Origin of the sequence: Paenibacillus sp., assembly GCF_035645195.1 — a bacterium.
Taxonomy (GTDB): Bacteria; Bacillota; Bacilli; order Paenibacillales; family YIM-B00363; genus Paenibacillus_AE.
Map to the genome: position 1 here is coordinate 1 of NZ_DASQNA010000038.1, position 114,303 is coordinate 114,303.

112 protein-coding genes and 1 other RNA gene (1 of these 113 only partly in view) are annotated in these 114,303 nt (G+C 61.1%); 75 read left to right on the forward strand and 38 right to left on the reverse strand.

Annotated elements, in window-relative coordinates; genetic code table 11:
* Positions 1–7 precede the first annotated feature (7 nt).
* Entirely contained in the window at positions 8–103 is a 96-nt protein-coding gene (locus VE009_RS19830) for an IS3 family transposase (RefSeq protein ID WP_325010872.1), read from the forward strand.
* A gap of 168 nt (positions 104–271) precedes the next feature.
* Here VE009_RS19830 and VE009_RS19835 read toward each other — a convergent pair whose 3' ends face one another.
* Both VE009_RS19835 and namA read right to left on the reverse strand, forming a co-directional pair.
* The gene (locus VE009_RS19835; RefSeq protein ID WP_325010633.1) at positions 272–886 is read right to left on the reverse strand and encodes an alpha/beta hydrolase; all 615 of its coding nucleotides are present in this window, start codon (positions 884–886) and stop codon (positions 272–274) included.
* 2 nt (positions 887–888) lie between these two features.
* A complete protein-coding gene (gene namA / locus VE009_RS19840; protein ID WP_325010635.1) occupies positions 889–1,908 on the reverse strand; it encodes an NADPH dehydrogenase NamA in 1,020 nt (339 codons plus the stop codon).
* 106 nt (positions 1,909–2,014) lie between these two features.
* Here namA and VE009_RS19845 point away from each other — a divergent pair, with 106 nt between their 5' ends.
* Positions 2,015–3,685 carry a diguanylate cyclase gene (locus tag VE009_RS19845; protein WP_325010637.1) on the forward strand — a complete coding sequence of 557 codons (1,671 nt, stop codon included), beginning with the start codon at positions 2,015–2,017 and terminating at the stop codon, positions 3,683–3,685.
* 70 nt (positions 3,686–3,755) lie between these two features.
* Positions 3,756–5,291: an FGGY-family carbohydrate kinase gene (locus VE009_RS19850; protein ID WP_325010638.1), complete on the forward strand. Its 1,536-nt coding sequence runs from the start codon at positions 3,756–3,758 to the stop codon at positions 5,289–5,291.
* A gap of 934 nt (positions 5,292–6,225) precedes the next feature.
* Here VE009_RS19850 and VE009_RS19855 read toward each other — a convergent pair.
* Positions 6,226–6,918, reverse strand: coding sequence for a C40 family peptidase (locus VE009_RS19855; protein ID WP_325010639.1), 693 nt, complete (start codon positions 6,916–6,918; stop codon positions 6,226–6,228).
* Between the two features lie 138 nt (positions 6,919–7,056).
* Positions 7,057–7,641: an RNA 2',3'-cyclic phosphodiesterase gene (thpR, locus tag VE009_RS19860; protein ID WP_325010641.1), complete on the reverse strand. Its 585-nt coding sequence runs from the start codon at positions 7,639–7,641 to the stop codon at positions 7,057–7,059.
* A gap of 210 nt (positions 7,642–7,851) precedes the next feature.
* Between thpR and VE009_RS19865 the strand changes: the two genes are divergently transcribed.
* A complete protein-coding gene (locus VE009_RS19865; protein WP_325010643.1) occupies positions 7,852–8,469 on the forward strand; it encodes an RNA polymerase sigma factor in 618 nt (205 codons plus the stop codon).
* Here VE009_RS19865 and VE009_RS19870 read toward each other — a convergent pair.
* On the reverse strand, positions 8,384–8,773 hold the full coding sequence (locus VE009_RS19870; protein WP_325010644.1) for a helix-turn-helix transcriptional regulator: 390 nt from the start codon (positions 8,771–8,773) through the stop codon (positions 8,384–8,386). The genes VE009_RS19865 and VE009_RS19870 overlap by 86 nt on opposite strands.
* 116 nt (positions 8,774–8,889) lie before the next feature.
* Between VE009_RS19870 and VE009_RS19875 the strand changes: the two genes are divergently transcribed.
* Positions 8,890–9,147, forward strand: coding sequence for a helix-turn-helix transcriptional regulator (locus VE009_RS19875; RefSeq protein WP_325010646.1), 258 nt, complete (start codon positions 8,890–8,892; stop codon positions 9,145–9,147).
* A gap of 121 nt (positions 9,148–9,268) precedes the next feature.
* Here the strand turns inward: VE009_RS19875 and VE009_RS19880 are convergent, their stop codons facing one another.
* Positions 9,269–9,571 (reverse strand): HNH endonuclease, encoded by a 303-nt coding sequence (locus VE009_RS19880; protein ID WP_325010648.1) that lies wholly within the window; start codon positions 9,569–9,571, stop codon positions 9,269–9,271.
* A gap of 203 nt (positions 9,572–9,774) precedes the next feature.
* Between VE009_RS19880 and VE009_RS19885 the strand changes: the two genes are divergently transcribed.
* From VE009_RS19885 to mnmH, 4 genes are all read left to right on the forward strand, one after another.
* Positions 9,775–10,449, forward strand: coding sequence for a tetratricopeptide repeat protein (locus VE009_RS19885; protein WP_325010650.1), 675 nt, complete (start codon positions 9,775–9,777; stop codon positions 10,447–10,449).
* A 175-nt stretch (positions 10,450–10,624) separates the two neighbouring features.
* Positions 10,625–11,059, forward strand: a complete 435-nt coding sequence (locus VE009_RS19890; RefSeq protein WP_325010652.1) for a DUF86 domain-containing protein — start codon at positions 10,625–10,627, stop codon at positions 11,057–11,059.
* 15 nt (positions 11,060–11,074) lie between these two features.
* Complete coding sequence (selD, locus tag VE009_RS19895; RefSeq protein WP_325010654.1) at positions 11,075–12,148, forward strand: selenide, water dikinase SelD; 1,074 nt, start codon at positions 11,075–11,077, stop codon at positions 12,146–12,148.
* 4 nt (positions 12,149–12,152) lie between these two features.
* Entirely contained in the window at positions 12,153–13,196 is a 1,044-nt protein-coding gene (gene mnmH / locus VE009_RS19900; RefSeq protein ID WP_325010656.1) for a tRNA 2-selenouridine(34) synthase MnmH, read from the forward strand.
* A 78-nt stretch (positions 13,197–13,274) separates the two neighbouring features.
* Here mnmH and VE009_RS19905 read toward each other — a convergent pair whose 3' ends face one another.
* The 4 genes from VE009_RS19905 to VE009_RS19920 form a co-directional block, all read right to left on the reverse strand.
* On the reverse strand, positions 13,275–14,171 hold the full coding sequence (locus VE009_RS19905) for an IS3 family transposase (protein ID WP_325010874.1): 897 nt from the start codon (positions 14,169–14,171) through the stop codon (positions 13,275–13,277).
* Positions 14,165–14,848 (reverse strand): transposase, encoded by a 684-nt coding sequence (locus VE009_RS19910; protein ID WP_325010658.1) that lies wholly within the window; start codon positions 14,846–14,848, stop codon positions 14,165–14,167. Before VE009_RS19910 ends, VE009_RS19905 begins: the two co-directional genes overlap by 7 nt.
* Before the next feature lie 104 nt (positions 14,849–14,952).
* Positions 14,953–16,059, reverse strand: coding sequence for a phosphodiester glycosidase family protein (locus VE009_RS19915; protein WP_325010660.1), 1,107 nt, complete (start codon positions 16,057–16,059; stop codon positions 14,953–14,955).
* Positions 16,060–16,249: 190 nt separating this feature from the next.
* Positions 16,250–18,076, reverse strand: a complete 1,827-nt coding sequence (locus VE009_RS19920) for a putative bifunctional diguanylate cyclase/phosphodiesterase (RefSeq protein ID WP_325010662.1) — start codon at positions 18,074–18,076, stop codon at positions 16,250–16,252.
* A gap of 223 nt (positions 18,077–18,299) precedes the next feature.
* On the opposite strand from VE009_RS19920, the gene racE reads away from it, so the two are divergent.
* Genes racE through VE009_RS19940 form a run of 4 tightly spaced genes read left to right on the forward strand, consistent with a single transcriptional unit; the run spans position 18,300 to position 20,661 of the window.
* Positions 18,300–19,115: a glutamate racemase gene (racE, locus tag VE009_RS19925; protein WP_325010664.1), complete on the forward strand. Its 816-nt coding sequence runs from the start codon at positions 18,300–18,302 to the stop codon at positions 19,113–19,115.
* Positions 19,116–19,137: 22 nt separating this feature from the next.
* Positions 19,138–20,061, forward strand: a complete 924-nt coding sequence (locus tag VE009_RS19930; RefSeq protein ID WP_325010666.1) for a M14 family metallocarboxypeptidase — start codon at positions 19,138–19,140, stop codon at positions 20,059–20,061.
* 52 nt (positions 20,062–20,113) lie between these two features.
* Positions 20,114–20,365 (forward strand): hypothetical protein, encoded by a 252-nt coding sequence (locus tag VE009_RS19935; protein WP_325010668.1) that lies wholly within the window; start codon positions 20,114–20,116, stop codon positions 20,363–20,365.
* A complete protein-coding gene (locus VE009_RS19940; protein ID WP_325010670.1) occupies positions 20,362–20,661 on the forward strand; it encodes an iron-sulfur cluster assembly accessory protein in 300 nt (99 codons plus the stop codon). The genes VE009_RS19935 and VE009_RS19940 overlap by 4 nt, the downstream gene beginning before the upstream one ends.
* Here the strand turns inward: VE009_RS19940 and VE009_RS19945 are convergent.
* Positions 20,627–21,697 carry a YheC/YheD family protein gene (locus VE009_RS19945; protein WP_325010672.1) on the reverse strand — a complete coding sequence of 357 codons (1,071 nt, stop codon included), beginning with the start codon at positions 21,695–21,697 and terminating at the stop codon, positions 20,627–20,629. The two genes, VE009_RS19940 and VE009_RS19945, sit on opposite strands and share 35 nt — an antisense overlap.
* Before the next feature lie 113 nt (positions 21,698–21,810).
* Here VE009_RS19945 and VE009_RS19950 point away from each other — a divergent pair, with 113 nt between their 5' ends.
* Positions 21,811–22,446, forward strand: a complete 636-nt coding sequence (locus VE009_RS19950; RefSeq protein WP_325010674.1) for an O-methyltransferase — start codon at positions 21,811–21,813, stop codon at positions 22,444–22,446.
* Here VE009_RS19950 and VE009_RS19955 read toward each other — a convergent pair.
* Complete coding sequence (locus VE009_RS19955) at positions 22,443–23,648, reverse strand: MFS transporter (protein WP_325010676.1); 1,206 nt, start codon at positions 23,646–23,648, stop codon at positions 22,443–22,445. The two genes, VE009_RS19950 and VE009_RS19955, sit on opposite strands and share 4 nt — an antisense overlap.
* A gap of 129 nt (positions 23,649–23,777) precedes the next feature.
* On the opposite strand from VE009_RS19955, the gene VE009_RS19960 reads away from it, so the two are divergent.
* The 4 genes from VE009_RS19960 to VE009_RS19975 all read left to right on the forward strand — a co-directional run bounded on the left by VE009_RS19960 (position 23,778) and on the right by VE009_RS19975 (position 28,585).
* On the forward strand, positions 23,778–24,449 hold the full coding sequence (locus VE009_RS19960; protein ID WP_325010677.1) for a spore coat protein: 672 nt from the start codon (positions 23,778–23,780) through the stop codon (positions 24,447–24,449).
* 92 nt (positions 24,450–24,541) lie between these two features.
* Positions 24,542–25,795 (forward strand): CapA family protein, encoded by a 1,254-nt coding sequence (locus tag VE009_RS19965; RefSeq protein WP_325010679.1) that lies wholly within the window; start codon positions 24,542–24,544, stop codon positions 25,793–25,795.
* A 40-nt stretch (positions 25,796–25,835) separates the two neighbouring features.
* The gene (locus VE009_RS19970) at positions 25,836–27,968 is read left to right on the forward strand and encodes a stalk domain-containing protein (RefSeq protein WP_325010681.1); all 2,133 of its coding nucleotides are present in this window, start codon (positions 25,836–25,838) and stop codon (positions 27,966–27,968) included.
* Entirely contained in the window at positions 27,965–28,585 is a 621-nt protein-coding gene (locus tag VE009_RS19975) for a fumarylacetoacetate hydrolase family protein (RefSeq protein ID WP_325010683.1), read from the forward strand. Before VE009_RS19970 ends, VE009_RS19975 begins: the two co-directional genes overlap by 4 nt.
* Positions 28,586–28,631: 46 nt before the next feature.
* Here VE009_RS19975 and VE009_RS19980 read toward each other — a convergent pair whose 3' ends face one another.
* A complete protein-coding gene (locus VE009_RS19980; protein WP_325010685.1) occupies positions 28,632–29,813 on the reverse strand; it encodes an HD-GYP domain-containing protein in 1,182 nt (393 codons plus the stop codon).
* A gap of 175 nt (positions 29,814–29,988) precedes the next feature.
* On the opposite strand from VE009_RS19980, the gene VE009_RS19985 reads away from it, so the two are divergent.
* From VE009_RS19985 to VE009_RS20060, 16 genes are all read left to right on the forward strand, one after another.
* Positions 29,989–30,573: a guanylate kinase gene (locus VE009_RS19985; protein WP_325010687.1), complete on the forward strand. Its 585-nt coding sequence runs from the start codon at positions 29,989–29,991 to the stop codon at positions 30,571–30,573.
* Between the two features lie 549 nt (positions 30,574–31,122).
* A complete protein-coding gene (locus VE009_RS19990) occupies positions 31,123–31,287 on the forward strand; it encodes a hypothetical protein (RefSeq protein ID WP_325010689.1) in 165 nt (54 codons plus the stop codon).
* Positions 31,288–31,359: 72 nt separating this feature from the next.
* Entirely contained in the window at positions 31,360–31,542 is a 183-nt protein-coding gene (locus tag VE009_RS19995) for a fumarylacetoacetate hydrolase family protein (protein WP_325010690.1), read from the forward strand.
* 325 nt (positions 31,543–31,867) lie between these two features.
* Positions 31,868–33,157, forward strand: a complete 1,290-nt coding sequence (gene urtA / locus VE009_RS20000) for an urea ABC transporter substrate-binding protein (protein ID WP_325010692.1) — start codon at positions 31,868–31,870, stop codon at positions 33,155–33,157.
* A gap of 69 nt (positions 33,158–33,226) precedes the next feature.
* The gene (gene urtB / locus VE009_RS20005) at positions 33,227–34,135 is read left to right on the forward strand and encodes an urea ABC transporter permease subunit UrtB (protein WP_325010694.1); all 909 of its coding nucleotides are present in this window, start codon (positions 33,227–33,229) and stop codon (positions 34,133–34,135) included.
* Between the two features lie 12 nt (positions 34,136–34,147).
* Positions 34,148–35,254, forward strand: a complete 1,107-nt coding sequence (urtC, locus tag VE009_RS20010; protein ID WP_325010696.1) for an urea ABC transporter permease subunit UrtC — start codon at positions 34,148–34,150, stop codon at positions 35,252–35,254.
* Positions 35,202–35,966, forward strand: a complete 765-nt coding sequence (urtD, locus tag VE009_RS20015) for an urea ABC transporter ATP-binding protein UrtD (protein ID WP_325010698.1) — start codon at positions 35,202–35,204, stop codon at positions 35,964–35,966. Before urtC ends, urtD begins: the two co-directional genes overlap by 53 nt.
* Positions 35,967–35,973: 7 nt before the next feature.
* The gene (urtE, locus tag VE009_RS20020; protein WP_325010700.1) at positions 35,974–36,672 is read left to right on the forward strand and encodes an urea ABC transporter ATP-binding subunit UrtE; all 699 of its coding nucleotides are present in this window, start codon (positions 35,974–35,976) and stop codon (positions 36,670–36,672) included.
* A gap of 11 nt (positions 36,673–36,683) precedes the next feature.
* Positions 36,684–36,986, forward strand: coding sequence for an urease subunit gamma (locus VE009_RS20025; protein ID WP_325010702.1), 303 nt, complete (start codon positions 36,684–36,686; stop codon positions 36,984–36,986).
* A 19-nt stretch (positions 36,987–37,005) separates the two neighbouring features.
* A complete protein-coding gene (locus VE009_RS20030) occupies positions 37,006–37,377 on the forward strand; it encodes an urease subunit beta (RefSeq protein WP_325010876.1) in 372 nt (123 codons plus the stop codon).
* A gap of 5 nt (positions 37,378–37,382) precedes the next feature.
* Positions 37,383–39,098 carry an urease subunit alpha gene (ureC, locus tag VE009_RS20035; RefSeq protein WP_414694909.1) on the forward strand — a complete coding sequence of 572 codons (1,716 nt, stop codon included), beginning with the start codon at positions 37,383–37,385 and terminating at the stop codon, positions 39,096–39,098.
* Complete coding sequence (locus VE009_RS20040; RefSeq protein WP_325010706.1) at positions 39,095–39,778, forward strand: urease accessory protein UreF; 684 nt, start codon at positions 39,095–39,097, stop codon at positions 39,776–39,778. Before ureC ends, VE009_RS20040 begins: the two co-directional genes overlap by 4 nt.
* A 76-nt stretch (positions 39,779–39,854) precedes the next feature.
* Entirely contained in the window at positions 39,855–40,526 is a 672-nt protein-coding gene (gene ureG, locus VE009_RS20045; protein WP_325010708.1) for an urease accessory protein UreG, read from the forward strand.
* Positions 40,510–41,382, forward strand: coding sequence for an urease accessory protein UreD (locus tag VE009_RS20050; RefSeq protein ID WP_325010709.1), 873 nt, complete (start codon positions 40,510–40,512; stop codon positions 41,380–41,382). Before ureG ends, VE009_RS20050 begins: the two co-directional genes overlap by 17 nt.
* Positions 41,383–41,493: 111 nt before the next feature.
* Positions 41,494–42,279, forward strand: coding sequence for a lipoyl protein ligase domain-containing protein (locus VE009_RS20055; protein WP_325010711.1), 786 nt, complete (start codon positions 41,494–41,496; stop codon positions 42,277–42,279).
* 76 nt (positions 42,280–42,355) lie between these two features.
* A complete protein-coding gene (locus tag VE009_RS20060) occupies positions 42,356–42,640 on the forward strand; it encodes a type II toxin-antitoxin system prevent-host-death family antitoxin (protein ID WP_325010713.1) in 285 nt (94 codons plus the stop codon).
* Between the two features lie 328 nt (positions 42,641–42,968).
* On the opposite strand, the gene VE009_RS20065 is transcribed toward VE009_RS20060, so the two are convergent.
* Entirely contained in the window at positions 42,969–44,546 is a 1,578-nt protein-coding gene (locus VE009_RS20065) for a response regulator transcription factor (protein WP_325010715.1), read from the reverse strand.
* Complete coding sequence (locus tag VE009_RS20070; RefSeq protein WP_325010717.1) at positions 44,539–46,077, reverse strand: sensor histidine kinase; 1,539 nt, start codon at positions 46,075–46,077, stop codon at positions 44,539–44,541. The genes VE009_RS20065 and VE009_RS20070 overlap by 8 nt, the downstream gene beginning before the upstream one ends.
* Before the next feature lie 194 nt (positions 46,078–46,271).
* Between VE009_RS20070 and VE009_RS20075 the strand changes: the two genes are divergently transcribed.
* From VE009_RS20075 to VE009_RS20125, 11 genes are all read left to right on the forward strand, one after another.
* Positions 46,272–47,276: an ABC transporter permease gene (locus tag VE009_RS20075; protein ID WP_325010718.1), complete on the forward strand. Its 1,005-nt coding sequence runs from the start codon at positions 46,272–46,274 to the stop codon at positions 47,274–47,276.
* 50 nt (positions 47,277–47,326) lie between these two features.
* Positions 47,327–48,397: a sugar ABC transporter substrate-binding protein gene (locus tag VE009_RS20080; protein WP_325010720.1), complete on the forward strand. Its 1,071-nt coding sequence runs from the start codon at positions 47,327–47,329 to the stop codon at positions 48,395–48,397.
* A gap of 30 nt (positions 48,398–48,427) precedes the next feature.
* Complete coding sequence (locus VE009_RS20085; protein WP_325010722.1) at positions 48,428–49,957, forward strand: sugar ABC transporter ATP-binding protein; 1,530 nt, start codon at positions 48,428–48,430, stop codon at positions 49,955–49,957.
* 57 nt (positions 49,958–50,014) lie between these two features.
* Positions 50,015–51,004: an aldose 1-epimerase gene (locus VE009_RS20090; protein ID WP_325010724.1), complete on the forward strand. Its 990-nt coding sequence runs from the start codon at positions 50,015–50,017 to the stop codon at positions 51,002–51,004.
* 75 nt (positions 51,005–51,079) lie between these two features.
* Complete coding sequence (locus VE009_RS20095; RefSeq protein WP_325010726.1) at positions 51,080–52,192, forward strand: Gfo/Idh/MocA family oxidoreductase; 1,113 nt, start codon at positions 51,080–51,082, stop codon at positions 52,190–52,192.
* Positions 52,193–52,225: 33 nt separating this feature from the next.
* Positions 52,226–53,128, forward strand: coding sequence for a sugar phosphate isomerase/epimerase (locus VE009_RS20100; protein ID WP_325010728.1), 903 nt, complete (start codon positions 52,226–52,228; stop codon positions 53,126–53,128).
* A gap of 93 nt (positions 53,129–53,221) precedes the next feature.
* Complete coding sequence (locus VE009_RS20105; RefSeq protein ID WP_325010730.1) at positions 53,222–54,331, forward strand: fatty acid desaturase family protein; 1,110 nt, start codon at positions 53,222–53,224, stop codon at positions 54,329–54,331.
* Positions 54,328–54,639, forward strand: coding sequence for a MocE family 2Fe-2S type ferredoxin (locus VE009_RS20110; RefSeq protein ID WP_325010732.1), 312 nt, complete (start codon positions 54,328–54,330; stop codon positions 54,637–54,639). The genes VE009_RS20105 and VE009_RS20110 overlap by 4 nt, the downstream gene beginning before the upstream one ends.
* 33 nt (positions 54,640–54,672) lie before the next feature.
* Complete coding sequence (locus VE009_RS20115) at positions 54,673–55,926, forward strand: NAD(P)/FAD-dependent oxidoreductase (RefSeq protein WP_325010734.1); 1,254 nt, start codon at positions 54,673–54,675, stop codon at positions 55,924–55,926.
* A 37-nt stretch (positions 55,927–55,963) separates the two neighbouring features.
* A complete protein-coding gene (locus VE009_RS20120; RefSeq protein ID WP_325010736.1) occupies positions 55,964–56,950 on the forward strand; it encodes an aldo/keto reductase in 987 nt (328 codons plus the stop codon).
* Positions 56,928–57,821, forward strand: coding sequence for a creatininase family protein (locus VE009_RS20125; protein WP_325010738.1), 894 nt, complete (start codon positions 56,928–56,930; stop codon positions 57,819–57,821). Before VE009_RS20120 ends, VE009_RS20125 begins: the two co-directional genes overlap by 23 nt.
* A 108-nt stretch (positions 57,822–57,929) precedes the next feature.
* Here VE009_RS20125 and VE009_RS20130 read toward each other — a convergent pair whose 3' ends face one another.
* The 3 genes from VE009_RS20130 to VE009_RS20140 form a co-directional block, all read right to left on the reverse strand.
* Positions 57,930–58,145, reverse strand: coding sequence for a hypothetical protein (locus VE009_RS20130; RefSeq protein WP_325010740.1), 216 nt, complete (start codon positions 58,143–58,145; stop codon positions 57,930–57,932).
* Between the two features lie 9 nt (positions 58,146–58,154).
* The gene (locus tag VE009_RS20135; RefSeq protein WP_325010742.1) at positions 58,155–58,502 is read right to left on the reverse strand and encodes a hypothetical protein; all 348 of its coding nucleotides are present in this window, start codon (positions 58,500–58,502) and stop codon (positions 58,155–58,157) included.
* Positions 58,503–59,094: 592 nt separating this feature from the next.
* Positions 59,095–59,826 carry an alpha/beta hydrolase gene (locus tag VE009_RS20140; protein ID WP_325010744.1) on the reverse strand — a complete coding sequence of 244 codons (732 nt, stop codon included), beginning with the start codon at positions 59,824–59,826 and terminating at the stop codon, positions 59,095–59,097.
* Between the two features lie 153 nt (positions 59,827–59,979).
* Here VE009_RS20140 and pdhA point away from each other — a divergent pair, with 153 nt between their 5' ends.
* From pdhA to VE009_RS20175, 7 genes are all read left to right on the forward strand, one after another.
* Positions 59,980–61,110, forward strand: a complete 1,131-nt coding sequence (gene pdhA, locus VE009_RS20145; protein ID WP_325010746.1) for a pyruvate dehydrogenase (acetyl-transferring) E1 component subunit alpha — start codon at positions 59,980–59,982, stop codon at positions 61,108–61,110.
* A gap of 3 nt (positions 61,111–61,113) precedes the next feature.
* Entirely contained in the window at positions 61,114–62,094 is a 981-nt protein-coding gene (locus VE009_RS20150) for an alpha-ketoacid dehydrogenase subunit beta (RefSeq protein ID WP_325010748.1), read from the forward strand.
* Positions 62,095–62,114: 20 nt separating this feature from the next.
* On the forward strand, positions 62,115–63,467 hold the full coding sequence (locus VE009_RS20155; RefSeq protein ID WP_325010749.1) for a dihydrolipoamide acetyltransferase family protein: 1,353 nt from the start codon (positions 62,115–62,117) through the stop codon (positions 63,465–63,467).
* Between the two features lie 3 nt (positions 63,468–63,470).
* On the forward strand, positions 63,471–64,886 hold the full coding sequence (gene lpdA, locus VE009_RS20160; RefSeq protein WP_325010751.1) for a dihydrolipoyl dehydrogenase: 1,416 nt from the start codon (positions 63,471–63,473) through the stop codon (positions 64,884–64,886).
* 341 nt (positions 64,887–65,227) lie between these two features.
* Complete coding sequence (locus VE009_RS20165) at positions 65,228–66,325, forward strand: ABC transporter substrate-binding protein (protein ID WP_325010753.1); 1,098 nt, start codon at positions 65,228–65,230, stop codon at positions 66,323–66,325.
* A gap of 226 nt (positions 66,326–66,551) precedes the next feature.
* The gene (locus VE009_RS20170) at positions 66,552–68,060 is read left to right on the forward strand and encodes an iron ABC transporter permease (protein WP_325010755.1); all 1,509 of its coding nucleotides are present in this window, start codon (positions 66,552–66,554) and stop codon (positions 68,058–68,060) included.
* On the forward strand, positions 68,057–69,145 hold the full coding sequence (locus VE009_RS20175; protein ID WP_325010757.1) for an ABC transporter ATP-binding protein: 1,089 nt from the start codon (positions 68,057–68,059) through the stop codon (positions 69,143–69,145). Before VE009_RS20170 ends, VE009_RS20175 begins: the two co-directional genes overlap by 4 nt.
* A 17-nt stretch (positions 69,146–69,162) precedes the next feature.
* On the opposite strand, the gene VE009_RS20180 is transcribed toward VE009_RS20175, so the two are convergent.
* The 3 genes from VE009_RS20180 to VE009_RS20190 form a co-directional block, all read right to left on the reverse strand.
* Positions 69,163–70,491, reverse strand: coding sequence for a serpin family protein (locus VE009_RS20180; RefSeq protein ID WP_325010759.1), 1,329 nt, complete (start codon positions 70,489–70,491; stop codon positions 69,163–69,165).
* A gap of 115 nt (positions 70,492–70,606) precedes the next feature.
* Positions 70,607–72,406, reverse strand: coding sequence for an oligoendopeptidase F (gene pepF / locus VE009_RS20185; RefSeq protein ID WP_349256553.1), 1,800 nt, complete (start codon positions 72,404–72,406; stop codon positions 70,607–70,609).
* Positions 72,407–72,587: 181 nt separating this feature from the next.
* Positions 72,588–72,773, reverse strand: coding sequence for a hypothetical protein (locus VE009_RS20190; RefSeq protein ID WP_325010761.1), 186 nt, complete (start codon positions 72,771–72,773; stop codon positions 72,588–72,590).
* 58 nt (positions 72,774–72,831) lie between these two features.
* Between VE009_RS20190 and VE009_RS20195 the strand changes: the two genes are divergently transcribed.
* Positions 72,832–74,541, forward strand: a complete 1,710-nt coding sequence (locus tag VE009_RS20195; RefSeq protein WP_325010762.1) for a thiamine pyrophosphate-binding protein — start codon at positions 72,832–72,834, stop codon at positions 74,539–74,541.
* Between the two features lie 794 nt (positions 74,542–75,335).
* Entirely contained in the window at positions 75,336–77,075 is a 1,740-nt protein-coding gene (locus VE009_RS20200) for a methyl-accepting chemotaxis protein (protein ID WP_325010764.1), read from the forward strand.
* Positions 77,076–77,158: 83 nt separating this feature from the next.
* On the opposite strand, the gene VE009_RS20205 is transcribed toward VE009_RS20200, so the two are convergent.
* On the reverse strand, positions 77,159–77,398 hold the full coding sequence (locus VE009_RS20205) for a hypothetical protein (RefSeq protein WP_325010766.1): 240 nt from the start codon (positions 77,396–77,398) through the stop codon (positions 77,159–77,161).
* 220 nt (positions 77,399–77,618) lie between these two features.
* Between VE009_RS20205 and VE009_RS20210 the strand changes: the two genes are divergently transcribed.
* Positions 77,619–78,440 (forward strand): methyltransferase domain-containing protein, encoded by an 822-nt coding sequence (locus tag VE009_RS20210; RefSeq protein WP_325010768.1) that lies wholly within the window; start codon positions 77,619–77,621, stop codon positions 78,438–78,440.
* A gap of 58 nt (positions 78,441–78,498) precedes the next feature.
* On the opposite strand, the gene VE009_RS20215 is transcribed toward VE009_RS20210, so the two are convergent.
* Positions 78,499–79,146 carry a nitroreductase family protein gene (locus VE009_RS20215; RefSeq protein WP_325010770.1) on the reverse strand — a complete coding sequence of 216 codons (648 nt, stop codon included), beginning with the start codon at positions 79,144–79,146 and terminating at the stop codon, positions 78,499–78,501.
* A 158-nt stretch (positions 79,147–79,304) separates the two neighbouring features.
* On the opposite strand from VE009_RS20215, the gene VE009_RS20220 reads away from it, so the two are divergent.
* The 4 genes from VE009_RS20220 to pfkA are packed head-to-tail and all read left to right on the forward strand — an operon-like array spanning position 79,305 to position 82,306.
* Positions 79,305–79,634, forward strand: a complete 330-nt coding sequence (locus VE009_RS20220) for a hypothetical protein (RefSeq protein ID WP_325010772.1) — start codon at positions 79,305–79,307, stop codon at positions 79,632–79,634.
* Between the two features lie 38 nt (positions 79,635–79,672).
* Positions 79,673–80,209 (forward strand): hypothetical protein, encoded by a 537-nt coding sequence (locus tag VE009_RS20225; RefSeq protein ID WP_325010774.1) that lies wholly within the window; start codon positions 79,673–79,675, stop codon positions 80,207–80,209.
* A 46-nt stretch (positions 80,210–80,255) separates the two neighbouring features.
* Positions 80,256–81,317, forward strand: coding sequence for a tetraprenyl-beta-curcumene synthase family protein (locus tag VE009_RS20230; protein WP_325010880.1), 1,062 nt, complete (start codon positions 80,256–80,258; stop codon positions 81,315–81,317).
* Positions 81,318–81,340: 23 nt separating this feature from the next.
* Complete coding sequence (gene pfkA, locus VE009_RS20235; protein ID WP_325010776.1) at positions 81,341–82,306, forward strand: 6-phosphofructokinase; 966 nt, start codon at positions 81,341–81,343, stop codon at positions 82,304–82,306.
* A gap of 35 nt (positions 82,307–82,341) precedes the next feature.
* On the opposite strand, the gene VE009_RS20240 is transcribed toward pfkA, so the two are convergent.
* From VE009_RS20240 to VE009_RS20255, 4 genes are all read right to left on the reverse strand, one after another.
* Positions 82,342–82,929: a hypothetical protein gene (locus VE009_RS20240; RefSeq protein WP_325010778.1), complete on the reverse strand. Its 588-nt coding sequence runs from the start codon at positions 82,927–82,929 to the stop codon at positions 82,342–82,344.
* A 62-nt stretch (positions 82,930–82,991) separates the two neighbouring features.
* Positions 82,992–83,186 (reverse strand): hypothetical protein, encoded by a 195-nt coding sequence (locus VE009_RS20245; RefSeq protein ID WP_325010780.1) that lies wholly within the window; start codon positions 83,184–83,186, stop codon positions 82,992–82,994.
* A 70-nt stretch (positions 83,187–83,256) separates the two neighbouring features.
* Entirely contained in the window at positions 83,257–84,624 is a 1,368-nt protein-coding gene (locus tag VE009_RS20250) for a multi antimicrobial extrusion protein MatE (protein ID WP_325010782.1), read from the reverse strand.
* Positions 84,625–84,644: 20 nt separating this feature from the next.
* Positions 84,645–85,811 carry a putative glycoside hydrolase gene (locus tag VE009_RS20255; RefSeq protein WP_325010784.1) on the reverse strand — a complete coding sequence of 389 codons (1,167 nt, stop codon included), beginning with the start codon at positions 85,809–85,811 and terminating at the stop codon, positions 84,645–84,647.
* 180 nt (positions 85,812–85,991) lie between these two features.
* On the opposite strand from VE009_RS20255, the gene VE009_RS20260 reads away from it, so the two are divergent.
* The gene (locus tag VE009_RS20260; RefSeq protein WP_325010786.1) at positions 85,992–87,167 is read left to right on the forward strand and encodes an MFS transporter; all 1,176 of its coding nucleotides are present in this window, start codon (positions 85,992–85,994) and stop codon (positions 87,165–87,167) included.
* A gap of 31 nt (positions 87,168–87,198) precedes the next feature.
* Here VE009_RS20260 and VE009_RS20265 read toward each other — a convergent pair whose 3' ends face one another.
* The 6 genes from VE009_RS20265 to VE009_RS20290 all read right to left on the reverse strand — a co-directional run bounded on the left by VE009_RS20265 (position 87,199) and on the right by VE009_RS20290 (position 93,601).
* Positions 87,199–87,546: a DUF2512 family protein gene (locus VE009_RS20265; protein WP_325010788.1), complete on the reverse strand. Its 348-nt coding sequence runs from the start codon at positions 87,544–87,546 to the stop codon at positions 87,199–87,201.
* A gap of 123 nt (positions 87,547–87,669) precedes the next feature.
* A complete protein-coding gene (locus tag VE009_RS20270; RefSeq protein WP_325010790.1) occupies positions 87,670–88,623 on the reverse strand; it encodes an ABC transporter permease in 954 nt (317 codons plus the stop codon).
* Positions 88,620–89,693: an ABC transporter permease gene (locus VE009_RS20275; protein ID WP_325010791.1), complete on the reverse strand. Its 1,074-nt coding sequence runs from the start codon at positions 89,691–89,693 to the stop codon at positions 88,620–88,622. Before VE009_RS20275 ends, VE009_RS20270 begins: the two co-directional genes overlap by 4 nt.
* Complete coding sequence (locus tag VE009_RS20280) at positions 89,690–91,228, reverse strand: ABC transporter ATP-binding protein (RefSeq protein WP_325010793.1); 1,539 nt, start codon at positions 91,226–91,228, stop codon at positions 89,690–89,692. The genes VE009_RS20275 and VE009_RS20280 overlap by 4 nt, the downstream gene beginning before the upstream one ends.
* Positions 91,229–91,353: 125 nt before the next feature.
* Positions 91,354–92,415, reverse strand: coding sequence for a BMP family ABC transporter substrate-binding protein (locus VE009_RS20285; RefSeq protein WP_325010795.1), 1,062 nt, complete (start codon positions 92,413–92,415; stop codon positions 91,354–91,356).
* Positions 92,416–92,770: 355 nt separating this feature from the next.
* On the reverse strand, positions 92,771–93,601 hold the full coding sequence (locus VE009_RS20290; protein WP_325010797.1) for a YitT family protein: 831 nt from the start codon (positions 93,599–93,601) through the stop codon (positions 92,771–92,773).
* Between the two features lie 258 nt (positions 93,602–93,859).
* Between VE009_RS20290 and VE009_RS20295 the strand changes: the two genes are divergently transcribed.
* The 5 genes from VE009_RS20295 to VE009_RS20315 all read left to right on the forward strand — a co-directional run bounded on the left by VE009_RS20295 (position 93,860) and on the right by VE009_RS20315 (position 98,670).
* Positions 93,860–95,464, forward strand: a complete 1,605-nt coding sequence (locus VE009_RS20295; protein WP_325010799.1) for a DEAD/DEAH box helicase — start codon at positions 93,860–93,862, stop codon at positions 95,462–95,464.
* Positions 95,465–96,179: 715 nt separating this feature from the next.
* Positions 96,180–96,959, forward strand: a complete 780-nt coding sequence (locus VE009_RS20300) for a YesL family protein (RefSeq protein ID WP_325010800.1) — start codon at positions 96,180–96,182, stop codon at positions 96,957–96,959.
* 155 nt (positions 96,960–97,114) lie between these two features.
* A non-coding RNA gene (gene ssrS / locus VE009_RS20305) (6S RNA) lies at positions 97,115–97,293 on the forward strand.
* Between the two features lie 82 nt (positions 97,294–97,375).
* Complete coding sequence (sleB, locus tag VE009_RS20310; protein ID WP_325010802.1) at positions 97,376–98,161, forward strand: spore cortex-lytic enzyme; 786 nt, start codon at positions 97,376–97,378, stop codon at positions 98,159–98,161.
* Between the two features lie 119 nt (positions 98,162–98,280).
* Positions 98,281–98,670, forward strand: a complete 390-nt coding sequence (locus VE009_RS20315; protein WP_325010804.1) for a DUF1499 domain-containing protein — start codon at positions 98,281–98,283, stop codon at positions 98,668–98,670.
* 52 nt (positions 98,671–98,722) lie between these two features.
* On the opposite strand, the gene tpx is transcribed toward VE009_RS20315, so the two are convergent.
* Positions 98,723–99,241: a thiol peroxidase gene (gene tpx / locus VE009_RS20320; RefSeq protein ID WP_325010805.1), complete on the reverse strand. Its 519-nt coding sequence runs from the start codon at positions 99,239–99,241 to the stop codon at positions 98,723–98,725.
* A 93-nt stretch (positions 99,242–99,334) separates the two neighbouring features.
* Here tpx and VE009_RS20325 point away from each other — a divergent pair, with 93 nt between their 5' ends.
* Positions 99,335–99,955 (forward strand): rhomboid family intramembrane serine protease, encoded by a 621-nt coding sequence (locus VE009_RS20325; protein WP_325010807.1) that lies wholly within the window; start codon positions 99,335–99,337, stop codon positions 99,953–99,955.
* 1 nt (position 99,956) lies between these two features.
* Positions 99,957–100,859: a LysR family transcriptional regulator gene (locus VE009_RS20330; protein ID WP_325010809.1), complete on the forward strand. Its 903-nt coding sequence runs from the start codon at positions 99,957–99,959 to the stop codon at positions 100,857–100,859.
* A 32-nt stretch (positions 100,860–100,891) separates the two neighbouring features.
* Here VE009_RS20330 and VE009_RS20335 read toward each other — a convergent pair whose 3' ends face one another.
* On the reverse strand, positions 100,892–101,578 hold the full coding sequence (locus tag VE009_RS20335) for a zinc metallopeptidase (RefSeq protein ID WP_325010811.1): 687 nt from the start codon (positions 101,576–101,578) through the stop codon (positions 100,892–100,894).
* Positions 101,579–101,633: 55 nt separating this feature from the next.
* Positions 101,634–102,089, reverse strand: coding sequence for a MerR family transcriptional regulator (locus tag VE009_RS20340; protein WP_325010881.1), 456 nt, complete (start codon positions 102,087–102,089; stop codon positions 101,634–101,636).
* A 304-nt stretch (positions 102,090–102,393) separates the two neighbouring features.
* Here VE009_RS20340 and VE009_RS20345 point away from each other — a divergent pair, with 304 nt between their 5' ends.
* The 3 genes from VE009_RS20345 to VE009_RS20355 are packed head-to-tail and all read left to right on the forward strand — an operon-like array spanning position 102,394 to position 105,578.
* The gene (locus tag VE009_RS20345; RefSeq protein WP_325010813.1) at positions 102,394–103,737 is read left to right on the forward strand and encodes an ammonium transporter; all 1,344 of its coding nucleotides are present in this window, start codon (positions 102,394–102,396) and stop codon (positions 103,735–103,737) included.
* 36 nt (positions 103,738–103,773) lie between these two features.
* Positions 103,774–104,844, forward strand: coding sequence for a DUF294 nucleotidyltransferase-like domain-containing protein (locus VE009_RS20350; protein WP_325010815.1), 1,071 nt, complete (start codon positions 103,774–103,776; stop codon positions 104,842–104,844).
* Entirely contained in the window at positions 104,841–105,578 is a 738-nt protein-coding gene (locus tag VE009_RS20355; protein ID WP_325010817.1) for an exonuclease domain-containing protein, read from the forward strand. The genes VE009_RS20350 and VE009_RS20355 overlap by 4 nt, the downstream gene beginning before the upstream one ends.
* Before the next feature lie 61 nt (positions 105,579–105,639).
* Here the strand turns inward: VE009_RS20355 and VE009_RS20360 are convergent, their stop codons facing one another.
* Positions 105,640–106,977 carry an MFS transporter gene (locus tag VE009_RS20360; RefSeq protein ID WP_325010819.1) on the reverse strand — a complete coding sequence of 446 codons (1,338 nt, stop codon included), beginning with the start codon at positions 106,975–106,977 and terminating at the stop codon, positions 105,640–105,642.
* Between the two features lie 155 nt (positions 106,978–107,132).
* On the opposite strand from VE009_RS20360, the gene VE009_RS20365 reads away from it, so the two are divergent.
* Positions 107,133–107,669, forward strand: coding sequence for a TlpA family protein disulfide reductase (locus VE009_RS20365; RefSeq protein WP_325010821.1), 537 nt, complete (start codon positions 107,133–107,135; stop codon positions 107,667–107,669).
* A 66-nt stretch (positions 107,670–107,735) separates the two neighbouring features.
* On the opposite strand, the gene cimA is transcribed toward VE009_RS20365, so the two are convergent.
* Complete coding sequence (cimA, locus tag VE009_RS20370) at positions 107,736–109,355, reverse strand: citramalate synthase (protein WP_325010823.1); 1,620 nt, start codon at positions 109,353–109,355, stop codon at positions 107,736–107,738.
* 167 nt (positions 109,356–109,522) lie between these two features.
* Between cimA and VE009_RS20375 the strand changes: the two genes are divergently transcribed.
* The 4 genes from VE009_RS20375 to VE009_RS20390 form a co-directional block, all read left to right on the forward strand.
* Positions 109,523–110,803 carry a DNA polymerase IV gene (locus VE009_RS20375; protein WP_325010883.1) on the forward strand — a complete coding sequence of 427 codons (1,281 nt, stop codon included), beginning with the start codon at positions 109,523–109,525 and terminating at the stop codon, positions 110,801–110,803.
* A gap of 211 nt (positions 110,804–111,014) precedes the next feature.
* The gene (locus tag VE009_RS20380) at positions 111,015–111,251 is read left to right on the forward strand and encodes a ferredoxin (protein ID WP_325010825.1); all 237 of its coding nucleotides are present in this window, start codon (positions 111,015–111,017) and stop codon (positions 111,249–111,251) included.
* Between the two features lie 171 nt (positions 111,252–111,422).
* Positions 111,423–113,774, forward strand: a complete 2,352-nt coding sequence (locus VE009_RS20385; RefSeq protein WP_325010885.1) for an Ig-like domain repeat protein — start codon at positions 111,423–111,425, stop codon at positions 113,772–113,774.
* A 28-nt stretch (positions 113,775–113,802) separates the two neighbouring features.
* A protein-coding gene (locus tag VE009_RS20390; protein ID WP_325010827.1) for a stalk domain-containing protein crosses the window boundary here: on the forward strand, positions 113,803–114,303 show its 5' end (the start). 1,062 nt of this gene lie beyond the right edge of the window; the window shows 501 of its 1,563 coding nt (coding positions 1–501); it begins with the start codon at positions 113,803–113,805; the stop codon falls past the right edge of the window.

The window sequence follows — 114,303 nt, forward strand, 5'->3', positions numbered from 1 at the left end:
AAGGCGAATTGAGGAATATATCATTTTTTATAACCAAGGACGACCGCAAAGGAAATTAAACAAGCTGACGCCGGTTGAGTACCGACGTCAGCTTGCAGCCTAGGGCTTATTTCCACTGTCCGCTAAATGGGGCCTTGACCAGGTTCGGGAGGGGCGCTTTGTTTATCGATATAGAATTTATAAGTTTCGTTGACTTCGGAACTATACCAAGAAAAATTTCCGCTTAACCGCGGCAGCTCATCCTTGTAATGTACTTCGGTAGAAGTTTTTCTTACTTCTCGGGGGCCATCGTTCGAGCGTACCAGGCCGCCGCCGCCTCGAGCTCCGGCCGCGTCAGCTGGTGCCCGTACGACTCCCAATGGACCGTCACGTCGGCGCCCGCGCCTTCGAGCAGCGACTGCAGCTCTTCGGTTTCGGCCGTCGGGACGAGCGGGTCGTTCGACCCAGCGCCGATAAAGACCGGCAGGCCGGTCAGCTCCGGCAGCGGCACGCCGCGTCTCGGCACCATCGGATGAAGCAGGATCGCCCCGCGCATCGCTTTCTCGTGGTGGAACAGGAGGCTTGCCGCGATGTTCGCGCCGTTCGAGTAGCCGACGGCGACGAGCCGCTCCCGAGCGAAGCCGTATTGCGACGACGCGTCGTGCACGAAGTTATGGAGCTCCTGCGTGCGGAAGACGAGGTCCTCCTCGTCGAACACGCCTTCGGCGATGCGGCGGAAGAAGCGTGGCATGCCGTTCTCGAGCACGTTGCCGCGAACGCTGAGGACGGACGCTTGCGGATCGAGCAGCCCGGCGAGCGGCAGCAGGCTCTCCTCGTTGCCTCCCGTACCGTGAAGCAGGAGCAGCACGGGCCGTTCTTCGGCGCCTTGGCGAAACAGATGCTTCATGGCTAAGTCCAGCCCCTTTCGTACTGCTTCGGGATCGGCAGCTCGGCCTTCAGCGCCTTCGCGGCGTGCTGCGGCCAGTACGGGTTGCGCAGCAGCTCCCTGCCGAGGAAGACGAGGTCGGCGCGCCCCGCGCGGATAAGATGCTCCGCGAACGCGGGCTCTTCGATCAAGCCGACCGCGCCGACGGCGATGTCGGCTTCTCTGCGGATCGTCTCCGCGTACGGTACCTGATATCCGGGGTACGCTTCGACCCGCGCGGGCACGACGCCGCCGGAGCTGCAGTCGATCAGGTCGGCGCCGAGCGCCTTCGCTTCGCGCGCGAAGTAGACGAAATCTTCCGTCGCGTTCCCGCCCTCCGCGTATTCGTTCAAGCTCAGCCGGACGAAGAGCGGCCCGTCCCACGCGGCGCGGACCGCGAGAATCGTCTCGCCGAGCATCCGGAACCGGTTTTCCCGGGAGCCGCCGTAACCGTCCGTCCGCCGGTTGGCGAGCGGGGACAGAAACTCGTTCAGCAAGTAGCCGTGCGCGGCGTGGATCTCGACGACGTCGAAGCCGGCCGCCTTCGCGCGGACGACGCCGTCCCGGAACGCCGCGACCGCTTCCGCGATATCCCGCTCGGACATCTCCTCCGGCGTCCGGTACGTGCCGTCGAACGGCACGGCCGACGGTCCGACGATGCGTCCGTCCGCCCGGGATTTGCGTCCGGCGTGCGCCAGCTGGATGCCGATGCGGGCGCCCGCCGCCCGGCAGGCGTCGGCGACGTCGCGCAGGCCGCTTATGTGCTCGTCCGACCACACGCCCAAATCTTCGTTCGAAATGCGGCCTTCCGGTACGACCGCGGTCGCTTCAAGCACGATGAGTCCGACGCCCCCGGCCGCCCGGCTCGCATAATGCGTAATATGCCAAGGCGTGACTTTGCCGTCGCGCTTTTCGCAGCTGTACATGCACATCGGGGACATAACGATCCGGTTTCGAAACCGGACGCCGCGGACCTCGTAAGGCGTAAATAACATGGATGACATGGGCTCCCTCCTTTAGAACAATTTTCACATAAAAAAAGGAAATATCCAACCAAACGCGAATATATATTTCTTGGTTAGAAAGACCTATCACCGTAAGGAGCTTCTCATGGATCATACGTTCAACGGAATTGATTTCCTATCGGCTCTTGCGTTGGCTCTTCTTTTCCTATACGTGCTGTTCACGAACGAAATTCGGCAGCTGCATAAAGTATATATCGCCTTTCATCTCGCCATGATGATGTGGCCCTTCGGTATGTTTTCCTTATCCATGACTACCCATCCGGAGTACCAGTGGTATTACGTCAATTTGGCGTTCGTCGGCATATCGTTTCTCGGATACGGTTGGCTCATGTTTTCTCTGATGCTGACCCGAGGGCTGTACCGAATCAAGAGGGCCGGTTATCTGATTCTCGGCATGCCGGCGCTCGTCGCCGCGGTGCTCGTCACGTTGAATCCGCTGCACCACTTATTCGCCACGACCGCGACGAACTGGCTGGAAGACCGTTCGTACGGACCTGTCTTTCTATATTTGCTTGCGATCAGTATTTTGTACTTAGCGCTCGGCGGGAGCGTCATGATCCGCGCGCTGTTTCGGACGAAGGATTTCGCCTTCCGCCGGCAGCTCGTCCTCTTTTTGCTCGGGCAAACGATCATGCTGCTGCTCGCGCTTGCCGATACGGCGCTGACGTCGACCCCTTGGTTTCCGGAATATCAGGATATGGAAGGGCTGACGTCGCTCGGCATCGTGTTCTCGGACATTTGCTTCGTCATCGCGATTCGCAAGAACAACGCTTTCCGGATCATTTCCATCGCGCTGCGGGAAGTCGTGGACAGCATGGACACCGGCATCGTCATCCTCGACGACCGCCATCATGTGCTGGACCGGAACGCGGTGGCGACGCGCTTCCTGCCGATGCAGATCGGGCAGCCCTTCCCGATCGAAATGCTCATGGAAGGGGCGCTCGAGCCCGGCTTCGGACGCAGCTTCTTGAGCTCTTATTTTCACGAGACGGGCAAGTTTCTGCAGACGGAAGTGCTCGTGCGGGAGCCCGGCGGCCCGTCGGCGCACGTATCCGTGCGCATTACGCCGATTTACAGCGATAACGGCGTGTACGTGGGGCGCATCGTGACGATGCAGGACGTGACGGAATGGCGCCGGCTCGTTCTCGAATTGAACGACCGCAACGAGGACTTGATGGCCCGCAACAGCGAGCTTACGATGATGCAGGAGGAGCTGTCGCTCGCCAACCGGAAGCTGGAGCTGCTGGCGACGACCGACCCGCTGACGGGCTGTTACAACCGCCGGTATTTGTTTCAGATGCTCGAATACCAGATCGCGGTCGAACAGCGCTACCACGTGCCGTTCTCGTTGCTGCTGTTCGACGTGGATCATTTCAAGCAAATTAACGATACGTACGGGCATCATATCGGGGACGAGGTGCTCCGGCATACGGCCGCAGTTATTCGCTCGAGGCTGCGCGAGAGCGATATTTTCGCCCGGTACGGCGGGGAAGAGTTTACGATTTATTTGCCGCACACCGAGAAGAAGGATGCGCTCCGTCTGGCGGAGCAGCTGCGGCATATAGTAGAATCGCAGATAGTGGAAACCGATCGGGGTCCCATTCAAATCACGATCAGCATGGGTCTCATCAGCATCGACGGGGACAGCTATGCCGGCGTGAACCCGAAGCAATTCCTCGTGGAAGTGATTCGAAAAGCGGACGCGGCTTTATATTTGGCCAAAGAGCAGGGGCGCAACCGCGTCGTCGTGGCGTAAGGCGGACGGAATCGCCGCCCGCGGCGCGCGTCGGAGCGGCCGTAAGCGCGGCAACGGGAGGACGAAAAGTTTGGTTACAGTTACGGTAGGCATGGATATCGGGACGACAAACAGCAAGGTCGGCGTATTCGCGGAGGACGGGCGGCAGCTCGCGGTCGTCAGCCGGCCGACGGAGACGCTGTTCGACGAGCGGACAGGCATCAACTATTACGATCCGGAACGGATGTGGCGGTCGCTGTACGAGGCGCTGACCGAAGCTTTGGCGGCGGTAGACGGCGCTTCCGTCGCTTCGATCGGCATCGCGTCCATGGCGGAGAGCGGGCTCGTCGTCGAACGATCGACGGGCGTGCCTCGATCTCCGTTCCTGCCTTGGTTCGATACGTGCTCGGAGCCGCAGGCGGCGCTCATCAAGCGGGAGTCCGATCCGTTCGAGCGGTTCCGCCGCTCGGGGCTGCACGGCAGCTTCAAGCTTGGGCTCGCGAAGCTGCTGTGGATCAAGGAGCACGCCCCCGAGGCGTTCGAAGGCGGTGACCCCGCGTGGCTGTCGGCGTCGAGCTGGATCGCCTACCGGCTGAGCGGGCGGATGGCGTTCGACGATTCGCTCGCGGCGCGCACGTACGCGTACCGGATCGATCGGCGCGAGTGGGACGTCGAGTTCGTGCGCCATTTCGGCTTGCCGGGGACGCTGTTCCCCGAGGCGGTCGCGGGCGGGCAGCCGATCGGCGTCGTGCTGCCGGAGCTGCGCGCGAACGGGCTCACCGAGCGGACGCAGGTGGCGATCGCCGGACACGACCACGTCGCGGCGGCTCTTGCGGTCGGCGCGGTGCGGCCGGGAACGGTGTACGATTCGATGGGCACGGCGGAGACGCTCGTCGGTACGCTGGACGAGCGGGAGCTGACGCGCGATGATTTCGAAGCGGGCCTGTCATTCGGCGTGCATATCGCGAAAGGCCGATATTTTTGGATGGGCGGCCAATCGTCGTCGGGCGGCTCGGTCGAATGGCTGCGGTCGCTGCTCGGCGATCCGCAGTTGTCGTATGAGCGCATCTTGGCGCTGTGCGCCGAAGCGCCGGAAGGGCCGACGGGCGCGCTGTACTTCCCGTATTTGGCGGGCAGCGGCGCGCCGAAGCCGGATTCGCGCGCCCGCGCGGCGTTCGTCGGGCTCGCGAAGTCGCACGGCAAGCCGGAGCTGCTGAAGGCGGCGCTCGAAGGCACCGCGTATCAGCTGGAGATGATGAAGCGGAGCGCGGAGCGGCTGACGGGCGATCGGATCGACCGGCTGGTCGTCGTGGGCGGCGGCACGCGCAACCCGCTGTGGCTGTCCGTGAAGGCGGACATCACGGGCTGTTCGCTGTCGCTGCCGGGCATCCCGGAAGCGACGCTGCTCGGCGCGGCGCTTGCGTCCGGCATCGGCGCGGGGCTGTACGGCGGCGCGGAGGAAGCCGTCGACGCCGCCCGCCGCGGCCTCGCCGCGGACGGCGTCGCGGCGCGCGACATCGCGCCGGATCCGGCGCGGGCGGCGCGGTACCGCGCGCTGTACGAGCGCGGCTACGAGCCGCTCCAAGCGCCGCTGCGCGCGTTCTTCGCGGAAGCCGCGCAAATTTGATCTTGAGAGCCGACCCTGCGGGGTCGGCTTTTTTGCTGCGCGCCGCCGGGAAGAGGCGGACGGTCGGCGGACGGGGGAAGATGGGTAGGAGGTAGGCATAATAAGCCACCGGTGTTCCCATAAGAAGGGAACAACTTACCCATAAACGGGGCCGGGGCGTGGCGGTTGGTCGGCGGACGGGCGAAGATGGGTAGGAGGTAGGCATAATAAGCAACCGGTGTTCCCATAAGAAGGGTAGGACCTTCCCATAAGGGGGCCGGGGCGTGGCGGTTAATCGGCGGACGGGCGAAGAAGGGTAGGAGGTAGGCAAAATAAGCCACCGGTGTTCCCATAAGAAGGGTAGAACCTACCCATAAGGGGGCCGGGGCGTGGCGGTTGATCGGCGGACGGGCGAAGATGGGTAGGAGGTAGGCATAATAAGCAACCGGTGTTCCCATAAGAAGGGAACAACCTACCCATAAACGGGGCCGGGGCGTGGCGGTTGGTCGGCGGACGGGCGAAGATGGGTAGGAGGTAGGCGTAATAAGCCACCGGTGTTACCAAAAGAAGGGTAGAACCTACCCATAAGGGGGCCGGGGTGCTGCCGTATCGGAGGCCGGAACGCTGCGGAACGTGGCTGAGTTGGCCGGAGCGCGGGCTGGAGCGTGGGCAAACTGGCCTGGAGGGGATCGGAGCTGGGCTTGGCTGCTGCTGGAACGTGGCCGGAGCGGGGCCGGACGCGGACGGACGGGGGCCGGAGCGCACCTCGGAGCGAGGGCTAGAGCGGGGGCTGGAGCGTGGCCAAACTGGCCTGGAGGGGATCGGAGCTAAGTGCCGGTGCGCTGCAAGAGGCAAACGGCGAAGATAGCGCTAGCCCGGCGGCTGCGGAGAACAGGCGACTGCTCGCCCCAATACCGCGAAAAACCGGCCCCGCAAGGGCCGGCTCCGCGAACGATTACTTCAAAATCGAACCGCCGTACAAGAATCGATACTCCCAGTGCCGTCCCCGGAAGTCGTCGATGCGGACGCCGCCCGACTCCTTCGAGTACGTATGCAGCACTTTGCCGTTGCCGAGATAAATGCCGTCGTGCGTGACCCGCTGTTTCATTTTGTCGATGCCTTTGTAATTCGACGCCTTGGATCCGCGGTAGCTCATGAAGAACATAATGTCCCCGGGCTTAAGATCCTGCCAGCGCCGCACGATGCGGCCGTTGGACTTCGCGTACGCAGCTTGCGAGCGGGAGTCCCCCGGCAGTTTGATCTTCACGCCTTCCAAATACGCCTGCCGAACGAAGTCCGAGCAGTCGAACGTGCGGGTCGACGTACGGCTCGAGCCGAACTCGTACGGCCTGCCCATATACTTCTTGCCCGCGTTGATGACGGCTTCCCGGCGCCCGTCGTTGACCGCGAACAGCGACACGTCGCCGTCCGTCTGCTGCTGAGCCATGCCGCCTCGCTGCGCCTGCGCGCCGCCGCCGTCCACCTGCTGCATGCGCGCGCCGCCGCCTCGATTCGCCTGATCCAGCTGCGCAGTGTTTTGCCCGTCCCGCGCCTGGTTCGCGCCCGTCTGCGGCTGCTGGCCGCACGCGGCCAAAGCGGCGCACAGTATGGCGATCGCGATCGAAAACCGCGCTCTCGCTTTGATCATGGTTCGCCCTCCTCGAAAAATAAGGACCTTCAAGCTTGAAGTCCTGTTGTATTTTTCGCTTGCGGGAGAACGCTTATGTGCGCGTGCGGCGGCAGGGCGGATGGGAAATTGCCCCGGCGCGACGGCAGGGGCGAACCGTTATTCCGCGCCGCCGGAGCCGCCGAGCGGGTACCGCTGCAGCGCCTCGTACGCGGGTTTCTGCCCGAACCGCGTCCGGTACAGGATCAGCTCGTCGGCGCGCCACGGCGAAGGCGCCGGCGCGGCCGCCGCCAGGCGCCCCGCGTGCGCGGCGAAAGCGTCCCCGCGGTAGCGGCGCGCCGCCGTGATATGCGCCCGGAACGGGCGCGTATCCCGCGCCACGCCGCACTGCGCGGCGGCGGCGTCGACACGCGCGTGCAGCGCGCGCAGCGCATCGACGGCGCCGGTCACGCCGCACCAGAGAATGTCGGGCGCGCCGCCGCGCCGCCCGAACGTATCGAAGCCCCCGAGCGCGAGACCGAAGGGGGCGGCGTCCGCGACGGCTTCGCGCACCGGGCCGGCGAGCCGTTCCGCAAGCGACGGATCGACGTCGCCGATGAACTTGACCGTGACGTGGTAATCGGCCGGATGGGTCCACGAAGCGAACGGAACTTCACTCCGAAGGGCGGCGCACGCGTCGGACAGCGCCTCCCGGGCTTCCGCGCCGAGCGAAATCGCGTAAAACAACCGTATGGCAGATGTCATAGAAGACTCTCCTAGTTTTCGTAATTCTATAAAATGTAACACAACCGTAATACTAGATTGACCTGGAGTTAACAATCCGCGGGTATAGTAAGGATGACCCCCTTTTTGAATAGATATGCCTCTTGAAGCCCGCGGCAGAGTGTCGCGGGCATTTTCCTCTTTTAGAAAATTCTTCTAGATTTTCTATGGTTTAGATGGTAAAATTTCCTATTGAACAAGAACGGTGGTCAATACCGGTCGGAAATGGAAGTGAAGGATTTGCCTGTGGCGGAGGCGCGATTCGGTCGCTTGGTGACGATTTACGGGGAGCGCGTATACCGGAAGGCGTACGGCATGGTGAAAGACCCCTACTTGGCGCAGGATGTCATGCAGGAAACGTTCCTGAAGGCGTTCCGTCATCTGGACACGGTGCAGGACGAACGGCGCGCGGGCGCCTGGTTGTCCAAAATCGCGGCGAACGCGGCCATCGATCTTATGCGCAAGCGCAAATGCTGGAACGGCGTTCCGACGGAAGCGAACACGCTCGCATGGTTGTGCGGCGCGGCGTCGGGACGCGTGGAAGAAGAAGTGCTGTGCAAGCTGGGCGCGGAGATGCTTCATGCCCAAATCGAACGCCTGCACCCGGCGTACCGGGACGTCGTTCGGATGAAAGTGACGCACGGTCTCAAGGACGCGGAGATCGCCGAGAAGCTCGGCGTATCCGTCGGCACCGTCAAATCGCGCTTCCACCGCGCGAAGCGGATCATTCGGGGCTGGATCGACGACTCGCCTGCCAAAGCCGGAACATCTCCAGAGCATTACGCAAATGAGCGGCTTCTTCTTCCGTGAGCGGTTCGACCCGCCCGTCCCCGAACGCGGCGTAAGCAGCGACGGACCGTTCCCGAACGGCATCCGGCAGCGGCGAGCGGACGTCCCGGGATTCGCCGCCTTTCGGCGCATTCGTGCGTCCGAGCAAATAATCGACCGAAACGTCGAACAAATCCGCGAAACGCATTAAGGCATCGACGTCGGGGCGACGAATTTCGTTCTCGTACCCGGATATGGTCGATTCCGCCAAGTCGAGCTTTTGCCCCAACTGTTTCATCGTCCATCCGAACCGTTTGCGCTGTTCTCGAATTCTGGCGCCGTACATGCAGATCACCCCGAAACCCATTATACTTTGCACAATGCAAAATGTGAATTTTCCTTGCAAGACTTTGCGAAACGCATTGAAACAGACTGGGATATCGAGTAAAATATGGATAAACAATGCAAAACGCGAAGAAAGGCGGGGCGTCGGTGGAAAGCGTGCTGAAACACACCAGAGAGCGAGCGGGAATGTCGTTAGAGCATGCGGCCAGGAGGCTGCGCATTTCCCCTGGGTACTTGCTGCAAATCGAGAATGGGGCGCGGGGCGTAGGGATTCCAAGAGCCGCGCAAATCGCGGAGTTGTATGCGCTTGATAGGGATGAGTTGTTCGTGCCGATCCGGTTCGCGGCGCGATTTTGCAAAGGAGGGAGAACATGAACGCAACCCCGTTATGGTTTTGGATCCTCGGGGGCATTGTCCTCGCCATTTCCATCGTGCTGGAAGTACAAACCCGCAAACGGATCAAAAAGGAGAGAGAATAACGGAAAGACGTCCCGCGCTACCGACGACGCATCGCGCGGGACTTTTTTATGCGAGGAATCGCCTCCGGAGGCTGTTTCCGAATCCACCGCAGGAACGGAGCGAGCCGCTCGTCGGCCCGGAGCGCCTCGATCGTAGGCAGCCGGGCGGCCAGCTCGGCGTTGGTGAACGTGGCGTGAATCATTTTGTGACACGGAATGCACAGCAGGGCGGTCGGCAGGAACGTCCCGCCTTTTTCTTTGGGCGTCAGATGATGCACGGTCGTCCGCAATCCGGCGCGGCCGCACAGCTCGCAAGCATCGTCGCGCCGTCGTTCGGTCACGCCGCAAGCCCCCTTTCGGTCGGAATTGGTATGAAACGGGACGCCGCATGGAGAAGCTAGGGGAAACGGCGGAAAGGCGGTGTTTCCCGATGCAGGCGATTTGGTACGCGCTGGGCGCGCTGCTGAGCCACGCGGCGCATCTGTGGTTGGCGTAAGCCGAGATATGCTATAATAGCAGCAGAGTCCGAGGAGGTGGATCGCCGATGAAACTAGGACTGTTGTTCGGCCTGCTTTGGGTGCTCCTGGGCAATCCGTTCGTTGCCCTTCTCGTGCTGTTGCTGCTATTATACTTCCTCGACAGGAGTTTCCTAGGATTTTTCCCAAGCGTGACGCATCCGATTCGCCGGCAGCGCCGGCTCTCTCGCGCGCTTCAAGATATCCGCGAACGGCCGTTCGACGTCTCCGCCAAGCAGGAGGCCGCGCGGCTGTACATGGAGAAGAAGCGTTGGGCCGAAGCGCGTCGGTTGTTAGAGGATATTATGCCCGTAATGGAGCATTCGGCCGAGGTCCGCTGCGATCTCGGCATTTGCCGCATCAAGACGGGCGACGCGGAGCAGGGCGAACGGGACTTGCGGGAAGCGCTCCGCATGAACCCCCGCGTACGGTACGGGGAACCGTATTTGCGCCTTGCCGAGGCGATCGCGCCGGTCGATACGGAGCGAGCCGTCGAAGCGTTGAAGCAGTTCGGCGACGCCCATTCGTCGTCGTCCGAGCTATATTACCGTTTGGGTCGGCTGTACGCGTCTTTGGGTCGCAATCGGGAGGCGAAGGAGGCGTATCGAGAAGCCGTAGAGGTGTATCGGGCGCTGCCGAAATACAAAAAGAAGACGGAACGCCGCTGGGCGCTGTTGGCCGCCGTTCGGAGCGCCGTCGGGTAACGTAACGGAGGGTTGGTTGTGGGTCGCGACGTATCGGAAGCCTTTTATATTCTGCTCGTCATCATCCTTACGTTTTTCATCACGGCTGCGGCACTGAAGCGGAAATCGCGCAAAAAGCGGGATTCCTAGCGCGGCGTCGGGACGTCGTCGATCAAAACGGAAGGCGGAGGAACGCATGTATTACGTGAATCAAGAACAAATCGACGCGCGGCTTCGGTTTATGCCGACCGTCGCGGAAGCTTTGCGGCAGCTGGCCGCATGGAACGAAGAGCCGTCGCTGCTCGTCAGCCTCGCGGAGGAGCGCGCGCTGCAGCTTGCGATCGAGGCGGTGACCGACGTCGGCAGCCTGCTGATCGACGGCTTCATGATGCGGGACGCAAGCAGCTATGAGGATATCATCGACGTGCTTCATATCGAAGGCGTGCTGCCCGAAGACGAGGCGGCGGGCCTTCGCGCGTTGATCGCGCTGCGCAGGCCGCTTATGCAAGAATATATGGATTGGAAGCGCGGGGCGCTGCGCGACGATTTGGCGCGGACGGCGGACTTGCTCGACCGGTTTCCGCCGCTCGTCGAATCGTTCATTCGCAAAGAGCTGCAGCCTTTCGCATAAGGGGGAAATTTAAGGATGGCAACGGGTTCGTCCAACGAAATTATAAAATTAACGTCGCTTTCGACCAAAGGGGGCTGCGGCTGCAAAATCGGCCCCGGCGAGCTGTCGGGCATACTCGCGAGCCTGCCGAAGACGGATCGGGACCCGAATCTGCTCGTCGGCACGGAGACGAACGACGACGCCGGCGTGTACAAGCTGTCGGACGAGCTGGCGCTCGTGCAGACGGTCGATTTCTTCACGCCGATCGTCGACGATCCGTACGCCTTCGGCCAAGTAGCGGCAGCGAACGCGCTCAGCGACGTGTACGCGATGGGCGGCAAGCCCGTCACCGTGTTGAACCTCGTCGCGTTCCCGATTGGAAAGCTCGACTCTTCCGTGCTGGCGGACATCCTCCGCGGCGCGGGCGACAAAGTGCGCGAAGCGGGAGCGACGCTCGTCGGCGGCCATTCGATCGACGACAACGAGCCGAAGTTCGGCCTCGCCGTCACCGGTACGATCCATCCGGATCGCGTGCTGACGAACGCGGGAGCGAAGCCCGGCGACCGGCTCATCTTGACGAAGCCGATCGGCGTAGGCATTCTTACGACCGCGATCAAGCGGGACAAGCTGGCGCCCGAGGAGATCGAGCGGGTAACCGCCGTCATGGCGACGCTGAACCGCCGCGCGGCCGAAACGATGGCCGGCTATCCGGTACATGCATGCACCGACGTGACGGGCTTCGGGCTGCTCGGCCATGCGCTCGAGATGGCGAAAGGGAGCGGAACGGGCATCGTCATCGACCAGCGGCAAGTGCCTGTGCTGCCGCGGGCGAAGGAGCTTGCGGCGGACGGGGTCATTCCGGGCGGGACGAAGAACAACTACCGCCATGTGGAGTCGTCGATCGATTTCGCGCCGTCGCTCGACGAGCTCGACCGCTACGTGCTGTGCGACGCGGTCACTTCCGGGGGCTTGCTCATCTCGGTCGACGGCGACAGCGCCGAAGCGCTGCTCGACGCGCTGCGGAACGCGGGCGTGGAGGCGGCGATGATCGGCGCCGTGACGGACGCCCATCCCGGACGCATCGTCGTGCGCCAAGGGGAGGAAGCGTAACGCCTTGGTCGAAGACATCTCGGTAGAACAATTTGTGGAACTGCTTGCCAAAGGCGACATCACCCCGATCGACGTTCGGTCGCCGGGGGAATTCGCCGAAGGCACCGTGCCGGGCAGCGTCAACGTGCCGTTGTTCGACAACGACGAGCGGGCGCAAATCGGCATCATTTATAAGCAGCAGAGCGTGGATGCGGCGAAGGAGCGGGGACTCGAAATCGTCGCCGCCAAGCTGCCTGCGTTCATCCGCGAGCTTCAGCAGGTGCCCGGCCGCAAGGCGTTCTTCTGCTGGCGCGGCGGGATGCGGAGCAAGACGTCCGCGACGCTGCTGTCGATCCTCGCCGGCCGGGTGTACCGCGTGCAGGGCGGCATTCGGGCGTACCGGCGCTGGGTCGTGGAGACGCTCGAACAGTACCGGCTCGAGCAGCCGCTGGTCGTGCTGAACGGGTACACCGGCACGGGCAAAACGAATATCCTGCGTTCCCTCCATCGCAAAGGCTACCCGGTGCTCGACCTCGAGGGGATCGCGGGCCACCGCGGCTCGATTTTCGGCGGGATCGGCCTAGAGCCTCGCAACCAGCGAACGTTCGAGTCGCTGCTCGTGCACGAGCTCATTCGGCTGCGCCATGCGCCCTATCTCCTGATGGAAGCCGAGAGCAAGCGGGTCGGCAAAGCCGTGCTGCCGGACTTCCTCGTCGAGGCGAAGGAGCGGGCGCAGCAGCTGTTTCTCGAGCTGCCGTCGGAGGCGCGCGTCGAGCAAATCGTCGCCGATTACGATCCGGAGCGGCATAAGATGCAATGCGTCGAAGCGTTCGAGCGCATCGAGCGGAAAATCCACACGCCGGCGGCGCGCGACATTCGCGACGCGCTGGAGCGGGACGATTTCCGGACGGCGGTGGCGCTGCTGCTCGAGTATTACTACGATCCGCGGTACGAGCATACGATTTCGGAATACGGCGCGGAGCGCATCGTCATCCGGGCGGCGAACGTGCAGGACGCGGAACGAAAAGTCGAAGCGTATATTAAAAAAGCCTTCCCTCAAGCGAATTGAAGTGCCCCCCGTCAAGTAGACAGTTTAAAAACAAAAACGATCTGGCACCGACCATATACTTATGGTTGGTGCTCTTTTTTACGCTGTTAAACCGTGGAGGTATTTCCTGTATTCCAACGATGTCATACAATTGAGCCTCTTCTGGTAACGGTGATTATTGTAATAATCGATGTATTCGGTAATTGCTCCTTCAAGCTCTTCATACGAATTGAATTTCTTGAGGTGGTACATTTCAGATTTCATCATTCCCCAGAATGATTCCATTGGGCCGTTATCTATGCACCTCGAAACTCTCGACATACTTTGCGTCATTCTTGCGGCGTCCAGTTTTTTCTTGAAGGCTTTGCTCGTATATTGAAAACCCCGGTCACTATGAAAGATGGGGGTAGCATCTGGATAGGTCTGATGTGCAAAATCAAAGGTCTTAAACACGAGGTCGTTGTTGTTGGAATGACCTATTACAAAAGAAACAATGCTCTTATCGGACAAATCAAGGATTGCGCTTATATAAGCTCTGCTTTGCACGGCATACTTCATCTCTGTCACGTCAGTGAGCCATTTGGCGCCGAACTCATTCGATTCAAAATTTCGATTCAAGACATTCTCAGCCGTGATTTCAGGCGTGGAATGGACGTAACTTTTTCGTTTTCTGCGGCATACCGACTTCAACTGTAAGATACCCATGAGCCTATAAATCCGCTTATGATTTACATCCAAATCATGTTCACGGTTTAACTTAATTGTCATCTGGCGATATCCGAGGATCCCATTCTTTTCTTCGTAGGCATCTTTAATCAGGGGAAGCAACGCTTTGTTGAATTTTTCATTACGGCTTTCTTCCCGGATTACCCATTTATAATATGATGAACGCTGGATTCCAGCAAGATCACACAGTTGTTTTACGGGGTATGACTCTGTCTCACGCAGCTCACGTATGGCGAGATACACGGCTTCATTTCGAACTCGGCTTAGGATCGCCTCCTTTGGATCTCGTCGAGCTTTTTTAGCAGGTCAATCTCCATTTGCTTTCTTCGATTCTCGGCTTGGAGCAGCTTATTCTGGGCTCTCAGTTTTTCCACTTCGGACATCTCGTCTTCAGATTTTCTTTTCCCACGTTTATCCTGAAGTGCCTCAACGCCAGACGTAAGGTATTTGTTAGTCCAAGAATAGACTTGTTGATAGGATACTTGGAATTTCTCAGCAGTCTGGGCGTAATTATGCTGATGCTCGATGCAATATCTGACGATTTCGATTCTCTCATCGTAAGTCGTTGTTCGTCCTTTAGTCATGACTGCCGTCCCTCTCGTTCCGGAAGTTTTCAACTTATCATGACCATTATACTTTAGAATCCAGTTGCGTAATTGGCTGGTCGATTTAATGCCGTATCTTTTACAAATCTCCATATGGGACCCGACGCCGGCCAGATAGTCCTTAACAGCGGATATCTTTAAATCAGCAGAATAAGATGTGGTTCTCGATGTATTTAGCAATCCTTTTGGACCGAGTGATTGATACGTTTGCAGCCATTGTTTAACGGATGTATACGACACATGGAGGGTGGCGGCGAGATGATGAAGTGAATCCTCTCCACGAAGATATTTTTCAACCACATCAATTCGCTCGGGCCCTGATACTTTTGATTTATGGGACATTGAAAAAAGCTCCTCCGTGTAGCAAACAGTTTTAGTATTTCAACTGTCTACTACAAGGGGAGCATATCAAATTGAGGCAAGGCTTTTTTCTTCGTTCCGGCGGCTCAATCTCGCGCGGCGGGATCGAACCGCTCCATATCGATGCCTTCCCACACGTTCGCGACGCGCACGCGCTCGGGCTCCGGAAAGACGAGAAACGCGGTCGGCAAGTACCGCTCCCCTTCCGACGTGGCGGGCCGGTTGACGATGTCGAAGCCGTTCCCCGCGTCCCGCTCGACGAGAACCGTCGAGGAGCCGCCGTCCAAATTGGCCGCGACAACGGCACCGCGCTCTAGGAACAGCTGCTGCACATCGTACAGCGTGGCGCCGACGCTGTGCGTCTGCCGGCCGTCGATGACGGCGAACAGGACGGTGCCGTCCTCCAGCTGAGCGACCGCGGTGCGGGGCGCGATCCCCCAGCCGTCCTCGTCGCTTTCGACGAGCCCTCGGCCGTTCACGATGAGGCGCGGGTGGAACGACACCGCTTCCCGGACGCGCAGCTGCGTCAGCTGCCGCTCCGTGTACCGGCCGGCGACGAGCGCGCCGTCCGCGGTAAAGCCGACGACGTCGACGGGCTCCGTCGGCTTCGCGTCCGAATACAGAACGCGGCCGCCGGAGACGACGATGCCCGTCGGCTTGAAGCCGTTGCCGCTCCAATTCGGGTCGACGAAGCCGCCCCCGTTGACGCCGGCGACCGCGCCGAGCCGAAGCATCATCCGGCTCACCTGCTCGCCGCGGCCGGGCTGTTCCGGCACGCCGACGCGAATCGAGCGCGGATTGGGCACGACGAGCAGCTTGCCGCTCCAGCCCGGGCCGGAGATGTTTTCGATCGAGTACAGCGGCGCGTCCGCGCCCGCGCGGTCGCGCCGAAGCTCGTCCGGCGCGAGCGGCGTCATCGGCTCCGACGCCATCGCGGCGAATCGGCGGTCGTATTCCGCGACCCGTTCCCGCAGCGCCGCTTCGCCGATAATATATTTCGCCCATTCCCGGTGCTTCGTCGTAATGACGGTGTCCGCCGCGAGATAACGGAGCTTCTCGCCGGCCGGCGTGCCCCAAAACCAGCAGGCCGCAAGGGAGATGAACAGCGCGAGCAGGGCGGCCGCCTTCGCCGCGAGAGGGAGAAGCCGCCTGAGGGGGAGGGACGCCAATGCGGCGAAAAAGCTGCGCAGCACGCACAAGCACCTGCCGTTCACGTGATTAGTAGATAATGAATCCAAGAATCCAGACGCGCGAAGGCAAAGGAAAGTTGCGCGGCGGAACTGCAGGAGGCTGAACGTCCGCGAGTCAAGGAGCGCCCGCCGTCGCGAATGGGTTTTGGGTCCGTGTCGGCGAAAAAAAACAGCCCGGCGAGGGCTGCTTCGTTCATGAATCGATGGATGATGGCGTCATGGCCGACTTCGAAAGCATCGCTTGGAACAGCTCCGCGGGGAGCGGTTCGCTGTAAATATAACCCTGCACTTCGTTGCAGCCCCGTTCCTTCAAAAACGCTAGCTGCTCCAACGTCTCCACGCCTTCGGCGAGCGAGCGCATTTTCATCTGCTGGCTCATGGCGATCAGCGCGGTCACGATGGCGGCGTTGTCCTCGTCGGTCGTCACGTCGCGGATAAAGCTGCGGTCGATTTTAAGCGTATGGACGCGGAACCGTTTCAGATAGCTGAGCGACGAATACCCGGTGCCGAAATCGTCGATCGAGATGTGCACGCCGATCCGTTTCAGCTCTTCGATCGTCTCCAGCACGAAGTTCACGTTCTTCATGGCGACGCTCTCGGTGATTTCGAGGGCGAGCCATTGCGGCTCGAGTCCCGTCTCGGCTAACGTCTCCTGGATCGTAGCAACGAAGTCGGGGTGTTGAAATTGCTGCATCGAAATGTTCACGGACACGCACAAGTGATGCCCCATCTCGTGCCAGCGCTTGTTTTGAAGGCAAGCGGTCCGAAGCACCCAGGTGCCGATCGGCACGATGACGCCGGTCTCTTCCGCGAGCGGAATAAATTCGCCCGGGGAGACGAGGCCGAGCTCGGGATGCTGCCATCGGACGAGCGCCTCCATGCCGAACACCTTCCCGTCCTCGAGATTGACGAGCGGCTGGTAATAGACGCGAATTTCGTCCCTGCCGAGCGCCCTGCGCAAATGCGTCTCCAGATGGAGCCGCTCGAGGGAGCGGAAGTTCATGTCCGGGTGATAAAACTCGTACGAGTCGCCGCCTTTTTCCTTCGCGCGATACATCGCCGTGTCGGCGTGCTTGATCAACGTTTCGGCGTCGCTGCCGTCTTCGGGGTAAAAGCTGACGCCGATGCTGGCCGTCACGAACAGCTCCTGTCCTTCGTACGTGTACGGCTCGCTGACGACCTCCGCTACTTTGCGCGAGTAGTCGGAGGCTTCGGCGCGATCGTTCAAATGAGGAATAAGCCAGATAAATTCGTCTCCGGAAAAACGGGCGAGCGTCTCGCCGGGCTGAACGATGCTCCGAAGCCGGCGGGCCAGCGTCTTCAGCATGCCGTCGCCGACATGGTGACCGAGCGTATCGTTGATGATTTTGAACCGGTCGAGGTCGAAAAAGAGGATGGCGGGCTTGCGCTGATGCATTTCCGCCTGTTCGAAGCAAGCGGTGAGCCGATCCTGGAACAGCATCCGGTTCGGCAAATCGGTCAACGCGTCGTGGTATGCCAAATGGTTGATTTTTTCTTCCGCCCTCCGCCGCTCCTCCGCCAGCTGCATCGCGGTATACGAGCGGACGAACAGCGGGTTGTCGTTTTCGGACGTAAGCTCCTGAATCAAATCGGACAGCGGTTCCTCGTGTTCGGCGGTACGATCCGCCCGTCTTCGGGCTTCGAGCATTTTCAAGATATTCAGGACGTGCTGCTTATGGATGCGCGCCGCCGTAGCGGTCTTGGCGCCGGCGTTCCGTTCGGATTCGGGATAGCCGAGTACGATTCTGCCGCGATCCGAGTCGTAGGAGGCGATCTGGTTGACGTTAACGATGTTGTGGGTGTCCAGCATGCGGAACCCGTCTTCGTACAGCCACTCTTCGATCGCATCGAACGACAAATTTAAGTAAAATTGGTCGGTCTTCGTATGGACAAGGTAAAGCTTGTCCTTAATCATGTCGATTTTGACGACATCGGAGGAGTCGATCGTAAAGACGTCTCCACGCTTCATGTCGCGGGTCACGGGCAGTTTTTGAACCACGGTATCATCTCCGAGCGGGTAGCAAACCTACGTATCATGAATCCATTGTACCAATTTTCGCGAAGTATGCGTAATAGTAATGTTGTCCTGTTTTCTCCAACATTCGACAAGTTTCCCTTCCAATTTTCGTCTATTTGTCATTTGTGACCGTTCCCACCGTTTATACATATGCTGTTAAGCAACGTAATTTCCGAATATTCAGCAGAGGGAAGCGGGTACGACAGTGACAAATCACCAACCCATCGCGATACTGGATTCCGGGGTCGGGGGGCTGACGGTCGCCAAGGAAGTGATGCGGCAGCTGCCGCAGGAACGAGTGCTGTATTTCGGCGACACGGCGCGAGCGCCGTACGGGCCGCGTTCCAGGCAGGAGGTCGCGCTGTTCACGCGGCAGATCGTCGACTACTTGGTTCTATTCGATCCGAAAATGATCGTCATCGCCTGCAATACGGCGACCGCCGCCGCCATCGAGGACATTCGCGCGAGGGTGGCGGTACCGGTGCTCGGCGTCATTACGCCCGGCGCGCGGGCGGCCATCAAGCGCACGAGAACCGGGCGGATCGGCGTCATCGGCACGGAGGGCACGATTCGCAGCGGCGCCTACGAGCGGGCGCTTCGCCGCATCGCTCCGGACGTGCGCGTCGTCGGTCTCGCCTGCCCCGCGTTCGTACCGCTCGTCGAGAAGGGGCTGTTTCGAACCGAGGAGGCGAGGGAGGCCGTGTGCGAATCGCTCCGCGAGCTGAAGGTCGAGCCGATCGACACGCTCATTCTCGGGTGCACCCATTACCCGTTCCTTGCGGAGCATATTCAGCACTGCATGGGCGAGCATGTCGCGATCATTTCGTCGGCCGATCAGACGGCGCGCGACGTCAGCACGCTGCTGTACCACAGCGGGCAGCTGGCGTCGTCGAACGAGCTACCGGTGCATCGGTTTTTCTGCAGCGGGGATCCCGCCACGTTCCAACGCATCGCGCGGGAGTGGCTGAATAAGCATATTCAAGTGACCCCCGTGATGTGGCAGGTCCCTAAATTTATATAATTTCGGCAAGGAGGTTTTGCGTATGAAGGCGCAACGTCGCGACGTCGTGGAGTTTCACCGGCCGTTCGGTTATTTCGAGCTGCGGAGGGCAGCGGCCAGACTGCGGCGCGCATATCCGAATCTGGCGGTGTTCTCGATCGGCAGCAGCGTGCTGGGGAAGCCGTTGTATGCGTTCCGGCTCGGGACCGGGACGAAGCGGGTGTTCGTGAACGGCGCCTTCCACGCGAACGAATGGATTACGGCGCCGCTCGTCCTGCGCTTCGTGGAAGAGGCCGCGCGGGCGGCGCAGAGGGGCGAGTCGTTCCGCGGACGAGACGCGGCCGAGCTGTTCCGCCGCGTCACGCTGGACGCGGTGCCGATGGTCAACCCCGACGGCGTCGAGCTTGTCGTTCGAGGTCTCGGGGCCGATCATCCGCTGCGGCGCGAGCTGCTCGCTTGGAACGGAGGCTCGGACGATTTCTCAGGGTGGAAGGCGAACGCGCGCGGCGTCGATCTGAACGACCAGTTCCCGGCGCATTGGGACGTCGAGCGCGACCGGCGGGCGGTCGACGGTCCCGGGCCCCGGGATTATACGGGAGAGGCGCCGCTGACGGAGCCCGAGGCGCAGGCGATCGCCCGATTCACCGAAGCGGAGCGGTTCGACCTCGTCGTCGCCATGCATACGCAGGGCAGGGAAATTTACTGGAACTATCGCGACCGCGAGCCGTTGGAGGCGGAGAGAATCGCCCGCGCGCTGGGGCGCGCCAGCGGTTACGCGCCGGTGAAGCTGACCGGCAGCGACGCCGGGTACAAAGATTGGTTCATCGACCGGTTCGGACGGCCCGGATTTACGGTGGAAGCGGGCTTCGGCGCGAATCCGCTGCCGCTCGCGCAGCTGCCCGGAATGTACGAGGAAACGTCCGCTTTGCTCATGGAGGCGCTGTTGGCATCTCTTCGCCGCAACTGATACACTATAAGTATGTTTCGATTCGCGGCAAGCGAAGGAGAAGTGGATCCCAATGAAGAAATGGCTCAAGCTGTCGACATGGGTGAGGCTGGTATCCCGGACGTTCGCTTATCTGGTCGACCCCGGCGTTCCGCTCGGGGAGAAAGCGCTGCTGCTCGTTCCGGCAGCCCTGTATTGGGTGCTGCCGGACGCGATTCCGTACCTTCCGCTGGACGATATCGCGGTGACGCTCTTTCTGTCGAATTGGTTTCTGCATCGAATCGAGAACAAATATCCGCAGGTACGAAGGAGTCGACGGCCTTGAAGTGCAAAATTACGCGTAACGCGGCCAAAGTGCTGCAAAAGGAATTGGAGTCGGAAGAGAACAAAGAATTGAAGCTGCGCGTGTACGTGACGCATGCGCACGGCGACCACGCGCACTACGGGCTCGGATTGGACACGCCCGGCGAGGACGACGTCGTCGTGTCGACGGACAAAGGGATCGACGTCATCCTGAAGGACGGCGAGAAATTCCTCGACGGCGTTATCGTCGACTATCTGTACACGCCGGAAGAAGGCTTCGTCATTACGAACCCTGCGTTCGGCAGCCACGATCACTAAGCAGTTTGGCATAACGAATCGGCAGCAGCAACGCGTCCGCGTATGCTCTCTCCCCGGAGAGCGCGCGGACGATTTTTTTGCCCGGCTTCGCGTTGACCTCGATGATCCGAACGGCGCCGCGCTCGACGGCGAAGTCGACGCCGAGCTCCGCGAAGCGCCGTCCGTACGCCGCCTCCAGCGCCGCCGGCAGAGCGGCCGAGACGGTGCGGCATTCGGCTTCGAGCCGCTCCGCCTCGGCTTCCCCGTATAGGGCGGCTAGGAACGGCCGGACTTCGCGCACCGCGCCGCCGACGGACACGTTCGAGGCGATGCGCCCCGGCTCGCTTTCGCGCACCGCCATGGCGGTCAGCTGCCAGACGCCCCGTTCGTTCCGCTGCAGCAGCGCCCGAATGTCGTAGACGCCGCCGTTCGGGCTCCGAATGTCCATCCATCGCTGCACGATCGAGCGAGCCGGGCGCCAGCGCGCGCCGATCCGCTCGCGCAGCGCCGCCGCAGTCAGCCGCTCGACCGGCCCCCGCGTCTCCTGCCACCGATAGAGCGGTTCGCCGTCTTCCGCCCTCGCGATGCGGACGATGCCCGCTCCCCGGCTGCCGTGCTTCGGCTTGATCACGACGGCGCCATGCTCGCGCAGCAACGCGATCGCCTCGTCGGGCGAGCGCAGCAGCCGCGTCTCCGGCACGAGCGCCGCATACGGCGTCGCGAGCAGCTTGCGGTGCATGAGCCACTTATGGCCGAGCCCGTCGCCGGTGAACGGCAGCGCGGCGCTGCGCCGAACCGCCTTCGCGCGGCGGCTCGCTCCCGCAGCCCGGTAATCCCCGAAGTCGTGCGCGACGTCGGGCAGCGGCCAGCGCCCCTCCCGCCAAACGCCCCGCTCGTACCGGAAGCCGTCGATCCGCCCCGCGGCGAGATCGACGCCGCCCGGCTCGAACAGCACCGCCGCCGCGAAGCCGAGCCGCTCCGCTTCCGCCGCATACGGCGCGAAGCGGCCTAGGCTCCGCAGCTCGCGCTTGTTCGTCATCAATCCTATCGCCGGCATAACGGTCCCTTCCTCGCTTTTTCTTTATCGTATGCGCCCCCGGTCGATTCGGCGGCGGCTTTCGGGTATACTTATGCGCAAACGAACATGAACGAAGGAGCGGTGAAACCATTATGGACGCCGAGCGTTATACGGAAGCGCTGTACGAGGGGAAGGAAGACGCCGCGCTGCGGCGCGTGCTCGATTCGATCAAAGAACGGAATATGCCGGATATTTCGGTCAAGCCGGGGTACGGACGGCTGCTGACGCTGCTCGTCGCGGCTTCGGGGGCGAAGGACGTGCTCGAAATCGGGGCGCTCGCCGGCTACAGCGGCATTTGCCTTGCGCGCGGCCTGCCGCCGGGAGGCTCGCTGGTGTCGCTGGAGCTGAAAGCGGAATACGCGGAACTGGCCCATGCGAATTTGACCGCCGCTGGCTTCGGCGACCGGGTGACGTACCGCGTCGGCGAGGCGCTGCCGCAGCTCGAGGCGCTGGCGGCGGAGGGAAGGGCGTTCGATTTCTTCTTCATCGACGCGGACAAAGGCAACTACCCGAACTATCTCGATTGGGCGCTGCGTCTCGGCCGGCCGGGGGCGATCATTATCGGGGACAATACGCTGATGAAGGGGCGCATCGTCGAGGAAGCGTCGACGTCCCCGTCGGTGCGCGCGATGCGCGCGTTCAACGAACGCATCGCGCACGACCCGCGCCTTACGAGCGTCATGCTGCCGGCGTACGACGGGCTCGCGATCGCGCGCATCGTCGGTTAACCGGACGGCGCGGCCGCCTTCTTGCGCAGCGTGGTGAACGCCCAGACGGCATTCAAGAGCAGCAGCCCGCAGGCGAACACGAATATGCCGCGAATGCCGACGACACCGGCGAGCGCGCCGCCGACGGCCGGGCCGAGCACGTTGCCGAGGCTGAGGAAGCTGCTGTTGAAGCCGAACGCGCGGCTCTCCATCCCGTCGGGCGTATAGTTGCGAAGGAGCGCGTTCACGGACGGCAGCATGCCGCCCATGAACAAGCCGAGGAAAAATCGGCTGATCACGAGCTGCCATACGTTATGCACCAACGCCTGCGGGATGAAGCAAAGCGCCGCCCCGACCAAGCAGACGACGAGCACCTTCTCGTAGCCGATGCGATCGGCGAACCGCCCGAGAATCGGCGAAGCGGTCATGTTGGCGAAGCCGGTGACCGATCCGACGAGCCCGGCGTAGAAGGCGAGCATATGCGTGCCGTGCAGCTCCTGCACGAACAGCGGGATCAGCAGCAGCGAGCTGAGCATCGATACCTGAATGCCGACGGTGACCGCGAACAGCGCGGGAATTTGCGGCTTCTTCACCAGCCTGCGGAAACTTTCGGCGAGCGTCGCGTTCGCCCTTCCGCGGGCTTCTTTGCGTTCGAACGCTTCTTTCACGGTCGCCCACGCGAGCAGACTGGCGGCGAACAGCATGGAGCCGGTCAAATAAAAAATCGGCCGGTAGCCGACCCATTCGGCCAAGATGCCGCCGATGAACGGGCCGAGAATCGTGCCGGCGACGGCGCCGGACTGCAGCGTCCCCATCGCGAAGCCCATGCGCTCCTTAGGGGCGCTCGCCGACATGAGCGCGGTGGCGGCCGGCGCGAAGCCGGAGACGAGACCGTTCAGCATGCGGAGCAGCAGGAGCTGCCACGCGCTGGTCGCAAAGCCCATCAGCAGCATGACGATCGCCATGCCGAAGCCCGAGCGGAGCAGCATGATTTTGCGGCCGAACCGGTCGGCGAGTCCCCCCCACAGCGGCTGAGCGACGAAGGCCGTGACGAAGTTGCCGGCGAATATGGCGTTCGCCCACCACGCGACCGCGCGAGGGTCCGTGACGCCGAGCTCCGTTTGCAGATAAAGAGACAGGAACGGGATGATCATCGTCATGCCGGACATGACGAGGAACTGCCCGAACCAAAGCACGGCCAAATTAATTTTCCATCGTTCCAAGTGTCGTTTCCTCCGATCTTTTTTATTATACACGAAACTTCCGATGCATAAATTTGCCAACCGAAGGGAACGGTAACAGAAGGCGCGCATTTCGCCGCTGTACATATAGAATTAAGGAGCTGACCTGACGTGAAATTCGGTGCGCACGAAGTAATGGAAGTATCGGAACTGCTGACGGAAAAAATGAACTTGATCAATCATTTGGCGATGTACGAGCAGGAAGCGCAGGACGAGCAGCTGCGTTCGACGATTCGCCGTCATCTGGACGCGGCGGTTCAAATGTACGACCTGATGGTCGCGTACACGCACGATTACAGCGCGCGCAACGGCATGCAGCCGCCCTACCCGCAGCCGGACGCCAACCTCGAGAGACTGCGGTACGGGTTGCGCAACCCGCAGCCGATGGCGCCGCAGCGGACGGGCCGATTCAACGATATGATGATCCAAACGGCGCTGCTTACGATGCACAAAGCGTCCGCGATTTCCCATACCCAGCGCGGCTTGGAAATCACGGATCCGAACCTGCGCCAAATGGTGCTGAACGGCGCGATCACCTGCTATAACCAAGCGTACGAAACGTTCCTGCTCATGAATCAGCAAGGCACGTACCAAGTGCCGACGATTCACGATCATACGGCGAAAACGATGCTTCACTCGTACATGCCGATGAACAACCAAGGGCTCATGATGGAGGAGCACATGGGCGCGGCGGGCATGCAGGGGCTGACGCCGCGTACGCAAGGCATGCCGTCGAACATGCCGCAGCAAATGAACATGAACGGTCAGTACATGAACCAATAAAACGGCATCGCAGCATGAGAGCGTCCCCTCCGGACGCTCTTTTTTTGTGCTATAATACGGGGATGGAAAAGCGTGGCGAGGGAGCTAACCGGATGAGATCGAGAACGGAAACGATGCGAAAGCGGCGGACGAGCCGAAGACGCAAGCTGATATTGGCGAACGCGGCGCTGCTGGCGGCGATCGGCGCCGTCGTCGCTTGGAACGTATGGGCGTCCTCGCCGGACGAAGGGCGGAGCGCGGCGCCGGCCGAGGTCGAGCAGCGTCCCGCGGACGCCGCGCCGCCAGCGGATGATTCGCCCGAAGAGGAGCCGGACGCCGGCGCGCCGGACGCTCCCGCGGACACGGAGGAACCGACATCCGAGGAAGCGCCGCTCGAGCCGCCCGCGGACGGGACGGTGAAGCTCGCGTTCGTCGGGGACGTGCTGCTCGGCGAATACGTCGGCGAATTAATGAGGCGCAACGGATTTGATTATCCGTACGTCCATGTCGCCGAGCTGATCCGAAGCGCCGATCTGGCGGCCGCGAATTTGGAAACCGCGGTGACGGACCGCGCGGCCGAGAAGCCCGGCAACAAGACCTACGAGTTCAACAGCGATCCCGACGCGCTGCCGGCGTTCCGCGATGCGGGCTTCGACGCGGTCAATCTCGCGAACAATCATACGATGGATTTCGGGCCGGACGGCCTGCGGGATACGATGCGCCACCTCGACGAGAACGGCATCGCGCATGTCGGGGCGGGCGAGACGGCCGAGGAAGCGTACGCGCCTGAATACATAGAGAAGAACGGACTCCGCATCGCCCTGCTCGGGTTCAGCCGCGTCATTCCGGACGTGTCCTGGAAAGTCGGCGACCGGAAGATCGGGCTCGCGGAAACCTACGATTACACGAAGCCGGTGGCGGCGATCGAGAAGGCGGCGGCGGAAGCGGATCTCGTCGTCGTCATGGCGCACTGGGGAGACGAGCTGCGGGAGGAGCCCCACCCGGAGAAACAGGTCGACCTCGCCCGCCGGTATATCGACGCGGGGGCGGATCTCGTCGTCGGCTCGCATCCGCACGTGCTGCAAGGGTTCGAGCGGTATGGTGGCGGATGGATCGCTTACAGCCTGGGCAATTTCATTTTCACGAAATCGAAGGAACCGCTGACGTACGATTCTGCGGTGCTGCTCGCCGATTGCGGCCGCGGCGGCGATTGCCGGCTGACGGTGGAGCCGTTCCGCGTGGATACGCCGCAGCCGCAGCCGATGGACGCGGATCGCAGAGCGCAGGTGCTCGCGCGTTTATCGTCGTTGTCGATCGGCGTCGAGGTGCGCTCGGACGGAACGGTGGCGGAGAAGCAAGAGGAGTAACGCGGCCGGAGCGCCGAACCAGAGAGGACGATGCGGCATCATGAAGAGACGACAGGCTTGGGTTTCGGCGCTTCTTACTGCGGCGCTTCTCGGCGGGACGACGTCCGCGCCGGAGGCGCTCGCGGAGGATGCGTTCCGCGTATATGTGGATTCGGCGGCGCTGCAGACGGCGGCGCCGTACGTCGCCGGCGGCGAGCTGATGCTGCCGCTGCGGCCGCTGCTTCAGCGGCTCGGCTTAACCGGGACCTGGAACGAAGAGGGGACGCGCTTTACCGTTGACGCGGGCGCGCGAGCGATCGCCTACGCTCCTGGCGAGGCGACGGTCGTCGTGAACAGCGTGCCGCATTGGCGCGGGGCGGCGCCCGAGCTGCGCGGCGGTTCGCTGTACGTGCCTGTCGCGTCGCTGCGGGCGGATGTGGGACTGGCCGTGCGATGGAGCGCGGCGACCGGCGCCGTCGTCGTCGAATCGCCGCTCGATCTGTATCTTGCTTCGCTCGCGGCGGAAGCTGGAACGCTTGCGTACCGCGGCGCTGCGAAGGGCGGCAAGCCCGACGGGACCGGCGTTTGGAAGAAGGATGGCTTCATCGTGTATGAAGGGGAGTTCCGCGGCGGGGCGCCGCACGGCGCCGGGAAGCTGTACCGAGGCGGCGAGCTGCTATACGAAGGCGCGTTCAAGCAAGGGCGTGCGGAGGGCGTCGGCACGATCTATGCGTCGCCGGACCGCTACTATATCGGATCGCTCGTTCGCAGCGTGCCGGAGGGGCAAGGGACGTTGTTCGCGAACGGCCGCCCTCTATACGAAGGCGATTGGAAGGCCGGCTTCATGGACGGCGCCGGCAAGCAGTACGACGCTTCCGGCGCGCTCGTTTACGAAGGGGAGATGCACCAGGGCGCAAGGAACGGCTTCGGCGTCGAGTATGTCGACGGCTTGCCGGCGTATGCCGGCGATTGGGCGTTCGGCGAGAAGACGGGCCGGGGGAAGGCGTTCGCCACCGGCGGAGAAGTCGCGTACTCGGGCGGCTGGAAGGCGGGCGCGCGGCACGGCGACGGCTATCTGTATTCCAGGCGGACGATCACGTGGTACGAAACCGACGGCAGGGCGATCGTCTCCGAAGCGGAGCGGGAATCGACGGTGGCGAGGCCCGTAACCTACGCGGACGGCAAGCTTGTGGCCGAAGCGGCCGCCCTCGTGTACACGAGCTTGGACGGCGAACGGGGCCAGGCGCTGCTGGAAGAAGCGGGATTGAGCGCCGCGGTCGCCTCGTCGGAGGATCATCTGAACGGGCTCGCCGAAATTCGCCGGTCCGCCGGCAACCGGGCGACCGAGACGGGCGTCGTGTTCGCCTCCGAGTTGCTGTACGTCGGCATGGTGCGCGACGGGGCGATGCACGGGTACGGCCGGCTGTACGAAGGCGGAGAGCTTGCGTACGCGGGCGAATTCGAGAACGGCATACGCCATGGACAAGGCCGGGAATATGCCGGCGGCTTGGTCGTATACGACGGCGGATGGGCGGACGGCGCGAAGGAAGGGCGCGGCCGGAGCTACGCATACGAGGAGGCCGCCCAAGGCGCCGACGAGCCGGGGACGGCCGCCATCGAGGCGGGCGTATACCGCGGCGGGAAGCTTGTCTCGGTCGCGGCGGGGTATACGTATTACGGGGAATTCGCGAACGGCGCGATGAACGGGCAAGGCGTGCTGCTGGAGCGGCTTGCCGACGGCAAGCTGGAGAAACGGTACGAAGGCGGTTTCGAAGGCGGATCGTACGAAGGAACGGGCCGGCTTTACGCCGGGAAGAAGCTCGTCTACGAAGGGGAGTTCGAAGACGGCCTGCGCAGCGGGGCGGGGAGGCAGTACGACGCGCTCACCTCCGCGATCGTCTACGAAGGGGAATTCGCGAACGACATGTTCCACGGGACCGGCACGCTGTATTACGGGGTTAACCGCGTCAAATACGAAGGGCAGTTCAAAAACGGGTTCATGCACGGCTCGGGCCGCCTCTACCGGGACGTGACCCATACCGCGAACGCCGGCACCGGCCTGCTGTACGAAGGCACGTTCCGCAGCGGCAAAAAGCACGGGTACGGGAAAGAATATAACGGATACGGTTCTTTGTTGTATGAAGGCGAATTCGTCGACGACAAGCGGAAAACCGAAGGAGCGAATCAAACATGACTCATCGAAACGTTTATTGCATCGGACGTAACTACGCGCTACACGCGAAGGAGCTCGGCAACGAGGTGCCGACGTCGCCGATGGCGTTCTTGAAGCCGACGCACGCGCTCGTGCCGCTCGAAGGGACGATCGCGATGCCCGCCGGCGTCGGCGAAGTGCATCACGAGGCCGAAATCGTGCTCCGCGTCTCCAAAGCGTACACGCCGGGCGCGAGCGTCGACGAGCTCGTCGACGCCTTCACGCTCGGGCTCGACTTCACGCTTCGCGACGTGCAGAGCGAGTTGAAAAAGAAGGGGCATCCGTGGCTCGCGGCCAAAGGATTCCTGAACTCCGGACCGATCTGCGGCTGGATGCCGTTCCCCGGCGCCGAAGCGGCGGCGAACGCGGCGTTCGAGCTGCGGAAGAACGGCGAGACGACGCAGCGGGGCTTCGCCCGCGACATGATTTTCTCGTTCCAGGAGCTGGTCGACTTCCTCGGCGTCCATTACGGTCTCGGGGAAGGCGACGTCATCTTCACGGGCACGCCGGCCGGCGTCTCCGCGGTGGCGGACGGCGACAAGCTGGAGCTGCTGTGGGACGGCCGGACGATCGGCGCATGCGAGATCGCGATGAAATAAAACAAAGGCGAAGCCTCGTGCAAGGGGCTTCGCCTTTGTCGTTTCGTTATGCCGTCGCTTCGGGGATCGCGTCCTGGTACATATCGCGCACCTTCAGAATGTGCGGCAGCTGCTCGAAGAACGCGTCCACGACCGCCGGATCGAAGTGCTGCCCGCGTTCTTCCTTGAACAAGTTCAGGATGCGGTCGAGCTCCCACGCCTTTTTGTACACCCGTTCGCTGCCCAAGGCGTCGAAGACGTCCGCGATCGCGGTAATGCGTCCGTAAATGTGAATCTCCTCGCCCTGCAAGCCGTTCGGGTATCCGCGGCCGTTCCATTTCTCGTGGTGCTGCGAGGCGACGATGGCGGCGATGCGCAGCAGCTCGCGGCGGGAATTCTTCAATAGATTGTATCCGATCGACGTATGCGTCTTCATGATGTCGTACTCTTCGTCCGTCAGCTTGCCGGGCTTCTTCAGCACGGCGTCGGGGATGGCGACCTTGCCGATATCGTGCATCGGCGAAGCCAGCCTCAGCTTCTCGGCTTCCTCCTCCGGCATACCGAGACCGAGCGCCAAAATGTACGAATACTCCGCCACGCGCTTGACGTGATTGCCCGTCTCCTTGGAGCGGCTCTCGCCGATTTCGCCCATCGTGAAAATGATTTCCTTCTGCGTCTCTTCGATCTCCTGCTGGAGCATGACGGATTCGATCGACTTGCCGGAATACGAGGCCGCCAGCTTTAAATACTCCAAGTCTTTCTCGGAGAACACCTGCGCTTCCGTCATTTTGTTGATCGCTTGGTACGCTCCGATGATGCGGCCTTCGTTGTTTTGGAACGGCACGACCATAAGCGCCTTCGTATGATAGCCGGTTCGTTTGTCGACGGCGATCGCGCCGCTTTCGAGCACGTCGCGGTATTTCACGTCGGTGTAGGCGTCGTCGATGAAAATCGCCTCGCCGGACGACACCGACATGCCGACCAGCCCGGACGTGACCGGAATTCGGATTTCCTTGACCCCGTGCGCGACCGTCGTGAACAGCTCGTTCGTCCGCTCGTCGATCAGCCACACCGAGCACCGGTCGGCGACGACCATCTCTCGGCCCATGTTCGCCATCAGAATGAGCACGTTCTCGAGGCTCCGCTCGTTCGCGATTTTGGCCGTGTATTCGAAAATGACGCCGAGCATTTGCTCCGGAGTCAAATCCTTCTTGATCTTCACGACCTCTAATTCAAATTCGTCATGCATCCGCCGGCACCCTCTCCGCATGGTCCTTTAGACCCTTTTTCAGCAACCCCTATTTTAGCAAACGACGGCGGGTTTATCGACGATTATTTCGACGAGGAAAAAATTTTTTGAATATTGCGACGTATCATTATATGATAAAAGCAAGCATAAAGAGTAACCATGGGAGGTGGCGCGGATGGCGAACCATGACGGGAAGTTCATATTCGTGTTTACGGGACCCGACGGGTCCGGTCGCAAGTCCGTGGCGGACGCCGTCGGACTGACCCTTGGCGTCCAGAAGATCATCTCGTACACGACGCGCGGCAAGCGTCCGATCGAAGAAGACGGCCAAGATTATTACTTCGTCGACGAAGCCTCTTTCCGGTCGGCGGCGGCGGCGGGGGAATTCGTCGAACACTTGACCATTCACGGCTACCGGTACGGCATCAAAGAAGCGGACATTACTAGAGGATTCGAAAAAGGAAGCGTTTACGTCATTATGAACCGGCACGGCGCGGATATTTTGAAACAGAAGTACGGCGACCACGTGATCCGCATTTTCTTGTACGCTGACCGCAACACGGTGCGCGAGCGGCAAGTGAGAGACGGATTATCCGAGCCCGAAATCGAACGGCACTTATCCCATTACGACGAAGACATGGCCTACGGGCCTCAATGCGAGCATTCGGTCGAAAATATCAACGATCTCGGGCATACGGTGTATCATGTGACAAATGTGCTGGAGGAATACTTGCAGCGGGATTTGGTGGATAAGGATTAGCGGCGCAGTGGCTTGTGCCGCCGGCGGCAGCGGCGGGAAGCGCGTTATGGGAAGAGAGTATGCAAAAGAAGGGCAGGGTGTTGTCTTCTTATGCATACATGGTTCCCATAACGGGGGCTTGTGCCGCCGGCGGCAGCGGCGAGAGGCGGGTTATGGGAAGGGAGTATGCAAAAGAAGGGCAGGGTGTTGCCTTCTTATGAATACATGGTTCCCATAACGGGGACCGGTGCCGCCGGCTGGAGCGGCGAGAGGCGCGTTATGGGAAGGAAGTATGCAAAAGAAGGGCAGGGTGTTGCCTTCTTATGCATACATGGTTCCCATAACGCGCCGGGGTTGTTTTCGGCATGAATCAAAAATATCTTCAAGCTTGTCTTCAATCTGAGAGGCCCTAGGGCCTCTCTTTTATTGTTTTCTGTATACATTACAAAACGAAGGCCAGGAATTATGTGGATTTTCCAAAATCATGTCCTCCAAATTGACGCGGCTCTCGAACACGAACAGTCCCTGTAGTAGGGGGAATCGAAGCGTTCCGACGACGGGAGGAAACCTATGAAATTCGCGACGTTCAAGATCGACGGCGCCGAGCGGCATTGTTCCGATCGCTGCGATCCGTGCGGCAGAGGGTGTCGACTGGCCGCTCGACATGTCGAGCTGATCGCTTCGGGACGCATGCGGGAAGCCGTCGCATGGTATCGGGACGGGGGAGCCGGCTAGCTGGACGCCATGCGACATGGAAGTAAGCACGGCGCTGAACGGAACGGTTGTGCATAAAACAAATTGCGCCATATGAGATTCCGTCCATGGCAAATCGTCGCGTTCCACTCGCTGGTCATGACGCTGCTGCCCGGCGACGCCATTATGACGGGGACGCCGGGGGCCGTCGTCATCGCCGAGGGCGACGCGGCGGAATGCCGGATCGAAGGGATCGGCGCATTGACGAATCCGGTCGGTCGGCTGCCGCAGCCGTAGGGCGCGGCTGACCTCGGAGCGAAGCCTTCATGCGGAGGGACGCGGCGGCGAAACGAACCAAAGCGGCGCATCATTCGAAAGAGACCCGACAAGGGTCTCTTTTTTGATATTGCACGGACTACATGTGATTAAATATTACAACAAACCAGTAATGTAGTGAAAAAATATCTAAATGTTATATGTGTGTAAGGGTGGAAGCGTTATAATTCATTGAACTGTGTTAATATTATTGACACAACATCTCGATTGAATCTATAATCTCCCTAACGAACGATGACAGAGATACATAACCAAAACGTTCGGAAACTTTAGGGGAGTGGTATGGATGAAGGGTAGGCAGTCCAAGGTGTTGCTGATGATCGTAAGCGCAATGTTGGTGCTCGCCGCGTGCGCTTCGGGGACTTCGACGACGACGGAAGCCCCGGCGGAAACGAGCGGTTCGGGATCGGCGCCGGCGAGCGGAGGGGAAGCGGCCCCGGCGGAAGAAGCCGAAGGCGATACGATTAAAGTAGGCATCCTGCACAGCTTGAGCGGCACGATGGCGATCAGCGAGGTGTCGGTCCACGACGCGGAATTGCTTGCGATCAAGGAAATCAACGAGAACGGCGGCGTGCTCGGCAAGCAAATCGAGCCGATCATCGAGGACGGCGCGTCCGATTGGCCGACGTTCGCCGAGAAGGCGAGGAAGCTGATCTCGAGCGATCAGGTCGCGACGGTGTTCGGCGGATGGACTTCGGCGAGCCGGAAGGCGATGCTGCCGGTGTTCGAGGAATTGAACGGACTGCTGTGGTACCCGGTGCAATACGAGGGGCTGGAGCAGTCGCCGAACATCATGTACACGGGGGCGACGACGAATCAGCAGATCGTGCCGTCCGTGACGTGGCTGCTCGAAAATCGGGGGAAAACGTTCTTCCTGCTCGGTTCCGATTACGTGTTCCCGCGTACGGCGAACAAGATCATCAAGGCGCAGCTTGAAGCCGAAGGCGGTACGGTCGTCGGCGAAGAGTATACGCCGCTCGGGCACACCGACTACAGCACGATCATCAGCAAAATTCAAGCGGCCAACCCGGATATCGTATATAACACGCTGAACGGCGACAGCAACGTCGCGTTCTTCAAGCAGCTGAAGGATGCGGGCATCGGTCCGGACAAGATGACGACGCTGTCCGTATCGGTCGCCGAAGAAGAGGTTCGAGGCATCGGTCCCGACGTGCTCGCGGGGCATCTAACGGCATGGAACTACTACCAAACGACGGAAACAGAGGCGAACAAGAAATTCGTCGAGGCGTATAAGGCGGCTTACGGCGCGGATCGCGTCACCAGCGACCCTGCGGAAGCGGGATACATCGCAGTATACTTATGGGCGGCCGCCGTCGAGAAAGCGGGCACGACCGACGTCGACGCGGTGAAGGCCGCGGCGGCGGGACTGACGCTGGAGGCCCCGGGCGGACTCGTGACGGTGGACGGCGAAACGCAGCACATTCATAAAACGGTTCGCATCGGCGAGGTGCAGGCCGACGGCATGATCAAAGAATTGTACAGCACGCCGGAGCCGGTGAAGCCGGATCCGTACCTCAAGGGCTACGAATGGGCTTCGGGACTTAGCGAGCAGTAAGCTCGGACGATTGGTCAAGGCGGCGGGCTCCCGCCGCCTTTCTTGTCCGGAAGCCAAAGGAGGGAAAGCATGGTCTGGCTGCTTCAATTGTTCAACGGCGTCAGCGTAAGCTCCATCTTGCTGCTGGTCGCGCTCGGCCTCGCCGTCACGTTCGGGCTCATGAACGTCATCAACATGGCGCACGGGGAGCTTATTATGATCGGCGCGTATACCGCCTACGTCGTGCAGAACGCGTTCATCGCCTTTATGCCGAAATCGGGCTTCGACTGGTATTTCGTCGCGGCGCTGCCGCTGTCGTTCGCCTTCGCCGCTTTCGTCGGCTGGTTGATGGAGGTCGGCCTCATCCGCTTTTTGTACGGCAGGCCGCTTGACAGCCTCCTTGCGACGTGGGGCGTCGGCATGATTTTGCAGCAAGCCGCGCGCAGCGTGTTCGGCGCTCCGAACGTGGCGGTGACGAGTCCGTCCTGGCTGAACGGGGGGCTCGACATCGGATCCGGCCTCGTTCTTACGTATAAGCGGCTGTTCATTATCGCGCTGGTCGTCGCGGTGCTCGCGGCGATGTATGTGTACATTTACCGTTCGCGGGCCGGGCGCAATATGCGGGCCGTGATGCAAAACCGCGAGATGGCGGCTTGCCTCGGCGTGTCGACGCGGCGCGTCGACTCCGCCTCGTTCGCCATCGGCGCGGGCATCGCCGGCGTCGCCGGCTGCGCCTTGACGCTCCTCGGCCCGATCGGACCGTCGTTAGGCACGTACTACATCGTGGACGCGTTCATGGTCGTCGTGCTCGGCGGCGTCGGCAAGCTGGTCGGCACGGTCGTCGGCGCGCTCGGGATCGGGGTGACGAGCACGCTGTTCGAATCGTGGACGACGGCGTCGATCGGCAAGGTGCTCGTATTCGCGCTTGTCGTAGCGTTCTTGCAGTGGCGGCCCCGAGGCTTCGCGGCGTTGAAAACGCGGGCGCTCGACGGGCAATAAGGAGGGACAACGATGCTTGGTTTGCAAAGATCGATTCCGAAGCCGTGGCTGCTGGCGGGATACGCCGTCGCCGTCGCGCTGCTGCTGCTCGCCCCGATGTTTTTGTCCGATTTTCGCCTGAATTTGCTTTCCAAATTTTTAGCGTTCGCCATTTTGGCGCTCGGGTTGGATTTGCTTTGGGGATATACCGGCATTCTTAGTTTGGGGCAGGGCGTCTTTTTCGGACTAGGGGCTTACTGCATGGCGATGTATTTGAAGCTGGAGTCGACGGGGGGCAAACTTCCCGATTTTATGAGCTGGAGCGGCTTGGAGCGGCTGCCGCTGTATTGGGTGCCGTTCGGCAGCTTCGGTTTCGCCGTCGCGGCGGCGATCGCGGTGCCGGCGCTGCTGGCGTTCGCGCTCGGCTGGTTTACGTTCCGCAATCGGGTGCGCGGCGTCTATTTTACGATTTTGACCCAAGCGCTCGTCATGATCGTCGTCACGCTGTTCGTCGGCCAGCAGGGGTTCACGGGCGGCACGAACGGAATCACGTCGTTCAAAACGGTGCTCGGGCACTCCTTGGCGGATCCGAATGTGAAGTTGTTCTTGTACTACGTTACGGCTGCGGCGTTGGTCGCCGGGTTCGTCCTGTGCCGTTGGCTCATCTCGACGCGGCTCGGCAGGGTGCTGGAAGCGATTCGCGACGGGGAAAACCGGGTTCGATTCTTCGGATACAACCCGGCCGTGTTCCAATCGTTCGCCTTCGCCCTCTCCGGCGCGTTCGCGGGGCTCGCCGGCATGCTGTTCGTCTTTCACGTCGGCATCATTTCGCCGTCGATGATGGGCATCGTGCCTTCGATCGAAATGGTGCTGTGGGTCGCCGCAGGCGGGCGCGGCACGTTGATCGGCGCCGTCGTAGGGACGCTGGCGCTCAATTGGGCGAAAAGCTTGATCAGCGAGGCGTATCCGGCCGTGTGGCTCATTTTCCTAGGGGCGCTGTTTATCGTCGTCGTGGTCCTGTTGCCGAAAGGGTTGATCGGATTGTTCTCATCGGTCGTCGGCGCCATTCGCGGAAGGAGGAAAACGGATGGAAGAGCAAGCTATCGTGCTGTCCTGCCGGAAGGTAAGCGTCAGCTTTGACGGGTTTTACGCGCTGCGCGAGATGGATTTTACGCTGCGCCGCGGCGAGCTCAGGTTCCTGATCGGGCCGAACGGCGCCGGGAAAACGACGATGCTGGACGCGATCTGCGGGAAGGTCAAGCCGAAGAGCGGCAGCGTGACGTTCTTTCGCGACGGCGCGGCGACGGAGCTGACGAAACTGAAGGAGCACAGCATCGCGGCATGCGGCATCGGGCGCAAGTTTCAGGCGCCTTCGGTGTTTTCCGCGCTGACGGTTCGGGCCAACATGGAGATCGCGCTGAAGCAAAAACGGACCGTGTTCGCGCTCTTGTTCGCCAAGATGGACGAGGGGGCGGAACGGCGCATCCGCGATACGCTGGCAATGGTAGGGCTGCTGGAAAAGGCGGAGTGGAAAGCGGGCGCCCTGTCGCACGGGGAGAAGCAGTGGCTCGAGATCGGCATGATTTTGCTCTCCGAGCCGCAGGTCATGCTGCTCGACGAGCCCGTCGCCGGCATGACCGACGAGGAGACGGAGAAAACCGGGCATCTGCTCCGGCGCATCATCGAAGATCGGAGCGTCGTCGTCGTGGAACACGATATGGACTTCGTGCGGCGCTTCTCCTCCAAGGTGACGGTCATGCACGAGGGCTCTCTCCTGACGGAAGGAACGATGGCCGAGGTGCAAAGCGACGAGAAGGTCGCCGAGGTGTACTTAGGAAAAATCGCGGGGTGATGCAGTCGTGTTGACAATAAGCGGCTTGGAGTCGGGATACGGGGAAAGCATGGTCGTGCGCGACGTCGGCTTCGCGCTTCGCCCGGGGCGCGTGACGTGCTTGATGGGGCGTAACGGCGTCGGCAAGACGACGCTGCTGAAAACGATCATGGGCGTCATTCGGGCGAAACGCGGGTCCATCCGCTTGGAGGACAAAGAGCTGCTCGGCGAGCCGCCGGCGCTTCGGGCCCGCGGCGGCATCGGTTACGTTCCGCAAGGGCGCGAAATTTTCCCGCAATTGACGGTGGAGGAGAACGTGCTGCTCGGATTGGAAGCGAGGCCGAAGCTCGGAAAGAGGGCTGTCGTTCCGAAAGCGATCTACGAACGGTTTCCGGTGCTCTACGACATGCGGGGGCGGCGCGGCGGCGATTTGAGCGGCGGGCAGCAGCAGCAGCTGGCGTTTGCGCGCGCGCTCGTGTCGGAACCGAAGCTGCTGCTGCTCGACGAGCCGACGGAAGGCATTCAGCCGAACATCGTGCAGGAGATCGGCAGGCTGCTCGGGGAACTGCGGTCGGAGGGCATCGGCATGCTGCTCGTCGAGCAAAGCATCGCGTTCGCGCGGGAAACCGCCGACGAGTTCTTGGTGCTCGACAAAGGAGTGATCGTTGCGCAGGGCGGCATCGAAGAGCTGGACGAAAGCATTATTCATCGACATCTGACGGTTTAGGAGTGTTCGGCATGTATTTAACGGAGCGGGAAAAAGAGAAGCTGCTCGTGACGGTGGCAGCGGACGTCGCTCGGCGCAGGCTGCAGCGCGGCGTGAAGCTGAACGTGCCGGAGGCGACGGCGCTCATCACCTCGGAGCTGCTCGAGGGGGCCCGGGACGGTCTCACCGTCGCACAGCTGATGCAGCTCGGCACGAAGGTGCTGACGCGCGAGCAAGTGATGGAGGGCGTGCCGGAAATGGTGCACGAGGTGCAGGTGGAAGCGACGTTCCCGGACGGAACGAAGCTGGTAACGGTGCATGATCCGATCCGATAGCGAAGGGGGCGACCGAATGATGATTCCCGGGGAAATACGGGCCGCGGCGGGGGAAATCGAGCTTAGCGCCGGCAGGCCGACGGCGGACGTGAAGGTCGTGAATACCGGAGACCGGCCGGTGCAGGTCGGCTCGCACGCGCACTTCTTTGAAGTGAACCGCGCGCTGCTGTTCGACCGGCTGCAGGCGTACGGCATGCGGCTGCATATCCCGTCCGGCACGGCCGTTCGGTTCGAGCCGGGCGAGGAGAAGCGGGTGACGCTCGTCGCGCTCGGCGGTGCGAAGCTCGCGTACGGCATGAGCGGCATCGCTTCGGGTTCCGCAATCGCGGGCGAGCCGGTGCCGGAGGATGTCAAGGCAAGGCTGGAAGCGTGGGAGGGGAACGGCAAGTGACGAGAATGAAGCGGTCCGCCTACGCGAACATGTTCGGTCCGACCGTAGGGGATGCCGTCCGTTTGGCGGATACGGAGCTGTGGGCGGTCATCGAGAAGGACTATACCGTATATGGGGATGAAATCAAGTTCGGGGGCGGCAAAACGATCCGCGACGGCATGGGCCAGTCGAGCCGCGCGACGCGCGAGCGCGACGGCGTGCTGGACACGGTCATCACGAATGCGACGATTATCGATCACTGGGGCATCGTGAAGGGCGACATCGGCATTCGCGACGGACTCATCGTCGGCGTCGGAAAAGCCGGCAACCCCGACATTATGGACGGGGTCGATCCGCGGCTGATCGTCGGCGCTTCGACGGAGGTCATCGCCGGCGAAGGCAAAATCGTGACGGCGGGCGGCATCGACAGCCATATTCATTTTATTTGTCCGCAGCAGATCGGCGAGGCGCTCGCGTCGGGCGTCACGACGATGCTCGGCGGCGGCACCGGGCCCGCGACGGGCACGAACGCGACGACGGTAACGCCGGGCGCTTGGCATATGCGCCGGATGCTGGAGGCGGCCGAAGCGTTCCCGATGAACCTCGGCTTCCTCGGGAAGGGCAATGCTTCGTTCGAGGAGCCGCTGCGGGAGCAAATCGAGGCGGGCGCGATCGGGCTGAAGCTGCATGAGGATTGGGGCACGACGCCGGCGGCGATCGATGCATGTCTTAAAGTCGCCGACGCCTACGACGTGCAGGTGGCGATCCATACGGACACGCTGAACGAGTCAGGCTTCGTCGAAGATACGATCGCGGCGATCGCCGGGCGCACGATCCACACCTATCATACAGAAGGCGCCGGCGGCGGCCACGCGCCGGACATTATCAAAATCGCTTCGCTGTCGAACGTGCTGCCGTCGTCGACGAATCCGACGCGGCCGTTCACGATCAATACGATCGAGGAGCATCTCGACATGCTGATGGTATGCCATCACCTCGACGCTTCGATTCCCGAGGACGTGGCGTTCGCGGATTCCCGCATACGCCCGGAGACGATCGCGGCCGAGGATATGCTGCACGACCGCGGCGTGTTCAGCATGATCTCGTCCGATTCGCAGGCGATGGGGCGCGTCGGCGAGGTCATTATCCGCACGTGGCAGACGGCCGACAAGATGAAGAAGCAGTTCGGACCGCTGACGGAACTTGGCGACGCCGAGGGGAACGACAACGGGCGAATTAAGCGATACGTCGCGAAATATACGATCAACCCGGCGATCGCGCACGGCATGTCGCATCTGATCGGCTCGATCGAGCCGGGCAAGTTCGCGGATTTGGTGCTGTGGAGCCCGACGTATTTCGGCGTGAAGCCGGATATGGTGCTGAAGGGCGGCGGCATCGCTTGGGCGCAGATGGGCGATCCGAACGCGTCCATTCCGACGCCGCAGCCGGTGTGGGGGCGTCCGATGTTCGGCGCGTTCGGGAAGATGCGGTACGCGACGAGCATCACGTTCGTGTCGCAGGCGGCGTACGACGCCGGGGTGGATCGCGAGCTCGGGCTGCAAAAGCGCGTCGAGCCGGTGAAGCGGTGCCGCGACGTCACGAAGGCGGACATGATTCATAACGGGGCGACGCCGGTCATCGAGGTGAACCCGGAGACATACGAGGTTCGGGTCGACGGCGAGCATCTGACGTGCGAGCCGGCGGAGACGCTGCCGATGGCGCAGCGGTATTTCTTGTTTTGAGCCGCTGGGCGTTCGCGCAGCTGCTCGATTCGGCGCTGCCGGTCGGCGCCTTCAGCCACTCGTTCGGCCTCGAGACGGCCGTGCAGGAGGGCGTCGTCGGGGCGAAGGCCGACGTCGCGGAGTATATCGCCGCGATGCTGCGGCACGTCTGGGCGCCGATGGACGCGGCCGCGGTGAAGGCCGTCTACCGGTACGGCGCGCGCGACGGCGATTGGGACCGCGTCTGGGCGCTCGACGAGCGGCTGCATGCGTCGCGCCTCGCGGCCGAGTCGCGGGACGGCGTGCTGAAGATGGGGCGGCGGCTGCTGAAGCTCGGCGCGGCGATGCATCCGGCGCTCGATTGGGCGCCGCTGGAGCGGGCGGTGTCTTCCGGCGCGTGCCCGGGGACGCATCCGACGGTGCATGGGTACGCCGCGCATCTGCTCGGCGTGAGCGAGGACGAGGCGGCGGAAGGGTATTTGTACGCCTGCGCGACGCTGGCGGTCAATACGGCGCTGCGGCTCATGCCGATCGGGCAGACGGAGGCGCAGGCGCTGCTCGCGTCGCTGCTGCCGCGGATCGGCGAGGCGTGGGCCGCCGTCGCGCCGATCGAGCCGGAGGCGTTTTATTCGGCGGCGCCGGCGATGGACGGGTACATGATGCGCCACGAGGGGCTGTACAGCCGGTTGTTTATGTCGTGAGGGTTGAGGGAAAGGCTGCGGAAACCCGCGGCGGCGTTTGCGTTTGCGAGGAACCATTTTCAAGGAGGAATTCCCTATGTGTCAAGGAGCGAATCATCACCATCATCCGGAGTGGGCGCCGACGGCGGTCGCGACGGCGCGGCCGCTGCGCATCGGCATCGGCGGACCGGTCGGATCGGGCAAGACGGCGCTCGTCGAGCAGCTCGCTCGTCGGTTGAAAGATAAATACGACCTTGCGGTCATCACGAACGATATTTATACGAAGGAAGACGCGCGCATCTTGGCTAGAACCGAGGTGCTGCCGGAAGAGCGCATCGTCGGCGTGGAGACGGGCGGCTGCCCGCATACGGCGATTCGGGAGGACGCGTCGATGAACTTCGAGGCGATTGTTGAGCTGACGGAGCGGTTTCCGAAGCTCGAGATGATTTTCATCGAAAGCGGCGGAGACAATTTGGCGGCGGCGTTCTCGCCGGAGCTGGTCGATCGGTTCATTTACATCATCGACGTGGCGCAAGGGGAGAAAATTCCGCGCAAAGGCGGGCCGGGCATTATGCGTTCGGACTACCTCGTCATTAACAAAATCGACCTCGCGCCGCACGTGCGCGCCAGCCTGCAGGTGATGGAAGAGGATACGATCCGGATGCGCGGGGATCGGCCGTATACGTTCACGAATATGTTCAGCGGCGAGGGACTCGACCAGCTCGTGCAATGGGTGGAGCGTCAGTACGAGGATGCTGCGCGCGCCTGAGCGGCGCGTGGCGGCGCCGGCGATGTCGTCCGAGCTGCGCGCGGCATTCCGGCTGCGCGGCGGACGGACGGCGCTCGCGGACGCGTATTTCACGTCGCCGCTGAAAGTGAAGCGCACGTTCCCGGTCGGCGAGGGCGGCGCGGCGGTGACGGTCATGGACGTATCGCCGGGGCTCATGGACGGGGACGTCTACGGCTTGGACTGGACCGTCGGCCCCGGGTGCAGCGTGTACGCGACGACCCAAAGCTACGCCAAGGTGCATCCCGGCCCGCGCGCCGGCTCCGTCCAGTCGACGACGATCCGCGTCGAAGCGGGCGCCTCGTTCGTGTATGCGCCGCAGCCGGTCATGCTGTACGCGGGGGCGTCGCTTAAGGCGAGCACCCGCGTGGAGCTGGCGGACGACGCGACGCTGCTGCTGTTCGACGCGATGTGCGCGGGCCGCGTCCATTACGGCGCGGGCGAAGCGTTCCGCTTCCGGCTGTACGAAGCCGAGGTGGAGGTGCTCGCGCAGGGGCGGCTCGCCGCGTACGGGCGGCAGCGATTCGCTCCGGCGGAGCAGACGCTCGGCGCGATCGGCGCGTTCGAGCGCGATACGCATGCCGGGACGCTGTACGCGTTCGGCCCGTCCGCTTCGCGGGACGCGGTCGAGGCGCTGCGACCCGTCGCGGATCGCGCCGCGGGCGTTCGCTGCGGCGTCAGTCTGCTCGCGCGGTATGGTCTCGCCGCGACGGCGGTCGGGCGGAGCGCGTGGGAGGTGCAGGCGGCGCTCGAGTCGATTGGGCGCGCCTTCGCGGCTTATGCGGCGGAGCGTGCGCCCCGCGGGTGCGCGCCGATCGTTTGGCCTGAGGAAGCGTAAGGTTATGGCAGGGGGCAATGGGGCAGGCAAGCGCTGCTCCATTGCCCCCTGCTTTGGCTTTCGGTACAATAGGGGCACCTGCTTGTACGGTCGAAGGGAGAGGTGCCGCCGATGCTCATTGCACATTCGCACTTAACGGACGATATTTATTACCCGTTCGCGTTGGAGGAGTATTACTGCCGTTCCATGGGAACGGAGGAAGCGGCGTTCGCGCCGTCCGTCCACGTCTGGCGGCACGAGCGCGCCTTCGTGCTCGGCCTGCGCGACAGCCGGCTGCCGCGGGCGCTCGAGGCGATGGAATGGCTCGAGCGCGAGGAAGGGTACCGCGTCATGGTGCGCAACTCCGGCGGCGCCGCGGTGCCGCTCGATCTCGGCGTCGTGAACGTGACGCTGCTGCGGCGAAGCGTGCCGGGGCAGCTCGACATGAACGCGGATTTCCGGCTGATGGCGGGGGTGCTCGCCGAGACGCTGGCGCCGTTCGGCGTCGCGTTCGACACCGGCGAGGTCGAGGGTTCCTACTGCCCAGGCGAGTACGATCTGAGCGTGGACGGGCGCAAGTTTTGCGGCTTGGCGCAGCGGCGCTTGCAGCGCGCCTATACGGTGCAGGCGTTCGTCAACGCCGAAGGGGATTCGGCCGCGCGCGCGGCGGTCGCGCGCGAGTTTTACCGGCGCGCGGGCGGGCCGGCGCCGGAGGCGGTTCCGGGCGCGCTCGACGTGCGCCCGCAGGTGATGGGCAGCTTGACCGAGCTGTGCCCGAGCTTCCCCGGCGCGGCCGCTTGGCTCGAAGCGCTGCTGGGGCGCTTCGGGCCGCCGGCCGACGTGCCGGCCGAGGCGGCGCGCGCCGCCCGCGACGTCGCCGCCGCGCTGCGCGGGCGCTACGATCCGCGTTTCGCATAGCGCGGCGAATGGTAAAATGTTCGTATTCATTTATCATAATTAAAAATAAAAAAATCCACTCATCGAGGTGATGCAAATGCCCATCATTCGGCCGATTTCTGATCTCCGTAACAACTTCAATCTCATTGCAGAAACTTGTCATAAAGAAGGCGAACCTGTGTTCATAACAAAAAATGGTAGAGATGATTTGGTTGTAATGAGTCACGCGCTTTACGAAAAACAACAAACTACAATCGAACTTTACAGAAAATTAGCCGAGGCGGAAAAGGAAAGTGATGATCCAAATACGAACAAAATCAGTCATTCCGAGCTTATAAAGAAATTGAGGAGCCGTATGAATGGCGAGCAACGTTCCGATTAATTACCTTCCTTCCGCCGAGCAGGATGTATTAGAAATATTCGTATATATTTTGCTTGATAATCCTTCTGCAGCGGCAAACTTTATTAGTCAATAGGATGAAAAGGTCTCGTGTCTGTCCCTATTTCCAGAAAGCGGTCACCTCCCTGCTGATCCCCGACTTAAAAATCTTAATTACAGAATTCTTGTCGTAGGTAATTATCTTGTTTTATTATGTATTCAAAAATAACGAAATAGAAATTCGTAGGGTTCTTCATGGGAAGAGAAAATACGATTTCTTGTTTTGACGTTTCATTTTCTTCGGATTTCATAGGAACGCACGGCGTCCCGCTCAATGGTACTCCGACGGCGGTACGCCGGCGTACTTTTTGAACGTCTTATGAAAGTAATTATAGTCCTTGTAGCCGACGAGCCCCGATACTTGGTACGCGAAATGGTTCGTCTTCTTCAGCAGCTCCTTGGCTTTGTCGATGCGAATCCGGTTTAAATAATCGTGAAAGCTGAAGCCGGTCTCCTTTTTGAACAATTTCCCCAAATAACCGGAGCTCATATAATGCAGCTCGGCGACCTGCTTCAGCGTCAGTTCCTCGTTGTAATGCGCCTTCATATAATCCAGCACGCTCATAACGACCTTCGCCGGACGTTCCCGCTTAAGCGCCGATACGGAGCCGAGAATGTCGTCCAGCGTACTGTCCAAGAACGAACGCACCTCGTCGATCGTGCGCATCGACAGGATCTCGCCGTACAATCGCTCCGGATGCGGGACGATGTCGCGCACGCGGCCGCCGGCGTCCTTCACGACCTGCAGCGCGCTTTTCAGCAGCTCGAACGTCGTTTGGTGCACGAACGATTGTCCGAGCGCCGCCGCGCACGCCTTCAATCGCTCGAATAATTCCGTCGTGACGCCCCGGCAAACCGCCGCATCCCCCGCCTGGATCGCTTGGACCATGCGCTCGGCGAGCGCGTCGACCTGCAGCTCCGTCGGCAAATCGGCCGATGGCACATCGGCTTCGGTGATCGTCGCTTCGCGCCCGAGATAAAACTTGTACTCCAACAACTGCAGCGCGCGCTCGTAAGAGCGATGAATGTCGGCGATGCCCTGCGCCTTCGGGCCGACGATGACCGAAGCGGGTTCTCGAATATATCGTTTCAGCGCCTCCTTCAGTGTCGCGGCGACCTCGCGGTAAGAGACGCCGTCGCCGGAAGGGGACAGCTTTTCGATAAAAACCAAACGCTGCAAAGCGTCTTCGAACAAGATGCCGTCGGCGTGAGCGCGCAGCACCTCCTCGCAAATGTTCATCGCGGAATACAGCTTTAAATGGTCGAACCGTTCGCCCGTGCGGTCGTATCGCTTCGTCGCGTTTTCCAATTCGATGACGAGAACGCGGTACGCCGGCGCATCCAAATCGATCTGCAAAAATTCCGCCTTCTGCATAAATTCGAGCTTCGTGATGTGGTTCGTGACCAGACGATTCAAAATTTTGCCGCGCAAAATGCCGATGTTTTCCTTCTCGCGAATGTTGTATTCGAAGGCGTGGCGCAGCTCGTCGCACACCTGCTTCAGCGTCGAGAGCAGTTCCTCTTCGTCGACGGGCTTGAGCAAATAGTTGTCGACGCGGTATTTCAGCGCTTCTTTCAGATATTCGAAGTCGTTGTAGCCGCTTAGTATGACGACGGGCTGCTGCATGCGGCGCTCCCGCATCGTCCGGATCAGGTCGAGTCCGCTCAGCACCGGCATCGAGATGTCGGTGATAACGAAATGGATCGGCTCCCGCTCCAGCGCCTCCAGCGCTTCCTTGCCGTTCGCCGCTTCCGCCGCCACCTGGAAGCCGTGCTCCGCCCAGTCGACGATCGCGGCGAGGCCGCCGCGGATATCTTCTTCGTCGTCCACGATCATCACTTTAAACATACTGCGCCTTCATCTCCTGATGGAATTTTGCGGGGAGCCGGATCGAGACCGTCGTGCCCTCCCCGGGGGCGCTGCGGATGCTCACGCCGTACGGGGAGCCGAACAGCAGCGCGATGCGCGAATGGACGTTGCGCAGGCCGATGTTGTCGCTCTCCGGATTTTTGTCGAGGAGCTGTAGACGAAGCGCTTCGACGAGCGAGCCGTCCATGCCTTCGCCGTTGTCCGCGCAATCGATGACCAAATCGTCCCCGTCGCGGCGTCCGGCGATGCGAATTTCGCACGCCGCCGATTTGTTCGCGAAGCCGTGAGCGATCGCGTTCTCGAGGAGCGGCTGCAGCACCAGCTTCGGGATGCCGAGTTGCAGCAAGTCTGCGTCGATGTCCGCTTCGACGCGCAGGCGATCCCGGAAGCGGATTTCCTGCAGCTTGACGTAAGAGAGCGTGTATTCGAGCTCCTCCTCGAGCGATACGATTCTATGGCGGCCCTTCACGTTCCAACGGTAAATGTCCGCCAAAATTTTCACCATGCCGGACACCTCCCGCTCGCCGCTGCGGACGAGCTTCATTCGGATCACTTCCAGCGTATTGAACAGGAAATGGGGGTGGATCTGCAGCTGCAGCGCGCGCAGCTCCGCTTCCTTCTCCCGGAGCTTGCTGACATATACGATCTCTATGTATTCCCGCAGACGTTCGCACATCGAAATAAAGCTTGCCGCCAGCAGCCCGATCTCGTCCTTGGAGCGGATCTGGATCGAGTCGGTCGCGAGATCGCCGCGCGCGACGCGTTTCGTAAATTGGACGAGCTGCTTAATGGACACCGTCACGCTGCGGCTGAGCCACAGGCTGAGCGCGCAGGCGACGGCGAACGTCACCCCCGCGGCGGTCATGAGGTAGGTTTGCACATCCCGTTTGCTGCGGGCGATGTCGCGGGAGGCGGCGTCGGAGCGCTCGGCCAGAATGCGTTCGATTTGCAGCAGCAGCTCGCCTGCGGTTTCGAATTTCTCGTCCGCGGCCATCGCTTCGTCCAAGATCAGCCCTTGGAACGCGAGTTTATGCTCTCCGGTGAGCCCCCTTGTCGACATCGACTCGATGATGGTGTTGGAGCGCGTCTGCCATTGATCGAACGCGTTCGAGTACGCATCGATCATATCCAGTACGTCCCGGTTGGCGCCGGCGGAAGAAGACAGGCTCGCGCCGGTCGATCCGGCGAGATGCGCTTTCGCTTTCTCCGTATTTTCGATCGCCGTTCGCACGTTCCGTTTGTAATCGTCATAGATGCTCTGATATTTCTTGCTTTTGTAGTCCGTAAAAATGAGCGTTCGCTGCGCGACGAGCGCTTGATTCATGTTATTGGACGCATAGCGGATCAACTGGACGCCCAGCGTCGTGTCCCGGTAGAGCCGCTGAATATCGTCGGTCATATAGCCGAATCGCACGATCGCCGCCAGCGTCGTTATTAAGAACACGGTCAACGGAATGAGCAATAAAGCCAGCAGCTTCCAATACAAATGTCCGCGTTGCAGAAGGATCACCCGCCTCAGCCCCAGTATAGCACAAACTATAGCGCTTACATGGCCAGTCCCCCGATTGTTGCGAAAGAAGGCTAATTCGCACTAACAAATGTCTGATTTGTCCTATATGGCGTTGCCCCAAAATCCAATATATTTAGTTACAGGCATCGAAAGCGCTTTCGAGAGTTTGACATTCACGGAATGGGGGAAGCGGATTGGTCGTTAAAGGACCGGAGGTAGGGCGGGACGGCTGGGCGGCGAACGGGCTGCTGCGGGTCGCGCAAACGATACGGAAGGCGGGGAGACACAAGGAACTCCCGATTTTCCTCGCCTTGGTAACGCTGTGCGCGGTCATTTCGACGCTAAGTCCTTACTTTTTAACCTGGCAAAATATTTTCAACGTACTTCGACAGTTTTCTGTCATCGCGATTTTGGCGGTCGGCCAAGGGCTCGTCATCATTACAGGCGGGATCGATTTATCCGTGGGCGCTTTGCTGGGGCTGATGGGGGTGCTCGCGGCGATGCTGACCGCGGCGGGACTGCCGGCGGCGCTCGTATTCCCGCTGACGCTCGCGTTCGGCTGCGCCGCCGGCATGATCAGCGGACTCCTAATCACGAAGGTGCGCATCAACCCGTTCATCGTAACGCTCGGTATGATGAGCGTCGCCCGCGGAACGTCGCTGCTGCTGACGGGGGGGATGCCGGTGTCGATCGACGGCGGCATCACGTTCCTCGGCGGTGGCCATGTCGGCATGGTACCGGTGTCAGTGCTGATTATGTTCGCGGTCGCCGTGTGCGGATACATTTTCACGACGCGCACCCTGCCCGGCAGAAATATTTACGCGATCGGCAATAACGAACGCGCGGCGCGGCTGTCGGGCATCCCGACCGACCGGATGAAGGTGATGGTGTACGCCATCATGGGCGCATTGTGCGCGTTGTGCGGCATGATCGTATCCGGCACGCTGAACACGGCGGAGCCGGCGGCCGGGACCGGGTACGAGCTGGACGTCATCGCGGCGGTCGTCATCGGCGGCGCCAGTTTGTCCGGCGGCAAAGGCTCCATCGCGGGCATCGTGATGGGCGCCGCGATTATGGGGGTCATGCGCAACGGGTTCGTCCTGCTGCAGGTTTCCGCCTACTGGCAGGTCGTCACGATCGGGTTGGTCATTATCGGCGCCGTTGCGCTGGATAGCATTAAGAATCGCAACGCGAAGTAATGGAACGAGGCAGTCGACAACAACATTCAAACCCAAAGGTGGGAGTCTCTATGAAAAAGTGGATGACAAGGATTGCGGCCGCGGCGCTCGCGCTCGCGTTGATCGCCGGCTGCTCCAACGCGGCGAATCCGAGCGCGGGCGAACCGGAAGAATCGAAGGCGGAAGGCGCGAACGCTTCGCAGATGGAAACGGCGGTGCCGACGGTCGAGCCGCCGAAGGGCGCCAACGTGGCAGCGGTCGGGCAGCTTCCCGAGAAACCGCTCCGCATCGCGTTCCTGTCGTTCCAGAACAATCCGTTCTGGTTCCCGGTTCGCGACGGCGCCAATGCGGCGAAGGAATATTTAAAGCATTACAACACGACCGTCGATTACGTCGTCATGGGGGACGATTTGACGGCCGACCGCGTCGTATCCGCCATGGAGACGGCCATCGCGCAGCAGTACGACGCCATCGTCGTCGTGCCGATCTTCGACGGCACGGAAGTCGTGATCAATAAGGCGATCGACGCCGGCATCCCGGTCATGACCGTCATCGCCGAAGGCGCGAAGCCGAGCAAACGCCTTGCGTTCATGGGGCAAGACGCGTACGCCGCCGGCGAACTCGCGGGCCAAACGATCGAGAAATTGACGGAAGGCAGCGGCAAGGTCGGCGTCATTACCGGCGTCTTCGGCGCGACGCAGCACGAGAAGCGGATGAACGGGGCGCTCGATTACCTCGCGGCGAACGTGCCGGGCATCGAGATCGTAGGCAAGTACGAAAATCGCGACAAAGCGGAGACGGCGTATTCGCTCACGAAAGATATGATTACGGCGCATCCGGATTTGAAAATCGTCTACGTGACGGCGGGCGGGCCGTTCGGCGCGGCGAAAGCGATTCAAGACCTTGGGCTGACCGGCAAAGTGAAGGTCGTCGCGTACGACCATATCCCGGAGAACGTCAAATACGTCCGAAGCGGGGAAATCGCGGCGGCGATCGCGCAGGACCCGTTCGGCCAAGGCTTCGATTCGACTGTTCTGATGTATAACTATCTCGTCGCGGGCGAGAAGCCGGAGAGCGATTTCCTGCCGGTGAAGCTGGACGTGCTGACGCCTGATAACGTCGACGAGCTGTTCCCAGAGTAATGACGAGGCTGCTGGAGGTGAGATAAGCGAATGAAGAGCGACCTGCTGCTCCGAACGAACCGCATATCGAAGTCGTTCCCCGGCGTGAAAGCGTTGGAGGATCTCAACCTGGAGGTGGCCAGGGGAGAGGTGCACGCGGTCGTCGGGGAGAACGGAGCGGGCAAATCGACGCTGATGAACATTCTCTCCGGCGTCTATTCTCCCGATGAAGGCAGCATTGTCTTCGACGGAAAGGAAACGTCTCTGCGCAGTCCGCGGCAGGCGCAAGAGCTCGGCATCGCGATGATTCATCAGGAGCTCTCCCTTGCGACCAACGTTAGCGTAATGGAAAACGTCTTCATCGGACGGCTGCGGCGGAACGCCCTCGGGTTCATCCGGTACCGCGAGATGCATTCCGCCTGCCGCGAGCTGCTCGACAGCATCGGCATCGACGATATCGAGCCCGATCAGATGGTCGAGGAGCTCAGCGTTTCCAAAATGCAGATGGTCGAAATCGCGAAGGCGCTGTCCATGAACGCTAAGCTGCTCATCATGGACGAACCGACGGCGTCGCTCACGAAGAAAGAAACGGATTTGCTGCTGAAGCTGATCGGGGAGCTGAAACGGCGGGGCGTCTCCGTCCTCTACATCTCCCACCGCATGGAGGAGATATTCGCGATCTCCGACACCATCACGGTGCTGCGGGACGGCAAGCAGATCGCCACGCTGCCGGCCGCGTCGACGAGCCCGAACGAGCTCGTCTCCCTGATGGTCGGCAGGGCGTTCGACAAGACGTTCCAGCGGACGTACGCGTCCGTCCGTCCCGGCGCGGAGCCGGTGCTGCGCACGGAAGGCTTGACGCACGGCTCCAAGGTCGTCGGCTGCGACCTCAAGGTGTATCCGGGCGAAATCGTCGCGCTGACCGGACTGGTCGGAGCGGGGCGCTCGGAGCTGGCCCAGACGATCTTCGGCGTCCATCGGAAAGATGCGGGACGCATCTGGCTGAACGGGCGGGAGGCGGACATCCGCTCCGCCCGGGACGCGCTTCGGCACGGCATCGCGCTGCTGCCGGAGGGGCGGAAAATTCAAGGCATCTTCGCCGACATGTCGGTCAGAGAAAACATGACGATCGCGGCGCTCCGCAGCTTCCTGAGCGGCGGCTTCGTCGACGGGGGGAGGGAGCGCGAAGCGGCGGAGAGTTACGTGGAGTCGCTGGGCATCCGGACGACCGGATTGGAGAAGGAGATCAAATTGCTGAGCGGCGGCAACCAGCAGAAGGCCATCTTCGCCCGCTGCCTCCTGACGAAGCCGAAGCTGCTGCTGCTGGACGAACCGACGCACGGCGTCGACGTGGGGGCGAAGGCGGAAATTTACGCCATCATCGATCGATTGGCGCAGGAGGGCGTCGCGATCGTGCTCATTTCCTCCGAGCTGCCCGAGGTGCTGACGCTGGCCGACCGGATCCTGGTCATGCGCGAAGGGCGCATCGTCGCGGAGCTCGCGCACGGCGAGGCGACGCAGGAGCGCATCATGAGCTTCGCCACCGGCGACGCCGCGGGCGCCGAACGAAACGCCGGATGATCGCCTGCGCTTAGCGGAAATGACCGGGGACAACGAAAGGAGGGATCGCAAACTGCCATGAGCCGTTATGAGGTTGTATCGGTTACGAAAGGCGTTCATCGAGCATTCGCGCTACGCGACGCGGAGCGGGACGCCGTAGCGGAGCTGGCGCCCGACATCGGCTGCAATCTGTACCGCTTCGACGTTGGAGGGGTCCCGCTGCTGCAGCCGCCGGAAAGCTTGGAGCAGCTAAGGCGCGAGACGTTCGCGGATTTCAAATACGGCACGCCGATTTTGTTTCCGCCGAACCGAGTGAAGAACGGGGAATTTCGATTCCGGGAGCGGACCTACAAGCTGCCGCTGAACGAGCCGCCGGATCATCATTTGCACGGGGAAATATGCTCGCGGGCGTGGGAGGTGGCGGAGACGGGCGCGTCGGACGAAGACGGAGCGTGGATCACGTGCCGTTTTCGTTACGCGGAGCATGCCGATCTCATGGCGTATTTCCCGCATCCGCTCGTCTTTACGGTCACGTACCGGCTCCTCGACGGCGAGCTGTCGATGGAGGCGAGCGTCGAGAACGCCGGCGCCGACGAAGCGCCGTTCGCCTTCGGCCTGCATCCGTATTTCGCGCTGCCGTTCGGTCAAGGCGAGGCGATCGAGCTGCAGCTGCCGGCGGAGCGGGAGTGGCCCGTCACGAATTTCGCCTTCGTCACGGGGCTGCCGGCCGAGACGCCGCTGTGCGGCGAGCTGTGGGGAGGCATCGATTTGAACGCGTTCCCGCCGCTCGGCGTCGCGCTGATCGAGTTTCCCGGCGGCGGCGGCTCGGAGGCGGCGTGCCGCATTCGGATGCCCGGGCTCGGCCGCACGCTTCTTTATAAGGTAGGCCGCGGGTTCCCGTACGTCGTGCTGTTTCGCCCCGATTGGGCGCCCGCCTTTTCCTTAGAGCCGTACACGTATGTCACCGACGCATTCAATCTCCCGTACGATGCCGCGCTGACCGGCGCGAGAGGCATCGGCCCGGGGGAGACGCTCCGCTTCTCTACGGCGCTCGCACTCGAAACGTAAGCGCTTCAACGGTTGAGACAGAACTGCTGATTCGTTGGAACGAAGACAGGCGACGATCAAAAAGGAGGAATGCAAGTGGCGGCAATAGATTTGGATTTGCGCATCGATCCGGAAATGCCCCGGCGCAAAGATTTCCGCATCGGATGCATCGGCTCCGGCTTTATTATGCGGGATTGTCATTTGGTCGCGTATCGGGACGCCGGGTTCAACCCGTACGCGATTACCTCGAGAACGGCGGCGAACGCGCGAGCGGCGGCGGAGCTGCGGGGCATTCCGAACGTGTACGACACTTGGGAAGAGCTGATTCTTGATCCGCAGGTCGAAATTTTGGACATCGCGGTGCCGCCGGACCGCCAGCTCGACATCGTTCGGGCCGCCGTCAAGCAGCCGCATATTAAGGGTATTTTGTGCCAAAAGCCGCTCGCGATGAACATGCGAGAAGCGCGGGAAATCGTCGAGCTGTGCGAAGGGGCTGGCGTCAAACTCGGCGTCAACTCCAACATGCGCTACGACCAGTCGATCCGGGCGCTCAAGACGATTTTGGAACGCGGCTATTTGGGCGAGCCGGTGCTGGCGACGATCGAGATGCGGGCGATCCCGCATTGGCAGGACTTCCTGCATAAATACGAGCAAATCGAAATCTTGAACATGGGCATCCACCACATCGATGCGTTCCGCTATTTGTTCGGCGATCCGGAGAAGGTGACCGCCGTGACGCGGCGCGATCCGCGCACGAAGTTCAAGCATATCGACGGGATCAGCCAATATACGTTCCAGTACGCGAACGAGCTGATGGCGACGAGCCTCGACGATGTGTGGGCGTGGCCGGGCGAAGGCGTCGAGAAGGACATTTACATCAAGTGGCGGGTCGAAGGGCTGGACGGCGTGGCGCAGGGGACGATCGGCTGGCCGAGTTATCCGGAGCGGACGCCGAGCACGCTCGAATTTACAACGCGTCAGGCGCCGAATCAATGGTTCCGCCCGACGTGGGATCGCGTATGGTTCCCCGATGCGTTCCAAGGCACGATGGCGCAGCTGCTCCGCGCGGTCGAAGCGGATGCCGAGCCGGAAATCGGCGGCCGCGACAACCTGTACACCATTGCGCTCGTGGACGCTTGCTACAAATCTATCGCCGAAGAGCGGACCGTCGCGTTCGCCGAACTGACAGCCGAGCTTGCATTGACCTGACGAAGATCTTATATCCCAAGGAGGGTTATTCATATGATTTCTGTCGGTATTTTTAACGGGTATTACCCCTACACGCTGGCCGAGACGATCGCGAAAATCAAGAACGACGGCTTTTCCTGCGTGCAGCTCGATCTGTCGTTCAAGGACATGGATTTGTCGTTCGAATCGCTCACCCGCGAGAAGGCGCACATCATCCGCGACGCGTTCCGGGACGCGAACTTGCCGATCGTCTGCATCTCCGGCTACACGAACATCATTCATCCGGATCCGGTTAAGCGCGAGGAGAACGTGAACGGACTGAAGACGTTGCTGAAATTCGCGCGCGATCTCGGTTCGCCGTACGTCATCAGCGAGACGGGCACGTTCAACACGGAGAGCGACTGGGTGTGGGATCCGAAGAACGGCACGGAGGAAGCGTACCAAATCGTCTGCGAGCAGATCGAGGATCTCGCCAAATTCGCCTACGACCACGGCGCGATGTTCCTCGTTGAGAACTACGTCAACAACGTCATCGGCTCCGTCGACCAGCTCGCGCGCTTGTTCTCGGACGTCAACCATCCGGGCCTCGGCTTGCTGATGGATCCGACCAACTATTTCACGGACACGAATATCGGGCATGTCGACGAAGAGATCAACCGGATCTTCAACACGCTCGGCGACCGGATCAAAATCGCGCACGCGAAAGACTGCAAGCCGGCCGAGGACACGTCGGAGAAGCATGCGGCGATCGACGCGGTCGAGTCGCACACGTTCCGCGGCGCGGGCGCGGTCGAGCTGCCGGCCCCGGGCCTCGGCATCCTGAACTACGATCTGTACCTGCAGCGCCTCTCCAAGCTGCATCCGAACATCCCGATCATTATCGAACATTTGGACGAATCGGACATTCCGCGGGCGAAGCGGTTCCTCGACGACAAATTGAAGAAGAACGGCTGCTGAACCGGCGGCCGGACGCTTTGCCGCAGATAAGCGCGGGTCGTGGCGCCGCGCTTATCTGTTCCGCATTTTCAGAGAAAAAAGGAGGAGTCCTTTATGGCGGTCACTGCACTGAAGAAAAGAGATTACAGCATTACCGGCCCTGAAAATCAGCGCGCCGCGGAGCGGGGGCTGGCTTCGGCCGAGTGGTACGCGACGCCGATTCCGCGGCAGCGCATGAAGGAGTTGATGAAGCGCCGCAACGGCCCCGCGATCCGGGATACGATCATTTGGTTCGGCGGGCTCGCCGTGCTCGGGTACCTGGGGTACTTGTCCTGGGGCACGTGGTGGGCGATTCCCGCGTTTCTCGCGTACGGCATCTTGTATGCGACGCCGGGCGACTCGCGCTGGCACGAATGCGGGCACGGAACGGCGTTCAAGACGCCTTGGATGAACGAGGTCATTTACCAGATCGCATCGTTCATGGTGCTCCGGTCCGCTACGCCGTGGCGGTGGAGCCATGCGCGGCATCATACCGATACGATTATCGTTGGGCGCGACCCGGAAATCATCACGGAGCGTCCGCCGATCTGGAAGGTGCTGCTGCTCGAAATTTTCCATTTGTATGGCGGTCCGATCGAGCTGAAGCGGTTTTTCCTGCACACGTTCGGCAAGCTGGAAACCGCCGAGAAGGAGTACATTCCGGCGTCCGAGCACCGCAAGGTGTTTTGGGAAGCGCGGGTGTATATGCTGATTTTGCTCGCGGTCATCGACGCATGCGTGTATATGGGCAGCATTTTGCCGGCGATGTACGTGTTTCTGCCGTCGTTTTACGGCGCGGTCGTCGTCATCCTGTTCGGCATTACGCAGCATTTGGGGCTGTACGAGGACGTGCTCGACCATCGACTGAATACGCGGACCATTTATATGAACCCGATTTTTCGCTTTCTGTATTGGAACATGAACTACCATGTGGAGCACCATATGTTCCCGATGGTGCCATATCATGCGCTGCCGAAGCTGCACGAAGAGATGAAGGCGGATTGCCCGGAGGCGCGCAGAGGGCTGCTCGCCGCATTGAAGGAAGTCGTAACGGCGCTCCTGCGCCAGCGGAAGGATCCTTCGTACGTCGTCGTGAAGCCGCTGCCGCCGACCGCGCGGCCGTATTTGTTCGGCACTGTGCAGTATGAGAAACACGACGTCAACTTGAGGAGGGACATCGGATGAGCGAATGGGTGAAGGTTTGCGAGGCAGGCGACATCGAAGAGGAGGACGTCATCCGGTTCGATCACGGGGATCGGACGTTTGCCGTTTACCGCACGGAGGACGGCAGCTATTACGCCACGGACGGATTTTGCACGCATGAGCGCGTCCACCTGGCGAACGGGCTCGTCATGGGCAGCACGATCGAATGCCCGAAGCATAACGGGCGGTTCGACATCCCGACCGGAGCGGCGAAGCGGGCTCCGGTATGCGTCGATTTGCGGACGTATCCGACGAAGATCGAATCGGGCATGGTGTGGATTCAAATTTAAGAAGTAAGCTCACCTGCGAGGGGAATCAGACGAATGAACGACTACGGAATGGCGATCGTCGGCGCGGGGGAGGCCGGCGTGCGCGCGGCGCTCGAGCTGCGCGAGCAGGGCTGGAACGGATCGATCACGTTGATCGGCGGGGAGGGGCGTCTTCCTTATGAACGGCCGCCGCTGTCGAAGCAATGTTTGACGGAGGAGGACGACCTGCCGCCGGTGGATATCGTCAACGAGCAGACGCTGGCCGACCAGCGGATTCGCTATGTGTCCGGAGCGTCGGCAGTGTCCGTCGACCGCGCGAATCATCGGATCGTCCTGTCGGACGGGGGCGAGCTTGGGTATGAGCGGCTGCTGATCGCCACCGGCGCTTCGCCGCGCCGGCTGTCTCTGCCGGGCTCGGGCACGGACTACGTGCTTTATTTGCGGACGTATGCGGACGCGATCGCGCTGCGCCGGGCGCTGCAGCCGGGGCGGCGCATCGCCGTCATCGGCGGCGGGTTTATCGGCCTCGAGACGGCGGCGAGCGCGGTGAAGCGGGGCTGCCGCGTCCACTTGATCGAGGCGGCGCCGCGAATTTTGATGCGCGGGGTGCCGGAGCCGATCGCGCAGGCGATGGAGGCGCGGCATCGCGAGGCGGGCGTCGAGTTGACGATCGGCGTCGGGCTGGAGCGCATCGATAGGGAAGGCGGGGAATTCGTCGTCGCGCTGGCGGACGGCCGTTCGATTCGGGCCGATGCGGTCGTCGCGGGGATCGGCGCTGTGCCGGAGACCGCGCTCGCCGCTGGGGCGGGCCTTGCGATTGACAACGGGATCCGCGTCGACGAGGCGCTGTTTACGAGCGACCCTGACATCCTCGCCGCGGGCGACTGCTGCTCGTTCCCGCATCCGCTGTACGGCGGAAGACGCATCCGGCTGGAGGCGTGGCGGAACGCCCGGGATCAGGGCGCGCATGCGGCCCGGAACATGCTGGGCGGCTCGCCTGTGCCGTACGCCGCGGTGCCGTGGTTCTGGTCCGACCAGTACGATCTCACGATTCAGGTTGCGGGATTGGCGGGGATGGCGGAGGGCCTGGAGCAAACCGTGCTGCGCGATCTTGGCGCCGAAGGCAAGCTGTATTTTCACCTGGGCGAGGACGGGACGCTTCGCGCGGTCAGCGGCGTCGGCCCGGAAGGCGCCGTGGGCAAAGACATCCGTCTGGCCGAAATGCTGATCGAGCGCCGGGCGCGTGTTTCTCGCGATGCGGCGGCCGATCCGGCGGTGAAGCTGAAGGGGCTGCTCCGCGGCTTGTAAGGACGATATATATATATTGAAGGAGAGGATCCGCCGCATGAAATATACGACGTTCGGCCGAACGGGGAGAACGGTGTCCCGGCTCGGTTACGGCGCCATGGGCTTGGGGGGCGTCTTCGGGCAGCATGACGAGAAAGAGATGATTCGTTCCGTATTGTTCAGCTTGGATCGGGGAGTGAGCTTGATCGATACGGCGCGCAATTACGGGGATTCCGAACGGATTTTGGGCAAGGCGCTTCGCGAATGGACGGGCGAGAAGCCGTTCATCGCCTCCAAAATTCAATCCCGGGGTCCGGGTAATTTAGGATGGGGCCAGCCGATTCCGGTGGAGACGGCGTTCCCGCCGGGCTGGCTTCGCGAGAGCACCGAAATTTCGCTGCGCGAATTGGGCGTCGAGACGATCGACCTCATGCAGCTTCATCAATATTGGCCGCAGTGGGATTCCGTCGACTATTGGATGGAGGAGCTCGTCCGTTTGAAGGAGGAAGGGAAGATCGGCGCCATCGGCGTCTCGCTGCCGGATCAGCGGCATGATCTAGCGTTGACGTTGGTTCGCAGCGGCAAGATCGACGCGGTGCAGACGGTGTTTAACATTTTCGATCCCGTCGCTCTCGATTGCCTAGTCCCGATCTGCCAAGAGCACAACGTCGCGGTCATCGCGCGCTGCATCCTGGACGAGGGCGGCCTGACCGGCTTCTTGCAGGAGGATACGTCGTTCGAGGAAGGCGACTTCCGCAAATCGTATTTCGATTATTTGCCGAGATCGGTTTATATCGAACGCGTACAGCGGCTGAAGGACGCCTTCGTGCCCGCGTATGCCGGCAGTCTCGCGGAGCTGGCGATTAAATTCGCGCTGCACCATCCGGGCGTGACGACGGCGATTACGTCGATGCACGTGCCGCGCTACGCCGAGGAGAATATCGCCGCGGTCGACGCCGAGCCGCTGCCGGAAGACGTGTTTGAGACGATTCGGCGCCATCATCGATGGGTGAGGAACTTTTATGAAACCAAGTACTGGATCTGACAAGACGCTGTGGGCCGAGCTGCTCCCGCATGAATTCCGTTCCCGGCTCGCCGCCTGTCCCGTCGTCTATTTGCCGCTGGGGCTGTGCGAGCCGCACGGGCAGGTGAGCGCCTTCGGGCTGGACTTGATCAAGGCGGAATGGCTGTGCCGCGAAGCGGCTCGCCGCGTCGGCGGCGTCGTCGCGCCGTCTATGGGCTACCATATTCACGAAGCCGGCTATCATGCGAGGTGGCTGGAGGAGGAGGTCGGCGAAGAGAACCCGCATTTGACTTCGGTCCCGCCGGAGATGATGATTTCTTTCTTTATCTATCAGCTCAGGGCGTTCGCGAATGCGGGGTTTCGCGCCGTCGTCGTCTTGACGGGGCACAGCGGCGGCAACCAAGCCGATCTGCGCCGCGCGGCGGAGCGGTTTACGGCGCGCACGGGGGTGCCTGTGTGGGTGCGCAGCGACCCTGAGCTAGTGGAAGGCTTGTACACGGGCGACCATGCCGGGAAGTTCGAGCTGTCCCAGTTGATGTACATCCGTCCGGACCTCGTCGACATGACCGCGCGGTCTTGGGAGGAGGTTCCGGGTGCCGGCGGGAGGCTTGCGCTGGGGTCTGACGCGGACGAATCGAACCCCGAGCTCGGGCGAGCGATCATGGAGGCGTGCCTCGCGCGGTTGTGCGAGGAGGCCGAGCGGCTCGCCGCCGAGGGGCGGGCGTTGGCCCAGTCAGGCGCGCGCGTCGAGCGGCTGACGTTCGCGGATGCGGAAGCGATCCGCGCGGAAGCGCTGCGTGAGGCCGACTCCTGGGCGACTGCCGCGCCATGGCCGGGGCAGCGGCCCGTCAGCCCGTCGTCGCAGTGGAAGCCGTACGAATGGTTGAAGTAGCGTTCTATTGGCCGCCCTTTCCCGGAAGGGGCGGCTTAACGACGGTGTGCAGCGTTAATTGTGGCTCTACCGCCCGCCGTTAGCCCGTTATCCCGGCACCGCCCGGCGTTAGCTCATTATCGGCCTGCCCAACCGCCGAATAAGGAACATTTGCTCCTTACTGCCCGCCATCAGCCCGCCCAACCGCCGAATAAGGAACATTTGCTCCTTACTGCCCGCCATCGGCCCCCCCAACCGCTGAATAACGAACATTTGTCCCTTACCGCCCGCCACCGGTCCGCCCAACCGCTGAATAAGGAACATTTGTCCCTTACTGCCCGCCATCGGCCCGCCCTACCGCCGAATAAGGAACATTTGCTCCTTACTGCCCGCTATCGGCCCGCCCAACCGCTGAATAAGGAACATTTGTTCCTTACTGCCCGCCATCGGCCCGCCCAACCGCTGAATAAGGAACATTTGTCCCTTACTGCCCGCCATCAGCCCGCCCAACCGCCGAATAAGGAACATTTGCTCCTTACTGCCCGCCATCGGCCCCCCCAACCGCTGAATAACGAACATTTGTCCCTTACTGCCCGCCATCGGCCCGCCTAACCACCGAATAAGGAACATTTGCTCCTTACTGCCCGCCATCAGCCCACTCAACCGCTGAATAAGGAACATTTGTACCTTACTGCCCGCCATCGGCCCGCCTTACCGCTGAATAAGGAACATTTGCTCCTTACTGCCCGCCATCAGCCCACTCAACCGCTGAATAGGAACATTTGCTCCGCGGCCCTTTCGTGCGCCCTAGCCAATGCGGCTAGAACTCGCCGGCTTGCATCGCGCGAAATAGCCGCAAAAATGCGGCTGGAGCGCGCTGTCTGGCCTGCTTCGCGCGGAATAGCCGCAAAAATGGTGCTGGAGGGCGCTGCGCGGCCTGCTTCGCGAGGAATAGCCGCAAAAATGCGGCTGGAGTGCGCTGCGCGGCGCGCATCACGCGGTTTAGCCGCAAAAATGCGGCTGGCGCGCGCTGCGCGGCGTGCTTCGAGCAGTTTAGCCGCAAATATGCGGCTGGTGCGCGTTGCCCGGCGTGCTTAGCGCGAAATAGCCGCAAAAATGCGGCTGGAGCGCGCTGCCCGGCGTGCTTCGCGCGAAATAGCCGAAAAAATGCGGCTGGAGCGCGCTGCCCGGCGTGCTTCGCGCGGTTTAGCCGCCAAAATGCGGCTGGAGCGCGCTGCGCGGCGTACTTCGGGCGAAATAGCCGCAAAATTGCGGCTGTCGCCCTCCCCACAGTTTACTCCGCCAGCGCCCAACGCAGGGCGTCCGGCAGCTCGTTCTGCCAAAACCCCCAAATATGTTTCCCCGGCTTCTCTACATACTCCACCTGTGCGCCGCGCTCGACGAGCAGCGTATGCATCAGCCGGTTCGCCGCAAGAAAGTCGAACGTCCCCCGGCTCGTCTCCACGCTCGTCTCGTCCGTGCCGATCAATTGATACAGCCGGAGCCACGACAAATCGTCGATCCCCGACACCGCCGACGCCGAGCTTGATAAAAACGCTCCCGACAGCGACACCACTTTTTGAATGGAATGCGGAACTTGAAGGGAAAGATGTAAAGAGACCGTTCCGCCGAGCGAATCGCCGACCAAGACGCGGTCCCCGGGGCCGGTGCGGACCGGATATCGCGATTCGACGAACGGCATGAGCTCCTCCAAGAAAAACCGAGCGTACGCCTCGAACCGCCGTCCGTCCGGCGCGTACTCGTCGGTTCGATTCGGCATGTCAACGTCGACGCCGATGATGAGGAACGGCTCGACGCCCTCGTCCAAAATCAGCTTCGTCGCATGCGTCGCGATGCGCCCGAAGTTGAAGCATTCCTCTCCGTCCTGGCAATACACGACCCGGTGCGTCACCAGCTCGTTGTAGCCCGGCGGCAGGAAAATGCGCAAGGGCCGGTCCTTGCCGAGCGCCCGCGAGGGGACCATATCCTTCAATACCGTGCGGCGGGAATAATCGTTGGCCGTCAAATGAAACACCTCTGTTTCAGCTGTTGTTCTACCTGTTATAGTATGTGCAATATATTTATTATAACAGGAAAAAACGTTTTTATCGCGAACCCAGGTAGCAAATTGAATAATTGTATTATATAATTTATCAATACTGTTTCATCAGGAATTCTGATGCTGTCTTATATACTACAAAGCGAGGTGTTCCTCCACGTGAGCAGCAAAAACAAACGCGCTTACGAAGTGCGGCTTGACGAGATTAAGCCGTTGCAGGTATTGTCGCCGGAAGGCAAAATCGTTAACGAAGAGATGATGCCGAAATTCTCCGACGACGAATTGCGGGAATTGATGCGCCGGATGGCGTTTACCCGCGTATGGGACCAGCGCGCCGTGAGCCTCAACCGCCAAGGCCGCCTGGGCTTCTACGCTCCGGTGTCCGGTCAGGAAGCATCCATGATCGGCAGCGAATTCGTGCTCGAGAAAGAAGACTTTATCTGCCCGGGTTACCGGGACATGCCGCAAATCGTGTGGCACGGCCTTCCGATGTACCAAGCGTTCTTGTACTCGCGCGGTCATCAGCACGGCGGCCAAATTCCGGAAGACGTACACGTACTTATGCCGCAGATCATCATCGGCGCGCAAATCGTCGAAGCAGCCGGCGTCGCGATGGGGCTTAAGCTGAAGGGCAAGAAGAACGTCGCGATCACGTATACGGGCGACGGCGGTTCGTCGCAGGGCGACTTCTACGAAGGTATGAACTTCGCGGGCGCGTTCCAACTGCCGGCGATTTTCTTCGTGCAAAACAATCAGTACGCGATTTCGACGCCGCTCCGCAAGCAGACGGCGGCGGGCACGATCGCCCAGAAGGCTGTGGCTGCGGGTATCCGCGGCGTGCAGGTCGACGGCATGGACGTGCTGGCGGTTACGGCTGCGGTGCGCGAAGCGCGCGAGCACGCATTGGAAGGCCGTCCGACGCTGATCGAGGCGATCACGTACCGTTTCGGCCCGCACTCGATGTCCGGCGACGACCCAACGAAATATCGGACGAAGGACGAGCAGGGCGAGTGGGAGACGAAGGATCCGCTCGTACGCTTCCGCCGCTTCCTCGAGTCCAAGGGTCTCTGGAGCGAAGAAGACGAGAACAAAACGATCGAAGAAGCGAAAGAGCATGTGGCGGAGCAGATCAAGCGCGCAGAATCCGTCGATAAAATGACGATCGTAGGCTTGCTTGAAAGCATGTTCGAAGAGCCGCCGGTTCACATTCGCGAGCAGATCGAGCAGTACCGCGCGGGAGGAGAGAAATAAGCCATGGCAAATATGACGATGATCGAAGCGATTCGGGACGGGATGCGAGTGGAGCTCGCGCGCGACCCGAAAGTGTTGCTGTTCGGGGAAGACGTAGGCCACGTCGGGGGCGTATTCCGCGCTACCGAAGGCCTTCAGAAAGAATTCGGCGAGACGCGCGTATTCGACACGCCGCTCGCGGAATCGGGCATCGGCGGCCTCGCCGTCGGCCTCGCGGTGCAGGGCTTCCGCCCGATCGCGGAAGTTCAGTTCATCGGCTTCGTATTCGAAGTGATGGACCAAATCGTGTCGCAGGCGGCGCGCATGCGCTACCGTTCCGGCGGCGCGTACCAAGCGCCGATCGTATTCCGCACGCCGTTCGGCGGCGGCGTGAAGGCGCCCGAGCTGCACGTGGACAGCTTAGAAGGCTTGTTCCTCCAAACGCCGGGCATCAAGGTCGTCATTCCTTCCAATCCATACGACGCTAAAGGCCTCATGATTTCCGCGATCCGCGACAACGATCCGGTCTTCTTCATGGAGCACCTGAAGCTGTACCGCTCTTTCCGCGGCGAAGTGCCGGAGGGCGAATACACGGTGCCGATCGGCAAAGCGAACGTCGTGAAGGAAGGCAAGCACGTCACGATTATCACGTACGGCGCGATGGTCCATACGTCGCTGAAAGCCGCCGAAGAAATCGAGAAGTCGCGCGGCGTCAGCGTCGAGGTCATCGACCTGCGCACGATCATGCCGATCGACATCGACACCATCGTCGAGTCGATCAAGAAGACGAACCGCGCGATCGTCGTGCAAGAAGCGCAGAAGACGGCCGGCGCAGCCGCCGAAATCATCGCGCAAATCAACGAGAAGGCCATCCTCCACCTGGAAGCGCCGGTGCTCCGCGTCGCCGCTCCGGATACGGTCGTGGCGTTCGGTCAAATCGAAGACGAATGGCTCCCGACGCCGCAGCGCGTCATCGAGGGCCTGAATCAAGTGCTGGATTTCTAAAAAAGGAGGTGCGGTAGCGAATGGCAATGTTCGAATATCGGATGCCGGAGCTCGGCGAAGGTCTGCATGAAGGCGAAATCGTCAAATGGCACGTCAAACCCGGCGATTCCATTAAAGAAGACGATATTTTGATGGAAGTGCAAAACGATAAAGCGGTCGTCGAAGTGCCGTCCCCGGTCACCGGCGTCGTGAAAGAAGTCAAGGTTGCGGAAGGCACCGTCGCCGTCGTCGGCGACGTGCTTGCGGTCATCGACGCGGAAGGCGAACTGCCGGTATCCGCGCACGGCGGCGGCCACGGCCACGCGGAAGCGCCGGCGGCGCCGAGCGCCCCTGCGGCGGCTCCGGCCCCCGTTCCGTCGAATCCGATCGCTCCGGCGGCAGCGCCGGCGGCGGCGGAGGCTGTCAAGCCGGGCACCGTGCCGGACGGCGGCACTCGCGGCAACGTCGTTGAGCCGGGTGCGGTTCTTGCGACGCCGAGCGTCCGCAAGCTGGCGCGCGAGAAAGGCGTCGACCTCGGCCAAGTGAAGGCGACGGGCAAGCACGGCCGCATCACGAAGGAAGACGTCCTGAACTTCGTTCCGGGCGCTGCGCCTGCGCAAGCGGCGGCTCCGGCCGCGGCGGAAGGCGCTCCGGCGGCAGCTGCTGCGAAGCCGGCGGCACCGACGGGCGACCGCGTGGAAGAACGCGTACCGTTCAAAGGCATCCGCAAAGTCATCGCTCAGGCGATGGTCAAATCGGTGTACACGGCCCCGCATGTCACGATCATGGACGAAGTCGACGTAACGGCGCTCGTGAAGCTTCGCGAACGCGCGAAGCCGATGGCGGAAAAGCGCGGCGTGAAGCTGACGTACCTGCCGTTCATCGTCAAGGCGCTCGTAGCGGCGCTGCGCGAGTATCCGATTCTCAACTCGACGCTCGACGAAGCGAACAACGAGATCGTCTACAAGAAGTACTACAACATCGGCATCGCCACGGATACGGACAACGGTCTGATCGTTCCGGTCGTATTCGACGCCGATCGCAAAAATATTTATAACATCGCAGGCGAAATTCGCGATCTCGCGACGCGCGGCCGCGAAGGCAAGCTCGGTCCGAACGAGCTGCGCGGCAGCACGATTTCGATCACGAACATCGGCTCGGCGGGCGGCATGTTCTTCACGCCGGTCATCAACTTCCCGGAAGTGGCGATTCTCGGCACGGGCCGCATCACGGAACGTCCGATCGTGAAGAACGGCGAAATCGCCATCGGCCAGATGATGGCATTGTCGCTCAGCTTCGACCATCGCCTCATCGACGGCGCGACCGCTCAGAACGCGATGAACCACATCAAGCGGCTTCTGGAAGATCCGGAACTGCTCATTATGGAGGTGTAAGCGATGGTAGTCGGCACCTTTAGCACGGAAATCGACGTTCTCGTCATCGGCGCCGGTCCCGGCGGCTACGTAGCCGCCATCCGGGCCGCCCAGCTCGGCAAGAAGGTCGTTATCGTCGACCGCCGCGAAATCGGCGGCGTCTGCCTTAACCGCGGCTGCATCCCGTCCAAGGCGCTCATTTCGGCCGCTCACCGGTACGAAATGGCGAAGCATGGCGATTCGATCGGCATCGAAGTCGGCGACGTCAAAGTCGATTTCGCGAAGGTTCAAGCGTGGAAGCAGTCCGTTGTCAATAAACTGACGGGCGGCGTCGGCGCGCTGCTCAAGGGGCATAAAGTCGAAATCGTCTCGGGCGAAGCGTTCTTCAACGCGCCGAACATCGTGACGGTCAGCGACGGCGACGACAACACGACGCGCTACGAGTTCAAGCACTGCGTCATCGCGACGGGCTCCCGTCCGATCGAGCTGAAGCCGTTCCCGTTCGGCGGCCGCATTTTGTCGTCCGACGAGGCGCTCGCGCTCGACCATATTCCGAAGAGCATGATCGTCATCGGCGGCGGCTATATCGGCGTCGAGCTCGGCCAGACGTTCTCGAAGTTCGGCACGAAGGTGACGATTCTCGAGGGCAGCGAGCACATTTTGCCGGGCTTTGAAAAGCAGCTTAGCCAGCTCGTGACGAAAAACTTGAAGAAAACGGACGTGGACATTGTCACGGGCGCGCTCGCGCAAAAGTCGGAGCAGACCGACAAAGACGTCACCGTAACGTTCAAAGTGGGCGAAGAAGAGAAGACGGTCACGGCCGAGTACGTGCTCGTCACCGTCGGCCGCCGTCCGAACACGAACGACATCGGCTTAGAATCGATCGGTCTGAAAATGACCGACCGCGGTCTCATCGAGATCGACAACCAATGCCGCACGAACCTGCCGAACGTATACGCGATCGGCGACATCGTGCCGGGCGCCGCGCTCGCGCACAAGGCGTCGTACGAAGGCAAAGTGGCGGCGGAAGCGATCGCCGGCATGGACAGCGTCATCGACTACAAGGTCATCCCTGCCGTCGTGTTCTCCGATCCGGAGATCGCGAGCGTGGGCCTCAGCGAAACGGAAGCGAAGGAGAAAGGCTTCAACGTCGTCACCGGCCGCTTCTCGTTCGGCGCCAACGGCCGCTCCCTCGCGCTCGACAACACCGAAGGCTTCGTGAAAATCGTCGCCGACAAAGATACGGGCGTCGTCGTCGGCTCCCAAATCGTCGGACCGGAAGCGTCGAACCTGATCGCTGAGCTCGGCCTCGCGATCGAGATGGGCGCGACGCTGGAAGACATCGCGCTGACGATTCACGCGCATCCGACCCTCGGCGAGATGGTCATGGAAGCCGCGGAAGGCGCGCTCGGCCACAGCGTGCACCAAATGAACAAATAATCGCGTCACGAACCAAAGCCGTCCGCATCAGCGGGCGGTTTTCTTTTTTCGCCGCTGGCGCGGAATATTTCCGAATTGTAAATTCGACAGATCGAATTCATGAAAACAAAACAATATGCAGAACGAAAAAACGCCGATGTAAGAACGATTTGTTCTGAAATTCGGCGTTTTTATTTTCATAAGTTCCGGAATTACGGTCCTAACCTTAACCAAATTTCAATGTAAGATAACGTTTGCAGTTAATCCTCCACTTACAGAAGCGGGCTACAGTTAGGAAAGAGGATGTCCCGATCGCCATCGAGGGCTAGAGACGGTTACATAAATTGTAGGAGGAGAAATTCATGCGTAAACACGTACTGCTTTTGTTATCGATCATCAGTATGCTCACCCTCGCCGCTTGCGGCGCTTCGCAAACCGCGACGACGGGCGCGGGCGGCGAACAACCGGCGGCTTCGCCCCAGCCGCAAGCGCAAGAGCCTGCACCTGCGGAAGAAACGCAGGAAGAGGCGAAGGAAGAAGCGGTCGAGGGAACGTTGAGCTTCTATACATCGCAGCCCGACGCGGACGCCGAGCAGCTCGTTCAAGCGTTCAAGGAGAAATATCCGGATGTGGAGGTCAGCATCTTCCGTTCCGGCACGGAGGAAGTTCTGAGCAAGCTGCAAGCGGAGAAAATGGCAGGCTCCGTCCAAGCGGACGTGCTGCTCGTCGCGGATTCGGTTTCGTTCGAAATTTTAAAAGAACAGGACATGCTGCTGTCTTACGAATCTAAGGAGCATGCGAACATTCCCGCGGAATACGTCGACGCCGATCGCACGTACACGGGCACGAAAGTGATCGCGACGGCGATGGCCGTCAATACGAATATGGTGCAGCAAATTCCGGATTCGTGGCAGGCGCTCTTAAGCGAAGAGGCGAAAGACCAAGCGATTATGCCGAGCCCGCTGTATTCCGGAGCCGCGGCGTACAATGTCGGCGTATTCAGCCGGACGGAAGGCATGGGTTGGGAATTTTTCGAGGGGCTTAAGGCGAACAACATGGTCGTCACGAAGGGCAACGGCGCGGTGCTGAAGGCGGTCGCCGGCGGAGAGAAGGCGTACGCCATGGTCGTCGACTTCCTCGTCGCCCGCGCGGAGCAAGACGGCTCCCCGGTGAAGCTCGTGTACCCGAACGAAGGCGTGCCGGCGATCACCGAGCCGGTCGGCATCTTGAAGGACGCGAAGAACGTCCCCGCCGCCAAAGCGTTCGTCGATTTCATCCTGTCCGAAGAAGGCCAGAAGATGCAAGCCGGTCTCGGCTATACGCCGATTCGCCCGGGCGTCGAAGCGCCGGCGGGGTTGAAATCGATCGACGAGATGAAGGTGATCTCTTACGACATCGCAGAACTGTTCCAAAGCCGAGAGCAGGATAAAGAGAAGTTCGTCTCGATTTTCGGCGAGTAATTCGGAAGGGATTGGCCGCATGGGAAGCATACGTACCGGAGGGCAGGCTCGCCTGCCCTTTCCTTTATTTAGAGCGTCCTGGATCCAATGGCTCGCGATGGCAGTCGTCTTTTTTTTCTTCGCCGTCCCGATTGTTCGATTAGTTCTCTTAAGCGTACAAGGCGAGAGCGGCTTCGCGCTTACGCAGTATGCGCATATTTTGACTTCGGCTCGGACATGGACCGTTATGAAGAACACCGTGTACGTCGTCTGCGGCTCGACCGCGATGGCGATCGCGCTGGGGCTCGTCCTGGCATGGATCGTCGCGTATTGCGATATTCGGCTGAAAGGCTTGCTGCAGGCGCTGATTTTGCTGCCGTTTATCATTCCGTCGTATATCGTCACGCTTTCGTGGGCGCAGTTTTTCGCACCGAAATCGGCGTTCTCCGCCGCGCTGCAGTCGATCGTCGGCGCCGCGCCGTGGAACGTCTACAGCTTGGGCGGCATGATTTTCGTCATGGGGTTGTCGCATTACCCGGTCGTCTACATGCTGTCGCTCGGCGTGTTTCGAAAAATTCCGCGCGATTTGGAAATGGCGTCGCGTTTGTCGGGCGCTTCGCGATGGAGCACCTTCCGCAAGGTGACTTGGCCGATGGCGCTGCCGGGCATCGCGGGCGGAGGGCTGCTCGCGTTTCTCGCGGGCCTGGACAATTTCGGCATTCCCGCGTTCCTCGGCATTCCCGCCAACATTAGCGTATTGAGCACATACATTTACGAGCAGATCGTCGGATTCGGTCCGTCCGCCTTCTCGCGGGCGGCGGTTTTATCCGTGCTGCTGGGCGCGATCGCCTGCGCAGCTACGCTGCTGCAGTGGCTCGTCACGCGCAAGGCGAAGACGTTCGAGACGAGCGCGGAGGACAGGTCGCCGCGTGTGCATTTGGGGCGTCTGCGCCTGCCGCTGGAGCTCGCGCTGTGGGGGTTCCTTCTGTTCACCAGCGTCGTTCCGCTCTTCTCCATGTTCGCTGCGTCGGTGATGAAGGCGTACGGTCTCGAGTTTGCCCCGGCCAATTGGACGCTGAACCATTATGCGTTCCTGCTGCAGCAGAGCGGGAAAGCGAAGCAGGCGATGGTCAACAGCGGCATGCTCGCGCTCGTGACGACGCTGATCTGCTTGATCGCCGGAACGGCCGTCGCTTATCTTCGCCTTCGGAAGCCGTCGCGTTGGACGAAGGCGGCGGAGCTGATGATCAGCATTCCGTACGCCTTGCCCGGCATCGTGCTCGCGCTTGCGATGATTCTAGTCTGGATGGAGCCGATTCCCGGCTGGAATCCGGGCGTTTACGGCAGCACGGCGATTTTGTTCATCGCGTACTCGGTCCGATTTCTGATTTTGCAGATGCGCGGAAGCGTCACGGCGCTGCAGCAAGTGGACGTATCGATGGAGGAGGCGGCGCACAGCAACGGCGCAGGCCACGTGCAGAAGTGGCGGCGCATTCTGCTGCCGCTCCTGTTCCCCGGCCTGCTGAGTGGGGCGTTCCTCGTCCTGCTGTATGCGTTGACGGAGCTTACCGTCTCGTCGATTCTCTGGTCCTCGGGCTCGGAGACGATCGGGGTCGTCATCTTCGGCTTCGAGCAAGCGGGGGATACGACGTACTCCACGGCGTTTTCTTCCCTGGTCGTGCTCTTGATCGGAATCGGTATGCTGACGTTATTCTTGGTGCAACAAGCTTGGAAGAGGAGGATGAAATCCGCATGACAGTGGAGTTGACGCATGTCAGCAAGCGGTTCGGTTCGTTCGTCGCGCTGCATCCGAACGATCTCGCCGTGCGGGAGGGAGAATTCATCGCGCTGCTCGGTCCGTCCGGCTGCGGCAAAACGACGCTGCTCCGGCTGATCGCCGGCTTCGAGAAGCCGACGACGGGCGAAATCCGCATCGACGGGCAGCTCGTGAGCACGCCTGCGTCGATCGCGCCTCCCAACAAGCGGAATTTGAATATGGTATTTCAGTCGTTCGCGTTATGGCCGCACATGACGGTAAGGCAGCACGTTCGGTTCCCGCTCGAACACCATGCGTTTCTGCCCGCGGCGCTGAAGCGGGAGAAAGAGCGCCGGGAAGCCGACGTGCTGAAGCTGGTCGGGCTTTCGACGTTGGCGGATCGCTATCCGCAGGAGCTGTCGGGCGGCCAGCGGCAGCGCGTCGCCCTCGCCCGCGCGATCGCTTCGCAGCCGTCGGTGCTGCTGATGGACGAGCCGCTAAGCAACCTGGACGCGGAGCTTCGAATGGAGATGCGGAAAGAAATCCAGCATATTCATCGGGCGACGAAGACGACGATCCTTTACGTGACCCACGATCAAAGCGAAGCGCTGGCGATGGCCGATCGCATCGTCGTCATGAAGGACGGGAAGATCGAGCAGATCGGCACGCCGCAGGACATCTACGCATCGCCGGAAACCGAGTTCGTCGCGACGTTCGTCGGGAAAGCGAACCTGGTGAAGGGCGCTTGGACCGGCACCGAATTCGTTCCGAGCGAAGCGAACGGCCGCTTCATCTGGCAGGACCGGAACATTTCGTCGTCGTTCAAGGGGAAGCAGCTGTATCCGGTGCGTCCCGAGCAGTTCCGCATGAGGAAGGAAGGCGACGGGATCCCGGGCGTCGTCACGAGCGTGCAGTATCAGGGCAAAGAGATCCATTATACGGTTCAAACGCCGGAAGGCGCGTATACCGTTCACGAAGACATCGCCTGCCGTTTCCAGGCGGAGGAATCCGTCGTGCTGCAGCTGAAGGACGCGCAATTCGCGGCGCCACCCGCTGCGGCGCTGAGCGCGGCCGGCGCGGGATAAGCGGCGTCCGGCGTGCTTTACAACCGTTCGACCGCGCCGATGAACAGGATGGAACCGGTGCGATGGTCCTCGATGACGAACAGGAACGGCCGGTTCACTTCCAGCTCGAACGTCTCGGAGGGAGCGGAGGTCACTTCCGCTACGACGCCGGTGACGGCCGCCGCGACGGTGCCCCGCTCGCCGACCTCGACGAACGTTTTTTGCATCACCTGGGAAAGGTATATGTTCTCAGGCAGGTCGGTCATGTTCGGAAAATCTGCGCTGCCCGCCTCGAAGGCGACGCCCATGCCGAGCGAGGAAAGCATTGGTTTCAGCTCGACTTGGTATTCCAGCTTGAACTTCGGCAGCCCGAGCGTGCCCGAGGCTTGGCGGAAGTCGCTCTTCCACGAGTTCCACTGCTCCGGCGTCAGCCGTTCGGCGAACGAACGCAGCTCCGTCCCTTCCTCGGGCAGCAGCACGGTCATGCTGGCGCCGCCGTGATACGGAATCCGGACGCCCCGGACGCCGTCCTTCTCGAGATACGGCAAGGTGTCGTTCGAGAACATCATCGGAACGTCGGCCGTGCCGCCGTCCGCCGTCGCGAACGGTCGCATCGTCGTCCGCTCTTCCGGGAACGGCTGCACCCAATTGCCGTTGAAATATACCGCGTTCAGCAGCAGCAGGATCGCGTCTCCCGAGAGCGGTTTTTCCAGCAGCTTCGGAATCGCCCCGCGCGTCGCTTCGTCGACCCAGCGGTTGATGCTCGCCGGCGCGGCGTCGCTTTGCAGGTCGATCGGGGGCGTCTCGGCGCCGTAATGCTGCTTGTTGGCGGCGAGGAACGATTCCTTGAGCGGCACGCCTTCGTCCGGCCAAAGCGAATTGGCGACCGTTAGAATAAGCCCTTCCTCGGGATGCGTAAGCACGTCGGCCAGCACTTCGTTGGCGCGGTTCGTCTCGTCGAGGGTGAGCGACTCGAGCCCAAGCGCGTTCCGCATCGCCTCGAAAGTCTCGCCGCCTGCGCCGTTCATCGTCATCGACAGCGCGATCGCCGCGCTGAACGGGGAGAGGAACACGTTCCTCCCTTCGTCCTCCGCTGTCACCGCCTCGCGGAACAGATCGAACGAGAAGCGCGTATGCGCCTCGACGATCCGCTTGTCTACGTCCTCGACTTTGTATGTGCCCGGCTTGGCCGGCGGCTCCTCCAGCGGAGCGGCTTGGCCGCCGTTCCCCGGTTTGTCCGCGACGGCGGATGCCGGCGGCTTGCTCGTCTGCGCCGGGTCGTCGTTCACTCCCGTCGCGAGCGGCTGCCCGCAGCCCGAAGCGGCGACGAGGCTCAGCGCCGTCAGCAGCGTTATCCATTTGTTCATAATCGAACTCTCCTTTGCACATCGACTTTTCATTACAGACGAGCCGCGGCGCAAGGAGGTTGCAATGCAAAAACTCCCGGGAACGACGGTCCCCGGGAGCTGCGGCGAATCTTTTTTACTTCGCGTACTGTTCCATTTCCTCGACAAGCCCCTTGAATACGTCCATCGCTTGTCGAATCGGCTCCGGCGAAGACATGTCGACGCCGGCCTTCTTCAGGATGTTGATCGAGAAGTCGCTGCCGCCGCTCTTCAGGAAGCCCATGTAGCGGTCGACCGCCGGCTGGCCTTCGTCGAGAATTTGCTTCGCGAACGACGTCGCCGCGGAGAAGCCCGTCGCGTATTTGTACACGTAGAAGCTCGTGTAGAAATGCGGGATGCGCGCCCACTCCATCTCGATGTCCTTGTCGACGACCATGCCGTCGCCGTGGTACTTTTTGTTCAGCTCGTAATAAATTTCGCACAGCGCTTGCGGCGTCAGCGATTCGCCTTCCTCCGCCTTCTGGTGGATGATCATTTCGAACTCGGCGAACATCGTCTGGCGGAACACCGTCGTCCGGAATTGATCGGCGTAGTAGGTGAGCAGGTACATTTTTTCCTTCGGATCGGTCGTCTTCTTCAGCATGTAGTCCATCAGCAGCGCTTCGTTAAGCGTGGACGCGACTTCGGCGAGGAAGATCGTGTACTGCGCGTCGCGGTACGACTGCGCATTGTCCGAATAGTACGAGTGCAGGGCGTGGCCCATCTCGTGCGCGAGCGTGAACATCGAATTCAGGTTGTCTTTATGGTTGAGCAGGACATACGGATGCGTGCCGTACGCGCCCCACGAGTACGCGCCGGACCGCTTGCCTTCGTTCTCGTACACGTCGATCCAGCCTTCGTCGTAGCCCGCCTGGAGCACGTTCAGGTAGTCTTCGCCGAGCGGCTTCAGCGAATCTTTGACCGTCTGCTTCGCTTCTTCGTACGAAATGTCCATGTCGACCTCGTCGACGAGCGGGGTGAACAGGTCGTACATGTGCAGCTCGTCGACCTTCAGCAGCTTTTTGCGAAGCTCGAGGTAGCGCTGCAGGAGCGGGAGCGACTCATGGATCGTCGCGATCAAGTTCGTGTACACGTCCTTCGGGATGTTGTCGCCGTAGAGCGACGCCTCGAGCGCCGAAGGGTATTTGCGGGCTTTCGCGTAGAACAGGTTCTTCGATACGTTCGCGCTGAGCGTCGCGGCGAGCGTGTTTTTTTGCTTCGCGTATGTAGCGTACATCGCCTTAAATGCGCTCTCGCGCACTTCCCGTTTGCGGCTCTCGAGGAATTGAATGTAGCGGCCGTGCGTCAGCTCGACGTCTTCGCCCTTCTCGTTCTTGATCGTCGGGAATTTCATGTCGGCGTTGTTGATCATGCCGAAAATCGTGTTCGGCGCCTGCGAAATGTTGCCGACCTGCGCGAGCAGCGCTTCTTCCGCTTTGGAGAGCACGTGCGGCTTTTGGCGAAGCATTTCTTCGAGCGTGTGCTTATACGGCGCTAGCGTCGGGTCTTCGATGAACGCCTTCAGCTGTTCTTCGGAGAGCGACAAAATTTCCGGGGTAATGAAGGACAGCGCTTCGCCGACGTCGACGGACAGCTTCTTCGCCTTATCGGACAGCGCTTGGTACGTCGGGTCCGCGGTATCTTGATGATGGCGCATGTTCGCGTAGACGTACAGACGCTCGGTATGCAGGGAGATTTCGTCTTCCAGCTCGAAGCAGCCCTTCAGCGCGGCGGCGTCCGTCAGCTTGCCTTGGTAGTCCGCGATCTTCCCGAGCAGGCTCTTCACTTCTTCGTATTCTTTGTTCCATGCGTCCTGCGACGGGAACAAGTCCTCCAGCTTCCATTGATGCTCGGCCGGCACATCGGCGCGTTTCGGTACCGCTGCGGTTGTCGTCATAGCCATCGTATCCCTCCAATGAAATATGGATTGCAGGTTTTGCGGGGCGATTGTCGCCATCGCTGCGAGCGCCGCGGCGATCGCGACTCGTTTCAGGTCGGTCCGGCTCATCCCTCGAACGCCTCCTCGCTTGATCGGAGTCCATTCGATTAGGATGCGCCTCGCATTCCCATATTATAGCTTATTCTAGGGTCATGGTAAAAAATGAGACGAGCAGCATGACGAACGCGGCGACGACCATAATCAGCGTCGTGAGCGCGATCGGGCGCTTTAAGGTGGGCGGGATCGATTCTTTCTTCAAAATGACGACCGCGGCCAGACAGAAGGTGACGATTAAAAACATGACGAGCGCGCCTGTCGATTCCATGGGTTCATACCTCGCTTTCCGGGCAAACTAACCAAAACGTGAAAGGTTGTGAAACGTTATGTCGCCAACGCTGCTCGAACGCGCCGTCGACCGGCTGCAGGACGAGCCTGTCAACGCGGATCTCGCTCGCCCGGATCAAGGGCTGACGGTAGGCCAATGTCTTCTGGCTCAACTGACCGACTGGGGCGTCGAACGCATCTACGGGGTGATCGGGGATGCGAATTTGTTCTTTCTCGATGATATAGCAAAGCAATCGAAAATCCAATATGTTCCTTTCCTCGACGAAAACGCGGCGGCGCTCGCGGCGTCCGCCGAGGCGAAGCTGACCGGCCGCGTCGCCGTCGTGCTCGGCACGAGCGGTCCGGGCCTTGCCAACATGCTGAACGGGCTCGGCGACGCGTACGCGGACGGGGCCGGCGTGCTGGCGATCACGGGGCAGGTCGACGCGGCGCAGGTCGGCACGCACGCGAAGCAGTACATTCAGCAGCAACTGACGGCTGCTCCGTTCGCGGCGTTCAGCGAGTGTCTCGCGCATCCGGACGCGCTGCCGGAGCTGCTGCAGCGGTGTTTGGCGCTGAGCGCTGCGCGCGGCTGCGTGACGCATTTGTCGATCCCGAAGGCGATGTACCGGGAGAAGGTGCGCGGCGCGGCGCTGCCGTACGGGGCGCATCTGCACCAGCCGCTGCTCGCGCCGACGGAGGATGTCGAGGCGGTGTTCCGCATGATCGCGGAGGCGCGGCGGCCGATGCTGGTGCTCGGGCGCGGCGTCGAGGCGGTGCCCGGCGAGACGCGCGCGTTCGTCGAGGCGGTGGGCGCGGCCGTGACGGCGACGCTGCCGGCGCGGCACGTGTTCCCGCACGACCATCCGCAGTTCGTCGGGGGCTTCGGCCTCGCCGGCAGCGAGGCGGCGAGCGTGCTGCTCGCCGAGAGCGACCTCGTCGTCGTCTGCGGCGCGACGTGGTGGCCCGACGAATATGCGCCGCCGAACGCGCGCATCGTGCAAATCGACGCCGTCCGCGACAACATCGGCGTCGGCTTCCCGGTCGCGCGCGGGCTCGTCGGCGACCTGCGGGACATCATGCCCCGGTTCGCGGGCATGGCGGCGTCGCTGGCGCGCGACGAGGACGCGGCCGCGGCGTGGCGCCGGCGCATCACGGACGTGCGCCTCGATTGGGAGCGCCGCCTCGCGGCGGAGGCGGCGCGGGAGGGTGCGCCGCTGGCGCCGCAGCGGCTGATGAAGCTGCTGTCCGAAGCGATTCCCTCCAGCGCGGTCGTCGCCCTCGACACGGGCGATCACACGCTCTGGTGGGGCCGCTCGTTCGCGAATCATGGCCAGCGCGTGCTCGTCTCGGGCCGCTGGCGGACGCTCGGCTTCGCGCTGCCGGCGGCGATCGCCGCTGCGCTTGCCGCGCCGGAGCGGCCGGTCGTCGCGGTGGCGGGCGACGGCGGCGTCGTGCAGACGCTGCTGGAGCTGAAGACGGCTGCCAAGCTGGGCCTGCCGATCGCGCTCGTCGTCGTCAATAACGGCGCGTACGCGATCGAGCTGAACCGGATGCGCAGCGCGGGTCTCTCGCCGCTCGGGGCGACGCTCGACAACCCCGACTTCGCGGCGATCGCCGAGGCGTGCGGCTGCGTCGGCGTCCGGGCGGCGGACGAGGCGTCGTTCCGCGCGGCGCTGGAAGCGGCGTTCGCGCCGGACCGCGAGCGCCGGCCGATGCTGATCGACGTGGCGGTCGCGCCGGAGGTCATGCCGCACACGAAAATATAACGGCGTACGCGTTGCGCGTGCACGCCGGGCGTAGGACAGGCTGCCGGTTTCGACCGGCGGCCTGTTCGGCGTGCGCGCGGGCCGCTGCGGCTGTCGGCGTCTCGTCGGGCGGGCTCAGCGGGGCAACATGGGAAGCAAGTATGCAAAAGAGAGGAAGAGTGGTGCTATAAGAAGGGTAGGAGGTACACATAAAGCTCGTTGTAGCATGCCGGGGCACACCGGGAGGCGGCTCACGCCCGGCAACATGGGAAGGAAGTATGCAAAAGAGAGGAAGGGTGGTGCTATAAGAAGGGTAGGAGGTATGCATAATGCTCGCCGGGGCACGTCGGCGGACAGCTCCGCCTAGCAACATGGGAACCACGTACATAAAAGAAGAGAAGGGTGGTGCTATAAGAAGGGTAGGAGGTACACATAATACTCGCCGGGGCAAATCTGGGCACGCCAGGGTACGCCGGGGAACATTGAAGGGGGCGGCTCAGCCGAGTAACATGGGTGAGGCGCGGCAGGGCCGTAAAACGCTGGAGCATCTCGGCAGGGCCGCACAACTTCGAAGCATCGCCGCAGGGTTGCCGTAAGCGGAAAAACAGCACCGAGGCGGCGCTATACCGGCCGAAGTTCCGAGCTAGCCCCAATAAGGCAGGGCCCCGCCTGAACCGGCGGGAGCGCGAAAGCCTGACTTACACCTGATGTAAGGCAATTTTTTCATTCCCAATTCACCATAGTTCAAATAACCGTGGTATCATTAGTCCTAAGAATCTAATTCAGAAATTAGGAAAAAAGGTGGACGTCAATCGATGGAACGTTTGTACAAAGCGCTCAGTTGGGCGGCCGACGTGAAAGTGTTTCATAAGCTTCTCGCACTCATTGTCGTTTCGACGCTATTTACCGTCATTGTCGGATTGATCGGCGCGCTGCAGTCGGGGAATACATACGCAGGCGTAAGAGAAATGTACGACGAACGCGTGCTGCCGATCAAATGGATCAACGAAGCCCGCACGCATTCGCGGGCGATCGAGGCGCACGTCTATCATATTTTAGTCGCGTTCGATCCGAGAGAACAGCAAGAAATCGCGAAGCAGATCGAGGAGCGCGAAGCGAAGTTCGCCGCGGCGTTCGAAAGCATTCGGAACGCCGAAATAGGCACGGCCGAGGCCGACCGGATCGCCCGCTTGGACGCGCTGCTGCAGGAATATACGGCGGCCCGCCAAGAGACGATCGCGCTCGAACTGGAACGTTCCGGCAACACAGAGCGCGCGTACCGCCACTTTCTGCAAACCGCGGCCCCGAAGCTGAACGAAATCAATCAGCTGCTCGAGGCGATGGCAGATGATAACGCCGCGATAGCGGAGCAGCTGGACGAGCGGTTAGGCGTCGCATATAAGGCGTCGCTCGCCTTGATCGTCGTCACGATCGCGATCGCGGCCGCGATTACGATCGTGATCGGGCTGTGGATATCCCGAATGATCGTGTACCCGATCCGGAAGCTGCAGTCCGCGATGGGGCTCGCGGCGAACGGCGACTTGACCGCGGATCCGAAGCTCGCCGCGAAGGACGAGCTCGGCGAGCTGGCCAGATCGTTCGCCAGCATGCTGGAGTCGCTGCGCGGCGTGCTGCGGCAGGTGACCGAGTCGACGGAGATGGTGGCGGCCTCGTCGCAGCAGCTGACGGCCAGCGCCGAGGAGACCGGGAAATCGAGCGAAATGATCACGCAGGTAGCGCAGCAGCTCGCGGCCGGAGCGGAGCGGCAGGCGGAGAGCGTCCGCCGGGCGGTCGCGGAGGCGGACGACATCGGCGAGGCGGCGGAGCGCATGAACGACAACATGCGGCGCATGCGGGAGACGGCGGTCGATACCGCCGAGCGATCCCGCGACGGGCTGGAGCGGATGGACGAGCTGCGCGCCAAGATGGACGAGCTCCGGGAAGCGATCGACGGGCTGTCCGCCGTGATCGCCGGCCTCGGCAGCAAATCGGACCAAATCGGCGACGTCATGGACCTTATTACGGATATTGCCGCACAGACGAATTTGCTGGCGCTCAACGCGGCGATCGAAGCGGCTCGCGCCGGGGAGCACGGGCGGGGCTTCGCGGTCGTCGCCGACGAGGTGCGGAAGCTGGCCGAGCAGTCCGGCGCCTCCGCGAAGGAGGTCGCCGCGCACGTGGCCGGCATCCGCGACGGCATCGCCGCCGCGGGCTCGTCGATGAAGCGGGCGACGGGGCAGCTGCAGGAAGGGCTGGAAGGCGTTCGGTCGGCGGAGGAGACGTTCCGGTCGATCGCGGCGTCCGCGGCGAACGTCGAGACGGACTCGGCTTCGGCCGCCGACGGGCTGGAAGGCATGATGAAACAGTTCCAAAGCATGCTGGACGGCCTGCGCGCGATCGCCCAGGTGGCCGAAGAAGCGGCGGCCGGCACGCAGCACGTGTCCGCCGCGACCGAGGAGCAGCTCGCCACGATGGAAGAGATGACGGCGTCCTCGACCCATCTGAGCCGCATGGCGGCCGAGCTGCAGGAGAATGTGGGCCGATTCAAGGTATGACCCGACCAAAAAAGGCTGTCCGGCAAGGCGCATCGACGCGCTTTTCCGGGACAGCCTTTTTTGGCCCAAACCAAAACCAACCATTACAAAGAGCGGAACTGCGCGATAATGTCCTCCCGCTCCTCTTCCGAACCTTGATACCGGCCCGGCGCGAAGCGCTGCTCCACCCAGTTCATCAGCTCCGCGCGGCTGTAGAACGTCCTCGATTCTTCGCCCCACTGATCGCTGATTTCGATCACTTCGATTTCGCGGCCGCGCACTTCGGCTTTGATCATATTCCATTTATCGCGTTTGAAAATTTCTACTTTTTTCGTCGTCGACATCGCCGTATCAGCTCCCTTTTCGCGCATCATACCAAAAATGTCGAGACAATTGCAAACGACGATGATACAATATCTGGCAACCGCCGCGCCGGGGCCGGACGCAACGAAGTCCAACCAAGCGGAGCGGGGGAGGGGCGCGGAGCCGTCTAATGGGCCCCCGCCGAAATCATCACCGAGAAGAGCCGAGAAGAGTCGAGAAGAGCCGAGAGGAGCGAAGAACATGAGTTTGAACGACAGGATCGACCGCAACGAAGAAACTGAGGGCGACGAGCGAAGCCCCGCGGTTCGACGGAAGAGGGAACCGCGGCACTACCCGCAGGAGGGAGTCGCCGTCACGTGCCGCTCGTTCCGCGAGTATGAGGCAATGTTCGCACTGGAGGAAACTCGCCTTGCCCGAGGGGCGGTGCTGAACGTTGCCGGGGGAGCGTCCTCGTTCACGGCCGAAGCGGCCGCGCGAGGGTACGAGGCGTTCGCCGCGGATCCGCGGTACGCGAAGACGCCCGACGAATTGTACCGGGAGAGCGCCGAGGAAATCGCGGCATCCACATCGAAGCTGGAGCGGCTGAAGGACAAATTCGATTGGTCGTTCTATGGTTCGCTTACGGAGCATCGGATTAACCGGGAAGCGTCGCTTGAACGATTCATCGACCATTATCGGAGCGAGGCGGGGCGCAGCCGCAATCGCGGCAGAGACGGCGATCGCCGTCCCGCCTATACGGCCGCCGCGCTGCCGGAGCTGCCGTTCCCGGACGAGACGTTCGAGCTCGTCTTATGCAGTCACTTCTTGTTCCTATATGAAGAACAATTTCCGTACGAGTTTCATCGCGACGCGCTGCTGGAGCTGTACCGGGTCGTGAGGCCCGGAGGCGAAATCCGAATATACCCGGTCTACTCGCTGCGATTCGCGAAGTACGCAAGGCTCGACGAGCTGCTCCGGACGTTGACGGAGGATCGCGGCGCGGCCGCGGAGCTGCTCCCGTCGCGCCTGCCGTTCCTGCCGGGATCGACGGAGCTGCTCAAAATCGCCAAACCTACCCTATGACGAAAAGGGCTGCTTGAGACGCATCGCAAAGATGCGCTTCATGCAGCCCTTTCGGCATTTAGTCGATAATCGTAAGAATGTCTTCGACCGGTTTGCGCGGCAGCTTCGCCGGCGTCTCCGCCGGGTAGCCGAGCGCGATGACCATGTTGACCTGCGCTTCGTCGCGGATCGAGAGGAACGACTTCAGCTCCTCCTCCGCCAGCAGGACGGGGCCGGTCATCGGGCAGGTGGCGAGACCGCGGGCGTGAGCGGCGAGCATCAAGTTTTGCGCCGCGAGGCAGCTCGACTTGATGCCCTCCTCGCGCCATACCTCGTCCGGCACGAGTCCGATCGGGTCGAAAATTTTGTCCCGAAACTTCGATTCGTACGGGGTCGCGAGGCAGACGATCAGCGCCGGCGCATCGCGGAACGCCGTAGCGTACGGGCCGAAGGAGCGCGTCAGCATCCGGGCTTCCTTCTCGAGTCCGCGCGCGGTCGCTTCCGCCGCTCGACGGTGAAGCGCCTCCCACGTCAGCTCCTCGATGCGGGCGATTTTGCCGCGGTTCAGCACGGCGACGAATTCCCACGTCTGCGAGTTCGTGTCGCTGGGCGCGTAACGGGCGCAGTCGATCAGTTCGCGGATGTCGTCCGCGCTGACCGGTTGTTCAGTATATTTCCGAACGCTGCGGCGTTCGTGCATGTTCGCTTTAATAATGGAATAGGACATCGATTTCACGCGCCTCTTATTTTAGTAGTTGGTACTAATACCATATCCTAATTATACCTTTCCGCTCCGGGACGTCAAGCCGCTCGAGTTCCCTTCGTCACGGAGAACGTGTATATTGATAACCATGGGTGTTTTTGCAAGAAACGGAGGAACTGCGAATGAAAACCTTCGCCCCGGAACGGCATTTCGCTTACGACGAACGGCTCGGCATCCCGGTCCCGCAGCTGCGGAAAGATTGGGACGCGTTCACGCCGAGCGAGCAGTCGGAAATGATCTATTATTGGGAAACGGTTCGCGGCCGCATACCGGATCGCATCTTTGCGTTCGAGAAGGAAATCGTCGCGCTGCAGCAGCGGCTCGACGACGAGGAACGGTTCGACGTCGTCTGCGACCTGACGTGGGAAATCGCCGATCGGGCGAGCCGGATCAACGATCTGCACCTGTTGTTCCGCTTGAACCAAGACGTTGCGGTCAAAGCCCATCATTAGCTATACTATATGGAAGAATTCGATCGGGAGGCGGTATCGTGAGCGCACGGGAGGTCCGGGCATGGATCGAGACGCTCGCGGGGCGCGAGCCGATGCAGGGGTTGAAGCCGGAGCGCGTATGGGATCCGTCGCTCTCGAAGGCGATCTCGGCGCTGCCGCTGCCTTCGGGCGAGGCGGGGGACGCCCTGCGATCCGCTCTGCTGCTCTGGAACGACGACTTGGACGGCTCGCATTCGCTCTCGCAGGACATTCCGTCGGCGACCGGGAGCCTGCTGCACGGCATCATGCACCGGATGGAGGGCGATTACTGGAACGCCGAGTATTGGTTCCGGCGGGTCGGCGCGCATCCGTGCTATGTCGGCATCGCCCGGGCTGCGGAACCGATGGAGGGCGGCGCCGCGTTCGCGAGCGGCGACGCCTGGGATCCGTACGCGTTCGTTCGCGCGGTGCAGCGGGCGGTCGGCCGCGGGGACGAGAAAGAAACGGCGGCGCTCCGGCTCATCCAGCGGATGGAGATGGCCGTCGTCGTCGAATATTGCTACCAACAATGCTTCGGAGGTACGGTTCTTGATTGACGCCGAACGCAACCCGGGGGCGGCTCCGCGCGGGCCGATCTCGCTCATGCTGCGCGTGTATCGACATATCTTGCCCGACGTCGCTCGGGAGCTGGATCGCTGGACGGCGGAGGCGTCGCGCATTCCCGACGCGGAGCTGCGCACGCAGGCGCTGGCGAGCATCGAGAACAAGCGGTTCCACTGCGAAGGGGGCTCCATCTACGCCCTCATTCGGCCGGAACGCAGCCGCGAGCTCGTGCCGCTCATCGTGGCGCTGCAGACGATCAGCGATTATCTCGATAATTTATGCGATCGCTCCACCTCGATGGACGCGGACGATTTCCGGCAGCTGCATCTCGCCATGCACGAAGCCGTCGATCCGGACCGGCCGATCTCCGATTATTACGCGTATCGGACGGAGCGGGAGGACGGAGGCTATTTGCGGCGGCTCGTCGAAACGTGCCGTCAGTGCGTCGGTACGCTCCCTTCCTACTTAGCGGTCAAGCCGCACGTGCAGGAGCTCGTAGGCTTGTACGGAGACCTGCAGGTGCACAAACATATTCGTCACGAGGAGCGGGAACCGGCCTTGACGGATTGGTGGTCGCTTCATCGGGACAAGCACCCGGAGCTCGAATGGAACGAATTCGCCGCGGCGACGGGCTCGACGCTCGGCATGTTTTATTTGTTCGCGGCGGCGGCCGGCGACGGACTCGACGCCGAAGCGGCGAAACGCACGCGCGAAGCGTATTTTCCGTACGTCTGCAGCTTGCACATTTTGCTCGATTATCTGATCGACACCGAGGAAGACCGCATCGGGGGAGATCTGAATTTCTGCACGTACTACGGCAGCGCGCGGCGTACCGCGGAACGGATCGAATGGATCGCGGAGCAGGCGCGCGAGCGGGTGAGGGACGTCGCCGACCGGCGGTTCCACGGGATGGTCGTGGAAGGGCTGCTGGCCCTGTATTTATCCGATCCGAAGGTGCGCAGGCAGAGCGACGTCGAGATGATCACCAAACGTTTAATGCGCAACAGTCCTTGGACCCGTCTCTTCTTCTGGGCGAACAGCGTCTGGATTCGAAAGCGGCAAGGCCTGAACCAACCCCAAATTCAAAAAGCCAGAACCTAATCGGTCGGAAGGAGACATACTGTATGACGGTGCAATCGATAGCGGTGTTGACGAGCGGGGGAGACTCCCAAGGCATGAACGCGGCCGTGCGGGCGGTCGTCCGGAGCGCCCTGTTCCACGGACTGAAGGTGTTCGCGGTTCAGCGCGGATACCACGGCCTCATTCACGACGACATTCGGGAAATGGATCTGCGAAGCGTCGGCGACATCATTCAGCGCGGGGGCACGATTCTCCAAACGGCGCGCTCCAAAGAGTTCATGACGCTCGAAGGGCAGCAAATCGCGGCGGACAACCTGCGCAAGCGCGGCATCGACGGCCTCGTCGTCATCGGCGGCGACGGCTCGTACCAAGGCGCGAACAAGCTTCGCCTGCAAGGCATCAAAACGATGGGGCTGCCGGGCACGATCGACAACGACATCCCGTTCACCGATTTCACGATCGGCTTCGACACCGCCGTCGGCATCGTCGTCGACGCGGTGAACAAGCTGCGCGACACGATGACGTCGCACGAGCGTTCGTCCGTCGTCGAAGTCATGGGCCGGCACTGCGGCGACATCGCGCTGTACGCGGGTCTCGCGAGCGGTGCGGAGGCGATTCTCGTGCCGGAGGTGCCGTTCGACCTCGACCAAATCGCGGCGAACATGAAGCATCACTTCTCGGGCGGCAAACGGCACAGCATCATTCTCGTCGCCGAGGGCGTCGGCAAGGGCGAGGACATCGCCAATCGGATCACCGCTTCCAGCGGCATCGACTGCCGGGTCACGGTGCTCGGCCACATCCAGCGCGGCGGTTCGCCGACGCATAACGACCGCATTCTCGCGAGCCGCCTCGGCGACTTCGCGGTGCGCCGCTTGATCGCCGGCGATTCCGGCAAAGCGTGCGGCGTCATCCAGAACGAGCTCGTCGCGACCGACATCGAGAAAGTCGTCACGACGAAGAAGCCGTTCAACAAAGAATTGTACGATTTGGCGCTTCGCTTGTCGCAATAACAAGTCAAAGCCCGCATAGCCGATGGAACCATCGGTTATGCGGGCTTTTCGTCGTCTGACGCCTTGCGCGAACGGGCAAGAAGGGACCACACCGCCGGCGGTTCGCCTTCGGCGGGGTAGACGTTGGCGTAATCGATGAGCACGATGCGCTTCCCGCGATGGAGGCGAATGTTGCCTCGCTTCGGCCTGCCGTTGTTCCGGCCCACGATATCGGAAATGCGAAGGCCTTCTTCGAAGAAGAAGCGCTCCAAGATGCGGCGAAGCTGCCGTTCGAACTTTTTCTTCTTAGGCACGCGGTCCGTCACCCGTTTCATGACGAGCCACCCGTGCCCGGCTTCGACGATCGGGCACAGATGTTTCCTAAGCCCCGACGGGCTGCGGCGAAACAAATCTTCCTCCCGGGCGTTGCAAGCGATGCCCTTAGCGACTTTCGCGACCTTCAAAATCGAGCCGTCTTCCAAATCGAAGACCGCACGGTGCTTGCCGGCGCCGAGCAGCGAATACGGCAGCTCCAGCTTGCGCAGCATCTCGTCCTCCGCCGCCGGGCCGCCGCCGTCCGCCTCCAATTCGCGGATCCAAGCGTCGATCTTCGTTTTGTCGCGCAGCGATAACCGGGACTTCACGCCGACCGCCTCCTTTTCTTCTTAACATATGAAGGCGATTTCTCGGCGGCAACGTGCGCGTATCACGGGCTCTTCATAATAAATTCATAATCGTCTCGGAACAGCCGGGCCCCCGACAGGGTGACGAAGATCGGATTGAAAGCGTCTAAAGCCCCGACGTGATCGAGCTGCCCCGCATGACGGCGCCTGGCGTACACCGTGGACCGGGCGTGCAGGGCGCGTTCGAACTGCATGTCCGTCTGCAATCGTTTGACCATGCGTTGATCTCCCCCCGCCGCTTAGGGTTGCCCAGGGGAGAGGAGAATACGCATGCGCAGGCACCCCCGATTACGCGGGACGGCGGCTCGACTTCGGCCGGTCTCGGAACCCAAGCTCGTACCTCGCGCGGTACAGCGCGGTTCCGACGACGGCGAGCTCCGCGGCGGTGCCGGCGGCAAGCGCCAAAGGTCCGATCGCGCCGTTCCAATGCGGAGCGAGGATGACGAGCGGGAGGAGCAAGCTGACGGCGGCGACGGCGTTGGCGGCTTGCGACCATAAAAACACGTGCGTGCGCCGGTACAACATCAGGAATCCGTTGCCGAAATCGACCCAAGGCATCAGCAGCGCGAGCAGGCCGAACGCCTTCAGCACGCCGACCGTCGCTTCGAGCAGCCGGCCCGACAGCCCCATCGCTTCGGATAACAGGAAAGGGCCCGCCGGCGAGAAGGCGATCGCCGTCGTGAGCGCCGCGGGGGCGAAGGCGACGAGCCATTGAAAGCGGATGACCAGCTTCGGGGACGTCGGGTAAAAATTGAGCACGATTTGGTGGATGTACGTGAACACGCTCATGACCAAGTTGAATACGCTGGACGCCACGGCGAACGACGCGATCGACAGCGCGACGTCGACCGTCTTCCCGAGCAGCGCGTTGATCGCCGGCGGCACCGCGACGACGAGGAAGGAGGAAAGCAGCAGCGGCCGGTAGAAGCCGAAAACATGCCGCTTGGTCGCGATATCGTGTCCATCGAGTCGCTCAGGCAGCTTGCGCGTCAGCGTCCGTCCTTCCGCCCAGCAGACAGCGGCTTCGATCAACATGCCGACGGCGAAAATGAGACCGCCGATCGCGCCGCTCGTCACCGAATCGGTGCGAACGAAGTACCACGACAGCGCGACCATGCCGAACAAGCGGACGACCATTCCGATGGTGACCCATTTCGTCCGCATCTGGCTGATAATGACGCCATGGTACAGACAGCGTACGGCGGAGAAGACGCTTACCCACATCAGAAACTGGTAGCCGTGAATGATTTCCGGCACGAGCGCCGCGTCGGCGCCGTACGCCGACCGGAACAGCCAGGTGCCGAACGGCGTGTAGCAGATCAGGATGCCGAGCGCGACGACGGCGGCGATGAACAGCCGCGTGACGCCGGACATGGCGCGGAACGAGAGCGCGTCGCGGACGAGGGCGGAGCTTGTCTGCCGAAGCAGCGAAGACGGGCGCTCCGTCAAGCCGATCAGGCTCATACCGAGCGCGTACGTCGCGATGGCGATTTCCGGGCGAGCCGCTTGGGCCAGCGTCGCATGGATGATGGAATGCGTGATGGTGACGAGGCAGGCGGCGAAGCCGAGCGGCGCGAAGAAACGCAGCAGCGTTCCCATGGTCTGCCCGGCCGCCGCCTGGCGTTTCGCTACGGCTGCAGCGGCGGTGCGGCTCATGCGGGTTTCATCTCCTCAAGTTACTGCAAATCGTAATCGACGCCCTGCGTATAGCGGTTATTGGCGTTCCACAGCAAAAATTCGTCGACGCCGTTGTCCATTAGCGCCCGGATTTGCTCCTCGACTTCGCGCTTGCCGTACTTGATATACCCTTTCACCCAGGAAGCGGTGAAGTCTTGGATCCACGGGCGGATAATCGGCTTGAACGGGCCGAGCGGTTCGAGCTTCTCGTGCGTATCTTTCATCGCCCCGTCGATCGTGACGTACGGCGCAGCGTCGGGCACGGCGGACCCGAACCAGCCGGCCGTATAATGGCTCGGATAAATCATCGGGCAGATGACGTCGACGTATTTGGAAATCGCTTCGAAATCCTGCCCGATGCCCTCGGCGGCGGGCACCGAAGCGGCGTAGCCGAAGATGTCGACGGACACCCGCACGCCGAGCGGCTCGAGCTGTTCCCGCGCGTATTTGACGAAATCGGCGACGACTTCGATTCGTCGGCGTTCGTCTTTGTGATAATCTAAGATGTCCGCTTTCTTCTCGAATCCTTCGGGGAACCGGACGTAATCGAACTGGATTTCCTTAAACCCGAGCTTGGCGGCGTCTTTCGCGACTTGGATGTTGTACTCCCATACCTCTTTGCGGTACGGGTTGACGAACGCTTCCCCGCGTCCGTTCTTCCACACGGCGCCGTCCTGCCCCACGAAGCTGAGGTCGGGGCGAGCTTCCGCCAAGACGGAATCCTTGAACACGACGACGCGGGCGATCGGATATACGTCATGCTCGGAGAGCCGGCCAAGCAGCGCGGCGGGATCGCGGATAATGTTCTTCGCCGTTCCCCGCGCCGCGAGCTCCGGATCGGTCGTAGGGTACGTAATATAACCGTAATCGTCTTTCACGTCGACGACGAGGCTGTTCAGCTCGGTGTCGTCGATGAGCGTCAGCAGCGTGTCCAGCCGGGCGCCTCCGGCGCTGTGGGCGGTCGCGTAAATGCCTCGAACCTTCGGGGCGTCCGGCTGCGGATCGTTCTTCTCGATCATCGGGATGCCCGACGAACCGCGCTCGGCGTGGACGGCCGCCTGTCGAGCCTGCTCCGCCGCTCGAATCCAATCGTCGAGCGTCGGCTGCGCTTCCGCCTGCGCGCCGCCGCCAAGCATCAGCAATAACGCGGCTACGATACTTTGCATAGTTGTCGCACTCCCCCATTCGCTCGCTTTCCCCATTATATGACAACGTTTGCATCGGGCACAGTGGAATTTGTCGCAAATGTTTGGAAACGGATGCCGCGCTTCTCATTTGTCCCCGATTGGAGTACGATGGATGGAAAGTTTAAATAGAGACGTTATCGGAAACGGAAGAGGGGAACCATGAAGCAATTGACCATCGTCAAGGCGGTGACCGCCTTGTATTACTGCTCGAATGCCGTGCTGCTGCCGTATTTGCCGCTGTACTTCGCAGCCAAAGGATTCACGACCGTGCAAATCGGACTGCTGCTGATGATCGGACCGTTCACGGCGATCGTCGCCCAGCCGATGTGGGGATACGTGAGCGATAAGTTTCAAACGGTGAAAAAGGTGCTCGCCTTGCTTTGGCTGCTCCAGCTCGCGTGCAGCGTCGGAGTGTTCGCGGCGGACGGCTTCGCGCCGACGCTGGTGTTTACGACGCTGCTCTACTTTTTTCTTATGCCTTCCAGTCCGCTCTTAGACTCGTTGGCGATCCGGGCCGCGGAAGAGGCCAAGGTCGGCTACGGATCGGTTCGGATGTGGGGATCGGTCGGCTTCACCGCGTTCGCGCTGTTTTCCGGAGCGCTGCTCGTCTGGATCGGGGGCGTCGGCGCTTTGCAATGGCTGTATTGGGGCGTGTGGGCGGCGCCTCTGCTGCTGCTGATCGCGCTGAAGGACGTCCGCATCGCGGCCCCGCCGGTGACGCTGCGTTCGCTGTCGGCCGTGGTGCGCAATCGGTCGCTGCTTTGGTTTTTGCTGCTCGTGTTCATAATGATGCTTCCGCATCGAATGAACGACGGCTTTCTCGGGCTCTATTTAAGCGATTTAGGCGCAAGCGACCAGATGGTCGGCCTCGCTTGGGCGATCGCCGCGATGAGCGAAATTCCGACGTTCGCCTTATTGCACCGGTACCTGAACAAAATTCACGAGTTGGCGCTCCTCGGAATCGTCGCAGCCTTGTATGTCGTCCGTTGGATCGCTTACGCGCTTGTGGACGACCCGATGCTGCTGCTCGCGATGCAAGCGAGCCACATGCTCACGTTCGCAGTGTTTTGGGTGGCCGGGGTCGCCTATGTAGTGCGCATCGTGCCGACGGAATTTCGATCCACCGGACAATCGTTGTTTTCCGCAGTGTTTATCGGCGTCACGGGGCTTGCCAGCGGCACGCTGGGGGGCTGGATCGAGGGCTGGGGAGGCTTCCAGAGCGCATACGGGTTCGGGGCGGCTGCGGCCGGCGTTGCGGGCGCCGCGTTCCTGTTGACGCATGCTGCGCAGCGCAGAGGGCGCGTCCGCGCGGAAAAGCCGTCAGGCGGCGCCTGACGGCTTGACTCTCTTGCGAGCGGCTGGATCGTTACGACGCCGCTTTGCGCATTTTGCGGTTTTCCGGAATCATTGTGTGGAACAGCAGCTCCACGGCCGCGACGCCGAGCGAAATCCAGAACGCTTCGCCGAGCGAAATGTTCCACAGCAGGAACGAGCCGACCATCCATACGTAAACGTAGGTTAAGCCGAAGTCGGCGATCGTGGCGACCCAGTTGTTCGTAGCCGGCAAAATGATTTTGTCGCCGATGAAATAGGCGATGACGCACAAGACGGTCGCGGCGAGCACGGCTTCCCAGAACGAAACGGTGCCGAACCAAAGCAGGAGCGGCACGACGATGATGCCGTTCAACAGCAGCTTCAATAAAAATTTACCCATAATGCTTTCGCCCCCTTAAATTTGTGGCATACGTTCATCGTTCCTCAAAACGAAGGGGGATATGCGCGATGGGGGCGAATGGACGAAAAAGCCGAATCCGGGAAGGATTCGGCTTTTATCGATTTATCTGGAGCCTTTCTCGTATGGAACCCCTGAAGCGAGCGGCGCGGTCGCGCGGCCGACGAAGGAGACGAGCACGAGCAGGGTGAGCGCGTACGGCAGCATCGAAATGATGTCCGGCGGCACATGGCCGAGGCCGATGTACGGCAGCAGGAACTTAATCGACGTCACGATGCCGAAGAAGAACGCGGCGGCGACGGCGCCCATCGGATGCCATTTGCCGAAGATGAGCGCGGCGAGAGCGATAAAGCCTTGGCCCGCGACTGTCGAGTGCGAGAAGCTGGCCGTCGTCGTCAGCGCCAGCGTCGCGCCGCCCATCGCGGCGAACGCGCCGCTCGTCAGCACCGCCAAGTAGCGGACGAGATAGACGTTCACGCCCGCGGTGTCGGCGGCCTTCGGATGCTCGCCGACGGCGCGAAGGCGCAGCCCCCAAGGCGTGCGGTACAAGATGTACCAAGTGACGAGCATCAGCAGCAGCGCGATGTACGTCGTCGGGTACGCCTCGAAGAACGCGTGGCCGAAGAACGGGATGTCCGACAGGCCCGGAATTTGCATCTTGGAAATCATCAATCCGGCGTTCCCGCTCGCGAGGTTCGGCGTTTGGCCTTGGCCGTTGAAAATCAGCTTCGTCAAGTACAAGCCCATGCCGACCGCGAGGAAGTTCAGGGCGACGCCGCTGATCGTTTGGTCGGCTTTGTACGTGACCGACGCGACGGCGTGCGGGAGAGCGAACAGCGCGCCCGCTACGATCGCCGCTCCGAAGCCGATCCACGGGGAGCCCGCGAAGTAGGCGACGACGGCGCCCGTGAACGCGCCGATCGTCATCATGCCCTCGATCGCGATATTGACGACGCCGGAACGCTCCGACCACAGCCCGCCGAGCGCGCCGAACATGAGCGCCGTCGCGAAAACGAGCGTCGTATGAATCAAGTCGCTTGCGATGTCCCATCCGCTCATGCGGCGCCGCCTCCTTTCTGTTTCCGTCCGCGGAAATATCGCGTCAACGGTCGAATAATGCCGCTGGCCGCGAGGAAGAAGATGATCAGCGCGATGACGATGTTCACCAGCTCCGGCGGGACGTTGGCGCCGAACTTCATCCCGGCTGCGCCGAACGTAAGGATGCCCATCAGAATGGCGCCGAGTACCGTGCCGAGCGCGGCCGTGCCGCCGATCATGGCGACCGCGATGCCTTGGAAGCCGTATCCCGGCGATACGCTCATGATGGACTGATAATGAAAGACGCCGAGCACTTCGATGGCGCCGGCGATGCCCGCGAACGAGCCGCTGATCGCCATGGCGCGCACGATGCTGCCGTTCACGTTCATGCCGGCATACTGGGCGGCGTGCTTGTTGAGGCCGACGGCCCGAAGTTCGAAGCCGCCCTTCGTTTTAAATAGGTAGTAATGAAACAGGACCGCGCAAAGCAGGGCGATGACGATGCCGAAGCTGAGCCGCGCGTTGTTGAACAGCTCCGTGACGAACGGGATGTTCAGGTACGCGGACTTCGCGATTTCGGCGGAACGCTGCTGCCCTTGCGGCACGAAAAACGTTTTATTGATGTAATTTACGAAGAACAGGGCGATCCAATTCAGCATGATCGAGGTGATGACCTCGTGCACGCCGCGTACGGCTTTCGCATAGCCGACGAGCGCGCCCCAGAACGCGCCCGCGAGCGCGCCGGCGATGACCGCCGCCGCCGCGTGCACGACCGGCGGCAGGAAGGTCCACTGAATGCCGACGTACAGCGAGGCGAGGGAACCGACCAGAAACTGCCCTTCGGCGCCGATGTTGAACAGCCCGGTCCGGAAGGCGAACGCGACCGCGAGACCGGTCAAAATCAACGGCGTAATTTGGCGAATCGTCTCGCCGAAGTTGTACATGCTGCCGAACGCCTTATCGAGCAGCGCGACGTACGCGGCGATCGGATCGTAGCCTCCGATCAGCATGATGACGGCGCCGAGCAAAAGCCCGATCAAAATCGAGAGGAGAGGCAGCAGGACCGCGTCGACATTGTTTCGTTCGTTCATTCGCCCGCAGCTCCTTTCGTCGTGCCGGCCATCATGAGGCCGAGCTCTTTCTCGTCCGTTTGCGACGGCTCCACGATGCCGATCAGCTTCCCGCCGCTGATGACGCCGATGCGATCCGACAAAGACATAATTTCCTCCAGCTCCAATGAGATGAGCAGCACCGCCTTGCCTTGGTCGCGCTGCTCCACCAGACGGCGGTGGATGAATTCGATCGCGCCGACGTCGAGACCCCGCGTCGGCTGCGCGGCGATGAGCACGTCCGGATTCGCGTCGACTTCGCGGGCGATAATGATCTTTTGCTGGTTGCCCCCGGAGAGCGCGCGCGCCTTCGTCTTTTCGTCCGGCGTCCGCACGTCGAACTGCCGGATCAGCTCCCGAGCCTTATCGTAAATCTTGGCGTACTGCAGTACGCCGGACTTTATGTAACTCGGCTTGTAGTAATCCTTAAGCGCCATGTTTTCCCCGATGTCGAAATCGAGGACGAGGCCGCGCTTGTGGCGGTCCTCCGGGATGTACCCGACGCCTTCCTCCGAAATGACGCGAGGCGACGCCCCGGCGATCGGCTTGCCCTTCAACAGCACCTCGCCGCTCGTCGGCTTCGCGATGCCCGTGAGCACCTCGACAAGCTCCTTCTGCCCGTTGCCGTCGACGCCCGCGATGCCGAAAATTTCGCCGGCGCGCAGCTCGAACGAGATGCCGTCGAGCGTTTTGACGCCGCGTTGGTCTTGCAGCGTGACGTTGCGCAGCTCGAGCAGCGTTTCGTCGTATTGAACAGGCTTCTTATTTACCTCGAAATTGACTTCGCGGCCGACCATCTTCGCGGCGAGCTCGTCCGGGTTGCTCCCGGCGACCGCGAGCGTATCTATCACTTTCCCGCGCCGGATGACCGTAACCGTGTCGCAAGCCTGCATAATTTCTTTTAATTTATGCGTAATAAGGATGATCGTTTTGCCGGAAGCGACCAAAGACTTCATGATGGCGAGCAGCTCTTGGATTTCCTGCGGCGTCAGCACGGCGGTCGGTTCGTCGAAAATGAGAATGTCGGCGCCCCGGTACAGCGTCTTCAGAATTTCGACCCGCTGCTGCTGGCCGACGGAGATGTCTTCGATCAGGGCGTCCGGGTCGACGGCGAGACCGTATTGCTCCGACAGCTCCCGAACCTTCTTCGCGGCCTTCCGCTGGTTCAAGTGAAAGCCGAATTTCGTCGATTCCGCGCCGAGCATGATGTTTTGCGTAACGGTAAAATTGTGGACGAGCATAAAGTGCTGATGGACCATGCCGATGCCGAGCTCGCCCGCGACGTTCGGATTCGAAATGACCGCCGGTTTGCCGTGGATGCGAATTTCGCCTTCGTCGGGCTGGTACAGCCCGAACAAAATGTTCATGAGCGTCGATTTGCCGGCTCCGTTTTCTCCGAGCAGGGCGTGGATGCTTCCTTTTTTGACGCGGAGGTTGATGTTGTCGTTCGCGACGATGCCCGGAAACCGCTTGGTTATACCGATCATCTCGACGACGTAGTTCGACGATTGGGTCATTCGGATTCACCCCTAAATACTGCAGTGTCGTATTCGAATCGAGAACCGCTGAGGTCATTGTAACGAAACAAAAAGGCTAGCGCAAACTAGCCTTTTCGTCGGTATGATTCGTTATGAAGCGGCGATTATTCTGCCGGCGTTTCCGGAACGACGATCTCGCCGGACTTGATTTTGTCGGCAAATTCTTGCACCTTCGCAAGTACGTCCGCCGGTACGTTCGGGTTGTTCTCCGGCAGGCCGACGCCGTTCTCCGCGATGCCGAGGCTGACGATGCCCGGCGCGAACGTCCCGTCGACGACCGATTGCGAAACGGTGATCATCGCTTGGTCGACGCGCTTCATCATCGACGTCAGCGTAATTTCGTGGCCGAACGTGATCGATTGGTCTTTGTCTACGCCGATGACCCATACGTCTTTGCCGGCTTTCTTCTGCTCTTGGGCTTCGTTGAACACGCCGTCGCCCGTCGCGCCCGCCGCGTGGAAAATGATGTCCGCGCCTTGGTTGTACATCGTCGCCGCCGCTGCTTTGCCTTGGTCCGCCGCCGCGAAGGAGCCCGTGTAGTTCTCGATGACTTCCGCATCCGGATTCACTGCCGCGATGCCCGCCCGGAAGCCGGCTTCGAAGCGCTGGATGACCGGAATGTCGATGCCGCCGACGAAGCCGATTTTGTTCGTCTTCGTCGTGAGGCCCGCGACGACGCCGACGAGGAAGGAGCCCTCATGTTCTTTGAAAGTTACGGATGCGACGTTCGGCGCGTCGACGACGCCGTCGATGATCGCGAATTTCGCGTCCGGGTTTTGGTTCGCGACTTCCAGCATCGCGTCCTGCAGCAGGAAGCCGATGCCCCATACGAGGTCCCATTGCTCTTGTATGAATTGGTTCAAGTTCGGGACGTAGTCGGAGTCTTGCGCCGATTGGAGGTAATCCACCGTGACGCCGGACGTTTGCGCGAACTCTTGAAGACCTTCCCATGCGCTTTGGTTGAACGAGTTATCGTTGACGCCGCCGAAATCGGTAACCATGCCGATTCGGATGTCGCTCTTCGCCGGCTCTTCCGCAGGCGTTTCGGCCGGAGTTTCCGCCGCAGGCGTTTCTTCCGCGGGCTGCTGTGCGCCGCCGCCGCCGCACGCCGCGAGCACTACTGCCGCCAGCGTGAAAATCATGAACATGGAAAGCCACTTTTTCATTGAGCTCGTACCCCCGATAAGTATGAAATTTGGTGGAACCGATGCGAACACGCTACGTCCATCATTTGCTATTATGTAGGAAAATATGCGAAATGGCGGGGTCCGTCACACCTCCCGGTTCGACGAGTACCTAGGACTTAGTACGAAGTTGCACGGTTTTATACAGTGGTTATTATACTATACTTTTTTGCTTTGACAAGTTCTGGTTTTCGACAGGAATCGAGATAAATCTTACATGAATTACGAATGTTCTATGTTAAAGATTCCAAAATGTTCGTCTTTTCCAATTTAAGGGCTTTATTTTTACGCGTAAAACGCCGTCTTCGTCGGAAAACGGCGTTTCGTTCGAAAGTCCTTATTCTCTGCGAAACAGTCCCATGACTCCGACCGTTTCGACCATATTGACGAAAGCGTTCGGATCGACCTCTTTGACGATGCGCAGGAGCGGCTGCAGCTCATAACGGGTCGTGACCGTCATAAGCAAATGGTTCTCGGTTTGGGAGAAGCCGCCCTGCGATTTGACGACCGTGACGCCGCGAGGATATTCCAAAAGCCGCCGCAGCAGTTCGTCCTTCCTCGCGGATACGATGAAGGCGGTGATCTTGACATGGCGCGTGTGGATGACGTCGATGACTTTCCCGGTGACAAAGATGGAGATCATCGAATATAATGCCAAATCCCAATCTCGTTCGGTCAGCCCGAGCGCGAGGATGACGACTCCGTTCAAGGCGAATAAAACGCCCCCTAACGGGAAATCGTACTTGCGCAGCAAGATGGAGCCGATAATGTCGAAGCCGCCGGTCGAGCCGCCGGCGCGAAACGACAAACCGGTGCCGAGGCCGACGAGCACGCCGCCGAACACGGAAGCGATCGTCGGGTCTTGATTGAATCGCGCTTCGGGAATCCACTGCATGACAAAGACGGTCGCCGCGACCGACAAGAAGCTTAGCGTTACGAAACGCTTGCCGATTTTGACCCACCCCCAAATAAACAGAGGCAGGTTCAGGGCAAAATAAAGCAACGCAATATTGCTTTGCGTGAGGTAGCCGACCAGCATCGAAATGCCGGATACGCCCCCGCTCAGCAGCTGGTGGGGGATCAAAAACGCGTTAAAGCCGAACGCGATCGACGCCGCGCCGACGACGATCGCCGCGCAATCTTGCGCGGTCCGAAGTCCTTTTGTCACCTGATTGTCACCTCTAAAATTAGTATGGGACGATTCGGTTCCAGGCAAACTGGAATTGAAAAGTTTTCATATGCTATAATAGGGGTCATATTCTTAAGTGCGCTAGTATTTTCCATTTGGGAAAATGCTTTTATTTCGGGGTGTGGTACCCGGATTCGAAATGTGCGGCTCGATTGAACAACCTGCGGTGTCTGGTCTGAAGCGGCTTAAGAGTATCGTTTCGTAAGACCATTATGGTTAAAGGAGTTTGAAGCAGATTTGAAAACATTCAGCGAATTCGGCCTAGAGGCGAAAGTCCTCAGGGCCATCACGGAGATGGGCTTCGAAGAATCGACCCCGATCCAGGAGAAGGCGATTCCGATCGCCTTGGAGGGGCGCGATTTGATCGGCCAAGCGCAAACCGGTACGGGCAAGACGGCAGCGTTCTCCATTCCGATTATCCAAGCGATCGACCCGTCCGAAGAGAAGGTTGCGGCGCTCATCATGTGTCCGACGCGGGAGCTCGCCATTCAGGTCGCCGAGGAAATCGGCAAACTGGCGCGCTTCAAGGGCATACAGACGCTTCCGATTTACGGGGGACAGGACATCGGGCGGCAAATCCGGGCGCTGAAGAAGCGTCCTCAGGTCGTTATCGGTACGCCGGGACGTCTTCTCGATCATATTAACCGCAAAACGTTGAAGCTCGAGGACGTTCGTTACGTCGTGCTGGACGAAGCCGACGAAATGCTCGACATGGGCTTCCTCGAAGATATCCAAACGATTCTGAGCTCCGTTCCGGAAGAGCGCCAAACGATGCTGTTCTCGGCGACGATGCCGCCGAACATCCAAAAGCTCGCGCAGCAGTTCCTGAAAAATCCGGAGCACGTCTCGGTCATTCCGAAGCAAGTGAGCGCGCCGCTGATCAACCAGTCGTACATCGAGGTGCACGAGCGCAGCAAGTTCGACGCGCTGTGCCGCTTGCTCGACATGGAATCGCCGGAGCTCGCGATCATTTTCGGCCGGACGAAGCGCCGCGTCGACGAGCTGGCCGAAGCGCTGCAAAAGCGCGGTTACTCGGCTGACGGTCTGCATGGCGATTTGTCTCAGAACATGCGCGACGCCGTGATGCGCCGTTTCCGCGACGGCAGCATCGACGTGCTCGTGGCGACGGACGTCGCCGCGCGGGGTCTTGACGTATCGGGCGTAACGCACGTGGTCAACTTCGACCTTCCGCAGGATCCGGAATCGTACGTCCACCGGATCGGCCGGACGGGCCGTGCCGGCAAAGAAGGCACGTCGTGGACGTTCGTGACGCCGCGGGAGATCGATCACCTGCACTTCATCGAGCGCGTAACGCGCCAAAAAATCGCGAAGCGCAACGTACCGTCGATGGCGGAAGCGATCGAAGGCAAGCAGAAGATCGTGGCGGAGCGCATTATGGAAATCGTGCAGAACGAAGATTTCAACGAGTTCAAAGGCACGGCGATTCAGATGCTGGAGCAGTTCGACAGCGTCCACTTGATCGCGGCGGCGATGAAGCTGCTGACGGGCGGCGAGAAGAAGGACGTCGAAGTCGCATTGACGCCTGAAGAGCCGATTCGCGCGAAGAAGCGCAAGCCGGACATCCGCGGCTCCGGCCGACGCGTCGGCGGCTACGGCGGCGGCGGTTACGGCGGCGGGCGCTCCGGCGATCGCCGTCCGGGCGGCGGCGACCGCGGCGGCGAGCGTCGTTACGGCGGCGGCGAGCGCGGCGGCTACGGCGGCGGACGCGGCGGCTACGGCGGCGGCGAGCGCGGCGGCTATGGCGGCGGCGGGCGCTCGCGCCCGGTCGGCGCAGGCGCCGGCGCGCGTCGCAGCGACGAAGGCGGCGGCTCGGCCGAGTAATCGCGCAATAGGGACCGTCCCGGGGAAACCCGGGGCGGTTTTTTGTTTGCGCGATTGTGTGTGGGCCGCGGGCGCGCTGCCGCCTCTGCCGCTCGCACGCCCGCCGCCGGGCGCCGCCCGCGGCGACCGCCCAAAATCGGTGCTGTTCCGCGCGAACAGCCCCAAGCTTGTGCGGTCGCGCCGCCGCCTCCGCCGCTCGCGCGCCCGCCGCCGGCCACCGCCCGCGGCGACCGCACAAAATCAGTGCTGTTCCGCGCGAACAGCCCCAAGCTTGTGCGATCGCGCTGCCGCCTCCGCCGCTCGCCGCACCCGCCGCCGGCCACCGCCCGCGGCGACCGCACAAAATCAGTGCTGTTCGGCGCGAACAGCCCAAAGTTTGTGCGGTCGTGCCGCCGCCGTCGTCGCTCGCGCGCCCGCCGCCTCCGCCGCTCGCGCGCACGCCACCGGCCGCCGCCCGCGGCGACCGCCCAAAATCGGTGCTGTTCCGCGCGAACAGCCCAAAGTTTGTGCGGTCGCGCCGCCGCCTCCGCCGCTCGCGCGCCGGTCGCGCCGCCGCCTCCGCCGCCGAAACCCTGCGTCGGACAAGGCTTTCTCAATTTCCCTTTGTTTTCGGACGAACCGATGTGTATTATAGAAGAAAAAGAACAGCCGCCTTAATCGCCGTCATGTAACCGAATTCATGATGGGTGCGGCTGCGGTCAGGAGAGGTTGCTTCGTGGAATTTCGCGGACTGATGGGCGGCTTTTATCGCATCTCGGAATGGATCATGCGCTTATCGGTGACGAACGTACTTTGGATTTTGACGGCGTTTCCGGTATTCGTGCTCATGCTGCCGTTGTTTATGGCGGAGAGCGAGCAGCAAATTCAGCAAATCTTTTTCCTCATCGCGGTGCTTTCGCCGTTTACGCTCTTCCCTTCGACTTCGGCGATGTTCTCGCTGGCTCGCAAATGGGTGATGGGGGACGGGGACGTTCCGCTGCTGAAGACGTTTTTCCGCTCGTATAAGGAAAATTATTTGCAAAGCATGATCGGCGGCCTGCTGTTTATGGTGCTGCTCGCGGTGCTGTTTTTCAACTTCCGGTTCTACTCGGGGTTGGAAGGGTATGCCGGATTGCTCGCGTATTTGTTCATTGCGCTCTCAGTAATGACGCTGCTCGCCATGTTTAACTTCTTCTGCATCGTCGTTCACCTCCATATGAAGACGCTGCAGGTCGTGAAGAACGCGTTGCTGATTACGATCGGGCAGCCGGTCCGTTCGCTGTTGATCGGCATCTCGAGCTTCGCGGTGCTGTATATCAGCTTGACGCAATTTACGTTCCTGCTCCCGTTCTTCACGGGAAGCTTGATCGCCGTCGTGACGTTCTGGCATTTCCATAACGGATTCCGCAAAATCGTGACGAAGCAGGAAGAGCTGGAAGCGAAGCGAGCGGAAGAAGCCGAGGCGCAAAACAGCGCGGAGCCCGAAGCGGACACGTCCGAGGAACGTAAGTCTTAAAGGAGCATAGCAATAGCCTGAAGAATTAGCCGGCCGAAGGGCCGGCTATTTTTGTCCAAGTAACACTGCGTCTCGCCGGGGCAAATCGCCCAAAAGGAAAATCTGCCGGGAAGTTCCGTTTACTTTCCCTGCCGTTGAGGATATAATAACAATACAACAGCCTGCGATGTACGTTGAGGAATATTTGTTTTGAACCAATGATTGTTTCCCGGGAGTCTCATATGGACGTTGTAGCTGGCATGCCCTCGCGAAGGGACGTCAAAAGCACGCTGCGGACACCCACCTGCCAAGGCAGGTTTCGAAACAAATTTCCAACGGCATAGGCGGGTTTTTGTGTTTTCAATGAACCCCCTGCATAAGAAGCGTTGCCCGCTCCATACTAAAGAGACGAATCTCAGTCTCTGGAGGGCGAACGCATGCATAAGCAAGAACGCATCCGGCGGCCGAGAGGCCGCCTTTTTTGGCTGAAACCGGCGATGCTCTTCGCGCTGGTCGCCGCGATCTTCGTCGCCGCGCCGCAGCCGGGCCTTACGTTCTCGGAATGGTATTGGATCATGGAGCAGGGCGACACGGGCGACGACGTGGCGGAGCTGCAGTCGCGCCTTAGATTTTTGGGATTTTACGGGGGAGAGGTCGACGGGCAGTTCGGCGGCGGCACGCGCCGCGCGGTCGTCGGCTTTCAGCGGGAATTCGGACTGTCGGTCGACGGTCGAGTCGGACCGCAGACGAAACTGCGGCTTGCGCGGGCGACGAAAAACTGGAACAGCTCGTACATGGCGGACTATTACCGCGGCGGAGGGGCTCGGCGGACGGCCGCAGCGCCGCTGCCCTCCGGGACGGGAGGGTTCAGCGACGAGGATATCAAGCTGCTCGCGCGAACGGTGCACGGCGAGGCGAGGGGGGAGCCGTACGAAGGTCAGGTCGCCGTCGCGGCCGTCGTGCTGAACCGGCTGACCAATCCGGCGTTCCCGCAGACGGTGGCCGGCGTCATTTTCCAGCCGGGGGCGTTCACGGCCGTCGACGACGGACAAATTTGGCTCGAGCCGAACGCTTCGGCGTATAAAGCGGTAAGAGACGCCCTTAACGGGTGGGATCCTTCTGGGGAAGCGATGTATTATTTCAACCCCGCGACGGCGACATCGAAGTGGATTTGGAGCCGGCCGCAGATCAAGCGGATCGGAAAACATATTTTTTGCTTATAAAACCCCCAAGAAAGCGTTCTTTTCCACAATCCGGTTTGCCGTTATCAGTCAAGTAGTGGTAAGATGGTAACAGCGGTTTTGGCAACGGGATGCGGAGATTCAAGGGGGGGAACATAGTTTTGTTAAAGAGAACGCTCATCGGACTGATCCGCAGTCACGAGCAAACGGGAGAAAAAGCGACCCGGCCTGAGTTGAAGACCAGACATTACAAGCTATCCCGCGATAAGCTGTGGGATGAAGTGATTTCCATCTTAAAGAAGAAACCTGGTTACAAAGTGCTCCACGAAGTGAAAAGCGTCGGCGAGATCGTCTTGGAAAAGCGCACGGTCACCGGACGCGTCCAAGATATTACGCTCACCGTATTGGCGTTGAATCCGCTTCAGTCGGCCGTCGATATTTATTCGGCATCCCGCGGCTCGCTCGGCGATCTCGGTTCCAATTACCGCACGATTCTCGACATCTACAAAGCGCTGGACCAAAAGCTGGCTCAGTATAAAATAACCCATTAATAAAGAAAGCAGCGGGCCGCAAGGCTCCGCTGCTTCTTCGTTTCCTGAGCGATTAGACCAACGCGCGAACCGCGTCGAGCGCCGCGTCGTAGTTCGGGTGCTCCGTCATTTCTTTCAGGTACTCGACGTATGTAATCTTGTCGTTTTGGTCGATGACGAAGATCGAGCGCATCAACAAGCGGAGTTCTTTGATGTGAACGCCGTATGCGTCGCCGAAGGATACGTTCTTATAGTCGGACAGCATGGTCACCTTGTCGATGCCGGCTGCGCCGCACCAGCGCGCTTGCGCCATCGGCAGGTCGTTGGAGATCGTGATGACCGCGACCGAGTCGCCGAGTTTCGCGGCTTCTTCGTTGAAACGGCGCGTTTGCGCGTCGCAGACGCCCGTGTCGATCGAAGGAACGACGCTGATCAGCTTTACTTTGCCGGCGAAATCCTTCAAGGACGCCGTTTCGACCAAGCTTTTGTTCACCGTAAAATCGGGAGCTTGGTCCCCTGCCTTCAATTCCGGTCCGATCAACGTGATCGGGTTGCCCTTCAGCGTGGCCGCTCCGGTTCTTTCGGTTGCCATTGCTAAATTCCTCCTCATCGCATTTCTTCTAAACACCTCTTATATTATATAATGGTGGGAAAGGCAAAGTCCAACGCCTGGAAGGGGAGCAACATGTTTCTACGGTACGAAAGCTTTCGCGAATACATCCGGTTTTACCCCGTCAATACGGTCGTTCTGGCGCTGCTCGCCGCGGCGCATGCCGGCTTCGCGCTGTACGCCTGGATGACCGGCACTCCGGCTTGGGCGCTCAAGCAGGAATACGGCGGCTTCCTGCTTGTCCGGGAAGCGGACATCATACCCGAATACTGGCGTTATATCACCTCGGTATTTCTTCATGCGGACTTCGGGCATTTGCTGTTCAACGCCTTCGCCATTTTCGTCTTCGCGCCGCCGCTCGAGCGCGCGCTCGGTTCGTTCCGCTACGCGGCGCTCTTTTTGTTTTCCGGCATCATGGGCAATATTTTCACGAATTTCTACGCAGGTCCGGTGGCGTCCGTCGGCGCGAGCGGGGCGGTCTACGGCGTATTCGGGGCGTACGTGTTTTACATGCTGTTCCGTAGAGGCGCGCTCGATTTCGCGTCCAAGCGGACGCTGCAAACGATGCTGATCGTGGGCGTCCTATATTCCATAGCGATTCCGCAAATCAACTATTTCGCGCACCTGGGCGGCTTCGTCGGAGGACTGGTCATGAACGCTTTGTATACTTGGGTGCTGCACGGAAGGACGCGTTAAGATGGAGCTTCGGCAGTTGCAATATTTCGTCACCGTCGCGCGCATGGAACACGTTACGCACGCGGCGGAATCGCTGCGCGTCGCCCAATCGGCGGTAAGCCGGCAAATTCACCAACTGGAGCAGGAGCTCGGCGTTTCGCTGTTCACTCCGAAAGGAAGAAATCTGCAGCTTACGCCGGCGGGAAAGCTGTTCCTGCGGCGGGCGGAGGCGATCCTGACCGATCTCGAGCGGGCCGTGCTCGACTTGCAGGAGTTTCTGAACCCGGAGGCCGGCGAGATCCGCATCGGGTTTCCGCACAGCTTGGGCATTCACCTGCTGCCAAGCGTCATCGCCGAATACCGGAAGGACCACCCGAACGTTAAGTTCGTGCTGAAACAGGGGACGTATCACGTGCTTATCCGCGAATTGCTCGAAGGCGAAATCGACTTGGCGTTCATCTCCCCGTTCCCCGAAGATCATGACGATGTCGAAGGGGAGCTGCTGTTGTCGGAGGAGCTTCGGGTCATTTTGCCGGCCAACCATTTGCTGGCGCAGTATACCTCGATTCGGCTGGAGCAGCTGAGGGACGATTCGTTCGTCATGTTCAGCGAGGAGTATTCGCTCCGGACGATCGTGCTCGAGGCTTGCCGGAAGGCGGGCTTCGTGCCGCACGTCGGGTTCGAGGGGGAGGAGACGGACACGATCCGCGGGCTGGTGGCGGCCGGACTGGGCGTCAGTCTGCTGCCGGAGATGGCTCTGATCGAGACAAGCCCCATGATGCCCGTCAGTGTCCGGGTGACCGAGCCGCAGGTGCAGCGGACGATCGGCCTCATTCGGAGGCGCGGGGAGAAGCTGCCGCTTGTAGCGGAAGTGTTTCGCAGCTACGTAGTCGATTATTTTGACGGCAAAAGCCGCCTGCCCTAATAAAGGGAGGCGGCTTTTTGGTTTTCGTAACGTTATTCTTCGTTGTTGCTGCCCATGAAGATCATGATGAACTTGATCAGCTCAAGCAGCGAGATGAGCGCGGCGGCCACATACGTCAGCGCAGCGGCGTTGAGCACTTTGGCGACGCCCCGTTCTTCTTCGTTCGAGATGAAGCCTTCGGAGATCATCAGTTCCCGCGCGCGGGAGCTGGCGTTGAACTCGACCGGCAGCGTAATCAGCTGGAACGCGACGGCGGCCGAGAAGAAGATGATCCCGAGCAGCACGAGGTTCATGGCGCCGAAGATGAAGCCGGCGATCAAGAACAGCGGCGCGACGCCGGACGTAATGTTGACGAGCGGGAACATCCGGTGGCGCAGCACGAGCGCCGGGTACGAAAACTTATGCTGGATCGCATGGCCGACTTCGTGGCACGCGACCGAGACGGCCGAGACGGAGCTTTGGTAGTACACCGGCTCGGACAAACGGACGACGCGGTGGATCGGGTCGTAGTGGTCGCTGAGCACGCCGCGCACCGGCTCGATCGGCACATCGTGCAGGCCGTTGTTGTCGAGCATGCGGCGAGCGGCTTCATAGCCGGTCAGTCCGCTGCTGATGCCGACTTCGGACCAGCGCTTGAACGTGCCTTTGACGCGGAACTGCGCCCAGATGGAAACGCCGAACGCGATCAAGATGAGAAAGTCCATTGGGTGGAAAAACATGTGTTGTACCTCCGTTTCGATTAGTAACAAGAGTGCGTAGAGCCATGGGAGCCGTTCAGCCGAGAGGACCTTTGCCGAGAAGGAGCAGCAGCGCTTCGATGCAAGCGGCGGTTTGGGGCGACAAGCGCCTCAGCAAATGTTGGGCTTGCTTCGGCTTCAGCTGCTCCAAAATCGGAGCGATCGCCTTCGCTTCCCGCTCGAGCTGCATCATGTGCAGCTGAAGCGCCGTCAGTCGTTCGGTCACGGCTTCGTCGGCCGCGGCTTTCCCTGGCAGCAGCAGTCTCTTGATTTCTTCTAATGAAAGCTTCTGCTTTTTCAACCATTCAATACGCTTGAGCTGCTGCAAGGTTTCAGATCCGTATAGGCGATAGTTGGTCGTCGATCGCTCGGCCGGCGCAATCAATCCGATTTTCGTGTAATAGTCGATGGTTCGGGGGCTAACCTCACATAATGCGGCCAGTTCGCCGATCTTAAAAAGCTTTCTATCCCCACCTGAATCACCTCGCTTTATTTCGCAATTTCGTTTCTATATATATGATAGCGAACGCCAAAGCATACAGTCAAACGTTATGGTTTCATCTCTCGAAGAAAAAGCGGCAATCCCCTCGCCTTCGAACGGCGCTGCACCGACAAAATGTAAAAAAAATTGACACAACGAGGCGAAAAACCCTTGTAGATAAAGGACAAATTCAATCCATGTTAAGTTTTTGATGTTTTTGAAAAAAAGTATTGTCAACGAAAGGCATCCTGACTATAATGACATTAAGGTTTTCAAAACGTGTTAGATAAATTAACACAAACGAGGAGTGGTCAGTTTGTTGAAGAAGGTACTTATGGCAGTAAGCGCGATGGGCATGCTTTTCCCGACGCTCGCGTTCGCGTCCGAAGGACCGTCGAGCACGGTGCTCGATATGGGCCTCAACACGATTTGGCTCATGCTCTCCTTCATCCTTGTGCTCCTGATGCAAGGCGGCTTTATTCTTCTCGAGACGGGCTCAACGCGCATGAAGAACGCGGGTCACGTCGCAGGCAAAACGATTTTCACGGTCGGCCTCGGCACGCTGGTGTTCTGGGCGGTCGGCTACGGCTTCATCTGGGGCGAAAATTCGGGCGCGTTCATCGCGACGGGCAGCTTCTTCTTCTCCCCGCCGATCGGCGCGGAGGAAGGGTATCCGGCATCGATCGACTTCTTGTTCCAGCTGGCATTCGCGATGATCTCCCTTACGATCGCGTTTGGCGGATTCGCGGAACGTGCGAAGCTGTCCGTCTACGTGCTGTTCTCGATCTTGTTCACCGCTCTCGTGTATCCGGTCATCGCGCACTGGATTTGGGGCGGCGGCTGGTTGACGGGCCACAAGCAGGACTTCGCGGGTTCGACGGTCGTTCACTTGACGGGCGCCGCTGCGGCTCTCGCCGCTACGATGCTGCTCAAGCCGCGGATCGGCAAGTTCAACAAAGACGGCACGGCCAACGAAATTCACGGCCACAACCAAGTGTACACGGCTCTCGGCGTATTGCTTCTGTGGGTCGGCTGGTTCGGATTTAATGCAGGTTCCACGTTGTCCGTAGGCGACGGCTTCCTCGGTTACGTCGGGTTCACGACGATGATCGCGACCGGCGCAGGCGCCGTCGCGGCGATGTTCACGTCGTGGCTCTCCTCCGGCAAAGCGGATATCGCGACGATGCTGAACGGCACGCTCGCAGGTCTCGTCGCCATCACCGCGTCCTGCGCGTTTGTAGAGCCTTGGGCGGCAGTCGTTATCGGTTTGATCGCCGGCGTATTGGTATACGCAAGCATGAAGATGTTCGAGAAGCTGAAAATCGACGATCCGATTTACGCTTTGTCCGTACACGGCGTGGTCGGTATTTGGGGCACGCTGTCCAATGGCATCTTCGCGGCGCCGCACCTCGTCGAGCGCGTCGGCATCGGCGAAGCGGGCCTGCTCTACACCGGCAGCTTCAGCCAGCTGTGGGTACAGTTCTACGGCGTAGTCGTTTCCGGCGCATTCGCCTTCGTAGTGTCTTACATCTTGCTTCTCATTATTAAAGCGGTCGTCGGCCTTCGCGTTACGGAAGAGCAAGAAATCGTCGGCCTTGACCTCAGCGAGCACGGCGTTTATGGTTATCCTGAGCAAATGAAAAAGACGGTGAACGGATAATCGGGCGCCGAATATAGAGAGAAGGAGGGCGTCGTTATGCGGCAGTGGGAAGAGATAGAGCGTGAGGTGCGGCAAGCCGCGGATACGGCGGCATTGCGGTCGCTCAGAGACGACGTCCACCGCGCATTCGACGCCTCCTCGGCGGAGGCCGGCGGCGCGATCGAGCCGGTCAACCGGCTCCACGACGCCTTCATCCGCCGAACGTTAGCTTTGACCGAAGAACGGGTACGAACGTCCTTGCCGGGCGTTCCGCCCGTTTCTTCGTTTGCGGTGCTGCTATTCGGCAGCGGCGGACGGCGCGAACAGACGCTGTGGAGCGATCAGGACAACGGAATCGTGTACGAAGCTGCGGAAGGGGTCGAATCGGAAGAGGCGGATGCGTATATGGCCCAGCTCGGCGACGCCTTCCGAACGGCGCTGGAGGAGGTCGGGTACCCGCCCTGCGAAGGCAACGTGCTCGTGTCGAATCCGCAGTGGAGGAAGCCGGTCGGAGCGTGGCTCGACACGATGCGAGAGTGGTTCGCCCAGCCGGAATTCGAGACGGTGCGCCATCTGCTGATCGTGGCCGACGCGCGGCCGATTTACGGCGACGCGCGGCTGTTCGACGCGATGCGGGACGAATACGCCCGCCTCGTCGAAGCGCATCGAAGCACGATGCTGGCCCGGATGGCGCACAATACGCTCCGGTACAAAGTGCTCGTCGGCATCCTCGGCAATTTGCTGACGGAGCCGTACGGCGAAGATGCGGGCGGCGTCGACATTAAATACGGCGCCTACATCCCGATGGTGAACGCGATCCGGCTGCTGGCGATCGGTCATGGCGCGAACGGGAACGCCTCGACGCTCGAACGCATCCGTACTTTGCGCGAAGGCGGGTTCGTCGACGCCGAGGAGGCGCAGGCGTGGGAGGAAGCGTTCCGCGCGGTGCTTCGTTTCAGAGCTATGACGCCTTATCAGTTGGTGGACGGAAAGTACGGCACTCGAGGGATCTTGTCCGCGAAGTCGCTGACGAAAGAAGTGAGGCGCGAGTTGAAACGCTCGCTGCGCGTCGGTGCGGCGCTGCAGCGAAAGGTGAAGCGAACGTTCGGCACGGAGGGACACCGATGAAGGATCAGAACCGTCCCCCGCAGGGGATGTGGTCTCTATATAAGATGGGGGGCATCACGCCCGCCCTCAACTCCGTTTTCAATCCGCAAAACGCGCGCCAAATGGCGTTCATCCGCCAAGTGATGAAGCAGCAGCGGAAAGATTTCATCATGGACACTCCGCTCTCCGACATCGAAGTGGTCGTGTTCGATTTGGAGACGACGGGGTTCAACGCGAGCGGCGGCGACGAAATTTTGTCGTTCGGGGCGGTCGCGGCGAAGGGGGACGTCATCCGGGAGGAGGAGACGTTCTACACCCTTGTCAACCCGGAGCGGCCCATACCGGCGAACATCGTGGAGCTGACCGGCATCACGGAGGATGACGTCCGCGGGGCGCCCAGCGTGATGGAAGGCTTGCAGCAGTTTTTTGCATTCGTCGACAAGCGCATCCTGGTGGCGCACGCGTCGGCGCACGACCGGCAATTTCTGAACGCGGCGCTGTGGCGGACGTCGAAGGTGCATATGACGCACCGGGTGCTCGACACGATCATGATCGCCAAATGGCTCGAGCCGAAGCGGACCGATTATTCGTTGGACGCGCTGCTCGAAGAACACGGCATCCCGATCACGGTGCGCCACCATGCGCTGGAGGATTCGCTCATGACCGCCCGGCTGTGGGTATCGTTCCTGCGGCGCATTCGCGACCGGAACATCCAGACGCTCGGCGATCTGTATTCGTATCTCAGTCAGTCATGAAGAACCGAAAAACAAGCCCCCGAAGCGGATGAACCCGCGGTCGGGGGCTTGCTTGCGCCGTTCACGCTTTTTGAGGCTTGCGCGCGATATTCGGCTCCGGCCGAACTAGGAAGAAGATCAGCGCGAGCGCGATGGCCGCCAACGCCGACAGCATGATGAAGACGATGTTTTCGTTCTTCTCCATCAAGAAGCCGATCAGCGGCGGACCCGCGGCGACGCCAAGAAAGCGAAGGCTGTTGTAAATCGACGTAATCATCCCGCGCTGGCTTTTGTCGACCGAGCCCGTAATCATCGTGTTGAGACACGGGAGAAGAAGTCCGGTGCCGACGGAGCTGAGCGTGATGAGCGTCATGAAGAGCACAAGGTGCTCTTTGTTCCAAACGAGCGTAAGCCCGAGCGAGACGGTGGACAGCGCGAGGCCGATGTTCATGAGCCATCGCATAAGGGTGCCGTTTTTCTTAATGACGCTGCCCGTCGTATACGAGGTGATGACGAGACCGGCGAGCGGAATCGCCAGCACAAGCCCTTTCACGACGCCGTCCAAATTGTACGGCTTCTCCTCCAATATTTCCGACAAATAAAACAAAATGCCGAACAGCGTGAACAGCCCGAGGCTGCCGGCGAAAAACGACGTGACCAGCCAGCGTCCTTTCCCCTTGAAAATGCGGGCGAGCGAGTGGAGATATTCGCCGATCGGCTGCTTGGCGTTCGACTTCTCTTTCGGCTCTTTAATGAGGAAAATGACGGCGAGCAGCGACAGCACGCAAAACAGCGGGAACGCGAAGAACGCGGCGTACCAGACGATCAATGCGAGCGCCGCGCCCAGGATCGGGCTGACGACTTTGCCGAAGCCGTTCGACGCTTCCGTCAGACCGAGCGCCTTCGATTCCGTGGCGCCGTTATACAAGTCCCCGACGAGCGCCATGGCGATCGGCGCCGTACCGGCCGCGCCCAACCCCTGCAGCGCGCGGGCCCATATAACGACGTTGTACGACCCCCACACGGCCCCGAAGCCCGCAAGCACCCCGGCGGCCCCGTAGACGATCAGCGACGGGATGATGATCGCTTTGCGCCCGAGACGGTCGGACAAATAACCGACGACGGGAATGAACACGCCGGCGGTAACGGAAAACAGCGTGATGACCAAACTGCTCTTAAAGTCGCTGACGTGCAGCTCCCGCTGCATATCCGGTAAAATCGGGACGAGCATGGAGTTCCCGAGAACGAGCACGAGCGGAATGCTGGCGATGGCGATGAACTCCCACAGTTTACCCTTCGTTTGCGGGCCGCCTTTGTCGCCGCCGGCGCCGCGCTGTTTCGGTTTCGCCTGCTCGTCGTCATGCTCCGCGATTTGGCTTTCGAAGGAAATGTTCAGCTTGCGCGATTTCGCTTTTTCCAACCCGAATCGACCCCTCATCAAGCAGAATAATCCTAATGTGCCCGACGCCCGAACAAGGAATACGGGGAAAGCGATGGCAGAATAAAGGAGAACGAAGGGGTTGGAAGTCGAAAGCGAAAACGGGTATGATATGTAACGTAAGGAGGATGCTGCGGATGAAAAGAACGTTATTCGCGCTGGCGCTCGTCTTCGCTCTGGCGGGCATCGCGGTGATTCAGCAGTTCGCTTGGGCCGAGACGACCGCGCTGCCGACCGAGGAAGCGCCGGAGATCGGCTTTCTGGCGCCGAAATTCGAGCTGGAGACGCTTGCGGGAGACAAGCTGGGCATCGCCCGGGGCGAGCTGGAGAAGCCCGTCATCGTCAATTTCTGGGCGTCCTGGTGCGATCCGTGCCGGATGGAAGCTCCGATCTTGTCCGATCTCTACCTGAAATATAAGGATCAAGTCGAAATTTACGGCGTCAACGGCACCATGTACGACGACATGGCCTCCGTCGAGGCGTTCGTGAAGCAGTACAAATACGAATTTCCGATTTTGCTGGACCGCGATAACGAGGTGTACAAGTCTTACCGCGTGCTGGGATACCCGACGAGCTACTTCATCGACCGGAACGGCGTCGTCCGCGACGTCATCATCGGGCTGCCGGGGCACGAGGAATTCGAATCGCGCGTGAAACGATTGATCGAAGGGTAACCTAAAGGCCGCCGGCGGAGCTGATCGCTCCTGTCCGGCGGCCTTCGTAGTCATGCGGAGATGAAGTTAGTGATTGACGATGCCGATGCGCTCGGACCGCTCCTCGCGGTTTTCGATGACGGCCGGCCGGCCGATGAGCGCGTACCGGATGCTGTCGAGGATCGCTTCCCAGCTCGCTTCGATAACGTTCTCGCTGACGCCGACCGTGCTCCAGGTCGCGTCGAAATCGGACGACTCGATCAGCACCCGCACTTTGGCGGCGGTCGCGTCGCGATCGTTGATGACGCGCACCTTGTAGTCGGTCAGATGAATGTTGCGGATGTCCGGATAGAACCCCTCGAGCGCCTTGCGGAGCGCGTTGTCGAGCGCGTTCACCGGACCGTTGCCTTCCGCGGCCGTATACACCGTTTCGCCGTGGACTTTGACCTTGAGTATGGCTTCCGACGCGACCGGATTGTCGCCGATCTTCTCGACGAGCAGCTTGAACGATTCGATCGAGAACACATGCTCTTCCTTGTCGAACGCCTTGCGGATGAGCAGCTCGAGCGACGCGTCGGCGCCTTCGAATTGGTAGCCTTTGTGCTCGAGGTCCTTGATCGTTTGGATCAGGCGTTTCGTCGATTCGTTCTCCAGGTTGAAGTCGAGATTCAGTTCCTGCGCCTTGAACACCAAGTTGCTCTGGCCGGCGAGCTCGGAGACGAGCACGCGCTGGCGGTTGCCGACGAGCTCCGGCTGAATGTGCTCGTACGTCTTGGAGTGGCGCAGCACGGCGGATACGTGAATGCCGCCCTTATGCGCGAACGCGGCGCTGCCGACGTACGGCTGGTTGACCGGCATGCTGACGTTCGCGATTTCGCTCACGTACCGCGCCGTGTTCGTCAGCGTGCTCAGCTGCTCTTCGCTGATGACGCGGTAGCCGAGCTTCAGCTGCAAATTCGGAATGACGGAGACGAGGTTGGCGTTGCCGCACCGTTCGCCGACGCCGTTGAACGTGCCCTGAACCTGGCGCGCGCCGGCCTGCACGGCCGCGAGCGAATTGGCGACGCCGAGCTCGCAGTCGTTATGCGCGTGAATGCCGATCGGCGTCTTCATACGCGAGACGACGTCCTCGACGATCGCGGCGATTTCGCCGGGCAGCGACCCCCCGTTCGTGTCGCACAGCACGATCCAGTCGGCGCCCGCCGCTTCCGCCTTCGCGATCGTCGCGAGCGCGTATTCGCGGTTGTTCTTGTACCCGTCGAAGAAATGCTCGGCGTCGTAAATGACCTCGAGCCCTTGCGATTTCAAGTAACGGACGGAGTCGTAGATCATCGCTTCGTTCTCTTCGAGCGTCGTCTGCAGCGCCGTCGTCACTTGGAAGTCCCACGACTTGCCGAAAATCGTCGCGACTTTGACCCCCGAGTCGAGGATCGCCTGCAAGTTCGCGTCGTCCTCGGGACGGACGCCTTTGCGGCGGGTGCTGCCGAACGCCGTAATTTTCGCGTGCTTCAGCGGCAGCGATTGCGCCCGTTTGAAAAATTCGATGTCTTTCCCGTTGCTTCCCGGCCATCCGCCTTCAATATAATGAATGCCGAAGTCATCCAACTTGACGGCAATCTTTAATTTGTCCTCTACGGTTAAGCTTACTCCTTCGCCTTGCGTCCCATCGCGTAACGTCGTGTCGAAGATCGTCACTTGTTGCGGCATTCCGGCGTTCCTCCCTTGCTTTCTGGCTTACGAAGATGTGCGCATTTCGGATATTATAGCACGGTTTGGCAGAGTGCGGCACGTTTTTCTTATGCGCGCCGCAGCCTTGACCGCCATTCCCCCCGATTGTAAGCTGAAAGCAGCAAGGACGAATAGGGATGATACGTATGGCTCACGAGGAAGCTTACCCGAAAAACGGGAGAGTCGTATTGCATATCGATATGAACGCCTTCTATTGCTCCGTGCACGAGGCGGCGGAGCCGGAGCTGTACCGCGGCAAGGCGCTCGCGGTCGCCGGCAGCGTCGAGGCGCGCAAAGGCATCGTCGTCACCTCCTCGTATCCGGCGCGCGCGAAGGGGGTCCGCACGGGCATGACGGTGCGCGAGGCGCTGCGGCTGTGTCCGGGGCTCATCCTGCTGAAGCCGGATTTCGATCTGTACCGCAGCTATTCGCTCGCGTTCCTGCGCATCGTCGGCGACGTATCGCCGCTCGTCGAGGCGGTGTCGATCGACGAATGCTACGTCGATATTACCGGCTCGAAGCAGTTCGGCACGCCGGTCGAGATCGCGGAGGAGCTGCAGCGGCGCATCCGCGAGGAGCTCGGACTGCCGTGCTCGATCGGCGTCGCGCCGAACAAGCTGCTCGCGAAGACGGCATCGGACATGAAGAAGCCAAACGGGCTTACGGTGCTGCGGCTGCGGGACGTTCCGACGGCGCTGTGGCCGCGGCCGTGCGTGGAGCTGTACGGCATCGGAGCGAAGACGGCCGCGAAGCTCGAGCGGCTCGGCATCCGGACGCTGGGGGCGCTCGCCGAGGCCGACGAAGCGTTCCTCGTCGCTCATTTCGGCGCGAATGGGCGGTGGCTGAAGCGGGCGGCGAACGGGCGCGACGACGCGCCGGTGACGGCGGAGCGGGAGCAGGCGAAGTCGGTCGGGCATACGGTCACGCTGCCGGAGGACGTGACGGAGCCGGCGGAGGCGAAGCGCGTGCTGCTCAATTTGGCCGATCAGGTGACGCGCCGGCTGCGGCGCAAATCGCTCATCGCCGCCACCGTGCAAATTACGATTCGGCGGCCGGACATGCGGACGATCACCCGGGCGGTGACGCTGCCCGCGCCGACCGACGAAGCGGCCGTCGTTCACAAGGCGGCTTGCGCGCTGTACGACAAACATTGGCCGGACCGCTCGCCGATCCGGCTGCTCGGCGTCGCGTGCCAAAATTTGCGCGAGAGGCGCGAGGTGCCGCTGCAGCTCGATTTGTTCGAATACGAGGTGCAGCCGAAGCGGGCGGAGCTGACGAGCGTGATGGACCGAATCCGGGACAAATTCGGCGAGAACGCGATCCTGACGGCCGGCATGTTAGGCGACGACCCGTCGGCCCGCATCCGGAACAAGAAGGAGCGGGGCACGTCGCTGCAGATGGACCACTTGGACGGCGGAAGCGACTGACGCCGGGCGCCGATTCGGCCTCCTACGGGCGTCGGGAATGCCCGGGGGCGGGCCGGATCGGCCCCCGAGCGGCTTCGATCGCTCCCCGGCCTTGCCGCGCAAGCGTCCCGGGGAATTCGAACCGCGGAATATCGTTTGAATTTTAATCGTCGTTGTATTATGATGACTATTGAGGTTTCAACCAAGGGACGAGAATAGGGAGGAATTATTCATGGCAAAGTACACGTGGGTAGATAAAGATACCTGCATCGCTTGCGGCGCTTGCGGTGCGACTGCCCCGGATATCTACGATTACGACGACGAGGGTCTTGCCGAAGTCATTTACGACGGCGACAACAACCGCGGCGTCACGGAAATTCCGGAAGACCTCTACGACGATCTGCAAGACGCTTCCGACGGCTGCCCGACGGATTCGATCAAGGTCGCGGACGAGCCTTTCAACAACTAAAACGAACGACGTGGGTCGACCGGCCTACGAATTAGGAACCTTCCTTTGCTGGCAAGCAAAGGAAGGTTCTTTTTATTCATATTTTCATTGCGGACTCGTCTTTCAGGACGTAAAATGAGAATGGGCGTTTCCATATCTTAACGCCGATGGGTGGGAGGAACAAACGTGAAAATGGCAAAACGTTGGACGATGTACGCAATTATTTTTACCATGTTGTTCAGCATGTTCGGGGGGACGGCGTTCGGCGCATCGACCCGTTTCGCCTTGGTTACGGAGGTTGCCGGCACGGTCAAAGTGACGAAAGCCGGAGGCACCAAAGAAATGCGCGCCTTCACGGGCATGGGTCTGAACGAAGGCGACAAAGTGAAGGTCGAGAAAGGCAGCAGCCTCACCCTGAAAGTGGCGGATACCGAGGACGAGGTCGTGCTCGGGGAAAATTGGAACGGAACGCTCTCGAAGCTTAAAGCGAACGCGGGCGGCGGCACCGAAACCGCTCTGAAAACATGGACGGGCTCCATGTACAATAAAGTCGAGAAAATGGCGGGTTCCAGCACTGCTTATCGCGTCGAAACGCCGACCGCGGTGATGGGCGTGCGGGGGACGCACTTTATCCTTACCATCGACCCGATCACCGGCCTGCCGACCTTGATCGTCGCCGCGGGCCGAGTGGCGGCGGCGCCGACGGACGGACGGGAACCGACGTTGGTGCTGCCGGCGCAGCAAGTCGTCGTTTATCCGGAAGTCGATACGGACGCCGGGATCGGCTTCATCGATCCGAGCGCATTCGTCAAGAATGCCGACGACGAAGTCATCGCGAAGATGTTGTTGAACAAACAGCAGATCGACGAGGAAAACCGCGAGCTCCTCGGCACGCTCTCCCAAACCGGAGATCTCGGGGAATCCACGTTGAATTTGTCGGAACAAGAAACGCTCGATCGGTACAGGCAGAACGTTGATAATGCGCTCTATGCGGTCCTGCGAAGCAGTATGGAATCCGGCGTGATCAACGAGGAAGAAGCCGCCAGGATCGTGGAAACGGCGAACCAATTGATCCAGGATTCGCAGCGGCAATACGACTTGAACAATCCGGCGCCGGTCATCGACCGCACCGCGGGGGTAAGCCCAGCGGAAGAGGAACGGCGCCGGCAGGCGCTGCAGCAAGCGCAGCAGCAGGCTCAGCAGAAGCAGCAGCAGAAGCAGGAGACCCAGCAGCAAATTCAACAGCAAGCCCCTGCGGTCATTCAGCAAGTCCAAGCGAAACAACAGCAGCAAGTGCAGCAAAATCAGCAAGCCGCCGAAACCCGGACGCAGGAAGCGATCAACCGGTACCTGCAGACGCTTGCCCCGGATCAGCAGCAACAAGTGCAGCAGCGAGTGCAGCAGCGTCAAAATGAGCAAATCCAGCAGGAGCAAAAACGCGACACGACGACACAGCAGCCGACGACCGGCGCGGGAACCGGCGGCGGAGCCGCGGAGCGCCTTGCGACCACGACGACGGTGACGTCGACGAAATCGACGATCAAGCGGGGCGAAGCGGTCGTTCTGCGGGCGTCGGTGGCCGTCACCGGCGGTTCGCCGGTGACGACGGGCACGGTAACGTTCCGCCGCGGCACGACGACGATCGGCACCGCGGCGTTGAACGCATCCGGCGTGGCGCAGCTCGATGTGACGAACGCGCTCAGCCGGCAGCATTTGGCGATCGGCAGCAATGCAATCAGCGCGATTTACGCGGGATCCGATACGCTGCAGTCGAGCACGTCGTTCTCGATCGCGGTGAACGTCGAGAAGGCGGCGACGACGGTCGCGCTGAACGGGCCGACGGAGTCGACGATCGACAACCCGCTTCGCTTCTCCGCGCAGGTTTCCGTCCAATCGCCGGGAAGCGGCGCGCCGAACGGTACGGTGCAGCTGTACGAAGGAACGACGCTGCTCCAAACGAAGACCGTGGGATCGAACGGCGCCGTAGAATTCGACGAATTCAAATCGACGGGGCCGGCCGGAACGAAAACATACCGAGCGGTATACTCCGGCAGCGACGAGTATACGGGATCGGAAGATTCCAAATCCCACACGGTTAAGAACGCGGATCCGGGCACGCCGAAGGTCACCATCGCGAAATCGGCATCCGGCGCGGGAACGTTCACGCTGCAGGTGAAGCTCGACAATTTCACGGCTAAGCGGATTTACGGCATGCAGCTGCACTTCCTGAGCGATCAGAACGTCATGTATCAAGCGCCGGGCGCGGGGGCGAACGGTACATATTATGAAGAAACGATCTTCCAACAGCCGAACTATACGGCGGAGATGATTAAGAAGCAGGACGGCACCGTAAGCGGCGCGCCGAAGCGCGAGACGATTTACGCGCTGTCGCTGTTCGGCTCGGCGAGCGCGGTTTCCGCGGACGGCGACGCCGCGGCCGTCACGATCCCGTTCGCGTACACGGGAACCGGCGAGATCAGCCTCGTCTATGCGCAGTTCGTAGACGAGAACGGCGAAACGATCGCGGTTGCGGATTACAATTAATTCACTAGAACCCGACAAAGGAGTTCCTATGAAAACTTTACGAACGATTGGCATCGGCGGCTTGGCGGCAGCGCTCTTGTTCGGGGGAGCCGCTTCCGCAAGCGCGGCCATCTACTCGCCTGAAGGCCGCCCCTTGATCGAGACGTCCGACCTTGCCGGCTCCGGCGAATACGACGAATGGAACGGCGCAGCCGCGGAAGCGTCGTTCCGTCACCCGGCATCCGTAGCGGTCCTGAGCGACGGAACGGTGCTCGTCGCCGATACGGGCAACCATCGCATCCGGAAAATCGCAGGCGGCGAAGTGTCCGTCTTCGCCGGGACGGAAGTGTCCGTCCTGTTCGACGACGCCGGCCTGCCGACCGGCGCGCTGGAGGACGGCAGCAGCGAGCTCAGCTTCTTCTGGAGTCCGTCCGGGCTGGACGTCGACGCGAGGGGCAACGTATACGTCGCGGACAAGGACAACCACGCGATCCGCAAAATCGCGCGGGACGGTACCGTCTCGACGATCGCCGGCAACGGCGTCTTCGGC

What these genes read in the sequence shown, in the direction of transcription:
- VE009_RS19835 (WP_325010633.1), bottom strand. Translation starts at nt 886, where the DNA reads ATGAAGCATCTGTTTCGCCAAGGCGCCGAAGAACGGCCCGTGCTGCTC.
- namA (WP_325010635.1), bottom strand. Translation starts at nt 1,908, where the DNA reads ATGTCATCCATGTTATTTACGCCTTACGAGGTCCGCGGCGTCCGGTTT.
- VE009_RS19845 (WP_325010637.1), top strand. Translation starts at nt 2,015, where the DNA reads ATGGATCATACGTTCAACGGAATTGATTTCCTATCGGCTCTTGCGTTG.
- VE009_RS19855 (WP_325010639.1), bottom strand. Translation starts at nt 6,918, where the DNA reads ATGATCAAAGCGAGAGCGCGGTTTTCGATCGCGATCGCCATACTGTGC.
- thpR (WP_325010641.1), bottom strand. Translation starts at nt 7,641, where the DNA reads ATGACATCTGCCATACGGTTGTTTTACGCGATTTCGCTCGGCGCGGAA.
- VE009_RS19870 (WP_325010644.1), bottom strand. Translation starts at nt 8,773, where the DNA reads ATGTACGGCGCCAGAATTCGAGAACAGCGCAAACGGTTCGGATGGACG.
- VE009_RS19875 (WP_325010646.1), top strand. Translation starts at nt 8,890, where the DNA reads ATGCAAAACGCGAAGAAAGGCGGGGCGTCGGTGGAAAGCGTGCTGAAA.
- VE009_RS19885 (WP_325010650.1), top strand. Translation starts at nt 9,775, where the DNA reads ATGAAACTAGGACTGTTGTTCGGCCTGCTTTGGGTGCTCCTGGGCAAT.
- VE009_RS19890 (WP_325010652.1), top strand. Translation starts at nt 10,625, where the DNA reads ATGTATTACGTGAATCAAGAACAAATCGACGCGCGGCTTCGGTTTATG.
- selD (WP_325010654.1), top strand. Translation starts at nt 11,075, where the DNA reads ATGGCAACGGGTTCGTCCAACGAAATTATAAAATTAACGTCGCTTTCG.
- VE009_RS19910 (WP_325010658.1), bottom strand. Translation starts at nt 14,848, where the DNA reads ATGTCCCATAAATCAAAAGTATCAGGGCCCGAGCGAATTGATGTGGTT.
- VE009_RS19930 (WP_325010666.1), top strand. Translation starts at nt 19,138, where the DNA reads ATGAAGGCGCAACGTCGCGACGTCGTGGAGTTTCACCGGCCGTTCGGT.
- VE009_RS19935 (WP_325010668.1), top strand. Translation starts at nt 20,114, where the DNA reads ATGAAGAAATGGCTCAAGCTGTCGACATGGGTGAGGCTGGTATCCCGG.
- VE009_RS19945 (WP_325010672.1), bottom strand. Translation starts at nt 21,697, where the DNA reads ATGCCGGCGATAGGATTGATGACGAACAAGCGCGAGCTGCGGAGCCTA.
- VE009_RS19950 (WP_325010674.1), top strand. Translation starts at nt 21,811, where the DNA reads ATGGACGCCGAGCGTTATACGGAAGCGCTGTACGAGGGGAAGGAAGAC.
- VE009_RS19965 (WP_325010679.1), top strand. Translation starts at nt 24,542, where the DNA reads ATGAGATCGAGAACGGAAACGATGCGAAAGCGGCGGACGAGCCGAAGA.
- VE009_RS19970 (WP_325010681.1), top strand. Translation starts at nt 25,836, where the DNA reads ATGAAGAGACGACAGGCTTGGGTTTCGGCGCTTCTTACTGCGGCGCTT.
- VE009_RS19975 (WP_325010683.1), top strand. Translation starts at nt 27,965, where the DNA reads ATGACTCATCGAAACGTTTATTGCATCGGACGTAACTACGCGCTACAC.
- VE009_RS19980 (WP_325010685.1), bottom strand. Translation starts at nt 29,813, where the DNA reads ATGCATGACGAATTTGAATTAGAGGTCGTGAAGATCAAGAAGGATTTG.
- VE009_RS19985 (WP_325010687.1), top strand. Translation starts at nt 29,989, where the DNA reads ATGGCGAACCATGACGGGAAGTTCATATTCGTGTTTACGGGACCCGAC.
- VE009_RS19990 (WP_325010689.1), top strand. Translation starts at nt 31,123, where the DNA reads ATGAAATTCGCGACGTTCAAGATCGACGGCGCCGAGCGGCATTGTTCC.
- VE009_RS19995 (WP_325010690.1), top strand. Translation starts at nt 31,360, where the DNA reads ATGAGATTCCGTCCATGGCAAATCGTCGCGTTCCACTCGCTGGTCATG.
- urtA (WP_325010692.1), top strand. Translation starts at nt 31,868, where the DNA reads ATGAAGGGTAGGCAGTCCAAGGTGTTGCTGATGATCGTAAGCGCAATG.
- urtB (WP_325010694.1), top strand. Translation starts at nt 33,227, where the DNA reads ATGGTCTGGCTGCTTCAATTGTTCAACGGCGTCAGCGTAAGCTCCATC.
- urtC (WP_325010696.1), top strand. Translation starts at nt 34,148, where the DNA reads ATGCTTGGTTTGCAAAGATCGATTCCGAAGCCGTGGCTGCTGGCGGGA.
- urtD (WP_325010698.1), top strand. Translation starts at nt 35,202, where the DNA reads ATGGAAGAGCAAGCTATCGTGCTGTCCTGCCGGAAGGTAAGCGTCAGC.
- VE009_RS20025 (WP_325010702.1), top strand. Translation starts at nt 36,684, where the DNA reads ATGTATTTAACGGAGCGGGAAAAAGAGAAGCTGCTCGTGACGGTGGCA.
- VE009_RS20030 (WP_325010876.1), top strand. Translation starts at nt 37,006, where the DNA reads ATGATTCCCGGGGAAATACGGGCCGCGGCGGGGGAAATCGAGCTTAGC.
- ureC (WP_414694909.1), top strand. Translation starts at nt 37,383, where the DNA reads ATGAAGCGGTCCGCCTACGCGAACATGTTCGGTCCGACCGTAGGGGAT.
- ureG (WP_325010708.1), top strand. Translation starts at nt 39,855, where the DNA reads ATGTGTCAAGGAGCGAATCATCACCATCATCCGGAGTGGGCGCCGACG.
- VE009_RS20050 (WP_325010709.1), top strand. Translation starts at nt 40,510, where the DNA reads ATGCTGCGCGCGCCTGAGCGGCGCGTGGCGGCGCCGGCGATGTCGTCC.
- VE009_RS20055 (WP_325010711.1), top strand. Translation starts at nt 41,494, where the DNA reads ATGCTCATTGCACATTCGCACTTAACGGACGATATTTATTACCCGTTC.
- VE009_RS20060 (WP_325010713.1), top strand. Translation starts at nt 42,356, where the DNA reads ATGCCCATCATTCGGCCGATTTCTGATCTCCGTAACAACTTCAATCTC.
- VE009_RS20065 (WP_325010715.1), bottom strand. Translation starts at nt 44,546, where the DNA reads ATGTTTAAAGTGATGATCGTGGACGACGAAGAAGATATCCGCGGCGGC.
- VE009_RS20080 (WP_325010720.1), top strand. Translation starts at nt 47,327, where the DNA reads ATGAAAAAGTGGATGACAAGGATTGCGGCCGCGGCGCTCGCGCTCGCG.
- VE009_RS20085 (WP_325010722.1), top strand. Translation starts at nt 48,428, where the DNA reads ATGAAGAGCGACCTGCTGCTCCGAACGAACCGCATATCGAAGTCGTTC.
- VE009_RS20090 (WP_325010724.1), top strand. Translation starts at nt 50,015, where the DNA reads ATGAGCCGTTATGAGGTTGTATCGGTTACGAAAGGCGTTCATCGAGCA.
- VE009_RS20100 (WP_325010728.1), top strand. Translation starts at nt 52,226, where the DNA reads ATGATTTCTGTCGGTATTTTTAACGGGTATTACCCCTACACGCTGGCC.
- VE009_RS20105 (WP_325010730.1), top strand. Translation starts at nt 53,222, where the DNA reads ATGGCGGTCACTGCACTGAAGAAAAGAGATTACAGCATTACCGGCCCT.
- VE009_RS20110 (WP_325010732.1), top strand. Translation starts at nt 54,328, where the DNA reads ATGAGCGAATGGGTGAAGGTTTGCGAGGCAGGCGACATCGAAGAGGAG.
- VE009_RS20115 (WP_325010734.1), top strand. Translation starts at nt 54,673, where the DNA reads ATGAACGACTACGGAATGGCGATCGTCGGCGCGGGGGAGGCCGGCGTG.
- VE009_RS20120 (WP_325010736.1), top strand. Translation starts at nt 55,964, where the DNA reads ATGAAATATACGACGTTCGGCCGAACGGGGAGAACGGTGTCCCGGCTC.
- VE009_RS20125 (WP_325010738.1), top strand. Translation starts at nt 56,928, where the DNA reads ATGAAACCAAGTACTGGATCTGACAAGACGCTGTGGGCCGAGCTGCTC.
- VE009_RS20130 (WP_325010740.1), bottom strand. Translation starts at nt 58,145, where the DNA reads ATGGCGGGCAGTAAGGGACAAATGTTCCTTATTCAGCGGTTGGGCGGA.
- VE009_RS20135 (WP_325010742.1), bottom strand. Translation starts at nt 58,502, where the DNA reads ATGGCGGGCAGTAAGGTACAAATGTTCCTTATTCAGCGGTTGAGTGGG.
- pdhA (WP_325010746.1), top strand. Translation starts at nt 59,980, where the DNA reads ATGCTGTCTTATATACTACAAAGCGAGGTGTTCCTCCACGTGAGCAGC.
- VE009_RS20150 (WP_325010748.1), top strand. Translation starts at nt 61,114, where the DNA reads ATGGCAAATATGACGATGATCGAAGCGATTCGGGACGGGATGCGAGTG.
- VE009_RS20155 (WP_325010749.1), top strand. Translation starts at nt 62,115, where the DNA reads ATGGCAATGTTCGAATATCGGATGCCGGAGCTCGGCGAAGGTCTGCAT.
- lpdA (WP_325010751.1), top strand. Translation starts at nt 63,471, where the DNA reads ATGGTAGTCGGCACCTTTAGCACGGAAATCGACGTTCTCGTCATCGGC.
- VE009_RS20165 (WP_325010753.1), top strand. Translation starts at nt 65,228, where the DNA reads ATGCGTAAACACGTACTGCTTTTGTTATCGATCATCAGTATGCTCACC.
- VE009_RS20170 (WP_325010755.1), top strand. Translation starts at nt 66,552, where the DNA reads ATGAAGAACACCGTGTACGTCGTCTGCGGCTCGACCGCGATGGCGATC.
- VE009_RS20175 (WP_325010757.1), top strand. Translation starts at nt 68,057, where the DNA reads ATGACAGTGGAGTTGACGCATGTCAGCAAGCGGTTCGGTTCGTTCGTC.
- VE009_RS20180 (WP_325010759.1), bottom strand. Translation starts at nt 70,491, where the DNA reads ATGAACAAATGGATAACGCTGCTGACGGCGCTGAGCCTCGTCGCCGCT.
- pepF (WP_349256553.1), bottom strand. Translation starts at nt 72,406, where the DNA reads ATGACGACAACCGCAGCGGTACCGAAACGCGCCGATGTGCCGGCCGAG.
- VE009_RS20190 (WP_325010761.1), bottom strand. Translation starts at nt 72,773, where the DNA reads ATGGAATCGACAGGCGCGCTCGTCATGTTTTTAATCGTCACCTTCTGT.
- VE009_RS20195 (WP_325010762.1), top strand. Translation starts at nt 72,832, where the DNA reads ATGTCGCCAACGCTGCTCGAACGCGCCGTCGACCGGCTGCAGGACGAG.
- VE009_RS20200 (WP_325010764.1), top strand. Translation starts at nt 75,336, where the DNA reads ATGGAACGTTTGTACAAAGCGCTCAGTTGGGCGGCCGACGTGAAAGTG.
- VE009_RS20205 (WP_325010766.1), bottom strand. Translation starts at nt 77,398, where the DNA reads ATGTCGACGACGAAAAAAGTAGAAATTTTCAAACGCGATAAATGGAAT.
- VE009_RS20210 (WP_325010768.1), top strand. Translation starts at nt 77,619, where the DNA reads ATGAGTTTGAACGACAGGATCGACCGCAACGAAGAAACTGAGGGCGAC.
- VE009_RS20215 (WP_325010770.1), bottom strand. Translation starts at nt 79,146, where the DNA reads ATGTCCTATTCCATTATTAAAGCGAACATGCACGAACGCCGCAGCGTT.
- VE009_RS20220 (WP_325010772.1), top strand. Translation starts at nt 79,305, where the DNA reads ATGAAAACCTTCGCCCCGGAACGGCATTTCGCTTACGACGAACGGCTC.
- VE009_RS20230 (WP_325010880.1), top strand. Translation starts at nt 80,256, where the DNA reads ATGCTGCGCGTGTATCGACATATCTTGCCCGACGTCGCTCGGGAGCTG.
- pfkA (WP_325010776.1), top strand. Translation starts at nt 81,341, where the DNA reads ATGACGGTGCAATCGATAGCGGTGTTGACGAGCGGGGGAGACTCCCAA.
- VE009_RS20245 (WP_325010780.1), bottom strand. Translation starts at nt 83,186, where the DNA reads ATGGTCAAACGATTGCAGACGGACATGCAGTTCGAACGCGCCCTGCAC.
- VE009_RS20250 (WP_325010782.1), bottom strand. Translation starts at nt 84,624, where the DNA reads ATGAGCCGCACCGCCGCTGCAGCCGTAGCGAAACGCCAGGCGGCGGCC.
- VE009_RS20255 (WP_325010784.1), bottom strand. Translation starts at nt 85,811, where the DNA reads ATGCAAAGTATCGTAGCCGCGTTATTGCTGATGCTTGGCGGCGGCGCG.
- VE009_RS20260 (WP_325010786.1), top strand. Translation starts at nt 85,992, where the DNA reads ATGAAGCAATTGACCATCGTCAAGGCGGTGACCGCCTTGTATTACTGC.
- VE009_RS20265 (WP_325010788.1), bottom strand. Translation starts at nt 87,546, where the DNA reads ATGGGTAAATTTTTATTGAAGCTGCTGTTGAACGGCATCATCGTCGTG.
- VE009_RS20270 (WP_325010790.1), bottom strand. Translation starts at nt 88,623, where the DNA reads ATGAGCGGATGGGACATCGCAAGCGACTTGATTCATACGACGCTCGTT.
- VE009_RS20275 (WP_325010791.1), bottom strand. Translation starts at nt 89,693, where the DNA reads ATGAACGAACGAAACAATGTCGACGCGGTCCTGCTGCCTCTCCTCTCG.
- VE009_RS20280 (WP_325010793.1), bottom strand. Translation starts at nt 91,228, where the DNA reads ATGACCCAATCGTCGAACTACGTCGTCGAGATGATCGGTATAACCAAG.
- VE009_RS20285 (WP_325010795.1), bottom strand. Translation starts at nt 92,415, where the DNA reads ATGAAAAAGTGGCTTTCCATGTTCATGATTTTCACGCTGGCGGCAGTA.
- sleB (WP_325010802.1), top strand. Translation starts at nt 97,376, where the DNA reads ATGCATAAGCAAGAACGCATCCGGCGGCCGAGAGGCCGCCTTTTTTGG.
- tpx (WP_325010805.1), bottom strand. Translation starts at nt 99,241, where the DNA reads ATGGCAACCGAAAGAACCGGAGCGGCCACGCTGAAGGGCAACCCGATC.
- VE009_RS20325 (WP_325010807.1), top strand. Translation starts at nt 99,335, where the DNA reads ATGTTTCTACGGTACGAAAGCTTTCGCGAATACATCCGGTTTTACCCC.
- VE009_RS20330 (WP_325010809.1), top strand. Translation starts at nt 99,957, where the DNA reads ATGGAGCTTCGGCAGTTGCAATATTTCGTCACCGTCGCGCGCATGGAA.
- VE009_RS20335 (WP_325010811.1), bottom strand. Translation starts at nt 101,578, where the DNA reads ATGTTTTTCCACCCAATGGACTTTCTCATCTTGATCGCGTTCGGCGTT.
- VE009_RS20350 (WP_325010815.1), top strand. Translation starts at nt 103,774, where the DNA reads ATGCGGCAGTGGGAAGAGATAGAGCGTGAGGTGCGGCAAGCCGCGGAT.
- VE009_RS20355 (WP_325010817.1), top strand. Translation starts at nt 104,841, where the DNA reads ATGAAGGATCAGAACCGTCCCCCGCAGGGGATGTGGTCTCTATATAAG.
- VE009_RS20365 (WP_325010821.1), top strand. Translation starts at nt 107,133, where the DNA reads ATGAAAAGAACGTTATTCGCGCTGGCGCTCGTCTTCGCTCTGGCGGGC.
- cimA (WP_325010823.1), bottom strand. Translation starts at nt 109,355, where the DNA reads ATGCCGCAACAAGTGACGATCTTCGACACGACGTTACGCGATGGGACG.
- VE009_RS20375 (WP_325010883.1), top strand. Translation starts at nt 109,523, where the DNA reads ATGGCTCACGAGGAAGCTTACCCGAAAAACGGGAGAGTCGTATTGCAT.
- VE009_RS20380 (WP_325010825.1), top strand. Translation starts at nt 111,015, where the DNA reads ATGGCAAAGTACACGTGGGTAGATAAAGATACCTGCATCGCTTGCGGC.
- VE009_RS20385 (WP_325010885.1), top strand. Translation starts at nt 111,423, where the DNA reads ATGGCAAAACGTTGGACGATGTACGCAATTATTTTTACCATGTTGTTC.